The following is a 113,726-nucleotide window of genomic DNA, read 5'->3' on the forward strand; positions in this document are numbered from 1 at the left end:
TCGCCACCGATAGGGACGATAAAGCCTCGTGTACCGCCAATGGGCGCCTTTGCACGACTCAACTTTCACTCCGCATAGAGTGCCAAATCGCGAAGTAGCCCCGGTCTCGTGCAGCCACCACGTAATCCACTTTTCCGCCCCGAGCTTTGTTACTGCCGGGCTCGAATCAGCTGACGCCTTTCCTTTGCGTCGTCCGAGTCATTGATGCCCGATATGCGATTTTATATCAGCAAGCGGAACGTGAAGCGGGGCAGCGCAGATATGCGCTGCCCCGCTTCGTGGATGATCCGACTTTTGCCTCTTCTAACCGATCATGTCAGAGCGGTGGCGGTCGATTCACCGGGGGCGTAGCTCCTCGCGGACAACGTACCGCCCACCAGGCTATGCGTCCCGAGATGATACATATTGCCATCAACCAGGATATGCAGACGGATCCCGGTCAAGCCTACCGGGTCGTCATGGCGGACGGAATCCGCTGCAGAATTGCGCAGAGTCGACCCGTCGATGATGGTGACGCCGCCGCTGCCTACCACCTCCAGCGTGTCGTCTGGACCGATGAATGCGGCCGTATCCTCGTCCAGCCCAATGCCCGCCCCAAACGGGATGGAAGCCACTGCCGTGAGCAGGCGTCCGAGCCGATCCCGCTGGCTGAAGTGTTGGTCGATAACAAAGCGACTGATGAGCCCCAAGCCTGGTGCCAGATCGACCATCCCGGCGCGGGGCGTGGCCCCGCTCTTCCCCCCGGCAATCATGGCAGCGGACATGGCGGAGGCACCGGCCGAGGTCCCGGCTACGTGCATGCCGTGTGCGTTGCGGCTACGAAGCTTGTCCGCCGCAGGTGTGTCGCTCAGCATCTCGGCGAGGCGTATCTGGTCGCCTCCAGTCATGAAGACCCCATCGGCGCGATCAAGCACCTTCAGGTATCTGTCCGATTCGCAGTCGCGGCGTGTCTTGAATGGCAGGATACTGACTCGGTCAGCCCCGAGATCGCGGAACACCGACTCATAGAGATCCCCAGTGTCATCCAGCGAGGAGGCAGTGGGGATGACTGCAATGTGCGCGCGTGACCCACCGCAAAGTTTCACGAAGCGGCGCAGGATAACCGGGTTCTGAACCCGATTTTCCGCGCCGCCAATAGGGATAATAAAGCCTCGCGTGGCACCCTTCGGCGATCTTCCGGTACGCATACCATTCACTCCTTCTCAAAGCTTGACCGGCGACCGTGGCGGTCCGCCCCCCAGGCACGGCAATCGCAGCTATCTGCCCGATGATTCGAGCAGCGCCACGACCATGCTGAATCAGTCGGGCAGCACCTTCGTGAGCGCTGTGCAGCAACCCGCGAACCTGAGGCCTGCAGCAATACGTGGACAGATTTGCATCCTCCTCGCGTCACACCAGATCTGCACCCGCCCACTCCTTACAATATTTTAAAGCAAAAAATGCACCAACGTTTTTGTTCGCATGGGTTGGCGCGAACCCTTGGCGCGCATTGCGATTGCGAACGAGTTCGCGAGAACTTCGGCCCGCCGCGGAAGCGCATGAATGGCATATGCACGCAGTAAGTGCATATTTGAACCGATGTGGTGCGATGCTGACACATCGATTCAAGTATGCAGTGGCGCTTGGCGCCGGAGCGTCGCAATTCGTCGGTTACCAGCCGACGTACCCGGCAGATCGGTTAGACGCCTGCCGCCCGGGCCAAATCTTCTGTATCACACTCAGCCGCTGTCCTTTTCGGCAAACGTGACTGTTATTGGGTCGGGGTGCTCCCTCAATATTCTCGGAAGTGGACGTCGGGGTCACGGCGCTGGTCGACCATTGCCCGCGATCCGCAACCGCTCGGAAAGGAAAAGCATACTTGCCGGCCGACACAAAGGCGCGGATGACCGTTGAATCCTGGAAGCTGCCATTGAAGGGGCGCGGGATCCAGTGGCCGGATCGGGTCGTCAACCGCCTATCGCTGAGCTTTCCCTTTGGCGCGCGACGGACAGCCTTTAACGTAATTGCGATAACGGGAGATGCTGAATCGTCCGGAACTGGATTTGCCAATACATTCTCGTCGACAGTTGCCCGACGTTCGTCGCAGGCATTTGACTGCCGGGTTGCGTACGGAATCGTGGAATGACGCACGGACAATCGAGGCGGGAATGCCTCCGGGGGAGACATTACGGAAGCGACTCAGCGAACCGCCCGCAACCCTTCCGGCCTGCTAGGCTGGAAGCTACCCATGCAAACCATGGAGGGTGACATGATGTCCGTCTATGTGGTGAAGACCGGTGAGCAGTTCCTCTGCACCGCCGAGGACGGCGACATCGGCATGGCATCGGCGATTGAAAATGCCACGTCCTTTCTTTCGTATGAGGAAGCGGAAAAAGCGGCGAACGAGCACGCTGACCCCGGATACGAAATCGTGGCCGTCTGCGTTATCAGACACTGACGCGGAGTCCGCTGCTGGGCGCTCAGCGAGGGAGGCCACTGCCAATTTCGCTGGCGCCATGCGATATGGTGCTCCGGTTGACTGCGTCCAAAATCATCTGCGAATGGGCCTGCGTTGCGCATCGAGATTCGCACGATACGGTCAACGCGCGCGTTGATCGCCTTCATCACGGGCTCATGGCCGCGAACGACGAACCGTCTTCCACGAACGCTCTCAGAAGCGCCGCAAGCCCTTCATAACTTGCGGTAGAGAGTGGGGCGCAAGGAGACCCGTCACCCTGGCTATTCACCCAACACCCCACCGCCGTTTCCGTGGCGTGGTGAATACCGCCACTGGGCGGCCGCCACGGTCTCGCGCGCCTCGTGAGCACGGCGCTGCTTTGTCTCAGTGCGGCCATGAAACGTCATTCACTCATCCCGTCGATCGGACGTTCAGACGTCGGCTCCGCTCTGCTTCCGCTCATCCGATTAGCGAAGACGAGCGCACCTTCGTCAGCCATATCGGTCATCTGCGCGGCTTGTGACTTGCGCTCGTTGAATGGCGGGTTTCGGGGTCGTAGTCAACCGAACCCCTGTCGCTCGTCTTCGTGCAGCGCCTGGGACGACTTCCCAGGTACAGCGGTCATCCATAGGCGTGACCCGATCTCCGCGACGCTCAGAACGCGTGACGCATGCCCAGCATGACCGCCGTGGTCCCCATTCCTGGCGCGGCTGGCTGGCCGTACGCAATCGTCTGGGTCATATCGCCATGGTTATTGACCCAACCCACCTGGCCGTAGACCACCGTACTCTTGGACAGGCTGTACTCCGCGCCCCCGGCCACCTCGAGCGATTTGTTGTCCGAGTTGTTCCTGTCCTTCAGGTAGTAGACGCCGCTGGTGACCTTCAATGCGGCCGACACCTGATAGCCGAGACCGGCTGAATACATGTCAAGGCTCGTGCCACCAAAAGGATTCGATGCGCTCTTCGCAGCCGGGTTCGCGCCGTTGCTGTACGACGCGGACATCGAGATGCCATTGAGCGTCGTATATTTCGCCCCAAGATACCAGAAGCGGTTGTTCTGGAGACCGGTGGCGATGCTCGTCGGACCAGGGTTGGTGTCATGTCCGCTGTAGTACACGGCGGACAGGTTAAGCCCATAGTTCGAGTACTTCAGCACCGCCGACTCACGCGTGCCGCCCTGGAAGCTCCCCGCGACGCCGCCGGGCGCGTATTCGAGCAAAGCGCTCGCGCCGTGGAATTTCGGCGACTCATAGACGATCGCATTGCTGTCGTACAGCGCGCCGATCGGCCCGTTGGTGCTGGTGCCGGGCCATCCTGCCGCGGTGTTCATGCCGATCCACGCGGTCAGGATGCTGCCGAAGTAATTCGCCGAACGAACGTCGGTCTCAGCCATGGCGTAGGCCATCGGCACGATCTGCCGCCCGGCTGTGACGGAGCCGAACGGGCTGGACACGCCGACAGTCGCCACCTGGTTGAAGATTGCAGTGGCGCCCGCCGTATCGGCGAGACCAAACTTGCCCGTGCCGCTGTCGAACGACCCTTGCAGCCTGAAGTTGACGTGATAGCCACCGCCAATATCCTCGGTACCCTTCATGCCCCAGATACTCGAGTAGATACCGCCATCCTTGTAGCGATATACCGCGCCCAGGTTGGGCGCTTTAGGATTAAACGAGGCCGCCGCCGTGCTTTGATATAACAGCCCCGAATCGGTGACGCCATACAGCGTCACCGATGATTGCGCGTGCGCCGTGCCGCCGACTGCAGCCAACGCGGCCGCCGCTACCCATTTCAGTTTCATTGCGTCTCCAGTTTTATAGCTCTAAAACAACCCGTAACGACCTACGTCCATGCTCAACACAACAGGCCTGCCCGTTCACGAGGGCAGCAGATAGTCCTGAAACTCTTCGCGCAGCTGGTTTTTCAGCACCTTGCCGGTGGCGCCCAGGGGCACCGCATCGACAAATACGACGGCGTCGGGGGTCCACCACTTCGCGATTTTTCCTTCGAGGAACGCCAGCAATTGCTCTGCCGTCACCTGTGCATCGGGCACTTTCACGGCGACTAGCAGCGGCCGCTCATCCCACTTCGGATGCCTTGCCGCAATGCAGGCCGCACTCGCTATCGCGGGGTGCGCCGCTGCAATGTTCTCGATTTCGATCGAGCTGATCCACTCGCCGCCGGACTTGATCACGTCCTTGCTGCGATCCGTGATCTGCATGAAGCCGTCAGCATCGATGGTCGCGACATCGCCGGTCGGGAACCAGCCATGCGTATCGGCATCGATGCGCAGCGGGTTGCCGCCCTCGTTCCGGAAGTAGTTGCGCACCACCCATGGGCCGCGCACCAGCAGGTCGCCTGAAGTCGCGCCATCCCATGGCAGTTCCTGACCGTCTGCGCCGATAATTTTCATATCGACGCCAAACACGGCACGACCTTGCTTCGACTGCACAGCGCAACGGTCTTCCGGGCGCATCGCCAGGTGTTTCTGTTTCAGTGCGCCGACCGTCCCGAGCGGACTCAGTTCGGTCATGCCCCACGCGTGCAATACCTCAACGCCGTAGCCATCCTGAAACCTGTGCAGCATGGCGGGCGGACAGGCTGCGCCGCCAACGACGGTGCGCTTCAGGGTCGAGAACTTCAGGCCGGCCTGTTCGAGGTGGGTCAGCAGGCCTTGCCATACGGTTGGCACGCCGGCCGCAAATGTCACCTGCTCGGCTTCAAGAAGCTCGTGCAGCGATTCGCCATCCAGCCCGGGACCGGGGAAAACCAGCTTGGCCCCGACCATGCACGCGACGTACGGGAGGCCCCAGGCGTTGACATGGAACATCGGCACCACCGGCAGGATCACGTCGCGCGCCGAGCAGTTCAGCGCATCCGGCAAGGCTGCGGCATAGGTGTGCAGCAGCGCCGAGCGATGGGAGTACAGCACGCCCTTCGGGTTTCCCGTCGTGCCCGACGTGTAGCACAGCGTACAGGCGGAATCCTCGTCGAAGTTCGGCCACGCGTAAGTGGCGGAACTCCGCTCAAGCAGATCCTCGTAGCACAGCAGGTTGACGATGCCAGTATCCCGCGGCATATGTGCGAGGTCGGTCATCGCGATGAACGCCTTGACCGTCTTGCAGCGGGCGGCAATGGCCTTGACCAGTGGCAGGAACGTCAGGTCGAAGAACAGATACTGGTCCTCCGCATGGTCGATGATGTAGGCGATCTGGTCTGCGTGCAGGCGCGGATTGATCGTATGCATCACTGCGCCCATGCCGGATATGCTGTAGTACAGCTCCATGTGGCGATAGCCGTTCCACGCCAGCGTGCCGATGCGGTCGGACTCCTTGACGCCGAGACGGGTCAGCGCATTGGCCATCTGCCGGGCGCGGCGGTGACAGTCGCGGAAGGTGTAGCGATGGATGTCACCCTCGACCCGGCGTGACACGATCTCCGTATCGCCATGATGGCGATCGGCGTGCACGATCAGCGAGGAAATCAGCAACTGCTTTTGCAGCATCAAACCGTTCATTTCGGCAGTCCATTCTCTGAAACAGGGTCGCAGGGTGACGCCACCGTCGACACCCTTAAGCTTCGACGGTGCTCAAGCAGTTCTGCAAGCTCGGCTTTTCGCTGGTCAGTCATCTGGTCCCAGAGGCCGATTTCGACCGGCGTTCTCCAGCATCCCTGGCATAACTTATCGTTCTGGTCCATCCTGCAAAGATTGATGCAGGGATTTCCAACGGCTTCGCTTGGGGTCATGCGGCTCTTGCGGTCAAATCACGGCACCGCCGTTCGGGCTGAGCACCTGGCCGACGAGGTAGTGATCGCCGCACAGGTAGGTCACGATCGATGCGTATTCCTGCATCGTGCCGAGGCGCCCGGCCGGCACGAGCTGCCAGAACTGGTTGCGCTTTTCCTCACCGGCGGCCTCGAAGTACTTCGTGAATTCCGGCGTGGCCACGCCGCCCGGTGCCATCGCATTCACGAAGACATTGGCACCGGCCACTTCGGCCGCAACCGACTTCGTGAAGGCGACCACGGCTCCCTTGGTGGCGCTGTAATGCGGGCTATGCGCGCTCATAGCCGAGATGCCGGCAATCGATGCGATGTTGACGATCTTGCCGTCGCGCTGCGGCTCCATCAACTTCAGCGCTTCGCGGGTGCAATAAAAGAGGCCGTGCACATTCACGTCCCAGTAGCGATGCCACTCTTCGTCGCTGATGCTGCTGGTGAAACCCAGCGACTGCCGCGGCATGGGCGTGGTGATATAGGCGTAATGCCTGTTGCGGCGCTCCGTATCGATCGGCGTGTTCGGCACAAGCGCGGCGTTGTTGACGAGAATGTGCAAGGTGCCGAAGCGCTCGGCGATCGCGGCGAACAGGTTGGCGACTTCGCTGCTGGACGACACATCGCAGCGTAGCGCCAGACACGAGGCACCGGCTGCTTCCACTGCGGCGCGCGTTTCTTCGAGGGCCGGCATGTCGATGTCGCAGATCGCGACCCGTGCACCAGCGCGGGCCAGGTCGACGGCGATGGCACCGCCCATGCCGCGACCGGCGCCGGTAACGAGGGCTACACGCCCTTCCAGATTCTGAGGTTGGTTTTGCATCTTGATTACCTCGCAGGTTGTACGTTTTTCATCGCAACCGCGCGCTGCTTGCCTGTGGCGCGTGCCGCGAGTGCGAAGAACAGGGCTGAGCTGATCGCCAGCACGTCGGTGGCGATCAGCACGCCTGTTAGAGGAGCGCTGGCCCCGGCCTTGATGAAATGGTCGGCGACCATGCCGACAACGACGTTGCCAATGGCGAAAGCGAATACATTGATCGACAGCATCGTGAAACCGAAGATCGTCGAGCGCATTTTCTGCGGCGCCATGCTCGTGATGGCAGCAGCAGCCGGGCCATACACCGCCAGCGGCAGGAAGAATCCGGCGCACATGCCGATGTAGAACAGCGGCGAACCGGCCGGCACGAAACGGTACGCCAGCATCATCGGCGCGCAGAGCACGACGAGCAGCGCCATGAAGCTCGCGCGTCCTCCCCGCAATTTCGCAGCAAGGCGATCGGCTATGACACCGCCCACCAGCGCGCCAAGCGTGCCGAACGCCAGTTGCAGCGCGCCGATCCGGGTCGCAATGCCGGCTGAGTTCATACCACGCTCGTTGACGAGCCATAGCTGCGTGAACGAGAAGCTGGCAAACACCAGGTGGACCAGCACAAAGCCGACGATCGTGAAGCACAGCGCACGATCGCTGCTGACCGTACGCATCACCGCCAGCGTCTGCGGAACGAAGGGAGCGCCGCGCTCCTGCGGTGCGAGCTTGCTGCGGTCTTCCTTCAGAAGCCCCAGCGGCAACGCGATGGCAATGCCGAGGATGCCCAGCACATAGAATGTGATCCGCCAGCCATGCGTGGCGCCGAAGCTGCCGGCGAGCAGGAAGCTGCAGCCGACACCTAAAGGAATCCCCATGAAGAACAACCCCATGGCGGTGCCGCGCTTCTTCTCGGAGAAGAGTTCCGTGAGCAGGGCCGCAGCAGCAGGTACCAGTGCCGCCTCGCCGCTGGCCACGAAGAAGCGCGCGACCGCCAGTTGCTCGAAGGTCTGCGCGTGGCCCGAGGCCAGCGTGCACGCGCTCCAGATCAGCACGCCGGCGGCGATGACCCGTGGACGGCTGAAGCGATCCGCAAGGGAACCCATCACCATCGCCATCACGCCGAAGCTCATCACCCATACTGCGCCGACCAGAAAGCCGTATTGCGCATTGCTGAGCGCCAGATCTTTGACAATCTGCGGCGAGAAACCGAGCAGCATATTGCGGTCGATGTGCGCCAGCAGATGAATCACCATGAGCGACACCAGAACTGCAGGGGGGCTTTTCTTCCAGAACATCATCTGTCTCCATGCCTGAGGGATTCATTGCAAGCGAGGCAGGATGCGATACGCTGCCGCAGGCCGCCTCTTTATCCCGATCAGGCGACCTTGCGCGCCGGCACGTCGCATTGACCGATTGTCCTGTTTGGCGGCATGCGCAAGTTGTCCAGCGTCTCATCGACCGAACCCCATTGCGTGCCGGTCTGATAGATACGGTGTGCGTCTTCGCCGCTCGCGATATCGCGGTTGAGCTCACGCGCAATGCGCACCATCTTCTGGATCTGCTGCACCGAAGTCGCCCGTTCGCCGTTGGGACCGAACAGCGTGTCTTCGATACCGACCCGTACGTGCAGGCCCAGGGCAATGGCCAGCGTATTCATCGGCACGACATTGCGGTTCAGCGTTTCGAACGTGAGCACCGCGCCGTCCGGCGTACGGCGGGCGAACTCGATCATGTCGGCGGGATGCAGCCCGGCCGCACCGCCACCGATTGCCACGTAATTGAGGTTCAGTGGACCGCTATACGCGCCGTTGCGGATCAGGCGCTCGAGCGTTTCCAGTTGCGCCAGATTCCCCAGCATGAACTGCGGCTGGATACCGTTTGCGACGAGGCGCCTGATGTGCTCGACGTGCCACGACGGATTGGACGGCACGATCATGTCGCGATAAGCCGCCTGAAGCGCCGGATTCATGAGCGACGTGCCCGCGATGTCAGCTTCGGTCATCAGTTCCATTACGTTCATCTGGCTGGTATTGATCGCGACGGTGACCTGATCCGGCCGCGGGTCCAGCTCCGCGAGCATATGACGCGTATCGTCGTTCTGCCATTTGGCGGCTTCGCCTTCATTCTCCGGCGCGAACGAGATCGAGCCGCCGACCTGCAGCACCATGTTCGGCACCGCGTCGCGCAGGCGCGCCAGCATCTCGTTGAACTTCGACAGGCGCTTGCTGCCCTTGCCGTCCTCTTCGCGCACGTGCACGTGCAGCACGGTCGCGCCCGCGTTGTAGCAGTCGACGGCTTTCTGGACCTGCTCGTCCATCGTGACCGGAATATCGTCCGAATCGCCGGGGATCCATTGCGGTCCGTAGGGCGCGACCTGAATCACGAGTTTTTCCTGATTTTCAGGCAGCAGGGAGTCGTCCAGGAAATGCATGATGTGTGTTCCTCTTTGAAAATTTGTGGAGTGACGGCGCTGGTCAGGCAGCGGCCTGCGCAGCATCGGCGTTTGCCTTCTCGAAGGCGGCCAGTTCTTCCAGCAGGATCGGCGCGCCGAGGCTGGAGGAATGAATGCCCAGGACGCTGACCGCCTGCAGGACCGCAGCGATCTCTTCCCTGGTGGCGCCCAGTTCGAGCGCGCGGCGGATGTGACGGCGTGTGCCCGGCGCATACATATGCGTGCAGGACGCGTCGACGGCGATGGCAAGGAATTCCAGCACCTTCGGTTCCAGCACGCCCGACATCACGGTGTGCATGCCCATCGCCATGAATTTCTCGGCCCAGACGGGATCGAGTTCGGCAAAGGCGTCCCAGGCAGGATTCCAGGTGCCCGTGGCACGCAGTTGATCGCAAATTGGTGTCACGCTGCTGCCCGTCTCATTGCTCATTTGTTTCGTCTCCTCAACAGTCTCGAATCGCGCGGTGCGGTGGTGCGTCGCGTCTCTGGAGACAAGTATCAGCTACTGGCAAATTGCCGTTTGACAACTTGAGACAAATAATTTACATTTTGGGACAACGGGGAAAACCATATGTCCTATCTGCTTCGCAGCGCGGCCCTGACCAATTACGTCGAAGTGGCGCGATCGGTGGGCCTCGATCCCTATCGCAAGCTGAGCGATGCCGGGATCAATCGGTCTGTGCTGCTGGACCCCGACATCATGATTCCGGCCGAGGCGGTAGCGAGGTTGCTGGAGAGATCGGCACGGGCCGGCGCGATCGAGGATTTCGGACTTCGCATGGCCGAAACGCGCCAGCTCTACAACCTGGGTCCGCTTGGTTTCGCGATGCGTGAGCAGCCGACGTTGCGCCGCGCGCTCGGATCGATGGCGCACTACCTGAGGCTACAGAACGAAGCGGTCGTCATGCGCATCGAGGAAACGGAAGGACTCGCCATCATCCGCGAAGACCTCATGGGCGTTGTGCCCGGCTCGATGCGCCAGGCAACGGAGTTGGTGCTCGCCGTGTTGTACCGGGTGCTGAGCATGGTGCTCGGCGCGACCTGGAAGCCCCGCACCATCTGTTTCACGCACAGTGCCCCAGCCAGCCTCGCCATGCACACGCGTGTATTTGGCGCTCCGGTCGAGTTCAACCAGGATTTCGACGGCATCGTGTGCCTCGCAGCCGATCTCGACGCCGCCATTCCTGCTTACGATCCGGTCATGGCGCAGCAGGTGCGCCGATATCTGGATTCGATGCTGCTTCAGGCCAACGCGACAACGTCCGACAAGGTCCGGAAAATGGTCGTCGCGCTGCTGCCGTCCGGCACCTGTTCGGTCGACCGGATAGCGCAGCACCTGGGCGTGGATCGCAGGACCATACATCGTCATCTCGCGCAGCACGGCGACAGCTACCTGTCGATTGTCGATACGGTGCGTGTCGAACTGGTGATGCGTTATGTCGATAGCGACGACCGGCCGTTGTCCGAAGTCGCGGCGTTGGTGGGCTTCTCGTCGCTCAGCGCGTTTTCCCGCTGGTTCGGCGGCCGTTTCGGTTGCAGCGTTTCAACGTGGCGCCGCAAAAACGCACAACGAAATGCGGGCGCCCGCGATGCGTCCGCCTAGAGGCACCCTTCAAACAAAGCCCTCGGTATACCTGACTGCATTTGAGCGCAAAGTCCTCAAGATCAGTTGCATCAGGCTGTTCTGGCTTTGTGTTGTTGATAGAGCGTGCCAGTTGTACAGCGGACATGACATCAACCCTAAGCCGAGGACCATCGCCACTGGCCTCTAGAACAACCGCTTATCGTATCGGGGGGCAAATATACGACGCTGAATGGGCTCTCGATGTCCGCGTCGTACAGCGATGAATGGCCAGTCTCGCGAAAGCCGGTGGTCGTAGTCAATGCAACTCGGCCGATCGCGCGGCGATATACGGACGACCGTTTGACTCTGAAAACGGCCATTACTTGGACGATATGCTGTGGGACCGCTATAATGGGTCGTCAGCAGTCGGTCCCCGGCCCGGCTGCCATACTCCCGAATCCAGGCAGTCTCACTAATTCCGTTTCCCTGCAATACGAAGGCTCCGTTCGGGCAGCAGAAAGGGGGACGGCAAACGGATAGACGTTCTACATGAGAACCGCGTTGGGTAGATCAGAACCCATGCTGTTATGGGTTTGCCCGAACACGACGAATCACCGCGCATCATTTATACGTGCTATTTCCCGCGTTCAGCGGCGCATGTTAAGGAAGGTCAGCTGCGCCGATAGCGACGCAGGTTGCGGCGGAGCGCATTTCGACGGCCCAGCATGCACACCAGCGCCTCGGCGCCCGACACGAATGCGGTTATCAGGGCCACCGCGAACCCAAACGCGACGGTGAGCCGAACCAAAACACTCAAAAGCTCAGCCAATTACATCTCCCGGTTGCGTCACCCTGCTCATTCCTTCCTACTATTGCGTTTGCTATGTCGATACCTTGTTACGATCGCCGCCATTGTAACGACTTGTTAGATCAGGAAAACCCTACTTAACCTCGGCGAAATCGGTAATTTTTTCGATGCGCCCGTCCTGCAAGGCTGCCGAGGCGGTGTGCGATGAAAAGCGGCGTTTTATAGGCCCTTTTCGGCGGAAGGATGACGCTTTTTTGCAACGGTTCGCTGACCATATCGGTGAGGTTTGCCGTCATGCAGCTGTATTGCATGCATGCTTCAAACGCCGTTGCTCACATTTAGCCAAACGCCTTACATTTTTAGTGCACTTTGCGAGCGCTGCCGACCACGTAAGCAATGCCCCATATGGGCGCGTCGTATGCATCGCATGCGTTCCTTGCGATCCGAACCGCGCTCCGGCGCAAGGTTCTGCTTGCGCTGATGCGAGTCTGGGACGGTCAGAAGGATTCGGTTCGACTCAAACTCGTGATCGCCGCGATTGGCGACAACGAATTCATCGATGCGCTCGTCGCTGACCGCATGGGCACGCTACGTCAACAGAGCAACATGACGCTGACCGGATTCGAAGATCAAGTACGGGCAACTATCCAAAGGGGCTAGCGAGGCAATCGCGGTATTTGACAGATGGGCACCGGGCGGTGCTGATTCAGACGTACGTGAAAGGCTTGGTCTAATGCGGAATCAGAATCTTGCGCATCGGCAGATCGAGGCGAGCGTGGATCAATAAAGGTGCGAGCCCCAATACCGCGCGAGCGGTTTCGTCCTCGGGTCGTTCGAGGACATTCGCACCTCTCGTGGCCCGCGTTGCGGCGCTTGGTCGTCTGCAGCGCCGAGCATGTTGTGCAGCGCGAGGAAGGTTTTGAGATGGTAGTGCATTACCGGAATGAACCCGCTGCGCATGTCTGGGAAGCGTTGCGCGAGCGAGTGCGTCTCGTGGATCGCATGCGATGGATAGCGGCAGGCTCGTCGATCGTGCTTTATTCGATTCTGACCGATGCGAAGAACCGGGAAGCACTCCGGATCGTGGCTGCGGCTTTCCGTGAACAACCCTCGGCTTCGCCGTGAGCGGATCCGACGGGGGCCGGGAGTACTGGTCGCGTGTTTTCCCACTTCCTGCGAAAATGCGACGCATGGCTTATCGCACGGGGAATCGGTGGAACTGCGGCAGTTGCGATATTTCGTCTGCGTCGTCGAGCATGGCAGCATGGGCAAGGCTGCCTTGGAGCTCGGCGTCGCCACATCGGCATTGAGTCAGCAGATCAGCCGGCTCGAGAGCGAGCTGTCGACGCGCCTGCTGCAACGCACGTCCAGCGGCGTCGTGCCGACCGATGCGGGGCTCGCGTTCTGGCGGCAGGCGCAGCTTGCACTGCGTCACGCCGACGATGCCGTGCTTGCGGCACGCGAAGCGCGGCTCTCTGGCCATGTCAGCGTCGGATTGGCGCCGAGCACGACCGGCGTGCTCGGTCTCGCCTTCATGAAGGCGATGCGTGAGCGCTATCCCGATGTGCGCTTGCGGATGGTGGAGAGCCTGTCCGGCCATCTCGGTTCGATGCTCGGGGCAAGGCAGATCGACCTGGCCATTCTGTTTGAAGAGCCCGCGCAACGCTGGAGCGTCATGCCGTTGCTCGACGAACGCTTGTTCGTGATCGGCAACCCTGATCTTCGAGGCATGCCTGAGGGACCGGACGTGCGCCTCGCCGAGCTCGGCGAGCTGCCGCTCATCGTGCCCAGCGGCCCGCACGGGCTCAGGCCGCTGCTTGATGCTTCGTTCAAGCGTGCGAGATGCGAACCTCGCATCGTAGCCGAAGTGGACGGTCTCGCCATGTTGATGGATGCCGTGCGCGGCGGTCTCGGTGCCACCATACAGCCCGGCGCCGCGCTTGCCCGTGCCGGGAACGCTTCGCTTGCAAGCGTGCAGATTGCGGAAGCCGATGCGATCAGGCCCAATCTGATTGTCAGCGTGTCCGACGACGAACTGTCGCCCGCGGGACTGGCGGCGCGCGTCGTGCTCGCCGATGTGGCGCGAGCGCTTGTTGCCGAAGGCCGCTGGTCAGGCGCGACCTTGCGTTAGATCGTCTTCACGAAAACTTAAGACCTGTTACCGCTTTGCCGATGGCGGCCTGGACCGTCGACTAATAGAGTTCGTATCAAAGGAGACAAACTCAAATGGTTGACGTTCTTGTCATCGGTGGAGGCAATGCGGCGCTCTGCGGGGCGCTCATGGCGCGCGAGGCCGGCGGCCTCGCTGCCACGGTCAGTCCCGCTTGCGCGTTCCTGCCCGACGAGGTTTATCACCGGTAGCGGCCGGATCCCCGGGCCGCCACCCTTCTACCGTATGGAGGGTCCTATGAGCAAAACCAAACGCCTGATCATGTCCCTGCTGGCAGTCGCGTTCCTGGGCGGCGGCCTCGCTGCCTATGTCAGTCCTGCATACGCGTTCCCGCCCAACCCTTGTTTCGGGTGGTGAATCCCAACGCTCAGGTTCGGGTTACGAGCCGAACCTGCATTCGATGCCAAGGCATCCTTGTTGAAAGCGCCAATCGAGAAACGTCAAACGAGCGGCCCGCAATTGGGCTCGGACTGACCTGGACTGACAAGCACGGCCTGGCGGGCCGTACCGCCATAGAAATATATCGAAACTGAAGGAGACGTCAGCGTGAACCCGTCCACATCGGCCATCGCAACGGCGGCTCCCTCGCGCGCGTCGCTGGCCGCCGCGGTCTTGCGTGTAACGAGCGGCAATTGCCTCGAGCAGTTCGACTTCTTTCTGTTCGGGTTTTATGCGACGTACATCTCGAAGGTATTCTTTCCGGCAGGCAGCGAGTTCGTTTCGCTGATGCTGACGTTCGCCGTGTTCGGCGCCGGCTTTCTGATGCGGCCGCTCGGCGCGATCTTCCTCGGCGCATACATCGACGAAGTAGGGCGCCGCAAGGGGCTCATCGTGACGCTCTCGATCATGGCAAGCGGCACAATCCTGATCGCATGCGTGCCGGGGTACGCGACGATCGGCCTCGTCGCACCGGTGCTCGTGCTGATCGGCCGGCTGTTGCAGGGGTTCTCGGCCGGCGCCGAGCTCGGCGGCGTATCGGTCTATCTCTCGGAGATAGCGACGCCGGGCCGCAAGGGCTTTTATACGAGCTGGCAATCGGCGAGCCAGCAGGTCGCCATCGTGGCCGCCGCGGCGCTCGGCTATGCGCTCAACAGCTCGATGACGGCGCGCGATATTGGCGCATGGGGCTGGCGTATTCCGTTTTTCATCGGCTGCGCGATCGTGCCGCTCCTCTTTGTCTTGCGGCGCTCGCTGCAGGAGACGGAAGCGTTCAAGGCGCGCGTGCATCACCCGGCCGCGCCGGAAGTGTTCCGCACATTGCTGCGGAACTGGAAGCTCGTCCTGGCCGGCATGTTGCTGGTGGCGATGACCACGACGACGTTCTATTTGATCACCGTCTACACGCCGACCTTCGGCAAGGCGGTGCTGAAGCTGACCACTGCGGACAGTCTGATGGTGACGCTATGCGTCGGCATCTCGAACTTCGTCTGGTTACCCATCGGCGGTGCGATCTCCGATCGCGTGGGGCGACGACCCCTGCTGATCGGGATCACGGTACTTGCCATTTGCACGTCGTATCCCGCGCTCGCCTGGCTCGCGGCGGCGCCGAGCTTCGGCCGCATGCTGATCGTGCTGCTCTGGCTGTCGTTCTTCTTCGGCATGTACAACGGCGCGATGCAAGCTGCGCTGACCGAAGTCATGCCCGTCAATATCCGCGTGGCGGGATTCTCGCTGGCATTCAGTCTTGCCACGGCGGTGTTCGGCGGATTTACGCCCGCGATATCGACCTACCTCATCGAGGTTACCGGTGACAAGGCTGCCCCCGGCTACTGGCTGACGTTCGCGGCGGTATGCGGGCTTGGCGCTACCCTGGTCCTCTATCGCCGCCTTGCAGGGCAGCCTTCGCCGGAGAAATGTCGCGGTACCGCCGCTCGAAAATGAGGAGAACAAGAATGGCCTGTTCAAGCAATGGATACGCGGGCGGCGACAGGCTCATCGCAGGAATCGTGCTCGCAGTCGTCACGTTCTGGCTGTTCGCTCAGACCACGTTCAACGTTTTACCTTGGAATCATCCAACCTGCAGGGCTGTTTCACTACTGTTCAGTTTTTGGGCACCCCTGCGTCATTGCGCAACAACCCGCGACGGTTCTCCTCTCCTCGCGCCGGCACTTTCAGCGCAGCGCCATCTCATCGCAAGAATCCGTGGCGCGATCGAATGGCCGCATGCTGTTCTACCCTGGGTGCTTTGCCCCTCGGCACAGAGCTTGCGTTTAAAGCGTCGGCCGCTCTTCACATGCGGTCCGTCATACACGCACTTCACCAAGGAGACAGTCATGCAGTGGACCACCCCTACGTACACCGACCTTCGCTTCGGCTTCGAGATCACGATGTACATCGCGACACGTTGACGTAGTAACGCGAGCGTCGCCGCTACGTGTGCCTTATCGGACGTAGCGGCGTCCTGACACTTCAGGCGCGATGCCCCTTGCCAACATGCAGGTCTATCGACAAGGCGTACCCCGTATGAACTCGCCGAACAACGACAGCAACACGAGTCAGCGCCCGCGTCTGCGAACCATGTTCCGGCTGCACCGGGAATTCGTGCAGGATGGCTACGTGCTCCTCTATCCCCAGGGATCGATCAACCTCAATCCGAGCGCCGGCGAAATACTCGCGCGTTGCGACGGTACGCGCGAGCTCGACGACATCATCGATGAACTCGAAGACCTGTTCGGCGCCTCCGATCTAGCCGCCGATGTTTACCGCTTTCTCGATCACGCACGCCAGCGCGGCTGGCTGGAATGACAAGCAAAGCGGCGCGTTGACCCTCCCGTAACATCCGGCAAGGCAAACGCGCCTGACAGTCCAGCCTTGAATTACCGCTGCGCGAAGTACCCAACCGCGACATGCGGCAGGTACTCCGCCTTCCACTAGTGCGACGTACCCGCGTTGAGCGGCGTCGAAGATGCACGGGCACTGTCTGCGGTCAGCTTCGCACTGCTGGCCCGATAGCCGTTGGAGTACAAAAGAAACGACATGATGTCCGCGTAGTCCTGCGGTTTCATCTTGCCGGGACGATCGGCCGGCATGTTGGAAGCCATATAGCCGAACACGCCGCCGATAGTCAGATGCGCATTCGCTGCAGGTGCAAAAGCTGGCCCCTTCAGCGCCGGCGCGTTGACCCCCTGAAGCTCCGCGCCGTGGCACTTCGCGCACGATCCCGAATAGAGACTCTTGCCATGCGCTACCTGGGCGCTGTCGAACGACGGCGCGTCGGCAGACGAGCTTGAGTCGACCTTGATAAACCCGCCATGCTGCCGGCCCGCCGCACTCGCCAGTTGCGCGCGCAACGCACTCACACGGCCGGATGCCGGTCCGTCGCGGTACGCAAATGAAGGCTGCGAAGGTTGGGCTGCCTGCGTTGATTCGGGCAGTGCCCATTTGCGTGTGAGTTCAGCTAACCGGCCGTCCGAGGCCATTCTGTCCAGCGCGGTATCGATGCGTTGCCGCATCGCCGTGCCGTTTGCGCCGAAGGCAAACACAAGATGCCAGTCTGCGTACGGCGACGTGGAGCCTGCCACGTCGAACTGTTGCTGTGGATGCTTTGCCGTATAAGCCACCACTGCCGGATACCAGACGATCGCACTCCGTGCATGCCCTTTGACGACCGCATCGACGGTAAGCTCCGGTGTGTTCTCGATATCAAGCGTGACGTCGCGTTGCTGCACGGCGATCAACTGCGCCGGGCTCGCATACGTGGCGGCGACCACATTAGCGGCTGTCTGCGCCGCAGAGGGATTCTTCTTCGTCACGCTTACGTAGCCTGAGCGCAGATAGCCACGAGAGAACAACAGCTTGCTGCCCGAGCCATCCGCGACCGTCGAGCGCGGAAATCCCGCGATCACGTCGCAACTGTGTCGCAGCGCCTCGTTGAGTTCCTTGACCGAGACGCCGTCGTCGTCGCTGCCGTCAAAGCCGCCCGCAGCAAGCGAAGCCGCAATGCCCGCCGTCTTGAAGGCTTCGCGTGCGACGGCCTGATCGAGCACTGTCGACGGGCTGCCGGGAAAGGTGCAGACGCGCACGCCCGCGGTCGCTACGCCTGATGCAAACGGGACGCCCGCCATGGCGAGGCTGGCCCATGCAATGAATCTGAGTGGTGTTTTCATGACAACGCTTCCGATGTAAGCCCGGCTGCCACGGCCTATCCGCTTGCGCGACTGCGGCACCGTGGCCATGCCGCAAAAATCAGCCGTGGTTGAGCGCGAATACGTAGAGCGTGCCGCCGCGCGGCACCTTCTCCGCCACCTTTGCCATCGGGCCGCCCCAGATAGGATTGGCGCCGCCGTAGCCCGCGAGAATCGCGACATACTCCTTGCCGTCGATTTCGAACACCGACGGCTGCGCGATGACGCCGCTGGCCAGCTTCGGGCTTTGCCAGAGGACCTTGCCGGTGGTTTCATCGAAGGCATAGAGGTGGCCGTCGAGCGATCCGCTAAACGCGACGCCACCCGCAGTGGTCGCGACACCGCCGTTCCACGGCAGTTTGGACCAGTGACTCCAGACCTTCTCGCCCGTGTTCACGTCGATTGCCTGCAACTCGCCGTAGCCTTTGCTGCCAGGTTCGGGCTTGATCTCGAAGCCTTCGCCGAGATACGGCAAGCCCTCCATGTAGTTCACCGACTTGCCCGACAGCGACATGCACGCGTGCAGTGTCGGCACGATCGCGAGATGCTTCTCAGGATCGTACGAAACCGACCACCAGTTCTTGCCGCCGAGGAAGCTCGGACACGTCTCGATCGTCGTGCCGGCTTTCGGATACTTCGAGTCGTCCTGGATCGGCGCGCCTTCGCTGGTATAGCCCGTCACCGACGTGGCCTTCACGAACGGCTTTGCATAGATCAGCTTGCCGTTGGTGCGATCGATCGCGTGAAAGAAGCCGTTGCGGTCTGCGTGAATGATCGCGTCGTAGTCCTTGTTCTGGTACTTGATGTTCGCGAGGACGGGGGTATTGACGCCGTCATAGTCCCAGCTGTCGTGTCTGGTGTACTGGTAGTGCCATTTGAGATCGCCCGTTTTTGGATCGAGCGCGAGCAGCGAATCGGAATACAGGTTGTCGCCCGGACGCAGGTCCGCAAGCCACGGCCCCGGATTGCCCACGCCCCAGTACAGCGTCTTCGATGCGGGATCGTAGGTGCCCGTGAGCCACGCCGGCGCGCCGCCGTGCTCCTGCATGCCCTTGGGCCATGTGTCGCCGTGTTTCTCGTTCGCTCCGGGTATCGTGAAGCGCTTCCAGAGCACGTTGCCATTGTCGGGATTCAGTGCGGCGATAAAGCCGCGCGCACCATACTCGCCGCCTGCACTGCCGACGACCAGCGCGCCGTCAAGGGCGAGCGGCGCGAGCGAGAACGCGTAACCGATGCCCGGCTCGAACATCTGTTTCTTCCACACGACTGCGCCGGTCTGCGCATCCAGCGCCGCAACCTCGCCACTCAGCATCGCGACATAGACGTTCTTCCCATACAGCGCCACACCGCGATTGATCACGTCGCAGCAGGCGGTCTTGTACGATTCCGGGCCGAGATTGGGCTCGTATTTCCACAACTGCTTGCCCGTCGTCGCATCGAATGCGTAGACGTTGTCCTTGGGTGTGGTCACGAACAGGAAGCGCCCGTTAACGATCGGCGTTGCTTCGAAACCCTGTTGCAGATCGGCGGGAAATTTGTAGCTCCACACCTGCTTGAGATCCTTCACGTTGGACGTGTTGACTTCCTTGAGCGGCGAATGCGCCTGGCCGTTATAGGTGCGGTAGTACGTGAGCCAGCCGGGGTCCGCCTGCGCAGAGCTCAGTCGCTCGTAGGTAACGGGCGGATAGGCGTCTGCAAATACGGCCGATCCGGGCGCCAGACCGGCCGCGACGGCGATGCTCATCGCAAGCGCCCTCTTTCGCGTCATCGAAGCTGAACGTGCTTTCATGCTTGTCTCCCTGTTGAGTTGTTGACGCGATGCCGTGCGGCGCCCTCGTCTGGTCTTTCGCAGCATGGCTGCGCACCCATCAAGGCAAATCGCGTGCCATTTGTGTCGCTACGGCTTCGAGGCGGGCCGCCGTCGAAGGAAGGGGCGACGCGACCGTTATCCAGCGACCGTAGCCGCCGTCACGGTGTTGCACCTTGATACATCGCACGCCGTTTGTGTTGCTAAAGAAGACACCTGACACGTCGCTGCGCAGTCCTTCCGAAAGCCATCTGACCTGATCTGCTCAGGACGGCCTTTGCCTCGTCGGCTCGTTCTCGAATGGCACGGTTCTCGCTGACTGTGGACTCACGATGAAGCGCATCCGCGCGGCGAGCCTGTTTCATGCAACCGGTTTGCGCCCCATCGCATCAGTCACACAATTACTGGAGGAGTCAGGCATGAATCACGCAGACATGCAGTTTCTCAACGTCGAATTCCCGTACAAAAAGCAGTATGGCAATTTCATCGGTGGCGAATGGGTGGCGCCCGTCGGTGGCGAATACTTCGACAACCTCTCGCCGATCACCGGCGAGCCGTTCACGTCGATTCCCCGTTCACGCGAAGCCGATATCGAACTCGCGCTCGACGCCGCACATCGTGCGAAGGTCGCCTGGGGCAAGACCTCGACCACCGATCGCGCGAACATCCTGAACCGCATCGCCGATCGCATGGAAGCGAACCTGCAGCGTATCGCCGTCGCGGAAACCATCGACAACGGCAAGCCGCTGCGCGAAACGATGGCCGCCGACATCCCGCTCGCCATCGATCACTTCCGCTACTTCGCGGGCTGTGTGCGTGCGCAGGAAGGTTCGATCTCCGAGATCGACGACGACACGGTGGCGTATCACTTCCATGAGCCGCTCGGCGTGGTCGGCCAGATCATTCCGTGGAATTTCCCGATCCTGATGGCGGTGTGGAAGCTCGCGCCCGCGCTGGCCGCCGGCAACTGCGTCGTGCTCAAGCCCGCCGAGCAGACTCCGGCGTCGATTCTCGTGCTGATGGAGGTCATCCACGACCTGCTGCCCCCGGGCGTGGTGAACATCGTCAACGGCTTTGGCCTGGAAGCCGGCAAGCCGCTCGCGTCGAGCCGGCGCATCGCCAAGATCGCCTTCACCGGTGAAACGACGACCGGCCGTCTGATCATGCAGTACGCGAGCCAGAACATCATTCCGGTGACGCTCGAACTCGGCGGCAAGAGCCCGAACATCTTCTTTGCCGACGTGATCGACCACGACGACAGCTACTTCGACAAGGCGCTCGAAGGCTTCGCGATGTTCGCGCTGAATCAGGGTGAAGTGTGCACATGCCCGTCGCGCGTGCTGATCGACGAAAAGATCTACGACCGCTTCATGGAACGCGCGCTCAAGCGGGTGGCCGCCATCACGCAGGGGCATCCGCTCGACACGAAGACGATGATCGGCGCGCAGGCTTCACAGGAGCAGCTCGAGAAGATCCTCTCGTATGTCGATCTTGGCAGGCAGGAAGGCGCGCAATGCCTGATCGGTGGGGAGCGCACCACGCTGGCCGGTGAGCTGAGCAAGGGCTACTACGTGAAGCCGACCGTGTTCCGCGGCCACAACAAGATGCGCATCTTCCAGGAAGAGATCTTCGGACCGGTCGTTTCCGTGACGACCTTCAAGACCGAGGAAGAAGCGCTGGAGATCGCCAACGACACGCTCTACGGTCTCGGCGCCGGCGTCTGGACCCGCGACGGCACGCGCGCCTATCGCTTCGGCCGGCAGATCCAGGCCGGGCGCGTGTGGACCAACTGCTATCACGCGTATCCCGCGCACGCGGCATTCGGCGGCTACAAGCAGTCGGGCATCGGTCGCGAGAACCACAGGATGATGCTCGACCACTACCAGCAAACGAAGAACCTCCTCGTCAGCTACAGCGACAAGCCGCTCGGCTTCTTCTGAACCTGCTGCGCCTGCAACTGCCAACGGCCAGCGTCGGCTGGCCCGTCCGGACGGTGCGTCATGGCAGCCATGACGCACCACGCGCGTCAGACCTGCGGCGGCGCTGCGACCGATGCCCGCATCGTCACCGTCAATGGAAAGTCGCGGAGAATGTCCCACGATGTGCCGTAGCACTGGTTCACCAGCCAGCGAACGGCATTCTGCGTCAGTTCGGCGGTTGGAATATGTACCGAAGTCAGCGCGGGCGCGGTGTAGGCTGCGGAATAGTCGTCGTCGTAGCCGATCACGGACACGTCGTCCGGCACCGAAATGCCCGCCTGCTGCAGACGCGACAGCGCGCTGACAGCCATGGTGTCGTTGGCGCAAAAGAGACCCGTGAAGCGTCGCTTCGAATCGAGCAGCGTCTGCACGCCGGCGTAGCCACCCTCATGCGAGAAATCCGATTCGACAAACGGCACCGACGCCCGATCGATTCCATGCCGCGCCAGCTCGGCGAAAAAGCCGTCGATCCGCGCGACGTTATCCGAAGCCGTAGACGGCCCAGAAATCACGGCGATATCGCAATGCCCGTGCTCGATCAGTGTGCGCGCGGCAAGCACGCCGCCGCGATGATGGTCCGCGCAAAACGACGCCTCCGGCAACTCGTCGAACGCGCGGTTCAGAAACGCGATCTTCGGATGCATCCGATGCAGCATCACCAGATCTTCGTCATGCAGATCGTGGCTGACCACCACCACCCCGTCGCAATCGCGCGCGATCAGAAAGCGCACCGCCTCGATCGCCAGTTCGCGCGGCGACGACTCGCCGCAGCCGGTCGCGACCACCACGTGGCGGTTGACCTCGCGCAGTTCGGTATCGGTCTGCTTCAGGATCGTGCCGTAATACGAGCCGAAAAACGTCGGCACGAAGAGGCCGATCATGCCGAGCGACTGCGTTGCCATCGCGCGGCCGATCGACGACGGGCGGAAGTTCAGCTGCTCGATCGCTGCCTGCACCCGCGCAGCGGCGTCGGCCGATACCGGGCCTTTGCCGGAAATTACCCGCGATGCCGTCGACATACCCACGCCGGCCAGTGCCGCGACGTCTTTCAGGGTGGTCACGTATTCTCCGTTGATCCAGGTGCACTCAATGCGGCGAGATACCGCTAAAGACGCGCGCCGCCTGCCTCGTCGAACAGCGACACGTGCTCGCCATCGAGTGAGAACGCTGCGACTTCGTCTACTGCGATCGAGATCTTGTCCTGCACGATCGATGCGATCTGGGCGCCATGATAATCGACCCACATGACGCGATGGTTGCCCATCGGCTCGACCAGCGAAACCGTTCCCTGATACGCACGACCTGCGCCAACCTTCACGTCCTCCGGACGGATGCCCAGCACGCAGGCGGTATTCACGTCGGGCAGCGTCCTGAACGGATAGTGCGACACGTCGAGTTCGAAATGCGGATGGCGAAACCACACGCCGTCTTCGCGCCGCTCCAGGTGCCCCTTCAGCAGATTCATCGGCGGCGAGCCGAGAAACGTCGCAACGAACAGGTTCACTGGCTTCGCGTAGATCTGCGCGGGCGTGCCGATCTGCTGGATCACGCCGCCGCGCATCACGGCCATGCGGGTCGCGAGCGTCATCGCTTCGACCTGATCGTGCGTCACATAGATCATCGTCGCGCCGAGTTGCCGGTGCAGATGTTTCAACTCGCGGCGCAGTTCGGTGCGCAACTTCGCGTCGAGGTTCGACAGCGGCTCGTCGAACAGAAACACATCGGCCTCGCGCACGATCGCACGGCCGATCGCCACCCGTTGACGCTGTCCGCCCGACAGTTGCGCTGGCCGGCGCTTCAGCAGCGGTCCGAGTTGCAGCATGTCCGCCGCCCGCGTAACACGCCGTTCGATTTCCGCTTTCGGCGTGCCGTTGATCCGCAACGCGAACGACAGATTGCGCTTGACGTTCATCGTCGGATAGAGCGCATACGACTGGAATACGAGGGCAATGCGACGATCCTTCGGATCGGCCCACGTCATATCCTGCCCGCCGATTTCGATGCTGCCGTCGCTGACGTCGATCAGGCCGGCGATGCTATGCAGGAGCGTGGACTTGCCGCATCCGGAAGGGCCGAGCAGCACGAGAAATTCGCCGGGCTCGACTTCGAGATCGAGCGCTTCGATGACGGTATTCGCACCCAGCTGGATCCTGAGATTGCGGATCGACACATTCGAAACGTTGGACATGCGTTAGCCCTTGACCGCGCCGGAAGCAATGCCGCGTACAAACCAGCGGCCCGAGATGAAGTAGATCGCGAGCGGCACCATCGACGTGAGGATCGTCGCTGCCATGTTCACGTTGTAGAGCCGCTCGCCGGTTGTCGTGTTGATGATGTTGTTCAGCTGCACCGTCATCGGCAGGTTCTTCGTGCCGGCGAACACCAGCCCGAGTATGAAGTCGTTCCAGATGCCCGTCACCTGCATGATGACCGCGACAACGATGATCGGCACCGACATCGGCAGCATCAGTTGCAGAAAGATGCGCCAGAAGCCGCCGCCGTCGATGCGCGCCGCCTTGAACAGCTCGAGCGGAATCGACGCGTAATAGTTGCGGAACAGGAGCGTCATCACCGGCATGCCGAAGATCGTATGAATGACCACGATGCCTGGCAGCGAACTGAAGAGATGCACGCTGGCAAGCACGCGCACCAGCGGATACACCATCACCTGAACCGGAATGAACGCACCGACCAACAGGATCGCGAAGAGCGCGCCCGCGCCGCGCGGACGCCAGAACGATAGCGCGTACCCATTGATCGCGCCGATCAGGATCGACAGGATCGTACTCGGTACGACGATACGCACCGAATTCCAGAAACCGACCTGAATGCCATCGCAATCGAGCCCTGTACACGCGGACTGCCAGGCCGTGCTCCACGGTTCAAGCGTGAAGTGCACCGGCAGCGACAGCAAGTTACCCAGCCGGATTTCGGCCATCGGCTTGACCGACGTCACGAGCATTGCATAGAGCGGCAGTAGAAAAAACAACGCGGCGGTCAGCAGAAACGCGTACACGCCGATACGCGCCGGCGTGAAATGCGAGCGCCTCTTGGCAGGAGAGCGAGGCGTGTTCATCACACGTCCTTTCGCAACGCGGCGCGGCTGCGGACATAGAAGAACGGCGCAAGAATCGCGAGCACGGTCGCAAGAAGCACGATCGATGCAGCCGATGCCAGTCCGATATTCGCGCGTCCGAACAGATAGTCCATGATGAACTTCGCGGGCACTTCGCTGGCGGTGCCGGGACCGCCCTGCGTCATCGCGACGACAGCGTCATAGAGCTTCACGACCATCACGAACAGCAGCACGAACGCAGTCGACAGCGATGGCCCCAGCATCGGCACGACGATACTCGCGTAGACCCGCCAGCGCGGAATGCCGTCGATGCGCGCGGCTTTCCAGATCTCGTCGTCGATACCGCGCAGGCCCGCCAGCAGCAGCGCCATCACGAGCCCCGACGCCTGCCACACCGTGGCGACGACGATCGTGTAGATCACCCAGTCCTGATCGATGATCCAGTCGAAGCGCACATGCTCGAAGCCCATCCTGTGCAGCACCGCCTGCACGCCGAGCTGCGGGTTCAGGATCCACTGCCACACGAGGCCCGTTGCGACGAACGACATGGCATACGGATACAGGAACACCGTGCGCAACGCGCCTTCCGCCACCACGCGCTGATCGATGAAGATCGCCAGCAACAAACCAATCACCATGCACGCGACAATGAAGCACGCACCATAGATCACGATGTTCTGCAGCGACAGCAGCCAGCGGTCGTTGTGGAAAAGCCGCGCGTACTGCAGCGCGCCCGCAAAGTCGCCGGAAGGGAACGTCCGCGAATTGCTGAGCGAGACCCGTGCGGTCCACAACATCGTGCCGAGATACGCGAAGACGACCGTCAACAGCATCGGCATCATCGCGACCCAGGCAGTCAGCGGAAACCGCCTGCGTCGCAACGGGAGCGCGCGCATCGCTACGCTCATCCTTTCAGCGCGCTGGCAAACGCCTTTTGCGCATCGTCGGCCGACTGGTCCTTGTTCCAGAAGTTGGTGATCACGTCCTGCAACGCGCCTTGCACGTCCGGCGGAATCAGCATTTCCGGATTAGGCAGCTGGCGCGACTTGTCCTTCATGATCGCAATGCCCTCTTTCGCGCAGACGTCGAGGCTCGACGTGTCGACATCCGGGCGGATCGGAATCGAGCCCTTCTTCGCGCTGAACGCGACCTGCGCTTCCGGCGACGTCATGACGGTCGCGAGCAGGTTCTGCGCCTTGATGGCGGCGGCATTGTCCGTTTTCGGGAACACGAAGACATCGCCCGCGACCATGTACGGCGAATGCGCACCGAAGCCCGGGAAGCAGCCGAAGTCCTTGCCCGGCTCCTGCTTCGCCGCGGAGAACTCGCCCTTGGCCCAGTCGCCCATGATCTGCACGCCGGCCTTGCCCGAAATCACCAGCGCCGTCGCATCGTTCCAGTTGCGGTTAGGCGAACCCGGATCGACGTAGTTGTGCAGACGCTTGAAGGTGGTCAGCACGTTCCTGAACGCAGGCGATTTCACGGCGTTCGCGTCGCGGTCCCGATACACCTTCAGGTACAGATCCGTGCCGCCGACATAGGAAAGCACCGCGTCGAACGTGATCTTCTCCTGCCAGGCCTGACCGCCAAGCGCGAGCGGGATCAGGCCCGCCGCCTTGAGCTTGTCGAGGTCGCCGAAGAATTCATCGAAGGTCTTGGGTTCTCCCGCAATGCCGGCTTTCTGGAACGCTGGCTTCGAATAGAAAAACCAGTTCTGCATGTGAATGTCGACTGGCGCGGCGTAATAGTGCCCATTCACCTTGATGCTGTTCAGGATCGATTCCGGAAAGATGCCGCTCCAGTTCTCCTTCGCAGCCACGGCATCGACGTTGTTCAGCAGGCCCTGATCGATCAGGTCGTGAAACTGCTTCGATGTGTTGAACTGCGCGGCCGTCGGTGGATCGCCGCCGACGATGCGGTTGATCGCCGTCGAGCGCGCCTGGTCGGCGCCGGCCACCGCGTTGTCGACCCACTGCCCGCCGGCCTTGTTGTAGGCGTCCGCAAACTGGCGGATCGCGGCAGACTCGCCGCCCGAGGTCCACCAGTGAATCACGTTCGCCTTCAACGGCTCGGCCGCGTGCGCGACGAGGCCGTTCATCACCAGCGCTGCGACCATGCAGGTCACGATCTTTCTCTTGCTGTTCATTCCGTCTCCTCCAGGCTTCACGCCTGTGTTTGCAGACCGATACAGGGAAAAACCAGTGAACTCAGGAGCGTGCGTTGCGCTCTGTCAGAAACTTTGCGATCAGTTCAGCGCTGTGCTTGAGGGTGCGCTTCTGCGTGTCGTAATCGACGTGCACGACGCCAAAGCGCCGCTCATAGCCAAACGCCCATTCGAAGTTATCCATCAGCGACCACACGAAATAGCCGCGGATATCGACCCCCGCCTTGATCGCCGCGTCGACGGCGGTAAGGTGGCGCTTCAGGAACGAGATACGCTGCGGATCGTCGACGCGGCCGTCGATCACCTTGTCGTCCGACGCCATGCCGTTTTCGGTGATGTAGATCGGCGGCAAGCTGGCGTAGGTACGATTAAACCCGATCAGCAGGTCACGCAGACCATCGGGATACACCTCCCAGCCCATCTGCGTGCGCTCGACGCCCGCCAGCGGCACTTCAACAAAGCCGTGCGCCCCGTCGCTCTTCACATTCGTGCGGAAATAATAGTTGATGCCAAGGAAATCGAGCGGCTCGGCGATCTTCCGCATGTCGCCTTCCAGCACCAGCGGATCGGTGCCGGGCCACAATTCGAAAAGATCCTCGGGATACGCGTCTTTGAAGAGCGGATCGAGAATCCACGCGTTGTGCTGAACCTCGAAGAGATGCGCCGCACGTCGATCGGCTTCGCTATCCGAATTCGCCGTGCCGCGGCCGACGTTCGCGACGATGCCCTTCTTCGAGGCGGGATCGTTCGCCCTCAACACCGGGATCGCGCTGCCGTGCGCGAGCAGCAGATGATGCATCGCCTGCGTTGCGAAACGCCCGTTCGCGAGGCCCGGCGCGTGATGGCCATTGCCATAGCCGAGATACGCCGAACACCACGGCTCATTGAGGGTCGCCCATGCATCGACCTGGCCCGCCAGTTCGCGGCTCATCAGATCGGCATAGTCGGCGAAGCGGTACACGATGTCGCGATTGAGCCAGCCGCCGCGATCTTCGAGATGCTGCGGCAGGTCCCAGTGATACAGCGTGACAAAAGTCTTGAGGCCCTTCTCTTTCAGGCGGCCAAGCAGACGTTTATAGAAATCGAGACCCATCTGGTTCGGCCGGCCTGCTGCGTCCATCACGCGCGGCCAGGCAATCGACAGCCGGTAGCCGTCGACATTCAGTGCCGACAGCAGATCGAGGTCGGATTCCCAGCGATGGTAGTGGTCGCAGGCAACAGCGCCCGTGTCACCGGCCAGCACCTTGCCAGGCGTTGCGGAGAACGTGTCCCAGATCGACGGCAGGCGGCCATCTTCATTGGCGGCGCCTTCGATCTGATAGGCCGCCGTCGCGGCGCCGAGCAGGAAATCTTTGCGCCAGAGCGCGGAGTCGGCCGGCGGCGAAAACGGGTCGACAGGCAAAGCGGATACGTCGTTAGCCACGAGTTTTCCTCACGCAAAACCGTTGAACGAGCGCTGGGTGGAAGCGCTTCCACAAGACCAGCGAACGATAGCAGTGGCCCATTCATTGCAGCAATCAGGGTTTCTCTTGATAAGGGCTGCGCGGCCGACTTCGATACGCTTCAACCGCTGCGGTACGCCGTGAAAGGCACGGGCGGAGCCGTTTCATCAGGCGCCCCCCACCGTATCAGGTCGCGCCAGACCCGCGCGTCTGAAGGATTCAGACGCAAGTTGTCTCGCTGAAAAAAGTAATGATGCGCGACAGCAGGGCCGAATCAGCGCACACTGGTGAGGTGCTCGAACCATCTGGCGAGCGTCCACAACAACGGGAGCAGGGTCATGGCAAAAGGTCAACTACGAAGCAATCGCGAAGCGAAAAAACCCAAGCAGCCGAAGAAGGCAGCGCCCGCTTCGGGTCCGCTTAGCGCGAATCCGATCAAGGTAGCACCGCGTCTGTCCGAAACGGAGAAGAAGCGCTAGGGCTCGCTGAGCCGCATAAAAAAACGGCATCCGGGCGGCTCGGTCCGCCCGGACATCAGGCAGGTCAATCGAAGCTCCCGGGTGCGTCGTTAGCGTTTTACGCGTCGGCCGGCTCTGTCAATTCAGTGGTTCGCTGTCCCTTCGTTCACCAGAAACTTATGCATCGTCGGGTCTTCGCACAGGCCGATTGCGCGATCGCGTGCCGCCTTTGCCTCCGTCATGCGCTGTCCACATTTCGCTATGCGCGCCGGACTTTCGCGCGCCACAGTCTTTCGAGTGCATACACCGCGAGCGCGATCCAGATCGCCCCAAAGCCGATCAGTTGCACCTGACCGAATGGCTCGCGATGGATCACGACGCCGATCAGGAACTGCAACGTCGGGACCACATACTGGATCAGACCGAACATCGACGGTGGAATGCGCCGCGCGCCAGGCGCAAAAAGCAGAAGCGGGATCGCAGTGATGAGGCCTGCCAGCATGAGCAACGCCTCGGCGCTCAACGAAGCGTTGACAAAGACGTCCGCCCCACGCGAAGCCTTGCGCTTTTGCGCAACCGGGTCGGTGCGACGTGTGAAGCCGGCAGCCGCGTGATAAAGCGGCATCCTGAAGTTCATCGCTGTCTCTCGAAGGTACAAACGCAATTTGCGCTCAATACAATGACGTGCCAGCGAGCGGCACTTCGACAACGCGAACAAAAAATTTCGCTACTTGTTGGCAACCGGCGCTGTGCAGCGCCTGTGAATAGCACCGGTTCTGCGCCCCGCCGGGTCACGCGCCCTGACTATCCGCGCGCCTTTCGCATTGCGCTATGCACGCCGGAATTTCGCGCGCCACAGCCCGTCCAGCGAATACACCGCGAGCGCAATCCAGATCGCACCATAGCCGATCAGCTGAACCTGACCGAATGGCTCGCGATAGATCACGACGCCGATCAGCAGCTGCAACGTCGGGGTCACATACTGGATCAGGCCGAGCATCGACAGTGGAATGCGCCGGGCGCCAGCCGCAAAAAGCAGCAGCGGGATCGCCGTGATCGGCCCTGCCAGCATGAGCAGCACCTCGACGCCCCATGAAGCGTTGACAAACGCGTTCGTCCCGCGCAAGGCGAGGAGCGTGAGATAGAGCAACGCGACTGGAAAGAGCAGCACAGTCTCGAGCGTCAGCCCTTCGAGGGCGCCGAGCCTCGCGGTCTTGCGCAGGAGCCCGTAGCCCGCGAAGCTGACCGCCAGCGCAAGGCTAATCCATGGCGGCTGACCGTTTTCCCACGTCAGCCAGAGCACGCCGGCCGCAGCTATCGCCACCGCCAGCCACTGCACCCGACGCAGGCGCTCATTCAGGAATGCGAGGCCGAACAGCACATTGATCAGCGGATTGATGAAGTACCCGAGACTCGCCTCGACGATATGCCCCGCGTTGACGGCCCAGATATAGATGCCCCAGTTGGTCGACAACAGCACTGCGCTCGCCGCGAAGCGCCCGAGCAAATGCCGGTCGCGCAGCACCGGACCGAGCCAGCGCCATTGCTGACGCACCGTCAGCACGACGAACAGGAAAAGCATCGACCAGACCATCCGGTGCGCGAGCATCTCGAGCGCGGAGATCTGGTGCAGAGCCTTGAAATAGAAGGGAAACAGCCCCCAGAGCGTGAATGCGAGAAATGCGTAGACGGCGCCGGGATTCATTTTTATCGGTGTGCGGGACGAGAGCCAACGTGTCTCGCAGCCAGCCACGGCCAGCGAAAACAGACGATGCGATGTCGGCCATGGCGCGCGCCCAATACGCGACACCGCCGGTTTTTGCGACAATAGCGGATTTTCACCGCGCACGACCTCGAGTGTCCACCCCGGCACATCGCGTTCGACGCGGTTCGCCACCCGATCAGGCCGCCCGCGGTTAGCACGATGCCACTACCCCATATCAACCTGTTGTATTCCGCATCCGGCCTCGGCGTCGGCTTTCTCGTCGGGCTGACGGGCGTCGGCGGCGGCTCGCTGATGACACCGCTCCTCGTGCTGCTGTTCGGTATCCACCCGGCGACTGCTGTCGGCACCGACCTGCTCTACGCGGCCGCGACCAAGGCGACGGGCACGCTCGTGCATGGGCTGAAAGGCTCGATCGAGTGGCGTATCACGCTGCGCCTCGCCTGCGGCAGCGTGCCGGCCGCCACCATCACGCTGATCCTGCTGCATCGCTATGGCATGGACACCCCGCGCACGAGTTCGCTGATCCAGATCGTGCTGGGCGTCGCGCTCTTGATCACCGCAGTGGCGCTCGTGTTCCGGCCGCAACTTGCCGCCTTCGCGGCGCGCCACCAGCGGGCGCCTGCTCCGGTACGCACCTTCTGGCTGACCATCCTGACGGGCGCCGTGCTGGGCGCGCTGGTGTCGTTGACCTCGGTGGGAGCGGGCGCAATCGGCGTAACGGTACTGTTGCTGCTGTACCCGACACTGACGACGACGCGCATCGTCGGCTCCGACATCGCCCACGCGGTGCCGCTGACGCTGCTCGCGGGCGCGGGCCACTGGCTGCTGGGTTCGATCGACTGGTCGCTGCTGCTGTCGTTGCTGGTGGGCTCGCTGCCGGGCATTGCGCTCGGCAGCTATCTGTCGTCACGGGCCCCGGACGCGTTGTTGCGCAACATCCTCGCCGCCACGCTGACGCTCGTCGGCGTGAAGCTGGTGATGGCCTGATGACGATGCCTGATGGCCCGCCGCGGCCAGCGCCGCTACTTGAAGAACCGGCAGGTCAGGTCGACCTCGAACTCCCTGACCCACTGGCCGACGCAGTCCGCGTGGTAAGACTGCGCGCGGCCACCGTAGCGCCGGACCGTCACAAAACGGCCGTGCGCAACGTCGGTCTCTTCGGTGAACCCCGTGATCTCGAACTGTGTCGGCGCAAAGCCGTAGCGTTCGCATGCCAGTTCGAACGCCGCCTGCTCACCGGCCGGCAGTTCGCGGAAACCCTGTCGCTGTTCCATGTCGTTCCTCCAGCAGAGTTCGCATCAGGCGTTATCAGAGTATGCCCCGAATAACCGATCTTCTGTGGCCCGGCGCACCCAGGACGAACGCGACACCGCGAGGCACGCTTCAAACAACCGCCGGAACTGGCTCGCGGCGCGTGCGCTGCCGCCCTGACAGGGATCGCACGGCCCGCCTGAAAGGAGGACTGGAACACGTCTGCACAGGTAAAAACGGGTCCCGGTTTTCACCGGGACCCGCTCGTCATCAGGTTCACCATCGGCACCAGTGCCCCAGCCGCACGCGCGCGGCTATGTGACAAAGGCGTGACCGGCGTCGTCAGGACGCTTCAGGGCATTCCGGGCACCCTGCCCGCCACCGGCGAACTGCCGCTTACTGCTCCTTCAGCGACAGCTTGTTCGTGACCGAAGTCACGCCAGCGACACCCTGCGCCACCGTGCCCGCCTTTTCGATCTGATCGGCTTCAGGCACCTTGCCGGTCAGCGTCACGACGCCGCCGCGCGCCCGCACGTCCACGCTCGACACGTCGATATTGCCCTTGGAGAGCGCCTTACGCACGGCGAGGCCGAGCGAACGATCCGCCTTCTTCGTGCTCGTCGCACCGGGAGCGGCCATCGTACCGCTCGCGGCCATGGCGTCGCTCGATTGCGCATACGCATTGCACGCCAGCACCACACACACCACTCCACCCAGCGCCTTCAAAAAGTCGACCGATTTCATGATTTCTCCTTTTGCTTCGGTTTTGGACCGCATCAACCGCGCGGCTTCGTTACGACTACCGGCGGCCTGTCGCGGCGCTCACGGGGCGCAGCTTTGCGACGGCCGACTTTGACTTCGACACGGTTTGCGAGAGGCAAGCGGGGCGGCGGCCGGCGCGAACCGCTGGGCGAGCGCTGGCCTGCCTGCCGCGAAGTCGCACAGCACGCCCGGTTCGTCTCTGAACGCCGGGTCGCGCTGCGCAATAGTTGATCGCGGCAGCGATGCCAATTTAATCCACGCGCGACAGAAGCGCAAAGGGTTTACAGGACACTGTTTCGTCACGTGAAACGAAGCGGGTGCGCAACGCGACCGCATTTCACGCCTGGGTTCCGGCGCGTTTGACGCCCGCTTGACATCCGTTTCGCACCGGCTGCACGCTCGTTTCACGTTTTGTTACGCGTTTGTCCCGGCAGCGGCCGCCTGGCGTGCCGTTGCGGGACGAATCTCAGGTACCATCGGCGCGAGCATGCCCCGCCTGCCCTGTCGCAGGACGTGGCGACCTTTCACCGTCTCTGTTGCAATCAGCCGTCAGCCGATCCGATGAAGTCTCCCAACGGCCCCCAAGGCCCCAATGATCCTAACGACTCTTCCACCCCCGCCAGACGGAAACCACCTCGTCTCGTCGCCCGCTTCGTGGCCATTTCGTGGCGTGACCTCGCGGTGTCGTTCGGACCCATCCTGCTCATCAGCGCCGCCGCGATCTGGCTTGCCGTGCGTCTCATCCAGCCGGCGCCGCCCAGCACCCTGACGATCAGCGCGGGCCCCGAAGGCAGCACATTCTGGAACGCCGCGCAGAAGTACAAGGCCATCCTCGCGCGCAACCGCATCACGCTCAACGTGCTGTCGTCGGAAGGCTCGCTCGACAACCTCAAGCGCCTCACCGATCCCAACTCGAACGTCGATGTCGGCTTCGTGCAGGACGGCGTCGCGCCAGCCGGCATGATCAAGGGCGTGATGTCACTCGGCAGCGTGTCGTATATCCCGCTCGCGATCTTCTATCACGGCCCGTTCGTCGCGCGGCTGTCGGAATTCAAGGGTCAGCGCATCGCCATCGGCGCCGAAGGAAGCGGCACACGCGAACTCGCGCTCACGCTGCTGAAGGCGAACGGCATCGTGCCGGGCGGCCCAACGAAGCTGCTGCCGCTTTCCGGCGACGACGCCGCGCAGGCGTTGATCGACGGGAAGATAGACGCGGCGTTTCTGACCGGCGACTCCGCGCAACCGCCCGTGATGGGCAAGCTCTACCGCACGCCGAACATCACGTTCTACAGCTTCACGCAGATCGACGCCTTCACGCGGCGCTTCCCTTACCTGACCGCAGTCACCCTGCCGACGGGCTCATTCGACCTTGGCCGGAATCAGCCTGCGCTGGACATCCATACGGTCGCGCCGACCGCCGAACTGATCGCGCGCGATTCGCTGCATCCGGCGCTCTCCGATCTGCTGATCGAGGCGGCCCGTGAAGTGCATGGCAATGCGACCATCCTACAGCGCGCCGGTGAATTCCCGGCGCCGCGCGCGCAAGACTTCCCGATCAGCGACGACGCCGCTCGCTATTACAAGTCGGGCAAGAGCTTTCTCTACCGCACGCTGCCGTTCTGGCTCGCGAGCCTCGCCGACCGGCTGCTCGTGCTGCTCGTGCCGATCATCGTCGTGCTGATTCCGGGCTTGCGGCTGGTGCCGTCGCTGTACGCATGGCGCGTGAAGTCGCGCATCTACCGCTGGTATGGCGCGCTGATTGCGATCGAGCGTGAGGCGATGGGTGAAACTTCGCCAGCGGACCGCAAGGCGCTGCTGGCGCGGATCGATGCAATCGAAGATTCGGTCAACGGTCTCAAGATGCCGCTCGCGTACGCCGACCAGTTCTATGTGCTGCGCGAGCATATCGGCTTTGTCCGCGGGCGCCTCATCCATCCGCTCGAAACGGCGATGGAGGAGACGCCGCAAGCATCGTCTGACGCGGTGCCATCAGGCGCTGCCGGCAGCGACGACCGTACCGCTCCGCCAGCCAGGCCGGCTTGAACGACCGGGCGACCTGGCCATTAGGCGCGCGCTGAAAAGATAAAGCAATGCATGCGCGCTGCGCATTGGGGTGCGCGTTTGCGTAAGATCTAATCGGAATCGCCAGGCGAGCAGACATTGCGCCCTGGGAACAGGGAAATCAGGGAGACCCACATGACTCACCCCATCGACCCCACGCACCCGATGTGGTTTTACGACGTTGGTTCGCCGTTCACCTATCTGCTGCTCGAACAGCACGACAAGTGGCCGGGGATGCCATTCGTTTTTACGCCGGTGGTGCTGGCCGACCTGTACAGGCACTGGGGGCAACTCCCGGCGTCGGCCGTGCCGGAGAAGCGTGTGTTCATCTATCGGCACGCGCTGTTCAGGGCGGAGCAGCTTGGTATTCCGTTCAAGATGCCACCCGCTCATCCGTTCGATACGACGAAAGTCATGCGGCTCGCCACTGCACTGAAGGCGGACGTCGCGTGCGCGCTCGAGATTTTTCGCTTCATCTGGCACGACGGCCGTGATCCGACCACCGACGAAGGCTTTGCCGCGCTGTGTGAGCGCGTGGGTGCGCCGGACGGCGCTGCACTCGTCGAACTGGAGGAAACGAAGGAGCAGTTGCGCCGGAACACTGCCGACGCGGCCGCGCTAGGCGTGTTCGGCGTCCCGACCTTCTGGCTCAATAAACAGCTCTTCTGGGGCGAGGACGCGTTGCCAATGGTGCTGTACTGCGCGCGCACACCCAACTGGCTGGACTCGAAGGAAGTGAAGCGGATCAGTACACTGCCGTCGGGTCTGAAGAAAGACTCGTGATGGGCGCTGCTGGCTGACGCGTCGCCAGCCAGCGCAGCTGATTTGGATGACGCGTCGCTGGGGCTCGAAGGACAGCGGCCGCTCTACTCTCCCGTGATGCCGGCCATACCACGTACGCTATGGCCGGCGCGTGGCGAAGAGGCCTAAGGTTATGGACTTCGGTGAGGGACTTTGCGCGCCTCGCGCCCGGTTACGTACGACACACCACCTGGGTTCCCTTGCCTGCTGATCTTGCCGGCTCATCTGCCTACCCGAGTATGGACGACACCGCCGCCTCACTGGATATCTGGCTCGTGCGCGTGCTGCGCACGCTGCTTGTCGAGCGTAGCGTCACGCAAACCGCCCTGCGGCTGAACCAGACGCAGCCCGCGATCAGCACCGCCTTGCGCAGACTGCGCGAAACGCTGAACGATCCGATTCTCGTGCGGGGCAAGGCCGGCATGGTGCCGACCGAATACGGCGAGTCGTTGCTCGCTTCGGCACAGCGGGTACTGCGTGACGTGGATTTCGTTGCCACGCCGCACGGCGACTTCGATCCGGCGCGCTCGCGGCGCACGTTCCGGGTCGCGGCGCCCGACTATCTGAACGATTTTTTCATGCCGACCGTGATCGCCCGTTTCCGGGAAGCGGCGCCCCATGCGCGTCTGGAGATCGACTCGCTGTATCCGACGCTCGATCACACGGCCGCCCTCGACGCAGGCGAACTCGATCTGGTGATCGGCAACTGGCCCAGGCCTGATACGCGCTTCGAACGCAGCGACCTCTTCTCCGACACCGTGGTCTGCCTGATGCGCGCCAATCACCCGCTCGCGCTGGCCCCGCTCACGCGCGAAGCGTATCTGGCTGCCGCGCACCTCGCGCCCACGCCGTACACCGGCGCGAGCGCCAGCGCGATCGATCTCGGTCTCGCGAAAGCGGGGGTCGCGCGGCGTATCGTGACCACGCTGCCCTACTTCGGGCTCGTACCTCAGGTGCTGCTGCAATCGGATCTGATCTTTACGACGACACGCCGCTTCGCTACGCACTACGCGAACATCCTGCCGCTGGCGGTCGTGGAGGCGCCGGTCGCGTTTCCGCGCATCAAGTGTTATCAGATGTGGCATCCGCAGCCGGACCGGCCAAGCGATGTCGGCTGGCTGCGTGGATTGATGGCGCGGGTGTCGGACGAACTGGTGACGCGCGGGACGGGGCGGGCGAGGAAGCGCGCCCTGTCGGTGAAGGCGGTGAAGGCGGCCTCTGCGGTCAGTTGAGTACCGCGAAGGGCAAGCGTCGATCGGCGTCACGCGGCGGCGTCGTGCGACCGCGGGCGACCTGCTTCGGGTGATAACGCTTCCTCAAACCCTTTCCAGCGAAGCGACGCAAGGCACACGCGCCGCCTGTTGCGACCGCACCTTGAACAGTTCGGCGGACACGGCAACCGCGATCGACGTCGGCGCCTTGTCAACGATGCCGGGCAAACCGATCGGACAGGTCATCTCGCAGAGCCGTTCCGGATCGATGCCGCGTCCAATCAGCCTGCGCTCGAATTTCACGCGCTTTGTCTTCGACCCGATCATTCCGAAGTAGGTGAAGTCGCGCCGCCGCATGATGCGCGCCGCGAGCGAAAAATCGAGCGCGTGGTTGTGCGTCATCACGAGGAAGTACGCGCCTTGTGGTGCGTCGTCGACGATGGCTTCGGGCGTGTCGGTGGCTTCGATCTGCACGTTTGCCGGCACTTCGTCGGGGAACAGTTCGTCACGTTCGTCCACCCACTGCACCACGCACGGCAGGCGCCCCAGCAGCGCCACCAGCGCGTGGCCGACATGACCCGCGCCGAACAGCACGACGCGCATCGGCGGCAGAACCGGTGCGGCCAGGCCGCGCCGGCCGATCTGGACGGGAGGGTGTGCGTTCATTGCCAGCATCTTTGCGACTCCAGCTTTCAGCGACGATCCGCTGTCGCGGCCCGCACTGCGTTGACGGCCTTGAGAATTTCCTCGCTGGTCGCGGGCGCGTTGAGTGCCGGATTGACCTTGTAGTCGCCGACGCTCGCCACCGCATCGCGGATCGCAAAGAACACCGAGAACGGCAGCAGCAACGGCGGCTCGCCGACCGCCTTCGAGCGGTGGATGCTGTCTTCCGCATTCCGGTTCTTGAAGAGGTTGACGCGGAAGTCCGGCGGCGTGTCGTTGACGGTCGGAATCTTGTAGGTGGACGGCGCGTGCGTCATCAGCTTACCGCCAGGGTTCCACCACAGTTCTTCGGTCGTGAGCCACCCCATACCCTGAATGAAGCCGCCTTCAACCTGACCCACATCGAGCGCCGGATTCAGCGACGCGCCCACATCGTGCAGCGCGTCGGCGCGCAGCACGCGCATTTCGCCGGTGAGCGTGTCGATCACGACTTCCGACACAGCCGCGCCATACGAGTAATAGTAGAACGGGCGGCCCTGCAGCTTCGCCTGGTCCCAGTAGAGCTTGGGCGTCGCATAGAAGCCGTCCGACCACAACTGCACGCGCGCAAGATACGCCTTCGCGACGATCTCTTCGAACGGCACGACGGCATCGCCCACCACGACGCTATCGGCGGCAAAGCGCACGCTCGCGGCGCTCACCTCGCCCGCGCCGAAGCGCTCGGCGGCGAACGCTGCAAGGCGTTCGCGCAACTGGCGTGCGGCATCCTGCGCGGCCTTGCCGTTCAGGTCGGAACCTGTCGATGCGGCCGTCGCGGAGGTATTCGCCACCTTGCTCGTGTCGGTCGCGGTGACGCGCACGCGGCTGAACGGAATGCCGAGTTCGTGCGCGACGACCTGCGCCACCTTCGTGTTCAGCCCCTGGCCCATCTCGGTGCCGCCGTGATTCACGAGCACCGAACCGTCGGTGTAGATATGAACGAGCGCACCCGCCTGGTTGAAGTGCGTGACGTTGAATGCGATGCCGAACTTGACCGGCGTCAGCGCGAGACCCTTCTTCAGCACCGTGTTGCTTGCGTTGAATTCGCGCACGGCGTCGCGGCGGGCGCGGTAGTCGCTGGTGGCTTCGAGCTCGTCGAGGAGTTCGTGGATCACGTTGTCTTCGACGGTCTGGCCATACGGCGTCAGATTGCGTTCGGTCTTGCCGTAGAGGTTCCTGCGGCGCACATCGAGCGAATCGAGCCCGAGCGAGCGCGCCACATCGTCGATGACGTATTCGATCGCGAAGCCGCCCTGCGGTCCGCCGAAACCGCGAAACGCGGTGTTCGACTGCGTGTTCGTCTTGCCGCAGAAACCGGCGATAGACACATCCGGCAGCCAGTACGCGTTGTCGAAGTGACAGACAGCGCGCGTCATCACCGGGCCGGACAAGTCGGCGGAAAAGCCGCAGCGCGAGGTCATGTCGACCGATACGCCGGCGATCAGGCCGTCGTCGTCGTAGCCCACTTCATACGTGTAGTGGAAATCGTGGCGCTTGCCCGTGACCATCATGTCGTCGTCGCGGTCCGGGCGCAGCTTCACGGGGCACAACAGCTTCCATGCAGCGAGCGCTGCACAGCAGGCAAAGAGGCCCGATTGCGACTCCTTGCCGCCGAAGCCGCCGCCCATGCGCCGGCATTCGACCAGCACGTTATGCGACTGCACGCCGAGCAGGTGCGCGACGAGATGCTGCATTTCGCTTGGGTGCTGCGTCGAGCACCAGACATGGATGCCGTCGTCGTCCTTCGGCACCGCGTACGAGATCTGACCTTCAAGGTAGAACTGTTCCTGTCCGCCAAGCGTCATCTCGCCGGCATCGCGATGCGCCGCGCGCGCGATTTTCGTGCAGGCGTCGCCGCGCGCGAGTTTCATCGGCGGCAGCACGTACGAATTCGCGGCGCGCGCCTGCTGCGCGGTCAGGATCGCCGGCAGTTCTTCATAGACGACCTGCGCCCGGCGCGCAGCGAGCCGTGCCGTTTCGTGCGAGGTCGCAACGACAATGAACATCGGTTGACCGACGTATTGCACGACGCCGTCCGCGAGCACCGGGTCGTCATGGATGATCGGGCCGCAGTCGTTGGCGCCGGGAATGTCGTCGGCCGTGAAAACGGCGACGACGCCGGGCGTTGCGCGCACCGCGTCGAACGACATCGACACGATTCTCGCGTGCGCCTTCGCCGACAGACCGAGCGCGGCATGCAGCGTGCCGGCGACGACCGGAATGTCATCGGTATAGGTGGCGCGGCCGCTCACATGCAGATGCGCGGATTCATGGGGGCGCGACACATGGACCTGCGTGAAATTCTTGAGGTCCTCGAGCTCTCGGGCGTCCGTCAGGAACGGTTCGGCGTGCTGGTTCATTCGAATGGGTCTCCGTATCCTCGAGGTTCTTCAGGCGCCTGCGGCTTGCACTGCGCGCACGTCGAGCGCTTCCTTCGGCAGCGGATCGTGCGGACGCGTTTCAAGCCAGAAGCGGTACAACGTGTTCTTCGCCGCGTCGAGGCGATACGTGTCCGTCGCGCGCATGTCGGAGAGCGGCGCGTAGTCGTTCGCGAGCGCGATCATCGCGACCTGCGCGGTGGCTTCGTGCCAGTCGGCGTCTTTCAGCACGGCTTCGGCGTGCGTCGCGCGCTTCGGCGTCGCGGCCATGCCGCCGAACGCGATGCGTGGTTCGCGGATCGTTTCGCCATCGGCGATAAACGAAAACGCCGCGCAGACCGCCGAGATGTCGGAGTCGAAACGCTTCGAGATCTTGTAGGTGCGGAACTGGAGATTCTTCCGGGCGCCGGTGCGCGTCGGCACCTTCAGGCCGACGACGAATTCGTGCTCCGCCATATCCTTCTTCTGATAGGCGAGGTACAGATCTTCGAGCGGCAGTTCACGTTCAGTTTCACCGCCACGCAGCACGACGCACGCACCAAGCGCGATCAGGCCCGGCATCGAATCGCCGATCGGCGAGCCGTTCGCGATGTTGCCGCCGAGCGTGCCCGCGTTGCGGATCGGCAGCGACGCGAAGCGCTGCCACATTTCCGTCAGTTCGGGATAGTGATTCGCGAGTTCGCCATAAGCGCTTTCGACGGTCACGCCCGCGCCGATCTCGATCCAGTCAGCCGAAGTCGCGATCCGCTGCAGCGCTTCGATCTGGCCGACGTAGACGATGTTGCCGAGATCGCGCATCTGCTTCGTGACCCACAGGCCGATGTCGGTGCTGCCCGCGAGAATGCGCGTGGCTGGCTGCGCGGACTTGATCTGCGCGAGTGCACCGATCGTGCGCGGCGCCTCGAACTGCTGGCCGGCATGTTCATAGTGGAAGGTGTGGTCGCGTCCGAGCGTGGCGAGCGTGCGCGCGAGTGCGGCGACATCGACCGGCGCTTTCGGCGCGGGCGCCTCGAACATGCGCACCGCGGCATCGACGATCGGCCGGTAGCCGGTGCAGCGGCACAGGTTGCCCGTCAGCGCGTTGCTGATATCGGCGCGCGACGGCACCGTTTTGTTCGCGCAGCTTTGTTCGTGACCATGCTTCTCGTACAGCGCCCACATCGACATCACGAAGCCCGGCGTGCAAAAGCCGCATTGCGAGCCGTGACAGTCGACCATCGCCTGCTGCACCGGATGCAGCGAGCCGTCAGGCTGGCGCAGGTCTTCGACCGTGAACAGAGCGCGGCCATCGAGCGTCGGCAGGAACTGGATGCAGGCGTTGACCGCCTTGAAGTTGACGCCGCCCGCTTCGTCGCGCTCGCCGATCACGACCGTGCAGGCGCCACAGTCGCCTTCGGCACAGCCTTCCTTGGTGCCGGTACAGTGCGCGTCCTCGCGCAGGTATTGCAGGACGGTACGGGTGACAGGCGCATCGCTGACTTCGCGAATCGCGTTGCGGTGGTAAAAGCGGATCGGCTGGCTCATGGTTCTTCCCGGTTTTGTGCGTCCACGGGGTCAGTGCTACGCAATGGTTCGAAAACTAACACCATCAATATTCACAACCCATAGGCTGAATCGCATGCGGGACATATCGTCAGCGCGATAAATTGCGTAAGGAATTTCCGTACGCGCTTATGCAGACATGTCGTTTTCAGACTGTTTTTGGCTTATTTATTGATTTTCTGCAGGCGACGTCGGCACGGCGGACTGCGTGCAAACCGCGCCGCCAGGCGGATTGGCGCGCCTAAGACTCAAATTGCGTTCGGCACCTGTTTTTCTGACCGCGAATAAATTAAGCAGCTTCTGCACAAGAACCGGTTCCATGGGAAAATCACGCCTTCCTGCCGTTTTCAAGTCTCGTTTTCCCCATGTCCGCCGACTCAGCCACATCCCGCAGCGAATTTGCGACCACGCTCCATATCATTCCGGTCGTGTTTTTCACGTTCCTTTGCTATCTGACGATCGGAATTCCGCTCGCGGTCCTGCCGGGCTACGTACACAACGACCTCGGATACAGCGCGATCCTCGCGGGACTGGCGATCAGCGTGCAGTACTTCGCGACGCTCGCGTCGCGCCCTCTCGCGGGGCGCTCGGCCGATACGCTCGGGCCGAAGAAGACCGTCTCGATCGGCCTGGTCGGCTGCGGGGTGAGTGGCGTGCTGCTGCTGCTCGCCGTGCTGTGCGGACGTTGGCCTGTGGCGAGCCTGACGCTTCTGGTGCTCAGCCGGCTTGTGCTCGGCTTCGGCGAGAGCCTGTGCGGTACCGGCGCGATTCTGTGGGGCATCGGCCGGGTCGGTACGACGAATAACGCGCGGGTGATTTCGTGGAACGGCATCGCGACCTACGGCGCGCTCGCGATCGGCGCGCCGCTTGGCGTGGCGATCGTTCATGCGGTCGGATTCGAGGCGCTGGGCCTTGTGGTGGTCACGCTCGCGGCGCTTGGCTACTACCTCGCCCGGCTGATTGCCGCGGTGCCGCTGGTACACGGCGAGCGGATGTCGTATCGCAGCGTGTTCACCTGTGTGCTGCCGCATGGGATCGGGCTCGCACTCGGCTCGGCCGGCTTCGGCTCCATTGCGACCTTCATCACGCTGTTCTATGCCGCCAGGCACTGGCCGAATGCGGCACTTTCGCTGACCGTGTTCGGCACCATGTTCGTCGGCTCACGCCTCCTGTTCGCCAATACGATCAAGACGTATGGCGGGTTTCGCGTGGCAATAGCGTCGTTTTCGTTTGAATGCGTGGGCTTACTGATGTTGTGGCTCGCGCCTGAGCCTCATTTTGCGCTTGCCGGTGCAGCGTTGACGGGCTTCGGTTTCGCGCTGGTTTTCCCCGCTCTCGGTGTCGAAGCGGTCGCGCTCGTGCCGCCGGCGAGCCGTGGGGCGGCGCTGTCGGCCTATTCCGTGTTTCTCGATCTGTCGCTGGGAATTACCGGGCCGCTCGCGGGATATATCGCTGGAGAGTTCGGGTACGGGTCGGTGTTTCTGTTCGCCGCGGTCGCCTCGGCCGCAGCCGTCGCGCTTTCGACCATGCTGTATCTGCGCCACACGCGGGTGCCGAATGCACCCGCAGCGACCTGACCTTCCTGCAGGCCTCGCTTAAGGCCCACGCAATAGTCAACGGGCGATACGCGCGGCAGCACGGCACGCGTATCCGTTCACTTTCAGCGCGCCGCCGAAGCGCGCGAACCACCTGATAGCGACTTCTCCAGCGCCGCCACGCCCGCCGGCAGATCGACTGCCACGCCGAGATCGACCATTGTGCGGCCCAGCGCGTGAAGCGTCCTGAACAGGTTGTGCTCCCGGCACTGCTCGCCCATCTGTCCGATGCGCACAATCGGCAAGCCGAACGATCCTGAGATTTCCACCTGATGCTGCCGCGAGATGTGGCCGCAGATGTCGCCCGGACTCAGTCCCGCCGGCACCTCGATACCGACCACCGAATTCAGACGGCAATCGCGCGGTGTATAGAGTTGCAGGCCGAGCGCCGTGACGCCCTCCTGCAGAGCGACTGAGCACTTCAGATGGCGGGCGAAACGCCTCTCGAGCGTTTCCGCGCACACGAGCCGCAACGCCTCGTGCAACGCGAGGACGCCCGACACCGGTGCCGTGTAGTGATAGCCGGCGTTGTGCCAGAAGTTTTCCGCGAGCGATGCATCGAGGCACCAGTGTGCATTCGGCTGGCTGCGGTTTTTGACGCGCTCCCAGGCGGTATCGGAAAACGCGATCAGCGACACACCGGGAATCGACGACAGGCCCTTCTGCCCACCCGTGATCACTGCATCGATACCCCAGGCGTCCATTTCGAGGGGCATGGTGCTGAGCGTGCAGACCGCATCGACGACGACGAGCGCGCCTGCTGCCTTCGCCAGCGCGGCGACATCTTTCAGATGGTGATTCCAGACCGTGTTCGACGTTTCGCCCTGGACGATCGTGACGATTTCCGGACGCTCGCGGCGAATGGCATCAGCTACCTGTTCGAGGCTGGCCACGGATCGATCCGCGACGTCGAGGATGGCGACGTGTGCACCGACGCGACGACCCATTTCAGCCATCCGTTCGCTGAAGAAACCGTTCTTGATCGCGAGTACACGCGTGCCCGTCCAGGCGAGATTGGAGATGGCCATTTCCATCGCGGCCGAACCTGGGCCCGCGACGCCGAGCACCCATTTCGAATGAGTCTGAAAGACGTAACGCGCCATCGTTTTGACCTGGCCGATCACCTTGACCATCGTGCCACCCAGGTGATTGATGACGATCGTGTTCGCCTTGGCCACCGCGGCGGGAATCGGCACCGGGCCTGCGCCCATCATCAACAGCGGTTCTTCGGGGAGGATGGCGTCGAGGGATTCGACATCGGGGCAAGGGATGGTTGTCGACATGGTGAGATCGGGTGCTTTTTGCCTTGCAGGCGGCTGGTTTTGCGGGCTGCTGGCCGTGGTGGCGGGAATCGTTGATGATTCACCCATCTGGGGGTTTGTGCAAGTTTCCTGGTTTTGGTTTGGTGCCTTTCCTTGATTTGTTGCCTTTCCTTGAATTGCTTCTGGTTTATTGGCGTCGCCCCTGTGCGGGGCGGCACCTACTTTTCTTTGCCTTGCCAAAGAAAAGTAGGCAAAAGAAAGGCGCCGAAAACTCGTCTATTCCTGGTGTGCGGCCAACGGGGAATGGCAACTCATGAAGTGTCGCCCTCGCAAGGAAGCGACACAGGTGCTACGCCAGACCGTCCCTCGCACAGCAGCGCCAGCGACAAAGGGCTCATTCATCCGACTCCGCACTGCGTGCGTCGCCGTGCGGCACCGCGCCTTTTGCATATCTCTTCGCAGCCAATATTGGCCTGCAGCCGCACGGTTTCGGCGTCGCTGAGCCCGAGCTTCGCGATCGCTTGAGACGCCGTGCCCATCACGGCGGATTCGGTCGCCGCGCCGGCGAGCAGTCCGGAAGCTGTGCCCGGGTCTAACCCAAGCAACGCCACCGCGATCATGACGAGTGCCGTCACGGAAACGATTTCAACGACGGATAACAGCCCGTAACGCCACCCTCGTCCAATATTGGCAAAGAACTGCGCACCGCCAGTAAAACCCGGCGCAAAAATGAATAGCGCGAATGCAATGTTTTTAAGGTCGAGGGCAATGCGGGCGCCGGTCTGCCCGAGTACCAAAGCGACGATCAGCGTGCCGCATACGCCGCCCAGCTGGATCGGACCGATCTTGAAGGAGCCGATGAAGTATCCGAGCGCGAGGCTTGCGAACAGCGCAATCTCTGGTTGAAACCTGAGCAAATCAGCGATCATATGCCGGTTTGCTCTTTAACCGGGTTATTTAGCAAAAAGCATAAAAAATGCGAAATAAAACGATGTCAAATGAATCGGTTACAACTTACGAACGAGCGCAATCATTCCGGCACGGAGGCTGAATAACCTTGATTGCATTCAATATTTATTCCGCTGCGATGGCGGAACCAGCAGATGCCCGGCGGATGCAGGGTAAAAGCGACAATGGCGCGAACCACTCGTCTGGCGTGTCAGACATCGATTCCTCGTGAAGTTGTCCAGCAACTCGGGAAAACCGCTATCCGTACTGATAAGCCGTATATATGTCGATTCGATTACCGTAAGCCAACAACTTTTCTGGCGGTCCATTACCGCGAAGCAACACGCCGGCTTGTGAAATTGTCAAATTTCACCGCTGTTTTAACTAAATATTGTAAATCCTCGCAACTGTCAATATTATTTTTAACCGGAGACGCATTTTTGCAGACGAGCCGATCGTTCTGGTAATCGGCCCGCTGAATGCCGTAAGGCCAACTCCGCACGGCTTTGCCGTGCAAATACGAGGCGAAATCCCATGAACCAGATTCATGCCATGCGCGTATTTGTCAGAGTCGCCGAGACCCAAAGTTTTCGCCGCGCAGCCCAGCAGCTCGATGTATCGAATGCGCTCGTCACCCGATACGTAGCCATGCTCGAAGCCCATCTGCAGACCAGGCTCATTAACCGCACAACCCGCAACCTCGCTCTGACCGAAGCCGGCAACCGCTACCTGGAAGGATGCCGCGGACTGCTAGAGGAACTCGATCACCTGGAAAGCACCGTCGCCCACTCCGACCGCGAGCCGAGTGGCACGTTGCGCGTGGTGGCCTCGGGCGAGTTGTCGCTGCTGGCGCTCACGCCTTTGCTTAACGGCTATAGCCGCCTCTATCCGAAAGTCCGGATCCGCCTCACGGTCGCGGAGCGTCATGTCGATCTGGTTGAAGACGGCTACGACGTCGGCATCGTTACCGCGTTCATGGTGACGGGCACGGAACTGGTCGAACGGCCGATCGGCACCAACACGCTCGTGCCGTGTGCGTCGCCTGCCTGGCTCGCCGAACACGGCGAGCCGCGCACGCCTCAGCAGCTCGCGCAGCATGCGTTCGTCGCGCTGCCCGCCGACCAGCGCAGCCCGACGTGGCATTTCGCGAGCGCCAACGGACCAGCCGAACAGGTCACGTTGCAACCGTCCTATACCGTCAACAGCGCGTTGATGGTGCGCCTTGCGGCGCTCGCCGGCATGGGGGTGGCGATCCTGCCGTCGCAACTCGTCGCTGATGATCTGGCCTCGGGTGCCCTGAAGCGTGTCGTGCCGGACTACACGGTGGATGATCCCGAGGCGAAAGTGTCGATCGTCTATCCGAGCCGGCAATACCTGCCCACGAGGACGCGCGCGTTCATCGATTACGCGCTCGAGCACTTCGCTCTCGGCAAGGCCACGTCGGCTGCGCCCGCGCCTGCGCCCGCAGAACCGGTCCTCGCGGATCTGCATGAGATACCGGGCGTATAGCGGGCATATAGCGGGCGTATCGTCATCGCTGGGGGTACGGGGAAGAGGGTGGGATCTTTTTCGAAGATCACTCGAACCTGCCGCTGCAGGACGACGTGCTTGCGCGCCTCTTGATGTTCCCGAACGTGATCGTCACGGCGCATCAGGCGTTCTTCACCCGCGAAGCGATGAACGAAATCGCCCAGACGACGCTCAACAACGTGAAGGCATGGCGCGAATTTGCGCCTGTGAACGTCGTTCAGGGGCGCAACTGAGCGGCGGTGGCCGCTTCGACGGCCGCCCGCGCCTCGTCGGACGCACCGCACATCTGGTGCAGCAACGCCGCTTCGCGCTCATGCACTTCGACCGGAAAGCAGCGGGCGCCCGCGGCCTCCAGATAGCGGGCACGGTGCTGGCCATTGCGAAATCCCACCACGCCTTCGCGCTCCAGTCCGACCCATCCGGACAGTCCGCGCGCGCGACGGGTCGTGACGGTGACATACGGCATCTCCGGCACGCGCACGTTGTCCGGATCGAGAAACTCACGGATGCCGCGTATCTTCCCGGAATGCCATTCGTTGACCGGTCTGAGCACGTAATCGGTGTCATCGCGATCGGCGCATACGAGCAACCGGCGAGCGTCCACCAGCACGACTTCGTGGCGTGCGCCTTCGGCGGCGAAGACACGCTTCAGGCGCACGTGGTCGTAATACGGATGGGCGCCGAGCGGCACGATCCAGAACGGTTGGGCAACCGGCTGCACTGCATTCGACCCGGACAGGTTATTGGACACTGGCACGGCGGCCTCAATATGCCGGGCTCAGGCAACCGGCCAGTTAAAAAGCTGCTCACAATAGTGTTCGAATGTGAAAATCATGTGACATCAGGCCCCCACTCACTACATTTGAGCACCGCCAGGGTGCGCGCGCTTGCCTCTTCCGCGGCCTGACGCGAGGCACGGAGACAGTCATGACCACGGAAGCCTTCGGTGAACACGTCCGGATCGAACCTGCCGACGCCGTCGCCACCATCGTCCTCGAGCGGCCGGCGCGCCGCAACGCGGTCGACCGTCCGACCGCCGAGGCGCTCAGCGCCGCGTTCCAGCGCTTCGAGACAAACGCCGCGTGGCACGCGGCGGTGCTGTTCGGCGCAGGCGGTACGTTCTGCGCGGGCGCGGACCTGACCGCGCTCGCCGACGACACCCGCCGCAACGAACTGCATCCCGATGGCAGCGGCCCGGGGCCGATGGGTCCGACGCGCATGGCGCTCACGAAACCGGTCATCGCCGCTATTGCAGGATACGCCGTCGCGGGCGGTCTCGAACTGGCGGCAATGTGCGATCTGCGGGTCGTCGAGGACGATGCCGTGCTCGGCGTATTCTGCCGGCGCGTCGGCATTCCGCTGATCGACGGAGGGACGATCCGGCTGCCCCGGCTGATTGGCCTGTCACGGGCGCTGGATCTGATCCTGACCGGCAGGCCGGTCGATGCGCATGAAGCGCTCGCTTTCGGCCTCGCGAACCGAGTGGTGCCGACAGGCACCGCGCGCAAGGCGGCCGAACAACTGGCCGCGGAACTGGCGGCCCTTCCCCAGGCCGCCCTGCTCGCCGACCGGCGCTCCGCGCTCGACAACAGCCCGCTCGACGATCTGGCCGAAGCGTTACGCCGCGAAGGTGCGGGAGGCTACCCGGCCGTGTTCGAAGAAGGTGTCGCTGGCGCCGCGCGCTTCGCGGGTGGTGCCGGGCGACACGGGGATGTCGTATAGGTCCCCCGGCCCCCCGGCCAGCGCATGACACGTATCTCCGGACAGCCCAGCCGATTCCCGTAGAAACGCCTCGCCCCTGCTCGCCCAGCCAGGCGCGCCAGGGCGCGGTATGTCGCGAAAAAATAACAGGTCGATCCGTCCCCAGCACCTTACTATTGGCTTAGGTACAATCCCCTACTGATTTACCCTTGCCGGCGCTTGCGCTCTTCGCCCCGAAAACGCACGCCCGCTCCTGCCTGCCGCGCCGAAGCTCCCCATCATGCCTTTGCCCCTCCTTGCCCTTGCTGTTGCCGCGTTTGGAATCGGTACCACTGAATTCGTCATCATGGGCCTCCTGCCCGACGTCGCGCGCGATCTGTCCGTGTCGATTCCGGCCGCCGGCATGCTGGTGTCTGCTTACGCGCTCGGCGTGACGATCGGTGCGCCGATCGTCGCGATCGCAGTGGCGAACATGCCGCGCAAGAAGGCGCTGATGAGCCTGATCGGCGTGTTCATCGTCGGCAATCTGCTGTGCGCGGTGGCGCCGGGTTATGGCGTGCTGATGGCCGCGCGCATCGTCACCGCGTTCTGTCACGGCGCGTTCTTTGGCATCGGCTCGGTGGTGGCCGCTGGTCTCGCGGCGCCCAACCGTCGCGCGCAGGCAATCGCGCTGATGTTCACCGGCCTCACGCTCGCCAACGTGCTCGGCGTGCCGCTCGGCACCGCGCTCGGCCAGGCGGTGGGCTGGCGGGCGACGTTCTGGGCGGTGACGGGTATCGGCGTGCTGGCCGCAGCGGCGCTCGCTGTCTGCCTGCCGGCGAAAATCGAGATGCAAAAGGCAAGCCTCCTGCATGAATTCAGCGTGCTGAAAAACCCGCAGGTGCTGATGGTGATGGGCATCAGCGTGCTCGCTTCGGCAAGCCTCTTCTCGGTGTTCACCTACATCACGCCGATTCTCGAAGACGTCACCGGCTTCACGCCGCACGCCGTCACGATGGTGCTGCTGCTGTTCGGGCTCGGGCTGACCGTCGGCAGCACGCTCGGCGGCAAGCTGGCGGACTGGCGGCTGATGCCGTCGCTGCTCGCGTTCCTGCTTGCGCTCGGCATGGTCCTGACCGTGTTCGCCGGTACGATGCACGCCGCGGTTCCCGCGATGATCACGATCTTCGTCTGGGGCGTGCTCGCCTTTGCAATCGTGCCGCCGCTGCAGATCCTGATCGTCGACCGCGCGAGCGCCGCGCCGAATCTGGCCTCGACGCTCAATCAGGGCGCCTTCAATCTCGGCAATGCGACGGGCGCGTGGCTCGGCGGCATGGCGATCGGCGCGGGCTTGCCCTTGACGTCGCTGCCGTGGGTCGGTGTCACGATGGTGAGCGGCGCACTCGCGTTGACACTCTGGTCCGTGTCGCTCGAGCGCCGCGCGCAACGGACCGCCCTTCCGGGATCGGCTGGAGCAGCCTGAACACGACATCCGCGTAGTAGCATCTGGCCCGATGAAGGCTATCTTTACGCGCGATTTTCTCGCGCTGATCCTGAGCGTCGCGGTCGTCGGACTGGGTACCGGCGCGACGCTTCCCCTTACCGCATTGGCCCTGACGCAGGCAGGCTACGGCAGCGATGTCGTCGGCCTGCTGACGGCTGCGCAGGCCGGCGGCGGCCTCATCGTCGTACCGTTTGCCGGCTGGATCGCGGTGCGATTCGGCGGACGACGGGTCATCGTTGCCACGGTGGTGATCGTCGCTATCGCCACCGCGTTGATGCAGGTCACGTCGAACCTCTTCGTCTGGGCTGTGCTGCGCGTGCTGTGCGGCGCCGCGCTGATGATGCTCTTCACCATCAGCGAAGCCTGGGTCAACCAGCTCGCCGACGATGCGTCGCGCGGCCGAGTTGTCGCGATCTATGCGACCAATTTCACGCTGTTCCAGATGGCGGGGCCGGTGCTGGTGAGCCAGATTTCGAATCTGACGGACTGGCGCTTCCTGCTATGCGGCGTGATCTTTCTGACGGCGCTGCCGATGCTGGCGACGATCCGCGTCGCGCCGCACGCAGGCGGACAGAAAGAAGCCCACGACAGCTGGAAGCGTGTGTTGCCGCAGATGCCGGCGATTGTGATCGGCACGGGCTTTTTCGCGCTGTTCGACACGATCGCGCTGTCGTTGATGCCGCTCTTCGCAATGTCGCATGGGATGGAGGCCGAAGTCGCGGTGCTGTTTGCATCGGCGATCCTGCTCGGCGATACGACGATGGCTTTCCCGATCGGCTGGCTGGCTGACCATCTCGGCCGCGAGCGCGTGCATATCGGTTGCGCGGTGATTGTCGTACTCCTGTTGCCCTTGCTGCCCTGGGCGGTGTCATCGCCATGGCTATGCTGGCCGCTGCTTTATGTGCTCGGCGCGGCGGCTGGGGCCATCTATACGCTTTCGCTCGTCGCGTGCGGTGAGCGGTTTCGCGACGCGGCGCTGGTGTCGGCCAGTTCGCTCGTGGGTGCTTCGTGGAGCGCGGCCAGTTTCGGCGGCCCGCTCGTGGCCGGCGCGTTGATGAAGAGCGAAGGCAATGACGCGATGGTCGGCGTGCTGCTTGCCAGTGCGCTGGCGTTTCTCGGCGCGGCGCTGTGGGAGCGGCGGCGAATGGCGGTGCGCGCCTCGCAGTAACGCCGGCTCGTGCGCGCGCGCCACCTCACAGGCGCCTGGAAGAACAGGGGAAACCGCAGCGGCCGGTCTCCCTTCCCCCGCTCACCGATGCGCCGGCAGAATCTCTCCGGCGCAAGTGCCAAAACCCACCCGGTAGCCGTTGCCCTGACACCAGCCGCCGAGCGTCAGCTCGTCGCCGTCCTCGATGAAGGTGCGGGTGCCGCCTTCCTTCAGCTCGAGCGGCTTCTTGCCGTTCCACGTCAGTTCCAGCAGACTGCCGAACGAGTCTTCCGTGGGTCCGCTGATCGTCCCCGATCCCATCAGATCGCCAACCCGCGTGTTGCACCCCGACACCGTGTGATGCGCAAGTTGCTGCGCCATCGTCCAGTACATGTGACGGAAGTTCGTGCGCGCGATGGTGGTCACCTGGGATGCCGCTTTCGGCTTCAGTTGCACTTCAAGGGCGATATCGAACGCATGCGGGCCGTCGTGATGTAGGTAGTCGAGCGGCTGCGGTTCCTGCGCCGGCTGCGCGACGCGGAACGGTTCGAGCGCGTCGAGCGTGACGATCCACGGCGAGATCGTTGTCGCGAAGGTCTTCGCGTTGAACGGCCCGAGCGGCACGTATTCCCACTGCTGGATATCACGTGCGCTCCAGTCGTTCAGGAGCACCATGCCGAAAATATGCGCCTCAGCGTCCTTGCACGCGACCGGCTCGCCGAGCGCATTGCCGCGCCCGATGATGAAGCCCGTCTCCAGTTCGATGTCGAGCTTCCGGCACGCGCCGAACACCGGGCGCTCCGCGTCGGGCAGCTTCAGCTGTCCGTTCGGGCGCCGCACCGGCGTGCCGCTCACGACCACTGACGACGCCCTTCCGTTGTACCCGATCGGCATCTCCGACCAGTTCGGCAGCAGCGCATTCTTCGGGTCGCGGAACATCGAGCCGACGTTCGTTGCATGCTCCTTTGACGAATAGAAATCCGTGTAACCGGGAATCTCGACGGGCAGATACAGCGCCGCATCGGCGAGACGCACCAGCGCACGGTCGCGCAATGCGGCGTCATCGCGCAACGTTGCAGTGTCGCGCGCGAGCAGGCTGCTCAACTGGATCCGCACGCTGCGCCATGCGTCGCGACCCAGTGAGATGAAATCGTTGAGCGCATCACGTTCGAACACGCCTTGCGCCGACGCCGGCAGGCGCAGCAAGCCAGCGTTTTCCAGAACCGGCAGATCGACGACACAATCGCCGATCGCCACACCCACGCGCTTCGCGGGATTCTTCCTGTCACTGAAGATACCGAACGGCAGGTTCTGGATCGAAAAGTCGCAGGCGGGATGGTTTGCCGTCTCGACCCAGCTTTTGCGCGACGGATCGAGCGTCGCCTGAAGATCGCTCAATGCGTTCATCGTTGCTCCGGATTGAAGTGTTTCTTGAGACCCTGCCAGCACTCGAAGTAATGCGCCTGCAGTTGCGCGGTTTCGAGCGCGAAGCGCGTCGGCCTGATCAGGTTGCGGGTTTCGAACATGAAGGCCATCGTGTCGCCGACCTTGTGCGGCTTCGACGTGTCGCCGTGCGACGCCTTCTCGAACGTCTCCGCGTCGGGACCATGCCCCGACATGCAGTTGTGCAGGCTCGCGCCGCCCGGCAAGAAACCTTCGGCCTTGGCGTCGTACACACCGTGCACGAGGCCCAGGAACTCGCTCGCGACATTGCGGTGAAACCAGGGTGGGCGGAACGTATCTTCGGCGGCAAGCCAGCGCGGCGGGAAGATCACGAAGTCGAGCGTATCAACGCCCGGCGTGTCGCTTTGCGCCTGCAGCACCAGGAAGATCGACGGATCAGGATGATCGAAGCTGATCGAGCCGATCGTGTTGAAGCGGCGCAGGTCGTATTTGTATGGCGCGTAGTTGCCGTGCCAGGCGACCACATCGAGCGGCGAATGGCCGATATCCGCGCGCCACAGGTGGCCGTTCATTTTCGCCACCAGTTCGAACGCGCCCTCGTGATCTTCGTAGGCAGCATGCGGCGTGAGGAAATCGCGCGGATTGGCGAGGCCGTTCGAGCCGATCGGCCCGAGATCCGGCAGGCGCAACTGCGCGCCGAAGTTCTCGCAGATATAGCCGCGCGCCGCGCCGTCCGGCAGCGCGACCGAGAAGCGCACGCCGCGCGGAATGACGGCGATCTCGAAGGGTTCGATATCGAGGCGGCCGAGTTCGGTTGCGATATGGAGACGCCCGTCCTGCGGCACGATCAGCAGTTCGCCGTCGGCCGTGTAGAAAAAGCGGTCTTTCATCGACCGGTTCGCAGCGTACAGATGAATCGCGCAGCCGTTCATCGCTTCTGCCGAGCCGTTGCCGGCCATCGTCACCCAGCCGTCGATGAAATCAGTCGGCTCCACAGGCATCGGCAACGGGTCCCAGCGCAGCTGGTTGGGCGGCGTCGGCGGCATGTCGGCGAAATTCGCCACCAGCTGGTGCGACGGTATCGGCGTGAACGGCGGATGCACGGCCGCCGGGCGGATGCGGTACAGCCACGAGCGGCGGTTGTGGCCGCGCGGCGCAGTGAACGCCGTGCCCGAGAGCTGCTCCGCATACAGCCCATAGGCCGCGCGCTGCGGCGAGTTGCGCCCGCGCGGCAACGCGCCGGGCAGCGCCTCAGTCGCAAATTCGTTGCCGAAGCCCGACTGATAGCCGAGTTCGATTTCATGTCGCGTAGACGTGTTGTTCATCAGTGTCTCCGAGAAACCTCGGCCTTCAGGCCGGGGAGGTAAGGAGACGGTTTTGACGTTGCTTCCGTGCTCCATTTAACGTCTTCAAGCATGCCCATGGTATTGTGTGAAGAATGGACATCAAGCGTGCATACCGATTCCGGTTCTATCCCACGCCCCAGCAGGAAGTGATTCTTGCCCGGACGTTTGGATGCGCACGCTTCGCCTATAACCACATGCTCCGGCAACGCACCGATGCGTGGTATGAGCGGCAGGAACGCATGGGTTATCACGAGACCTCCGCGGCGTTGACGGCGCTCAAAAGGACCGAAGAACACGCGTGGCTGAACGAAGTGAGTTCGGTGCCGGTGCAGCAGGCGCTTCGGCACCTGCAAACCGCGTTCGCCAACTTTTTCGCCAGGCGTGCGAAGTACCCCACTTTCAGGCGCAAGGATGGCCCGCAGTCGGCCGAATACACCACGAGCGCTTTCAGGTGGGACGGCACCACGCTCAAACTGGCGAAGATGGATGCGCCGCTCGCGATCCGCTGGTCACGCACGATCCCCAGGGGCGCGAAGGTAACGACGGTCACCGTGTCGAAGGACACGGCAGACCGATACCATGTCTCAATGCTTTGTGACGACGTGGTGAGCGCGCGCCCTGCCGTCGCTGGAAAGATCGGCATCGACCTCGGGCTCACGCACTTCGCGAGTCTGTCGACCGGCGAGAAGATTGCCGCGCCGAATGTGTTCCGCAAGAACGAGGAGAAACTCGCGAAGCTGCAACGGCGCCTCGCGAAGAAGCTAAAGGGCTCGGCCAATCGCAGGAAGGCCAGGCTCAAAGTCGCACGCATGCATGCCAGGACGGCAGACGCCCGCAGGGACTTCCTGCACAAACTTTCGACCCGGTTGATCAACGAAAACCAGGTGATCGCCATCGAAAGCCTGTCCGTCAAGAACATGCAGAAGAACCGTTGCCTGTCGAAGTCGATCAGCGATGCGAGCTGGTCCGAGTTCACACGACAACTGGAGTACAAAGCGCGGTGGTATGGGCGCACGCTGATCGGTATCGACCGCTGGTATCCATCCAGCAAGCGATGCAGCGATTGCGGGCATACCGTCGCCAAAATGTCGTTGAAGGTCCGTGCATGGACATGCCCGGAATGCGGGTCGATCCACGATCGCGACGTCAACGCTGCGCGTAATGTTCTGGCCGCCGGACTGGCGGTGTCAGCCCATGGAGAAAGCGTAAGTCCCATGTCCCTTTGAGATGATGTTGGGTTGCGTTCTGTGAAGTGGGAATCCCCTTCCGTCAGGTAGGGGAGATGTCAAGCAGATTCTCCATGGATACTCAGGTCGCGCGCGCTGTCGCCGCGCCACGCTGCAACGTCACACCGGCCAACGCGAGGACGAAGAGGGCCGAGCACAGCACCGGCACCGCGGCCGCGTGAAAGAGCGACGCATTCGACCAGTTGAGCGCAATCAGCTGGCCGCCGATGAGCGGCCCGATCACCGAGCCGATCCGACCGATGCCGAGGCTCCAGCCGATGCCGGTCGAGCGCAGCGAAGTCGGGTAATAGTGACCGGCAAGCGCGTTGACTGCCGGCTGGCCGCCTACGACGCAAAAGCCGCCCGCGAACACGACGACGAGGAGCCACGGCAGCGCGTGTGCAACCGTGCCGATCGCACCGACTGTCAACGCCGCGCCGACAAAGCAGACAAACAGCACGCGCACAAATCCGAAGCGTTCGATGAACCAGCCAAGCAGCAGCGTGCCCACCACGCCGCCCGTCTGCAGCACCGTGCCGACGATCACCGCCGTGGAAGGCGAATAGCCTGCGTCGCGCATCACCGTCGGCAGCCAGTTGGACAGAAAGTACAGGTCGATGAGGTTCATGAAGCTGATCGCCCACAGGATCAGCGTCACCCGGCCGCGCCCGGCGCGAAACAGTTCGGCGACCGGTGCGCCGTCATCTGCTTTTTCGCGCACGACGATGCGGGTGTTCCCGTCGATCGGCAGCGCTGGATCGAACTTCGCGAGCCACCGTCTTGCGCGCCCGGTGTGCCCCTTGAGCACGAGGAACTGCAGCGATTCGGGCAACGCCACGAGCATCGCGAAAGCGAGCAGCAGCGGCACCGCGCCGCCGACCCAGAACACCGCTCGCCAGCCGTAAGACGGAATCAGCGCCGCGCTGATGAAGCCGCCGAGCGCTGCCCCCACCGTAAAGCCGCACGACACGAGCATCATGCGCTTCACGCGATGTACGGGCGTCGAGAATTCGCCGACCAGCGCCATGGCGTTCGGCATGATGCAGCCCAGCCCGAGGCCGGTAATGAAGCGCAAGGCAATCAGCGTGGGGATGGTCGTCACGAACGGCGTCGCCAGCATGGACAGCGCGAAAAAGAAGGTGGCGCCGATCAGTACTGGCCGGCGGCCGATGCGGTCGGCCAGCACCGACAGCCCTAGCGCGCCCAGCAGCATGCCGAACAGGCTCGCGCTGAACACCGGCCCGAGCGCGGCCTTCGACACGTGCCATTCGCCGATCACGCTCGGCGCAACATACCCCATCGCCTGGGCGTCGAAGCCGTCGATCACGAGACACAGCCCGCACAGCGCGAGCAGCAGGAAATGGAAGGCCGGATGACGCGTTTCACTGAGCACACGCTCGACTTCGATGACGGGGGAAGGCGCCGGATGGGCCGTCATGGGTTGTCTCCTCGTTCTCGCTGGTCGTTTGGTCGACCGGGATGCCTGGTTCGGGAAGGCTCCCTCATTCGGCAGCCGACCCTGTAATTTACGTATAGTAAAACTAATTACGGATAGTGAAATTAACGTAAACCCTGAACAGACTCTGCCACCGCACTATCGATATATGGATTTTGTTCATGTCGCCGGGGCACTCGCTGCTACCATCGAGGGATGCGGCAACGCGCCGCGATATCGATGCGCCGCACCGGCCACCCATCCGAATCCATGATCCCGCCGACCATTCCCGAACTCGTCGCCCGTGCTGCCAGCCACCCGTTTCTCGGCGAGCATCTGGCGATGGGAACGGCTGATCAACATGACTACGCAGTCGCGCACCACGACAACATCGTCCTGGGCAGCGCCTACGAGCCGATCTTCGATATCACCGTGCATGCGCTCGCGCAGTCGCTTTCGTCGGCGCCCGAAAGCGTCGACCGGTTCGGCGATGAACTGGGATTTCAGGCGTTCACGCAGCGCATTGACGGCGAGCCGTTCGACGCATTCGAACGCGTCGCCGACGATCAACAACTGGTGGCGCTGGACCGGATGTCACGCGCGCTGCACGCGATCAACTTCTTTGGCGCGCAGCGTCACGGGCTACTGTTTCTCAAGGTTCACGAGCGGCTTCTGAAGAGCGTGAAATACGATCACGGGCGGCACTTTTCGGATGTGCTGATCTCGTTCGGACTCAATCCGGCGCGTGTTGTCATCGAACTGCCGTCGGCGGCCGTCGCGCATCGGACCTTCCTTGGCTATCTGACCAAGAGTTATCAGCGCCACGGCTTCAAGGTGGCGGGCAACCTTCAGAACGCAGGGCAGATCCTGGCGGTGTCGGATATGGCGCGGCTCGACTTCATCAAGATGGACGCCAGCACGGCACTCAGAGATTCAACGGTGAAACCGCTCGTTGGCTATGCGGGACGGCTGAAGATTCCGCTGATCTTCGATCACGTCGCGAGCGAGCATCAGTTCGACCTTTTGCAGCAGTACGATGTGCGGTTCGTGCAAGGGACGCTGTTCGCGGCGCGCGATCAGGCGGTTTGAGGCGGGCAACTGGTTTTCTGCCGGTGCCTTGACTGACCGGGTTCGTCGTCTTTTTTCGGGTCTTTTCGCCAGGTGCTTTGAGCCCCTCAAAAAATGGCGCGCCGGATGCCTGGCTCAGGCCGTGTCGCCAAGCCGGCGCGCGAGCGTCTTCAGACGCGGCGCAACGCTCTCCCGGAACACATCCACGCCCATCGACGAAGCCGGCCCGCTGCAACTCAGTACGAGCCAGCGGCCTTCACGCGGCTCGCGAAATGGCACGGCGACCGCGTTCACGTCGTCGTGCCAGTCGCGAAACGAATAGCAGCAGCCTTGTGCCGCGAAGGTTTCGATTTCCCGCTCTGCACCGGCGACAAGCGCCGCCCCGCTCCTGCCCGCCGCCTTCTTCAGCTCGGCCAGCAAGGCCGCACGCACGTCGGGCGGCTGCACCGCCAGATATGCGCGGCCCATCGAACTGGTGAGCATCGACAGCTTCGAACCGGATGCGAGACCCAGCGTCAGCGCGGTTTCACTGCGGATCGTCTCCAGATAGATCATGTCCATCCCGTCACGGCAGCCGAGCGACACCGCCGCGCCCACTTCACGCGCAAAGGTCCGCATGTGCGGCCGGGCCAGTTCGAGCGTGTCGGTGCCGGACAACAGCGCGAAGCCCAGCGACAGCACGCCGGCATCGAGCGCGTACTTGCCCAGCGCCTCGTCGAAGCGCAGATAGCCAAGCACTGTCAACGTATAGGCGAGACGGTTGACAGTCGCCTTCGGCAAACCCGTGCGTTCGACAAAGTCGCGATTGCCGAGCATCGACTCCCCCGGACGGAACGCGCGCAGCAGATCAAGCCCGCGAGCGAGAGCAACGACGAATTTGCGTTCATCGAGGGGATCGGAAGGGGTAGATATCGGCGTCATCGGGTGGTACACTCAAATCTCATTTGCAAAACATTGTTCCGCAGTGCGGAACTTAAGTCAAGCAGAAAAGTCAGGGAATCAGGAGAGACACATCATGGCCGACGCCGCGCAGTTTCATTGGGAAGACCCGCTGCTCCTCGATCAGCAGCTCACCGAAGACGAACGCATGGTGCGCGACGCCGCAGAGGCGTACTCGCAGGACAAGCTGGCTCCGCGCGTGCTCGAAGCCTTCCGTCACGAAAAGACCGACATCGAAATCTTTCGCGAGATGGGCGAACTCGGCCTGCTCGGCCCGACGATTCCCGAACAATACGGCGGCCCCGGCCTCAATTACGTCAGCTACGGGCTGATCGCACGCGAGGTCGAACGTGTCGATTCGGGCTATCGGTCGATGATGTCAGTGCAGTCGTCGCTCGTGATGGTGCCGATCTTCGAATTCGGCTCCGATGCGCAAAAATCGAAATACCTGCCGAAACTCGTCACCGGCGAATGGATCGGCTGCTTCGGCCTCACCGAGCCGAACCATGGCTCGGATCCGGGCAGCATGGTCACGCGGGCGAAGAAGGTCGACAGCGGCTATTCGCTGTCCGGCTCGAAGATGTGGATCACCAATTCGCCGATCGCCGATGTCTTCGTCGTATGGGCGAAGCTGGAGGAAGACGGCAAGGATGAGATTCGCGGCTTCATCCTCGAGAAGGGCTGGAAAGGCTTGAGCGCACCGGCCATCCACAGCAAGGTCGGCCTGCGTGCATCGATCACCGGCGAGATCGTGCTCGACGAAGTGTTCGTACCCAAAGAAAACATTCTGCCGAACGTGAAAGGCCTGCGTGGGCCGTTCACCTGCCTGAACTCGGCGCGCTACGGCATCGCCTGGGGTGCGCTCGGGGCGGCGGAATCGTGCTGGTACACGGCCCGGCAATACGTGCTCGACCGCAAGCAGTTCGGCCGGCCGCTCGCCGCCAACCAGTTGATCCAGAAGAAGCTCGCCGACATGCAGACCGAAATCACGCTCGGCCTGCAAGGCGTGCTGCGCCTCGGACGAATGAAGGATGAAGGCACCGCCGCCGTCGAAATCACGTCGATCATGAAGCGCAACTCATGCGGCAAGGCGCTGGATATCGCGCGTCTCGCCCGCGACATGCTTGGCGGCAATGGCATTTCCGACGAATTCGGCATCGCGCGACATCTCGTGAACCTCGAAGTGGTCAACACGTATGAAGGCACGCACGATATCCACGCGCTGATTCTCGGCCGTGCGCAGACTGGGATCCAGGCGTTTTTCTGACCTTTGGCGCGAGGTCTGCGGTTAAATCAAAACCCCACGTTCGGAACCGAACGTGGGGTTTTTGTTTTTGCTTGTGCCTCCGGCATTTGCCGGCTGGCTTATTTGTCCGGCTGCGGCGTCATGCGCAGATAAGGACGCAACGCCTTGTAGCCCTTCGGAAACTTCTGCCGGATCACCTCTTCGTCCTTCAGTGACGGCACGATCACCACGTCGTCGCCCTGTTTCCAGTTGCCTGGCGTCGCGACGGAATGGTAGTCGGTGAGTTGGAGTGAATCGATCACACGCAGCACTTCGTCGAAGTTACGGCCCGTACTGGCCGGATAGGTGATGATGAGACGCACCTTCTTCTTCGGGTCGATCACGAAGAGCGACCGGACCGTGAACGTCTCGCTCGCGTTCGGATGGATCATGTCGTAAAGCTCTGACACCTTGCGGTCGCCATCGGCCAGAATCGGGAAGCCGACGCTCGCCGCCTGCGTCTCGTTGATATCCCTAATCCACTCCTTGTGCGACTCGGCGCTGTCAACCGACAGCGCGATCGTCTTCACATTGCGCTTTTCGAACTCGCTGGCGAGCTTCGCCGTCAGACCGAGTTCCGTCGTGCAAACCGGCGTGAAATCGGCAGGATGCGAAAACAGCACGCCCCAGCTATCGCCCAGCCATTCGTGAAACTTGATCCGGCCAATACTCGAATCCTGCTCGAAATCGGGTGCGACGTCGCCAAGACGTAGACTCATAATCCTCTCCTTGAAGTGTTCGATTGGTCCGACCAGGATTAAACCTGCGGGATCCGCAAAATTAGAGCATACGGAATGCGGCTTGCACAGCTAACGAAGATCCCTTCACTACTTTATGAGTTTTTGTAATTTTCTCTGGTTTGAGCGAAACTTTGCGTGCCAGATCAACTCCATCAGAATACGATTAGTCGCCCGCCTCTTTGTGGCGCCGGCGATTCGATGGCAGTGCAGATTCCGGGAACGGTTTCTGCGAAAAGATTGGCAAACGACGCGCTGCGCTCGCCAGCAACCGTTTCTTTAGTTAGGATTAAACGCGTAGCGTGACACGAAGGGAGCTGTCAATGTCGGAAGTCAACAAGGAGAGATTGATGTCGGATATCAAAACAGTCCTCGCGGACGCTGAAGACCTGCTCAAGCAGGCCGCGAGCGCCACGGGCGAGCGCGCTTCGGAACTGCGTGAAACGGCGCTCACACGCCTGAAGCAGGCGAAGGAAAAGGCGGCCGACGTCCAGGTCGTCGTCGTCGAAAAGGGCAAGAAGGCCGCGCGCGCCACCGATGACTACGTGCACGAGCATCCGTGGGCGTCCATCGGCATTGCGGCTGGCGTCGGCGTACTGGTCGGCCTGCTGATCAATCGCAGGTAATCCAGGCTTTGCCGCCCCAAGCGCCGGTCCACGGTCCGGCGTGCTGCTGACATGGTTGACCGGTGCGCGCCTGGCCGGTCCGCTTCTTCTGGCGCATCTCCAGCATTTCCACTCGCAACGCGCTTAAGCCATGACGATCGATACAAAATCGCAGCGCGCGGACCACGGGCCAGTGCGACGCATCCTCAGCTCTGTATTCGCGATCCTGCAGACGCGGCTCGAACTCATCGGCATCGAACTCGCCGAGGAGAAAGACCGTCTGCTCACCGTTCTCTTTCTCGGGATCGCGGCAATGATGCTCGCCATGTTGGCGCTCATTGCGCTGACGGCCCTTGTCGCCATTGCCTTTTGGGACACCTACCGCTGGCAGGCGCTGGCCGCCATAACAGCGGCTTATGCACTCGCCGCCGTGTTCTGTGGTGTGAAAGCGCGCAACGGATTGCACCACGCACCTGTCGTTTTCGAAGCCACGCTGAACGAGTTCGAAAAAGATCGCGAGATGTTCCGCAAGCCGTGACGCGTGCTCGAGCTTAGGTGTCCGCCCGTCCCGTTCTACGATCCACAGCCGCCCGCCAATCACTCATGAGCCAAACCCGCCAGGACCACGCATTTCGCAGCAGCCCGCGGCCCTCGAAGAATCTGAGCGCCCCCCATCTGCGCGCACTGCGCAAGGAGCTGCTGCTCGTCCGTGCGGACGTCGAGCGTGCGGAACTCGTGCATGCAATCGTCGAAGTGCGGCGGACGGTGACACATTTCAGCTGGCTCAGATTCCTTGTGCCCGGCTTTGGCGGCATGGGCCGGGGCTCGGCAAAGAAAGGCGTGGGCGCCGTCATTGGCCGGTTGCTCAAGCAGTACCCGCTGCTGAGTTCGCTTGTTTCTATGCTGCTGGCGAAACCTCTCCGTCGGACCGTCGCCGCGAGCGCCAAGCCGGTGCTGAAATGGGGCAGCCTTGCGTTTGCCGCATGGGAGGCGTATCGGATCTGGCAGCAGGTCAAGGAAAGCAGCGCCGATACTAAACCTGACGCCCCTGATTCGGGCGGCTCGCGCAACGGCGGCCAATCCCGGTTGTGAGCGAACGGGCGCGAGTTGCACGTGCGTATTCCCCGTTGTGGCGCCAAGGCAGGCCGTCGACAGGCGAGTCGGCCTCTCGCCGGGTTTAGCGGATAGCTCACCGGGTATTCCAGCAATCGTTGTCATTCTTCACAACTGCGTCATCGACCCCGCGATTTGTGCGCAAACCCGTCGCGTCGAGAACGAAGGTTCCACACGCGTCGTCACGCATAGGCCCCGTCTCCACGGGCCGGGCTTCCAGTGAATATCCTCCGTTGGTATCGTCTGCCGGGAGCGCGCGTAGCCGATAGACGGCCGTCCCGAGCGGCGGAGCCTGATCGAGACCAGGCGGTAACGCGGTCGCGTCATTGCTGACTGCTGCTTCCACGAACTGGGCCGCGCGATACAACGCCGATGCTGCATCCACCCGGCGACTTCGCGCCACGTGACTTTGATATGAGGGCACGGCAAACACCGCGAGCGTTGCTGCGATAGCGATTGCAATGACCAGTTCGAGCAGCGTAAAGGCGGTAACTCGCGAGTTCATGCTGACCTCCGTTCAGTACGGTCTTGCGGCGACGCGCCGCCAATGACGCTCTGTTCTCTCGCCGTCGATTACGATTTCAAGCTGCAGCCACGCCTGCGTGTCTGGGGTCGCACCGAAACCGCGCGCGGTCAGCAGAAAAGCCTGCGCTTCCGGGCGGCTTCCCAGTTGCCATGCTTCAACGAGACATTGGGGGGGCCGGCTCGAGCCGGACCATTGCGCAACGGGCGTGAAGGCGTTTGCTTCGAAAGTCGCCTGGCGCTTCCATGCAACGGGTTCCCCGACGACAGCGGGAACGACCGGTGTACTGCTTGTCGTCAAGGTTTGCCCGCATAACGTCAACGCCGAATCTGCGGCGTGAAAGGCTTGAAGATAGTCGTATATGTTCGTCGTATTGCGCGCAGCGACGAGCGACGTCTCGAACCAGATGGCCGACGTCGTCAGCATCATTGACGAGATCAGTAGCACCAGCGGCAACGCCGCGCCGCGCAGGTGCGCGAAGTGACAGCTACGGCGCGAGATATGTCCGGTGAAGCCCCCTGTCATTGCGACACCTCTTCGTTGTTGCGCACGGCGACGCGACGCCAGAACGTCTGCCTTGAACGCGTATCGGTGCCGAGACTGGCGACGCCGTCGCAATCGACATAGCGCATACGTCGACCGAGCGGTGCACCCTGCACCAGCACGCAAAGGTCGACCGCCACGATCCTGGACCACTGGTTCGACGTGATTGCGGATGCGTCAAGCGGTTGCAGCGCGCCAGCAGGCCAGTACCTGATCCGCAACTGCTCAACGCCTTCGACGAGCGGCTGTCCGTAGCCCGGCCGCCCGTTACCTTCGCAGTAGAGTTCGGTCTCGCTGGTTGATCCGCTTTTGTTCGCGTAAAACCGGTTGGAGACCAATACGCCAGACGCGCCCTCGCTGGCCACCGAGCCTTCCACCGCTTGACCGAGGCAGTCGGTTGTCTGGCCGGTGGCTGAAGGCCAAGTGGATATGCTGTCGCCGACATAGCGGATGACGATCCCGTCCGAGTGGCTCGCGAGCGCCTCGCAGCCGGGACTCTCGTCGCCACCCGTGGGACGCCCACCCGAGCAGCCGAATAGTGCCGGCGCTGCGTTCTCGGGACTGGCGTCGACTGGCGTGAATCCGGCCATCTGGATCTGCTGCCCGAGCAGTGTCAGCGACACGACGCCGGCTTCGTTGATATGCGTCGCGTCGCTCGCGCGCGTAAAAGCGTCGCGCTGCGACCGATAAAGCGACACGGCACCTGCCGTCACCATCAGGCCAAGCGCGGTCGCGATCATCAACTCGAGCAGCGTGTGACCACGCCTCAGATATCGGCGCCGCTTCATTTCGCAAACGCTATTGCGCTGCAGGACATGCCTGGCGCAGCCGTGATGTCACCGCACGAATCAGGCACGTCGATCACCTCGCCCGACCTGCGCGCCTCCCGCAGCGCGGTCCACGTCACGCGTGCACTCGACATTCCGGCAGCCTGCACGCTGACCGACGCTTCGCCCTTCGGTAGAATGCTCGCGACACGCGCCTGCCATTGAGTCGCGTCAAAGCCACTCGCACCAGGCGCACGCATCGCTTCAACGATCGAGTCGGCGACGAATACCGCCCGCTCGCGCGCCGCCGTCGCATTCGCATGACGCGCAATCCAAAGTTGCGTTGCGATTAGAGCGAGCGCGGTCACGGCGGTTAGCGCCACGGCGAGCATCACTTCGATCAGCGTCCCGCCTGAACAACATCTCGCGTTCCGGCGCGTCACGACGCCGTCCCACTGCAAGGGCCCTCGGCGCTGCGTGCGCGACCGCCAGCGGCAATGCGCACACAACGTCGCCAGCGGGACCCGCCTGTTGCCGCCGATGGCGTGCGTGGCGCAATATCGAGGCTGCGAAAGCTACCGATGATCTGACCGGCCGGCGGAGTAAAAGCAATATCGGTTAATGTTCCGGTCACGCTGACCGCGGCAAGTTCTGGTTGCGCGCGCAACACCGACTGCCCTCCCGCTCGCTCGATCATCACCGCCCATCCGCATGACCAGTCCAGCGATCCATTCGCGCAGGCCTTGCTCGCTGCAAGGCATTGGCGTGCCGCATCGATACGACAAACCGTCACCCGCGCGCCGCGCCTGAGAGCCTCGTTACGCGCATAGGCGAATGTCGAGACGAGCGCCTTCGCGCGCGCATCGACCTGATCGCGTACATGCCATGCGACGAACGCCGGCGTTGCCATGACGGCGATCACCGCGAGCAACACGACAACGACCATCAATTCGACGAGCGTGAAGCCACGTCCACCAGATCGTCTAAAGACATTCAGTTTCATCTGCATTCCTGATTGATCAAAGAATGCACACAATCTACTGAGGCCTCAACGCAACGACAATCTGCCGAACGGCCAGGTAGCGAACGGGCGCTAGGGCACGCCAGAATTCAGGCGTAACGGAAACTGGACGGGATGAAAAATGCGGATGCGCGAAGACTCAGCGCTTGCGGGAAGGTTTGCCTGGAGCCGCGGCGGGTGTGGCCATGCGGCGAAACTCCTCGATCACGTCCTCGAATTCGGACACGTCCTCGAAGCGCCGGTAGACCGATGCAAAACGGACATAGGCAATCGTGTCGAGCCCGCGCAGTTCGTTCATGACGAGCTCACCGAGCCGGTCACTACGCACTTCGCGCTCGCCGCTGCCCAGCAACTGGTACTCGATGCGGGCGACGGCCGCGTCGATCGCGTCCGCTGCAACCGGGCGCTTGCGCAGCGCCAGTTGCATGCTCGCGACGATCTTGCGTCGATCGAATTCCGTGCGGCTGCCGTCCTTCTTGACGACCGATGGCAACGCCAGCTCGACCCGTTCATACGTCGTAAAGCGTTTGTCACAGGCCGGGCAGCGACGGCGCCGGCGAATCGCGGCGCCGTCTTCCGACACGCGGGAATCCACCACCTGTGTGTCGTCGTGCCGGCAGAAGGGGCAGCGCATGGCCTGTTAGCGATAAACCGGGAAGCGTTTCGTCAACTCGGCAACCTGCCCGCGTACGCGTTCGATCGTGGCTGCATCTTCCGGGTTGTCGAGCACGTCTGCGATCAGGTTGCCGACCTGCTCGGCTTCCTTCGGGCCGAAGCCGCGCGTCGTCATGGCCGGCGAGCCAAGACGCACACCGCTCGTAACGAACGGCTTTTCGGGGTCGTTCGGGATCGCGTTCTTGTTGACCGTAATGTGCGCTGCGCCGAGCGCCGCTTCCGCAGCCTTGCCGGTAATCTTCTTGGCACGCAGATCGACCAGCATCACGTGGCTTTCGGTACGGCCCGACACGATGCGCAGACCGCGCTTCACGAGAGTTTCCGCGAGCACGCGTGCGTTCTCGACGACCTTTTGCTGGTATTCCTTGAATTCCGGCGACAGCGCTTCCTTGAACGCGACGGCCTTGCCGGCTATCACGTGCATCAGCGGACCGCCCTGGATGCCCGGGAAGATCGCCGAATTGATCTGCTTCTCGAATTCGGCCTTCATCAGGATCACGCCGCCGCGCGGGCCGCGCAGGCTCTTGTGGGTGGTCGTCGTGACGAAATCGGCGTGAGGCACCGGGTTCGGGTAGACGCCCGCGGCGATGAGGCCCGCATAGTGCGCCATATCGACCATCAGGTATGCGCCGATCGATTTCGCGATTTTCGACAGGCGCTCAAAGTCGATGCGCAGCGAGAACGCCGACGCGCCGGCCACGATCAGCTTCGGCTTGTGTTCCTGGGCGAGCTTTTCGGCGGCGTCATAGTCGATATCCTCCGCCTCATTCAGGCCGTAGCTCACCACGTTGAACCACTTGCCCGACATGTTGACGGGCGAGCCGTGCGTCAGGTGGCCACCGTGCGCGAGGCTCATGCCCATGATCGTGTCGCCCGGCTTCAGCATGGCGAAGAACACGCCCTGATTCGCCTGCGAACCCGAGTTCGGCTGCACGTTGGCGGCTTCGGCGCCAAAAATCTGCTTCACGCGGTCGATCGCCAACTGCTCGACGATGTCCACGTATTCGCAGCCGCCGTAGTAACGCTTGCCGGGATAACCCTCAGCGTACTTGTTGGTCAGCTGCGAACCTTGCGCGGCCATCACAGCCGGGCTCGTGTAGTTTTCCGACGCGATCAGCTCGATGTGATCTTCCTGACGGCGGTTTTCCTGCTCGATCGCCTTCCAGATTTCGGGATCGACGTTGGCGATGGTGCTTTGGGCTCTGTCAAACATACGGTTTCCGTTAAGTGTTTTCAGGTTGACCGGATCGTGCGCCGAATTTCATGTAGAAAGCGTAGCGTTTACGCGGCGCTGCTGGCGACTGGGCCAGCCTTGGACGTTGCGGATGAAGAGGCGCCGCACACGCGAGGCAGGACAGCCACCGGCAGCGCAAACGACGGCGCGCGGATCTTGGCTGCCCAGGCGAACGGCAAAACGGCACCCTGCGCTTCACGGTGGGTGGCTCCACCTTGAACCCCCGAGGGTTCTATCGCCAGTCACGCAGGGATGAGCGCGTTAGTGTATTGGAAGCGCATCGAATAGGCAACCGCCGCGGGCAACGGCTTGCGGCGGCCGCCCGGGGGGCCAAACCGGGCGGGGAGACAGCCTTTTTGGGCCATGGTCTTCCTTGCCGCAGCGCCGCATTGGAAGTAGGCTTTGCACCTTCCTTTTTTCTCCTCCGACCAGGGAACAGCAATGATCGTCTTCGTTACAGGGGCGTCCGCCGGGTTCGGCGCTGCCATCGCCCGCGCTTTCGTCAAGGGTGGCCACAAGGTCGTCGCCACCGCGCGCCGCAAGGATCGCCTCGACGCGCTCGCCAGCGAGCTCGGCGACGCGCTTCTGCCGCTCGAACTCGATGTCCGCGATCGTGCTGCCGTCGAGGCCGCGCCCGCTGCACTGCCGGCAGAATTCGCCGGCATCGACGTGCTCGTCAACAACGCCGGGCTCGCGCTCGGCCTCGAGCCCGCGCAGCGCGCGGAGCTCGACGACTGGACAACCATGATCGACACCAATTGCACCGGCCTCGTGCAGGTGACCCGTGCCCTGCTGCCTGGCATGGTCGAGCGCAATCGCGGGCATGTGTTCAATCTCGGCTCGGTGGCAGGAAGCTGGCCGTATCCGGGTGGCAACGTATACGGCGCGACCAAGGCCTTCGTGCGCCAGTTCAGCCTGAATCTGCGCGCCGACCTGGCCGGCACGGCCATCCGCGTGACGGACATCGAGCCGGGCCTGTGCGGCGGCACCGAATTCTCGAACGTGCGCTTTCGCGGCGACGACGAAAAAGCGGCCAACGTGTACCAGAACGTTCAGCCGCTGACCGCGGAGGACATCGCCGATTCGATCTACTGGATCGCAACGCGCCCGGCGCACGTCAACATCAACACGATCGAGCTGATGCCCGTCGCGCAGTCGTTTGCCGGGCTGAGCATCCATCGCGGCTAGGTCACGCCAGGCGGAACGTGCCCCCGAAATCACGGGGGTGGCGTGCGTTCCGGTAAAATGCGCGGTATGGATATGTCTACCAGCCATCCCGGCACCGAAATCGGCTTCACCTGGCCGATCCGGGTGTATTACGAAGATACCGACGCCGGCGGCATCGTGTTTTACGCGAATTACCTGAAGTTTTTCGAGCGCGCGCGCACCGAATGGCTGCGAGCGTGCGGCGTCGACCAGGCCCGGCTTACGGATGAAACCGGCACGATGTTCATTGTGCGTAGCGCTGCGCTTGATTTTCGCGCTCCAGCCCGCCTCGACGACGTCGTGACGGTCATCAGCCGGATCGAGCGCCTGGGCCGCGCGTCGGTCGATTTCGCGCAGGAAGCCTGGCGTGAAGGTACGCTACTTGCTATGGGGAGCATCCGGGTCGGTTGCGTCGATCGGACCGCGATCAAGCCCATCGCCATTCCTCCGCCGGTCCTCGCTGCGTTGCGACGCGGACCCGGGCAAACTGGAACCGGTTTGTCAACCGCAGGCGCCTGAGTACCGTTGTTACGGGGCCAGTGAACTCGTATCGATCACGCAACACAAAGCATGGTTCGGCCAGCGCTTCGCCGAGGCTTCCGGTTTCCCCGCGGAAAGCTTCGATGAGCCCTTCAGCCGGACGCCCCTTCCGGGACGTTACAGCGAACCTATATGAACACTACACAAGATCTGTCGATCATTTCTCTCGTTCTTAATGCGAGCCTGCTGGCGCAGGCAGTGATGGCCCTGTTGCTGCTGCTGTCGGTAATGTCGTGGACTTTCATCTTCCGCAAGTGGTTTGCAATCCGGCGCGCGCGCGCGCAGACCGAGCGCTTCGAGCGCGACTTCTGGTCCGGCGGCGACCTGCAGGCGCTGTATCAAAGCGCTGCCAACAACCGTCACACGATCGGCGCGCTCGAGCGGATCTTCGAGTCCGGCATGCGTGAATTCCTGAAGGGCAAGGAGAAGCGTCTGAACGATCCGGGCGCGATTCTCGACGGCGCACGCCGCGCAATGCGCGCCGCGTTTCAGCGCGAAATGGACGTGCTCGAAGCGAATCTTGCGTTCCTCGCCTCGGTCGGCTCGGTCAGCCCGTACATTGGCCTGTTCGGCACTGTTTGGGGGATCATGAATGCGTTTCGCGGCCTCGCGAACGTTCAGCAGGCAACGCTCGCCAATGTCGCGCCCGGTATCGCCGAAGCGCTAACCGCGACGGCCATCGGCCTCTTCGCCGCAATTCCTGCGGTGGTCGCCTACAACCGCTACGCGCACGATATCGACCGCCTCGCGATCCGCTTCGAGACCTTCATCGAAGAGTTCTCGAACATCCTGCAGCGCCAGGCGCACTAAGGAGTCCACGATGGCCGGTTCCTCCCGTTCAAGCATGCGTGGCGGCCGCTCACGCCGCGCCATGGCCGATATCAACGTCGTGCCGTACATCGACGTGATGCTCGTGTTGCTCGTGATCTTCATGGTGACCGCGCCCCTTGTCGCACCATCGATCGTCAATCTGCCGACAGTCGGCGGCGCAGCACCTCAGCAGCAGACGCCGCCTGTGATCGTCAATATCCGCGCCGACGGCAAGATGAGCGTCAAGTACAAGGACGACGCCGGCACCCAGCAGCAGGAAGACATGACGAAGGCCGATCTGAACAGCTTCATCACCGACCGCGCACAGACCCATGCCGATCAGCCGGTCGTGATCGCCGCCGACAAGACGGTCAAATATGAAGTCGTGATGAACGTGATGTCCGACCTGAAGTCTCGTGGCGTCAAACGCGTTGGATTGCTCGTCAAATCGCAATGACCCGGAAGAACTCCGCCTATCCGCTCCGGCCACCGCGAGAACGCGGGACGTGGCGCGCATTCGTGCTCGCGCTGCTGATGCACGTGCTGCTCGGGTTCTTCCTGTATCACGGCATTCACTGGCAGAACAGCACACCCGCCGGCGCCGAAGCCGAGCTGTGGACCGAAGTGCCCGACACGTCGGTTCCGCGGCCCGTACCGCCTCCGCCCGCTCCGGTCGCCCCTGCCCCGCCGGTTCAGAACGAACAGGCCGATATCGCACTGCAGGAAAAGAAGCGCAGGCAACAGGAAGCTGCGCGCGAGGCCCAGCTGGCCGAACAGCAGCGTCAGAAGTTGCAGGCGCAGCAGGAAGCGGAAGCCAAACGCCAGCAACAACTGGCGCAGCAGCAGGCCGAGGACCTCGCCGCACAGAAGGCTGCGGCAGCGAAGCAGAAGCAGCAACAGCAACTGGCCGACAAGCTGAAACAGCAGCAACTGGCCGAACAGCAGAAGCAGCAGCTAAAGCAGCAGCAGGACGAAGAGAAGCAGGCGCAGGCTGAAGCGCAGAAAAAGATCGACGCGGAGAAAGCGGCCAGGGCGAAGGCGCAAGCCCAGGCCGAAGCGCAGTCGAAGAAACTCGACGAGGAACGCCGCGCCCGTCTGGCGCAGATGCAGGGCATGGCCGGCGGCGAAGGCTCGACGGGCAATGGTCTCGCGAAGAGCGGCACCGGCAGCGGCGCGGGCGGCACGGCGGCGTCGCCGGGCTATGCAGAGAAGGTGCAGCGCCGGGTGCGTCCGAACATCGTCTGGGCCGGCGACACGCAGGGGCTCGAAACCGTCGTCGCGGTACGCTGTGCGCCGACCGGTACACTCCTGAGCGCAACGATCACGCGCGCCAGTGGCAACGGCCAGTGGGACGACGCGGCGCTGCGCGCCGTCCAGCGCTCCGATCCAATGCCACTCGACGTCAACGGCAAGACACCGGCCAGCTTTACGATTACGTTGCGGCCGGCAGGTTGACGGCAGATGCGGCGCCCCGCCAGGCGGGGCGCACTCGGGAACGAATCGTTCGTTTTCGGGTCTCTCTGCTGTCGTAAAGTGTTAGAAAATCTGTTTTTGGAGAATCCATACAGCATGAGTTTGATGACCAAGTCAGGCCTGAGGGTGCTCCTGGCGTCGTGCCTGATCGCGGCGGGCAGCAGTGCAAATGCGCAGCTCAATGTCCTTGTTACGGGCGTCGGGTCCACCCAGTTTCCGATCGCGACGGCGAATTTCGCCAATGAAGCGAATTCCCCTCAGCAGGTCAGCACGATCGTGCGGCAGGATCTGCAACGCAGCGGCAAATTCACCAATATCGATGCTGGCAGCGCTCCCGTTTCGGAAAACGATTCCGTCGACCTCGGCAGCTGGAAAGCCAAGGGCGCGGACGCATTTGTCTCGGGCAGCGTGAACCGCCTGGCGAACGGCCAGTACGAAGTCCGTTTCAAGCTCTACGACACCGTCAAGCAGCAGAGCCTCGGGGGCCTCGTGCTCGTGAGCCCGGAAAGCGGCCTGCGGATGAGCGCGCACAAGGTCGCCGACTACATCTATGCAAAGCTGATGGGCACGCGCGGCGCGTTCGCTACCCGTCTCTCGTATGTCATCAAGACGGGCGGCCGGTACCAGCTGCAGGTCTCCGATTCGGACGGTCAGGACGCGCACATCGCACTGTCGAGCCCGGAGCCGATCATCTCTCCGGCATGGTCGCCGGATGGCACGAAGGTCGCGTACGTCTCGTTCGAGAAGAAGAAGCCGATCGTCTACATCCACGATCTGCCTACGGGCCGACGCATCATCGTGTCGGACCAGAAGGGCAACAACAGTGCGCCGGCGTGGTCGCCTGATGGCCGCACGCTCGCCGTCGCGCTCTCGCGCACCGGCAACACGCAGATTTTCGCCGTCAACGCAGACGGTAGCGGTCTGCGTCGCCTGACGCAAGGCAGCTCGATTGATACCGAACCCGCCTTCTCTCCCGACGGACAGTCGATCTACTTCACGAGCGACCGCGGCGGCGCACCGCAGATCTACAAGATGCCGGCCCAGGGCGAAAGCGCGGGTCCGGCGCAGCGCGTCACGTTCACCGGCAGCTATAACACGAGCCCGCGCGTGAGCCCGGACGGCAAGCAACTCGCGTACATCTCGCGCACGGGCGGCGGCTTCAAGCTGTTCGTTCAGGACCTGCAGTCCGGCGCGGCAACGGGTCTTACCGACACAACACATGACGAATCGCCCAGCTTCGCGGCGAACGGTCAGTACATTCTTTACGCCACTGAGGTAAACGGCCGTGGCGTGTTGGCTGCGGTGTCGACCGACGGTCGTACCCACCAGGTCCTGTCCGTTCAGGGCGGCAGCGTTCGCGAGCCGTCCTGGGGCCCGTTTATGCAATAACATTTAGGCAATAACACACAAGGAGAGTTACAAATGATGTCCAAACTTCGTATCGCATTTGCCGTATTGATGGTCGCTGCGTTGGCCGCATGTCATTCGGGTGTCAAGCTGGACGAAAACGCCAACAAGGGCGCAGTCGGCACGCAACCAAACCCGAACGCGGTTGCGCAGGTGAACGTCGATCCGCTGAACGATCCGAACAGCCCGCTCGCCAAGCGCAGCGTCTTTTTTGATTTCGACAGCTACTCGGTACGCGACGACTACCAGCCGCTGCTGCAGCAACACGCGCAATACCTGAAGAGCCATCCGGAACGCCACGTCCTGATCCAGGGCAACACCGACGAGCGCGGCACGAGCGAGTACAACCTGGCACTCGGCCAGAAGCGTGCTGAAGCCGTGCGTCGTTCGCTGTCGCTGCTGGGCGTGCCCGATTCGCAGATGGAAGCCGTGAGCCTCGGCAAGGAAAAGCCGCTGGCGACGGGTCATGACGAAGCGTCGTGGGCACAGAACCGCCGCGCCGATCTCGTCTATCAACAGTAACGGATCATGAGCCGAATGACGCACCGTTTCTCCTGGCTGCGGGTTGCCGCAGCGGCCTGCGTGGCGGGCTCGGCCTTGATGGCCGCACCCGCGCATGCTGGCATGTTCGACGACGATCAGGCTCGTCAGGCGATCCTTGACCTGCGCGCCAAGACCGACAGCCTGTCGAGTCAGTTGTCCGCCGCGCAACGCACAATCCTCGATCAGTCCAATCGTCTCGACCAGCTGAATCAGCAGGTCGCGACGCTGCGCGGACAGAACGAGGACATGGCTAACCAGCTCTCCGCTCTGCAAAAGCAGCAGAAGGACTACTACACCGACCTCGACGGCAGGTTGAAGAAGTACGAGCCGCAGCAGCAGACGGTCGACGGTGTGCAGGGGGAAGTGCAGCCGGGTGAGACGGATGCGTTCAACACCGCTTCGCAGCAGTTCCGCAGCGGTGATTTCAAAAACGCAGCAGCGTCGTTCCGCGCTTTCATCTCGAAGTATCCGCAGAGCCCTTATCAGCCGACCGCGCAGTATTGGCTCGGCAACGCACTGTATGCGCTGCGCGACTACAAGGGCTCGACGGCGACGTGGCAAGGCGTGGTGAAGAACTATCCGCAGCATCCGCGAGCACCGGAAGCGTTGCTTGCGATTGCGAACAATCAGCTCGAACAGGGACAGAAGGCAGCCGCCCGCAAGACCCTCGAGCAGATCGTGGCGCAATATGGCAATTCTGACGTCGCACAGTCAGCACAAAGCAAGCTGTCGCAGATCAAGTAAGGCAGCTCTTTCGCAGCACAGCGCGTAGCACTGGCCCTGGCCTTGTTCACCGCAGCGCGCGCCTCTCGCCGGAAAGCCCGGAGCATTGATTGCTCCGGGCTTTCCTTCTTTCGCCGCCCCGTACGGCCTGTTGACAGCCACGCGATCATCTCGCTATAATTTTCGTCTCTTTTGGGTCGTTAGCTCAGCTGGTAGAGCAGCGGACTTTTAATCCGTTGGTCACAGGTTCGAATCCCGTACGGCCTACCAAAGATTCCTGTTGTAAAACAAAGGGCCTGCGCAAGCAGGCCTTTTGTTTTTGCGCTTCAGGTGCCCCAGGGAGGCAGCAATGACTGCGGTCCATTTCGGTCGACCGCATCACGCTACCGTTGACTGCGCCCCACTGCTGCCGGATGCGGACAGTTTTTTCAGTGATCCGCGCTCCGGTCCATTGGGTCTGCGGCCAACCGACACCCGGCCCATTGCCGCCACGACGTCACGAGGTACGTGCCGTTCCGTGTTGTGACCGGTCGCGAAGCCGCGAATAAAACCCAGGGCTACACGTTGCTCCACTCACTACCGGAGCAGCCCATGAGCCGTTACCACTCGTATCCCGTCCGTCGTCCGGCCGTCGTCACCGCTCCTCACAAGGAGGTGTGACATGGCCAGCATCTATCGTCACCGTAACGCGTGGCAGGCCAGCGTCACCGTCGCCGGCACCAACAAAAAACAGAACTTCCGCACCCGCAAGGAGGCCGAGACCTGGGCCGCGCAACTGCACGGCGAACTCCAGCAGGCGCATGCGCCACTGCTCGGCGGGCCCGCGAAGGCAACCGTTGGCCGCACGCTCTATGAATACGCTCACCTCTATACCATCCACAAGCGCGGCGCGAAGCAGGAAATCAACCTCATCAACCGCTACCTCTTGGCAGCCGGCCTGCCGACCCTGCAGCTGCAGGTCACCGAACAGGGCGGTGTCGACCTGACCGATGCGCCGCCTGCGACGGAGCTGCCTTTCAGCTTCGCAGGCCTTCGCGCAAAGCGCGCCGCGTCGCGTGAAAAGACCAATGCCTTTCGGGCCGGGCTATCCGTTCTGCCGGTCGTACAGGTGAGCGCACAGACGATGCTCAGGTTCATGTCCGCGATGCGCAAGGACGGACTCACTGACAGTACCATCCAGAAGGAACTGGCACTGCTCAAGCACGCGTTCAACTGTGCGCAGAAACACTGGAACTGGGCGGGATTCGAAAACCCGATGGCAAACATCGCGGTTCCAAAGGGGGGCCCGGGCCGCTGCGCTGTCCTCGACGAAGACGCTGAGCTGGCGCTGTTCGACGCGCTGGGTCGGTGCGACAACCCGTTTATCCTGCCCATCGTGCAGTTCGCGATTGAAACCACCAGCCGGCGAGGCAGTCTGCTGAGACTGCGCTGGCGCGATGTCGACCTCCCTGGGCGCACCGCGACCCTGCGGCTCACAAAGGCCGGCGAAAACCAGATAGCCCCGCTCACGCAGCGCGCAGTCGAAATCCTGTCCCGCCTTCCGCGCGACGATGACGACGCACGCGTCTTCCCGATGACCGCCGACGCGCTCGACTCCGCCTGGGACCGCGCAACCACCGAGGCGGGACTGCCGGACCTGCGCTTTCACGACCTGCGACATGTTGGCACCACGCGTCATGCGCGGCGGCTGCGCAATCCGCAGATGCTCGCATCACCGGTCACAAGACGGACGCGATGCTCGCGCGCTACACGCACCTGTTTGTGGATGACGTGCTTGATGCACTCGATGCCACCGAGCCCTCGTTGACGCCGCCCTTGCCAACCGACCTGCGTGGGCAGTCGGCCAGCAAGGCGCGCGCGGCGACACAGGCGCGGCGGCTCAATGCGCGCCCATGCGGAAGAGGACGCATCCGTGCCCGGGACAGCCGAACCCACACCGGACGCACAACCCGCCCCGCCTTCTGTCAATACGCCTGGGACAACCGGAAGTATCGTCGCGGTCGATTTCCGAAACCGTCGGCGCGCCGACTGACACGACGCACGCGTGACATTTCAGCACGGCTCCGCAAGAGCAGGGGCCGTGCTTTTGGCGTGGTATCCGTCACGCACCTGGAGTAGACCTGACGAGCGGACTATAGTGGTCTCAATGACCTGCGACATACGGAACAGATGTGAACCCGTCTCACGGCAAACTGCCTGATATCCCGATGCAGGACGCCGGGCCGCGTGCGCAGATGGAGCGGCGCAAGGCGCTACTGCAGCTTCTGGAGATGGGACAGAGAGACATCGATGCCGGCAACTTTCGCGACCTTGCCGAGTTTCTCGACGAACTGGATGGCGAGGACCCTGACCAGAGCGTGCCAGCATAAACCGGGCGAAGGAAAAAATGTATGGGACGTTTTACACCGGACGCCTGTTGTCGATGATTGCAAGACTCGGTCGGAGCGCACTCGCACGCCTGCGGCGCCACTAGCCCGGCAATCAGTCCACGCGGCAACCCATGATGCCCACCCGTACAGGCGCTAGCCCGCGCAATCAGTCCTCGTGGCAACTCATGCTACCCACCCGTCCGGGCGCAAACCATGCATCGCCCCCCTCCCAGAAACAACGGCAGTCCGCTTGAAACGCTCTGCAGTACCAGGTTTTCTGCCGACTCTTGCAGCGGTACGATTACCCCTCGAGAACAGAGCGCCCACGTTCGACCGGCCGCCTTCAAAATGCGCGAGACGGCGCACCGCGAGCAGTTGCGGTGTCAGCACTCCAACCAGACAGTGCTTGCCGAAGCTCACCAGTGCGTCGCGAACCGGCACGTTGGTCTTGAGTCGCTCGAATGCAGCCGTACTGCTTGTTGCGCGGCGGCGACGCATACACGATGCTGCCGCAAGACGCGCCGATGTCGCTCGCTTCGCTTGCGCCCGAATTGACGTACTACGTGACGGGGATGTCGAAGTGTTTTGGTGCGGGTTTGCGGGTGGCGTATCTGTGCACGCCAACCGTGCGGCAAACGCAGCGGATTGCAGGCGCGTTGCGCGCAACGACCGTGATGCCTAGCCCGTACACGATGCTGCTTGCGACGCAATGGATCAACGACGGCACCGCAACCGACATGCTGCGCGCGATCCGCGCCGAAGCGAATGCGCGGCAGGAGATTGCCACGCACATGCTTGCGGACTGGCGGTACGACGCTCATCCGGACGGCTTTCATCTATGGCTACCGATCCCACCGCAATGTGACTGGAGCGCGTCCGAGCTTGCATAGCAGTTGCGCAATCAGGGCATCGCAGCAGTCGCGGGCGCGGCGTTTTCGACCGACGGCAATCCGCCGAATGCGATTCGCGTCTGCATGGGCGGGCCGCAGAATCGCGACGATTGCCGCGACGCGCTTCAACGGGTCGCAGATACGCTCGAAGACCCGCATCATCTGCATATGCCGATGATGTGATTCGAACGCTGGCGCTCGCATTCGAAATACTGACGCACCTCGCGATTGGCGTTCTTCGCCAGGCCGCGATAGCGCGCCTTCGTGAAACCCCGCAACCGCTTGACCACGGCAAACACATGTTCGACGCGGGCGCGAATCTTCGACTTATTGCGTTTCTTGCGGCGCGCCACCTCATCGACACGGCCCTTGCGCCGCGTGCGTTTGTTCGTGAAGTCGCGGGCCTTCGGGGCCTTGCCGTGGATCAGCGCTTTCTGGCCTGCATACGCGCTGTCGCCATCGACCCGCTGCTCCTGCCCATGCAAAAGCTGTGGCAGTGGGTGCTTGTCGTGCACGTTGGCTGCCGTGACGACCGCGCTATGCGCCAGTCCGCTCTGGCTATCCACGCCGATGTGCAACTTCATGCTGAAATGAATCTGCAGCATCGTCGCAATCGGGAACGGCGGCCGACCGGTTTTGCCCGTGGGATAGTGCGGTTCGATCAGCGCAATCAGCTTCAACCAGGGCACAACGCGTCGCATCTCATCGAGAAATTCCCGCTTACGCGTGCGCTTCGTTGACAGATCCAGACCAAGACCCAGCTGCGTCATCACACCTCTCCTCAACTAATTCGCTCTGTTTCCAGGATAGCTCAGCAGCAAGGCAATGCCAGGACTTTTGCAGACCTTCTTTAACAGTATTGCGACTAGAACCGGTGTGTCACACCCATCAGCACCAGCGTCTGCGACGCGTTGGGTTCGGTCACGGTGATGCCGGGCCAGCTCGTCGTCGCGCTTCCATTGTTCTTCATATAGCCGGCCCGCATGTACACGGACGTGCGCTTCGAAAGGCTATGGTCCGCGCCCACTTGTATTCCGGGCGTGTTGTCGTGTGAACCACGCACATTACGTTCAATTACGGCGATCTGGATGGCATCCTGCGACGTCGCCTGAATCGTCGCCCCCACTTGAACAATGCTGACGGAATGGACCGTACCAAGACGGGCCGCGAATGAACCCGGGGCGGCGTCTTTGGGTTGCACGTACAGATAGGCGAACTGCAGGTTCACGATACCGAACCGGTAAGCAAATGCCCCCGTGTAGTGAGCCGTTCCAACCAGATCCAGGCGGCCAGGAAGTCCGGGAAAGCTCAGCTGTCCAGCATGCTGATACTGATATCCGAAACCCGCAAACAGACCATAGTTCGAATAGGTTGCCGATACATCGAGAAAATTCCCTGACGTTGACGGCAAAGGCTGCGTGACCGTCGCAGAGAACGCGTACATCGCGTTGAACGTGAAGCCGCCCAGATTCGGCGATTGATAGTTGACCGAATTGCTGGTTCGTCCGGTGGCGTACTGCGTCGACAAGGTGTTTCGATCAATTGCGAGGACGGCCGCGGCGAGCGGCGAAATCACTTCGTTGATGCGGAAGGGGTCGACGGCATAGGCGACCTTGAAGCTCGGTTGATACTGACGACCGAAGCTCAGCGAACCGAAGTCGGCATGACTCAACCCGATCCACGCCTGACGATAGAAGAGCGCATTGCTGTCCGCGAAGAACGTCCCGTTGTTCACGTTGAAGCCGCTCTCGAGGTCGAATTCTGCCGTCAATCCGCGGCCGAGGTCCTCACTTCCCTTAAAGCCCAAAAGGGACGCTGTGGAGCCGCCACTTCTTTCGGAAAACGAATGAGTTCCGCCGTTGTTCAGATACTGACCAAAAACGTCGACCACCCCATACAATGTCACACTCGACTGCGCTACTGCATGGCCTGCGGCAAGAACCAACGTAGCACCGCAAATTCCCCGACTGATCGCACGCATGCTGTCTCCTATCGGCGCTTGCTTCATCAATATCTCCTCGCTCCCAGTGGTCGTCTCAGCCAGGGCATCTGCATGTCGATTACATGTGCGATGTGCCGGCATCTCTAGTACCGCCTATCCGGCACGTCCCCAGCACGCCAGAGTTTTATGTCCCGCATCGACTCGACGATGGAATCCGTACCTAGCCCATCTCCAGGCGAACAATCTGGTTAGTCCAATTCACATCTGCGCTCCATGTGCGCGAATGACGAAGAGCTCGCTCGCGCTTACCGCAGTTCGAAGGCGAGGCTGGATCACACCCATCCTGGGACGCGCCGAGAAGTCGCTCGTGCCCGGCCTCAGAGCGAAGAACGACTTCTGAGATCGATCGAGAATCTGCGCGAAAAAGGACCGGGCATCTTATGGCGCGGGTCCAGTCCCCGTGTGGGCATGGACTCTCGAGCGCATCCGGTCACTTCTAATAGATGCCCGGTATCCGCTTCTTGATTTTCGCGATCGTGTGGACCTTCACCTGGTGAGCCCACGGTCCATCGATTGTCCGTTCAGACTGTGAAATGACCGCGCCTAAATCGAGCGAAAGGTTGGTGACAAGAACGTCGTCACCGTGGAATACGAGGCTATTCGACCAGAGAAAACCTATGGGCGCCCCCTCGCGATCGATTCCGCCGAAATCGCCGAGCTTTGCAATCACGCGTCCCTGTGCCGGCTCGAGTACGAGAATCTCGTTGGACTGGTTGCATGCGGCCCAGATTTTGTCGTGCTCGTCAATGATCAGGCCGTCGGGTCCGCCGCCGACGCGATTGACGAAGACCTCAGGCGTGCCAGGTTCAAGTTTCGAGCCAGTCACCGGTATTTTGACAATCGTGTCGCTCGCTGTGTTGGCGACGAACAACGCTGTCCGCTCGTTGTTGAACGCCAGACCATTCGCGCCGATGCGCGGTGCTGGCCTTGCCGGACTGAGCAGTGGGCTTTTGACCCACGCCAATGCTTCGCCGCCGCCTGGTCCAGTTTTCCAGATGATGCCCTGGTGAGAGTCGGTCACGTACACGTTGCCGGCAGCGTCGAACGTCATCCCGTCGAGGCCGGGACTATTACCCGTGACCGTCATGAAAACGGATGCGGCACCCGTGTTGGGATCGACGACCCAGACCTTCCCGGCCTGGTAATCGACCACAAGCAACTTGCCGGTCTGCGGATTGAAACCAAGATCAAGCAATAGCCTGCTTGAGCCTTTGACTCGAACAGTCCGAAGGTGCTTGCCGTGTGGGTCGAACACAATGAGCGTTCCCTCACTCGTCTCAGGTTTGTTCGCCGCCACTGTGGCGACGTAGACGTTCCCCTGACGGTCGATGGTGATCCCCTCGGGATGCGCCTCACCCCGCGGCAACGTGGCAAAGCGCTCGACCTTGCCGCGCTCCCAGGCGTTCGTGGTGAGCGGCGTCGCCAACAACGCCAGCAGTATCAGCATCGCTATGTTCGTTCTCATCTTGCAGTCTCCAAAGTTGGGGGGAGCTGTAATGCGTCGGATTATTCAATGGTGTCCGCCCCCATTGAATCCACTAGCGCTCCCACCACCGGCACCAGGAACGCCGCACGCCCGCGCCGAGCCTGGCCTTGGGGCTGGCGAGCGGTTCAAACAGTCGCAGCAAGGCGCACCCTCAGCGGTTGTAGAGGCCGGTTAGGGTGGCCGTGGCGAGCGTGTTCTGGTAGATCACGAAGCGCACCACCGCGTTGGGCGCGTTGACCGGCGGCTCCAGCTTGCGCACACCCAGCGCGTGCACGGTGAAGATATAGCGGTGCGCCGGCAATCCCTTGGGCGGGCAGGGACCGCCGTAGCCGGTGGCGCCGTAGTCGTTGGTGGCCTGAGTGCCGCTGGCGCCCAGGTCAGTGGCGTCGGCGGAGCCTACGCCTGCGGCGAGTTGGGTGACAGACGAATCGATATCGAACAGGATCCAGTGCCAGAAGCCGCTGCCGGTCGGTGCGTCCGGGTCGTACAGCGTCAGCGCGAAGCTCCTGGTGCCTGCCGGCGCGCCGTGCCATTGCAGCGCGGGCGAACGGTTCTGGCCGGTCCCGTCGAAGCCATCGAATTCATGCACCAGTTGCAGCCGTTCCTGATCCTTGAATTCAGGCGATATCACTGTGAAGATGCTCACGCCATTTCCTTTGATTTACTTAATTTGATAACCAGGAAAGCTGCATCGCCTGGATGTGCCCCAGAACCGATGCACTTATTTGTCATGGCGCCGCTTCCTCTAGCTGCGCCACGGGCTCCCCTCGCACGACACGTTCGGAGGCGGACGATTATTCAATCGTGTCTGCCCCATTGATCCCGTCATGCGGACAGGTCCGCGATAACCCGGGCATAGGCGGCACCCATTTCCGTCACTGTCGGATTGCGGCGCAGCGTCAGGCCGCCATTGACCTGCAGGTTCTGTCCCGTCATGAAGCACACGTCGCTTGCCAACCACAGAGCCGCTTCGGCGACGTCGTCCACAGTGCCAATACGTCCGAGCGGATAGCCGGCCTCGAAGGCCCCCAATATCTCGGGGATGTTCAGGGCATCACCCGACATCGGCGTGCGGGTGATGCCAGGAGAGATCGAATTGGCGCGAATTCCGAGATGGCCAAAGTCGTTGGCCACACAGCGCACGACGTGGTCGGTGCCAGCCTTGGTGCCCATATAGGCGGCATGGTTCTCAAGCATGATCGTCGCGGTCGCGGACGAGATCATGATGATCGAGCCCCCCGGCGTCGGATTTTGGCTCATCGCTTTCACGAGCGCCTGCATGAACTGAAAGGGCCCCTTGAACTGGAGATCCATCATCGCCTGCAGTTCTTCCTCACTCGTGTCTTCGAACGGCCGGAGAAGTCCCCAGCCCGTGGCGTTGATGCCGACATCGACGTGGCCGTAGCGCTCGCGCGCGAAGGCGACGAGGGCGTCGACGTCTTCCTTGCGCGTGAAATCGCAAAGCCGGCTGGCGCCTCCGATTTCGCTTGCCAGCTGATCCAACGGCTCCGCGCGTCGTCCAGCCACAATCACGCCGGCGCCTTCGCCGGCGAAGCGTCGGGCAATGCACTGCCCCATGTTGCCGTTGCCGGAGGCGCCGACGACGATTACGACCTTACCCTCAAACCTCTTCATGAAACTGTCCTCCCGCAAGGTTCATCCTCATTTCGCAGTCTCCAGGCTCGGGTTTATCGAGCGTTGCTGATTGATCCGGTTGGTGTCGTCGGACCTGCCTTTGCCGCGCCCTGGATGCGATTTGTCTCGCGCTGCGCGGGGTCAGTACGACTTCGGCAATCCGAGCGCCTGCTCGGCGACGTAGCACAGCGCGAGCTCCTGCGTCACCGGTGCGAGCAGTGACAGCACGCTTTCGCGCAGGCCGCGCTCGACGTGGTACTCCTTCGCGTAGCCGTAGCCGCCGTGCGTGCGCACTGCACGCAACGACGTCTCGAAACTGGCCTCCGCCGCCAGGTACTTGGCCGCCGTGGCCTCGACACCGCAGGGCTTGCCGGCGTCGTAGAGCGCCGCCGCCTTCCACATCAGCAGTTCGGCCGATTGCAGGCGCATCCAGCATTCCGCCAGCGGATGCTGGATCGCCTGGTTCTTGCCGATCGGCCGGCCGAACACGACGCGTTCCCTGGCGTAATCGGTTGCCCGCGTCAACGCTGTCTCAGCGGCGCCTAGCGCGGCAGCCGCGACGAGGATGCGCTCCGGATTCAGGCCGTGCAGCAGGTACCTGAAGCCCTGGCCTTCGTCGCCGATGCGATCCTCGACGGGGATCTCCAGCCCGTCGATGAACAGTTCGTTCGAGTCCACTGCCTTGCGCGCCATCTTCTCAATTTCGCTGATACGCACATGCGAACGGTCGAGGTCGGTGTAGAACAGCGTGACGCCGTCCATCGGCCGCGCGCATGCCTCGATCGCCGTCGTGCGGGCCACGAGCAGTATCTTGTTCGCTTGCTGGGCGGTCGAGGTCCAGACTTTCTGGCCGTGGACGATGTAGCGGTCGCCCGCGCGGCGGGCGAAGGTTCTGACGCGTGTGGTGTCGGAACCGACGTTGGGCTCGGTCACGCCGAAGCAGGCGCGATCCGAACCGTCGATCAACGGCGGCAGCATGCGCCGCTTTTGCGCCTCGCTGCCGAACACGACCACCGGCTGCGGGCCGAACAGGTTCAGGTGTACCGACGACACCGCCGCCGAGCCGAGCTTGCCGATCGTGCGCATCACCATCGCGGCCGCCGAGATGCCGAGGCCGGCGCCGCCGTGTTCCTTGGGCATGGTCACGCCGAACCACCCGCCGCGGGCAACGGCGTCGCAGAACTCGTTGGGCCAGCGCCCATCGCGGTCCCGCTCGAGCCAGTAATCGGCGCCGAAGTCGGCGCAGCGGGCCTCGACGGCGTCGCGGATTGCAAGCTGGTCGTCGGAGAAGTCGAAATTCATGCGGGGAGCTCCTGCAACATGCCTGCGGGGACGTCGACCGGCATGTCGAGCAGCATCTGCGCCATGCCCTTGCCGAGCGGGTCGTTGCGCAGCGACGCCATGCCGCCGCCGCCCAATGCACGCGCGCAGACGAGGTTGATGGCATGGATGCCGGGCAGCTCGTAACGTTGGACCGGCCCCTGCACCAGATGGCCGAGGTACGTCGCGACCCGTTCTGACGTCACCTGGTCTCTTAGCACCGGCAGCAGGGCCGGATGCCGCGCGATGAGACCAATGTTGGAAGTGTCGCCCTTGTCGCCGCTGCGTCCGAGCGCGATTCTCAACAGCGGCACCGTCTGGCGTGGGCCGGCAGGCAGCGCACCCCCGGTGGGCACCAGCGGTTCCAGCGCGCCCTGCGGCTGCGGTGGCGGCAGCGTCACGGTGAATGTCGTCTCGCCGAGCGTGACCGTCGGCGTCACCTGCGCCTTCGGCATGAGCCAGGCGAACTGCCGCAGCACCGGCGACACCGGGGGACGCCCACCAGCACCGGTCGTGCCGGGTGACCAGGATGTGCCGGGTGCGGCCAACTCGCGGCTGAACATCTCCAGTGCACGCCGGTCGGCATGCGTCACCGTCAGGCGCAACACGACTTCGCGCGTCGGCAACGGGCGCGCATGGGGCCCGTAGGCCGACTCCGTGCCGAGCAGCTCGATATGGGTGCCCAGGAAATCCGTGAACCCGCACTCACGCAGCAGCCGGCGGCCGCGCTCGAGCAACGCCTCGCCTGTGCGCTGCGCCTTCGCTGCGGCGTCGATTCCGACGATGGTAAGCTGTCCGGACACCTTGAAGCCCGCCGGCGCGGTGGCGCTGACCTTGTAGGTGCCGGTCGGCGGCCGGCCGCGCGCGCCGGTCACGAGCACGCGATGCGGCCCGGTCTGTTCCATGCGCACCTGTCGAAAGTCGCAGGTCACGTCCGGAAGCAGATAACTGGCCGGATCGCCTATCTCGTACAGCAGTTGCTCCCCGACGGTTGCGGGCGTGACGAGGCCGCCAGTGTCCGCGGGCTTGGTGACTTCAAAGCTGCCATCTTCGTGGCACTCGACGATCGGATAGCCGATGTTCGCCCAGTCCGGCACGCTGGCCCAGTCGGTGTGCAGGCCGCCCGTCGCCTGGCAGCCGCATTCGATGATGTGGCCGGCCAGGCTGCCGGCGGCGAGCCGGTCGAAGTCGTCGGCCGCCCAGCCGAACTCGTGCATCAGCACGCCGAGGGTGACGGCACTGTCGACGCAGCGGCCGGTGATGACGATGTCGGCGCCCGCGGCCAGGGCGCGCGCGATGGGCAGTGCGCCGAGATAGGCATTGGCCGTCACCAGCCGCTCCGGCATCGGTTCGCCGCTGGACATTTCGACCGTGCCGGCCGCTCGCATCGCGGCGGCGAGCGGGAGCACGTCGTCGCCTTCGACGATCGCGACGCGCACCGGGACGCCGAGTTCGTCGGCCAGAGCCTGCACCGCCGCGGCGCAGCCCTTCGGATTCACGCCGCCGGCGTTGCTGACGATGCGGATGCGCTGCTCGACGGCCTGCTTCAGCACCGAGCGCAGCGCCACCGTGACGAAGTCGATGGCGTAGCCTTCCTCCGGCCGCTTCGCCCGCGCGCCCGCGAGGATCGACATGGTGAGCTCGGCGAGATAGTCAAACACCAGGTAATCGATGCCCCCGCAGCGCACCAGTTGCACCGGCCCGAGGCTGCTGTCGCCCCAGAAGCCCGAGGCGCCGCCGATCCGCACGACCTTGCCCGGCGTCGAGAATGTCATTTGCCCGTCCATTGCGGTCTCCTTTTTTCCTTGAATGCAGCCACGCCCTCGCGCGCGTCGTGGGTCAGGGCCAGCAGGCCGAGCTGCCCTTCGCCGAAGGCGATCGCCTCGTCGAAGGACATCGAACGCATCGCCTTCATCGCATACATGCCGCGCCGCAGCGCGGTGGGCGAGTTGGCGAGCAGCCGCGACAGCAGGCGCTCGAGCGCAGCGTCGAGGTCGTCAGCCACCTCATTCACCAGACCGATCTCGCGTGCCCGCGCCGCGTCGATGGGCTCGCCCGTCAGACACAGCTGCGCCAGGCAGCGCTGCGGCAACTGGGCCTGCAGCACGGCGAGCACCTGCATCGGGAACACGCCCACCTTCACCTCGGGCAGGCCGAATGTGGCATGCCGGGCGGTGATCGCGAGATCGCACATGGCAAGCAGGCCCATGCCGCCGGCCATGCAGGCGCCGTTGACGCGCGCGACGAGCGGCACGTTCAGCGTGCGCGCCGTGCGCAGCAGGTCGGCATAGGCGCTGGTCGGCGTGGCGTAGTCGAACGCGAAGGCATCTCCGCCCAGGTCGGCGCCGGCGCAGAACGCCTCGTCGCCCGCACCAGTGAGCACCACGGCGCGATTCGTCTCGTCAGACCGGGCGCGGTGCAGCGCTTCCTGCAACGTGCCAATCACTTCCGCGTTGAGCGCATTCCGGCGCTCCGGGCGGTCGATGGTGAGAATCAGCCGCCCGTCCTGCCGGCTGGCGTGCACGACCTCGCTCATGCTTCGACTCCCGTTGACTCGCTGCACGCCGCCACTTGCGTCACGCCCGCCTGCGCCATCTCGCGGATCTGCTGCGGCGAGTAGCCGGCCTCGGCCAGCACTTGCGCGCTGTGCTCACCCAGCAGCGGCGGCGGGCGCAACGGCGGCAGCGGCGTTTGCGGCCATTCGCTCGGCACCGCCATGGTTCGCAGCACGCCCTCGGTGGGATGCTCGAATTGCTGGAAGAACCCGATGTCCTGCAGGTGCGGGTCGTCGAGCAGTGACTCGAAGGTGTGCGCCGCCATCACCGGGATGCCGAGCGGCTCCAGCAGCTGGCGCCATTGCTGCGTGGTCTGCGCTTTCAGCTTGTCGGCGAGGATCGCGTACAGCGCCTCGACATGCTGCGTGCGCGATTCGCCGTCGGCAAACCGCGGGTCGCTGTTGAACCGCTCCGCCTCGCCGACCACGCCCATGAAGGCCTGCCACTGTTCATCGGTGTAGACGACGAGACAAACCAGGCCGTCCCGCGTGGCGTACGGCCGCCGCTGCGGGTTGAGCAGCCGCGGATAGCCGAAGCCGCCGCGCGGCGGGATGAACGTGTGGCCGTACAGATGATCGCCCAGCATCATCTGCGCGGTAGTCTCGAACATCGGCACGTCCACCGCCTGCCCGCAGCCCGTGCGCTCGCGCGCGAGCAGGGCCGCGCAGATCACGCCGAACGCGTACAGGCCCGTGGCCCGGTCCGAGAGGTTGAGCGGGGCATAGCGCGGCACGTCGGAACCGGCCCGCACGCTGGCCTCGGGGATGGCGACTGCCGCCTGGATCAGGTCGTCGAAGGCGCGCAAGTCCGCATAGCGGCCGCGCTGGCTGAAGCCGAAGGTGCCGACATAGATCAGACGGGGGTTGACCTGCCGCAGCGCGTCGTAGTCGAGCCCGAGGCGCTTCATCGCGTGTGGCCGCACGTTGTAGACCAGCGCGTCGGCCGTCTGCACCAGCTTCAACAGCGCCTCCTTGCCTTCGGGATGCTTCAGGTCCAGCACGATGCTGCGCTTGTTGCGGTTCAGGTTGAGGAACAGCGGGCCGGCACCCGCGCGCCCGCCGGGACCGACGGCGCGCAGCATGTCGCCGCCGGGCGGCTCCACCTTGATCACGTCGGCCCCCAGGTCGGCCAGCATCTGCGTGGCCGAAGGTCCCATGACGACCTCGGTGATGTCGATGATGCGCAGGCCGGCCAGCGGCCCACCCTGGTTCGAGTCGTTGCTCATTGTGTCCGTGCTCCTCTTTCCGGTCAGGAACCGGCTACGTCGGCGCCATTGCCGCGGATGTAGGGCACCGGTCCGATGTCGCGCGCTGCCGCGAGGGCCTCGATCGCGTACCGGATCGAGACCGCGTCATTGAGCGAGTGGAACGTGCCGTCCTCGTTGAAGCTCACTTGCGCGCCTTCGATCCACGCGATGGTGATGGTGTCCTCGGTGTTGTCCTCGGGGGTGTAGAAGGTGTGCACCGAGCCGGCGGGCTCGTACAGGTAGGAGCCTGCCGTCTGCCGCTGCTCGGGGTACTCGCGATACGCCCAGCAGCCCTGGATCGTCCACACCTGCGCCGTACCGGTGTGGTAGTGAATCGGCAGCGAGCAACCGGGTTCCAGGATGGCCATGAAGACCCACTCGCCGCGCTCCAGATCAAGGCGCAGCGGCTTGATGTGGATGCCCGGAAAGACATCCCTGATCAGCGGGATCTGCTCGATGTTGACGGACAGGAGCTTGTCCTGTGGCAGAGCGGGCAGCGGCAGCGGGGCGCCGGTGGACGTGGTGGGCTGCGCGAGCATTCTTGCGTTCATGAATTGTCTCCCGTTGTTACTGGATTTGAAGCAGTGGATGGAAGCCGCCCCATGATAAGGAAGCCGGATGCAGGCTGCTCCGGCAAACAGCGCAGGGAGGCGGCGACCCCGCGCGGAAGAAACAGGAAGTCGCCCGGGGCGAGACCGAAGTCCTGCCCGTCGACACGTGCGTCGATCCGTCCGTCTTCGACGTAGAGAACCTGCTCGACGTCAGGCTCCGCGGTGCAGACCGATGGGCTGCCGGCAGGCATGCGCAGCGCCGCAATGTCGACCCAGCGCGCGCCAGCGGTCTCGCGGTCGATGAGGGGAACTGTGCCGGTGGCGGCGTCGCCGGCGGCAAGCACGCGCACCTTGCCGTGAGCGGGCGCGGCGGCAGCGCCGTCGGGCTCCGTGATCGTGTGCGCCGGGTTCTCGCCATACGGCGGCGTATAGACGACCAGCACACGCCCGGGCTGGTCGCTGGTCACGCGAAACGAATGGAACACGCCTGCCGGCACGTAGGCCCAGGTCCCGGGCTCCATCGCTTCCACGCGGCCTTCCGCCCCCGACTCGCCGGTTCCCTCGATCATGTAGGCGCATTGCTCCAGGTGCGGATGCGCGTGCGGCCGCGCGCCGTGCGATTTCACGATCGTGCCGACCAGCACTTCGAGCGCCGTCGCGCCAACAGTCTCGGGACCGATCACGCGCACGTTGGAGGTGCCGGTGTGGTTGGCCGGCGCGTAGGCGGCAAGATCGGCCGCCCGGATCACGGTAGGTACGGGCTTCATTCGGGCTGGCTCCATGCGGTCTTGACCGCCGGGGCGGCGGCCTGCGCCGCCATGAAGCCGGACGCGTTCGGACGGTTTTCCACGATGACGGGCTGGCCCTTGCTGGCGGGCAGCGATTGGTCGAGCACGCGCGCCCCGGCGTCCGTTCCGCTTCCGACCGGAAAGGAAACGATGATCTTGATGGGGTTGGCCGGATAACGGGCCGCCGCCATCGCTTGCGACGCGAACAGGGGGGCAGCCAGGAGGAAGAGAAGGTTCCGCATGCGCATCGCACTCCAAGGAGAACTCAACTTCGGGGAGTTAAACCTAAATGACTAATGTTAGTAGTTTAGGCATGCGCAAAGCGGCGTCAAGTACGGGCTTACCCGACCGCCCGTCGCTGGGGCTCGGTGATCCCGGGCACGGTTTTCAGGGCGGACGCGGGGAGGTCGATCTCGGAGACGTAGCGGTCGCCCCGATACCAGGTAGCGCCGGCGTACAGCACGTTGCCTTTGCCGTCAACCAGGCGCCGCGACATCTTCGCGACGGGAGAGGCAAACGGGATCTTCAGCATGTCGCACAGAGGGAAATCCGCGGGTATCACGGTCACGCGTTGCCGCAAGCGTTTGCAGCGCGCGCCCAGTTCGTCGAGCACCGCGGCGAGCAGCTTCCGCTTCATGGCGATGTCCGTGGGCAGCGATTCGAAAACCGGCGTGGGCACATAGATTTCGGCGTAGCAGAACGGCTCGCCGGAATAGGTATGCAGTTTGCGGACGCACACGTATTCGCCAGCCGACCGGTCATCCGGCGCGAGCAGCTCCTGCGGCAACAGGGTGCGGCGCCCGACTTCGAGTATCTCGAAGGCAAGCGCCTGCGGCGCGGCGAAGGGGTTGTTGATCACTTGTTCGAGGTCGCCCGTGGCGGCGGGCAGCGCTGCAACGTGGGTCCCAACGCCCCGCTGGCTGCGGAGCAGCCCTTCCTTGGAAAGCAGATCGTATGCTTGCCGGACGGTGACGACGGCGACGCCCAGGTCGTCCGCGAGTTGCGTGATCGGCGGCAGCTGCGTGCCGAGCGGGTACTCGCCCTTCGCAATTCGGTGCCGCAACAGGGACGCCAGCCGCTGATATTGCGCAACGCCGCGCTCGACCCGCAACTCCGTCCGCTCGGTCCCAAGGGGTCTCTTACCCGCCATCATATAAATCCTAAATAACCAACATTCGAATTATATGTCAGCGATGGGCGACCAGACGTTCGCGTTCCTGGCACACCCCAACAACTTCCCTTGCGGCTCATGCTGCAAACGACGTGATGCCGCTTGAGCAAGGCTGATGCTCGTTGCTTGGATATTGGCTGCCACTGCCCATCGAAGCTCCCTACGCCGCCGTTGACAACTCCATCACGTGAAGTGCTGCAATCACCTTGCTTACGTCTTGAGTAATGTATGCCTCAGGCTTCCTCATATCCTCGATCACCTTCTTGGCATCGCCGAACACCATCATTGTCTTGTCCATGTAGAAGAGATCGTTGTCGAGACCGGCGTAGCCCGCCGCCCTCGAACGCTTGTTGACGATCACCGTGCGCGCCTTATATGCCTCGATGATCGGCATGCCCGCGATCGGCGACTTCGGATCGTTCTTCGCGGCCGGGTTCACCACGTCGTTCGCGCCGAGCACCAGCACCACGTCGACCTGACCAAACTCGCCGTTGATGCCCTCCATTTCGAACACCATGTCGTACGGCACCTCGGCTTCGGCGAGCAGCACGTTCATGTGCCCCGGCATCCGTCCGGCCACCGGGTGAATCGCGTACTTCACCTCGATGCCCTTCTCGACCAGCTTGTCGGTCAGCTCCTTCAACGCATGCTGCGCACGCGCCACCGCCAGCCCATAACCCCGCACGATCACCACGGTTTCGGCGTTGCCGAGCATGAACGACGCGTCGTCGGCCGAACCGGATTTCACCAGACGCTGCTCCGCCGGGCCGCCCGCCGGCGCGCCAGGTTCATTGCCGAAGCCGCCGAGAATCACGTTGAAGAACGAGCGGTTCATTGCGCGGCACATGATGTACGACAGAGTCGCACCCGACGAGCCGACGAGCGAGCCCGCGATGATCAGCATTGGATTATTCAGCGAGAAACCGATGCCGCCGCCGCCCAGCCCGATTACCCCCGCTAACGCTGACGCGAAAGCGGTGGGGATAAATCATTCTTCCCTTCATTTTTCCAGCTAGAGAACGAATGATCGCGAGCATCCAGAAAAGCTTCCGCAAAAAAACGCATCGCCAAACGACGCTATTAAGAGGTGAGTAGACCCGGGGAGTTGCGCCCCGAGTCTCTCGCAGAACCGAACGTGAGTCTCTCGACTCATTCGGCTCCCGTTATCCAACCGCTACCGCAACGACACGCCAGTGGACAAACAACCGCGGGTGGACGCGCTTCATCTTACGTAGCCATTCCGCACTACGTCGCTTGTGCTGCCGCAACCCCTTGTACTTTCGTCGAGCCCACCGCATAAGCCGTAGGTCGATGTAGCCGAAGAGGCTGTGCATCGCCGTCCGATAGAACGCCCCATAGTAGTTCCACCACCCTTGTATCGTCGTGTTGCATTGCTGCGCAAGTTCATCCAGCGTCGTCGGTGTTCGTCGATGCATGCGCCAACTCCGCACGACCTGTCTCATCCGCTTTAAGGCATCATTGCTCGCCGCCGGCAGAAAACTAGTAGATCGTTGCATCAAAGTCGTTACATATTAAGCCACGCCGAGGTCGACCTTTTTCCAGCGGAAGACAACCGGTGAGGCATTGAATTCCTCGATGCCCCTCAGAATGCGCTCCTTCAGTTCATCGATCGATTTGACCCGGATGTGGCGAAGGAAAGTGCGGGCCATTTTGGAGAAGGTGCATTCGACCAGATTAAGCCAGGAGCCATGCTTGGGTGTGTGAACGTACTCGAAGCGCCCGGGGCGCGAGGCGAGATAGGCCATGGTCTGCCTGGAGATGTGGGCCGAATGGTTGTCCAGCACCACGCGGATGATGGCCTCGCTCGGATAGTACTCGTCCAGGCGCTTGAGCAGCGCGATGAACTCCACACTGCGGTGGCGGTCCTCGACGTTGGCGAAGATGTGACCCGAGTGCAAGTCGATTCCGGCGAGAATCGATACCGTGCCCCGACGCACATACTCGTAGTCGCGCCCGACGGTTGATGCCTTGCCCGGTACCGGGGGCAGATCCGGCGCGGTCAATCCGATCGCCTGAATACCCGGCTTCTCGTCGACGCTGACGGTATAGATGGGGTTGGGTCGCGCATCATGAACGGCGCCCTCCCGGTAGATCGAGACATCCCGGTAGACCATCAGGACTTCCTGCATCTTGCGGTCAAACTCCGGGTCCCGTTTTTCCAGGTAGTAGCGAATCTTGTGGGGCTTGATCTCGTTCTCGTTGAGGATGCGCCACACGGTGCTCTTGCCAGCGTTGGCCAGGCGAGCGAATCCAGCGGCCTCGGCTCCTTCAGATACAAACCGCGCCAGTGCGGAGATGCTCCACAACTCGGCCGCCAGGCCCTGATCCTTGGGCTTGGTGCACGCGATGCTCACCACCCAGGCTTTGGCTTCATCGCTGATCTCGGGTTCATGCGGCCGGTGGTACCTGTCTTTCAAACCCGCTTGCACACCTGCTGCCAGCGCCTTGTCAACGCTGCGATAGATCATCGGACGACTGAACCCGAGCTGGCGTTGCAGCTCCGTGATCGAAGTGCCCGCGGCGTAGCCCAACAGCACCTTCGCCCGTTCGACTTCGCGCGCGGGCGCTGTCCTCGATCCAGCAAGTTCCTTGAGCGTCGTCGTCTGCTCCGGTGTAAGCACCAGCGCCGCACGTTTGGACTTCCTCGCCATCGTCACCTCCGTCAAGAGTTGCGAACGAAACGAGGCTATTATCGCTTATTTAGTAACTGTATTGATGGAACGAACTACTAGTAAATAACCGTCGATGTTTGCTCAATGCCCGTCTCGGTCTGAACGTAAAACCGAGGAACGTAAACTGCACGTTCGGATAAGTGCCAGTGCGCTTACCGTCCTTGCAATACACGATCTTAGACTTCTCCGGATGCATCGTCAGACCACACTCTGCCAGCCGCACTTCAATCGCTTGCATCACGGCTTGTGCCTGCGCCAGACTGCGGCAGTGAACCACCGCGTCGTCGGCGTAGCGCGCAAAGGGAGACTGCGGCCATGTCCGCTGCATCCAGCTATCGAACGCATAGTGCATAAACAGATTCATCAAGATCGGGCTGACCACACCGCCCTGGGGTGTACCCCGCATCCGGGGCAGACTCGCCCCCTCCGCAGTTTCGAACGGAGCAGTCAGCCACCGCTCGATGTACAGCAGGATCCAGCCTTCCTTGATGTGGTGTCGCACCGCCTTTAACAACAACGCATGATCAATCTGGTCGAATGCCGCCTTGATGTCAAACTCAACAACCCAGTCGTATTTCCAGCAACGCGTACGCGTCACGGCAATCGCCTGTTTCGCCGACTTGCCCGGCCGATAACCATAAGAATCTTCATGGAATATCGGGTCGAGTGTCGGCTCGATCATCAGTTTGACCACACTTTGCGCCACGCGATCAGATACGGTGGGAACCCCCAGTTTTCTCGTGCCGCCCTTGGCTTTCGGAATCTCAACCTGCTTCACCGGCGGCGGGAAGTACGACCCCGACGACATCCTGTTCCATAGCTTGGACAGATTTCCCGAAAGGTTCTGCTCGAACATGGCGATGGTTTCATCATCCACGCCCGCAGCGCCGCGATTGGCCCTCACCAACTGGTACGCTTCCCACACGACCCGCTTCGCAATGCTGTACGGTTTCGTTGATGTCATGTCACTCATCCCCACAGCGCAGGTTGGTGACCTTCGTCAACAGGATAACGCCGCCCCTTCGCTCCACCTTCATTACAAAGGCTTCAGCACTACTACGGGCGGCTCCGCCCCTCACTCCGGCATCGGTATTCATCCTCATGGTGTCTGCCATTTGTCTTTTCCCTTTACATCCGAAGCAAGGTTCTCACGTTCCATACCGAAGCCTGTATTGAGTTCATGCCGCCTTTACACCGGCTGCCATCGGGTCCGTAATCAGGTGTCGTCCCGACTGATCCTGGAGCAAACTTACGACCCCAGTTTTGACAGCGCCTTTAAATAAGTAACGATGCGTCATCGGACGGTTCGCTTTCGCTCATCTGCTCAACACGTACCTGCCACCCTCGACGGGTGACTTTTCCACAGTCGCTCACCACCACGCCTTTTGGACGCAGCAGCACCGGGCGGTTTGAAGCCTGCTCCTGAAAGCCGACTTCGGGAGGCCTACTCCCATCTTCAGTACAGCACCGCAGGCTCTCGCCTACGTTCGTGACACACTAAGTTTTCCTGTCTTAATATCTCCCTATGCAAGCAACTCCTGGTCTTCGCGAAGGGGGGCTGCCATTCCGCCCGGACAACCGACTCGTGCCGGACCCAACACAGAAGCTTTGACTGCCGCAACGACCTCCTATGAGGTACAACGGCCGGCTAGGTTAGGCTTGCAAAATAAATCAGGAAACCTATCGCCCCTCCAGCTAATACAACAATTGCTGACGACACGACCTAGACGTGATGTAGCTCTGCGGGACAATTGGCTGCTGTAAGCATTGCGTGAGGACGCGGAGCTTGACTTTTAGGAATGGCAATGGCGAGGAGACCCTTTGCACGCGACGCCGCAACGTAGATCTTTCGCGCCTCCTCATCCAAGCCAGAAGGGCTCTTTCCTTCAAGCAGGTCAAGAATTCCGCCAGCGGTCTTGGTCGTCATTACAACGCGGACGGCGGGAAACTCCAGACCTTTAACGGAGTGAATAGTGCGCGCCGGCGGCGCATCAGTGGGGCAGCGAGCTAACGCCTTGGGCAAGGCTTCGACAGTCTTGAGGCGCATTTTGATGGTTGATTTTCCAATGCACCACGGTGCCAAAAGCTCCCGCGCTTTCTCCAACCACTGATCGACGGACGGTATCGCCGTAGCAAATTCGTCGCCTCTCTTTGTCTGCTGCAAGCCGATTGAATGCGTTGTCTCACTATGTATCACGCGCGTTGTTCTGGCGTGGCTACGGCGAGTCTATTCGAACTGAGGTCGTATTTTCACGCCAAAATCGAGCAAAACCGAGTGACCCCGTCTGCGGAAAAATCTGTCCCTCGCAAGACTCCAGGCGGATCAGCTTTGGCTGAGGTGTATTCAAGGATGGTGCTATCCAGGCAGGGTGCCTCTGGCGTATGTCAAGGCGGGCCCGAATCGACAGATAGCCTCTTAAGGCCGAAGCAAACAGCCGTGCCGGATCGGTTCGCGCTCATGATGGTAGAGAGTATGCACAGGCTGTGCGCGAACGAACTGCGCGGTGAGATCCGTCGCATGGTCGCCTTTCGCGCGGCGCGCAGCCTTCATGGGAAACACTCAGCCTCATAGAGGCGCTTGCCCGTCTCATCTCGAGAAGCCAGGATCGGCATAAAGTCGATCTGCCAGTCGATGCCGATACCCGGATCGCTCCACAGAATGCTCCGCTCAAGCTCAGGAAACCAGTAATCCGTCGTCTTGCATAGAAGCTCTGCGGACCTGGATAACACGACGAACCCGTGCGCAAATCCTGGAGGCGCCCAAAGCTGCAGGTAATTTTCCGCGCTCAGATGCACACCGACCCACTTGCCGAAGCTCGGCGAACTGAGGCGTATATCCACTGCAACATCGAACACGTCGCCCACCACCACACGCACCAGCTTACCTTGAGGATGCTGAATCTGATAATGCAGTCCACGCAATACGCCGCCTGCGCAGACGGAATGATTATCCTGCACAAACTCAACGCCACCTGCCACGCGATCTGCAAAATCGCGTGCATTAAAGGCTTCGAATGAGCAGCCGAATCCGTCGCCGAACACATCAGGCTCCACTATTTTGACTTCCTGGAGGGCAGTTGCCGTCACCTTGATGCTCATGGCACTTCTTCCGTAAAAAGATTGTGCCGCAGGGGGATGCAGAACCCCAGCGAAGATTGCTGTTTCAACTGCCGGGTTGTCCGTGACACCCCCATTCGAGCCCCCTGCCAACCGTAGAACTGAACAAGCTCATGCTCCGGCGCACGCAACCCTGCGCGCGATCGCCAGATACTGCTCGGCCGTGTCATTCAGCGTGAGCCCCTTCAGTGCCCGCTCGACGCGCGGCTGCCGCAGCGCGTTCAGGAAGGCCTGCGCATAGGCGCTCGTATCGGCGGTATCGACCAGTTGCACGCCCGGAAAGTCGCGCGCGAACGCAAATGCCTCGATGGTGCTCGCAACAACCGGAATCCCCGTCGCCAGCGCTTCGAGAAACGCAATACTGTGCCCCTCAGAGAGCGAAGGCATCGCGAACACACTTGAGTCGCTCAGGAGCCGCGAAATGTCGGACCGCGGCCCATCCACGATGGCACGGTCTTCGAGTCCGAGCTCCCGTACAAGATCCTGTACCTGTGCGAAATAGGCGGAATCTTCAATCACGCCGATCAACAGCAGGCGCACGTCGGCAATCCTTTTGGTTACCTCGGCAAACGCACGCACTGTCTGGAGCTGGTTCTTGATCGCGTTATAGCGTCCGATCTGCACGATCTGCGGCGCCCTGCTCCAGTTTTCGGCACTTGTCGTGCAAACGAAGCGCGTCGTGTCGACACCGTTCGGGATCACCTGCATCAGCGGATGCCTGCCGATCGTCGCCACGTACTCTTTCACGCTGGTCTCGGAAACGCCAATCACCGCTCTGGCACGGCGCGACAACAACCTCTCGACGCAGCGAAACAGCGATCGTTCAAAGTCATTCACGGCCGAGTGCATCACGTAGATGACCGGCACACGAGTGGGCAACGCACGCGCGTAAAACGCGGGGATCGTCGCGTGCGCGATCAGCACGTCCGGTTTGAACTGACGAATCACCTTATACAGGTGCCACAACTTGCCGACGTTGCTGGGCATCCGCTCGGGAAACACGCAAGCAATTTCGTGGGTCTCGAGCTCAGCCCGCAGCTGGGCAAAATCGTCCTGCTGTGGCAGCAACGACGTCAGGCCCACCGTGTCGCCGTGATTGCGCTGATGAATGGCAAGATCCTTTGCCAACACTTCGGCGCCCGAGAGACGGGGCGCCCATACCAGATGAAGAATTCGCATCACAGCCTCGTCACGATTCGATAGATCATCCAGCCGGCGCTGGCGGCGAGGCCTGCAGTCATGGCCCACGCCACACCCGTCACGCCCCACCAGTGCGTGGCTGGCGGCACCACGATGACAAGCACGATGACCTGCAGTACCGACGCCTGTGTGGCCGCCTTCGGCACGCCGGTCGCGCGCAGATAGGCCACCAGCATCGCGATCAGCGCACCAATGGCCATATTGATGACAAGTATCCTGAATAGCGGCACCGCTGACGTCCACGCCGGTCCCAGCACCAGCATGAAGAGCGGCAGAGCCGTCATTCGCAGCACCAGTACGATGACGACGAGCCCGATGGAGACCAGGGCGAAATACCACGCAAAGAGTTTCGCCGCCGAGCCATCTTCCCTGCGATGATGCTCGGAGAACGTCGGAAAGAGGTATTGGGACAGGGCGATCGCCCCGTCCGCGAGTAACATCTGCGCGAATTTGGACGACATCTGATAGGCACCGAGCGCCGCGGTGCCTATCAGCTTCGCCACCAGTACCTTGTCGAACTGGTTCAGCAGCAGATTCACGACACTGCCCGCCCAGATCCAGCGGCTAAAGTTGACGTAGTGCCCGATGCCGTGCCATGCAAAACGCACGGGCGGCCTCGGGCCCATCGACAGCCACGTCAACGCCGTCTTCAGTGTCTCGCCGATAACCAGCCCGATCAGCACTGCATAGGCACCCGCGCCGCTCCATGCGCACACGAGGCCAACCGCACAATCCGCAAAAGCAGCCGAAGTCTCGACGCCGGCAAGTTGCTGAAAACGCCTCTCACGCTGGATCATGAAATAGGCGGGTGAAGCAAGACCGCGTATCAGCGGCAGCGCGGCGGCCAGTTGCAACAGCGCCAGCGATCCGCCGAGATGGAATTGCGCGTTCATCAGCGGCGCAAGCGCGACTATCAGCAGCGCGATCAGGATGCCGCGCCCAGTCAGCATGGTCCAGACCGCCCCCAGTTCGGAGCGGGTCGGTATGCTCTTCGCCTGGACCACGGCCTGAGCGAGGCCTGTGTCGCTCAACGCTTCCGCGATCGCCACCGCGAGCAAGGCCACGCTGACGTTGCCAATCGCCTCCGGGCCCAGCATGCGGCCAATCGCGAGAAATTTCACGGCCGCCAGCCCGCGCACGACCGCCTGCTGGAGCAGCACCCAGGTCGCTGCACTGCCATGGAAGGCTGGCCTTATCGCCACAAGCGGAACCCTGATCGATCTCACCGATGCCCTCCGTTGCGCTGCACCACCCAATGCTCGAAACGGTAACGCGGCCAGTTATGCCAGGACAGCCATCACATAGCCGATATCGGCCCAACACGGCACCGCGAAAATTTTTTTCGCTACCTTGGGACCATGGCACAAGACACTCTCCTGATCGTCGAACCCGACTTCTCCGGACATCGGTGGCGCTACGCCGAATGGGCCGCGCACGCGTGCATCGAAGCGGGATACCCCTGTCTGCTTGTCACCGCGTCGGAGAATGCGGCGCATCCTCTGGCGCGACGCATTAACGCGGCCAACCTGCCGCGCCTGAAGATAGCGTTTGTCGATCCGCCCGCGAAGATGATTTGCACCGGTCGCGGCGCGCTCAGCTATCTGCGCTTCTTCCAGTATTTCCGGCATGTCCATCAAACAATCAGCCGGGAGCGCGGTGTGGCGTTTATCGTCATCCCGTACGTCGATTATTTCTTTTACGTCCTGCCTTTTCTCGGCTCGCCTTTCGGCGCAACGCCATGGGTCGGCATTACGATGCGCGCGTTGTTCCATCATCATCAGATGGGCGTCCGGGCACCGCGCCGCCCGCTCGTCAACGCCGTCAAGGCAGAGCTGTTTCGTCGCGCGCTCAGGTCTTCCGGAATGAAGACGCTGTTATCGATCGACCCAACCCTGTGCGACTGGTGCGCCCGCGCGACGGTGCGCCACGGCACGGCGATCGACTATCTGCCTGACCCCTCCCCCGACGTCATTGCCCGCGACCCGAGCGAGGCTCGCCGCCGGTTGCAGCTCACCGCTGGTAAGCACCTGCTGGTCTACGGCGCCATCACCGATAAAAAAGGCATTCGCGAACTGTTCGACGCGCTATCGCGACGACGCGACGCACCCACCGTCATCGTTGCGGGCGAGCAGGACGCGGATATGCGCGCCTACATCGAAGGCGCCGCTGCGCGTTTGACACCCGGTCCCGCGATCGTCGACCGCTTCATCACCGAAGACTTCGAACAGGATCTGTTCGCGGCCTGCGACGCGATCTGGCTCGGATACAAGGGCCACTATGGAATGAGCGGCGTACTGGTACAGGCCTACCGGTTCAAAAAACCTGTCATCGCCACCGCCGACGGCCTGATTGGCTGGTTCTGCAGGAACGGCGAAATGGGCCCGGTCATCGCCGACCTTTCCAGCGACACAATCAACCATGCTGTGGATCAACTGTTCCCGCACGGACCGGCGACGCCTTCTATCGCTGCCGTGTCCGCCACCCATCTGCTGGCGCAAAACACGCTGAGCCAATTCAAGAAGACCTTGCAGCTCGCGATCGCCTAGCCCCTGAAGAAAAGAGATAGACGCTCATGCGCAATCGTTACGCGATCATCTGGGTATGGCTGTTCCTGATTCCCCTGGCGGTCGACTACAAGGGCGAGGAGTCCGCCAGCCATCTTGCGCAGGTCCTGCTGGCGGTGCCGGCAATATTTGCCGGAATGGTGCTGGTGCTGATCGGCCCGCGCTTCACCGGCCACTCCCGCGTGCGCACGGTAGTCACCGCAGCGCTATGTCTGACCCTATTCGGCAGCCTCGTGCCAGAGCTGGTGCAACACAACGACCCCGGCAACTACATGCGCGTGCTGCTGCCATTCGTGCTGTTCCTGCTCGGCTATCGGGTCGCCTGCAGTGCATGGGATGCAAAGCGGATCGGGCAAATCGAACGCGTCCTCTACTATGCAATGTCGATCTCGCTGGTCTACAGCTTCGTCAACGGCATGCTCGGAAGCGGCGACCTGGAGACCGTGAGGTTTCGCATCGTGTCGGCGACCCTGCTCGGTCTGCAAGCCATGTTGCTACACGAATTCGTGCTCTCCAGACGAGTCACCAAAATGACGCTGATGCTATTCATCGGCACCGTCATGGTGGAGTTGTTAAGCGTGACGCGCAGTCTCGTGGTTGGCACGGTCCTGCTCTTTTGTTATGCGACCTGGCTGGGTGCCCCGTCAGTCCGGCATCTCATCAAGGCGGGTGTGCGAGCGGTGATCGTCGCAGCGATGATAGGCAGCACGGCGGTCGCCGTTTCGATGATGTTTCCGGAGGTCGCTGCACATTGGACGCAACGTGTGTTCGCGGCGAAGATGACCCGCTCCGGCATGGACCCGACCACCGTCACACGTCTCGCGGAACTGAAGGACCAGTATGACCAGGTGACGTCGTCGACGACCTCACTGCTGCTCGGCATGGGCTATGGACACTATTATCGCTACTCTCCCGTCTATCTTTGGGCGCTCGAGGGACAGATAACCAAACGCGATTTCTATGCGATCCACGACTGGGGAGCGGGCCACAACTTCTGGGGGTACCAGTTGTTCGCCGGGGGCCTGATGTTCGGCCTTGGGCTGCCTGTCGCGGTCCTTTATGCGACCTGGTGTGGCACCGTGTCCTATCGACGCTGGCGTCGTCTGGCCCCCGACATGCCCTTCCTGCCGGTCATGGGACGCTCGCTGCTGATGGTTGCGAGCCTGCTGGCCATGTCCATCGGAGGCAATCCGTTAGGGCCGCGTTTCTCCGGGCTGGTCTTTGGCGTGGCCCTCGGCTTGCTGGTCGGCAGCCACGCCCGACTGTCACAGCAAGCCCCTGCGAAAGCAATCCGTTCCATCGCCCCGGCGACGCCGGCCGCTGCGCAGCCAATGCTGCTCCCCGGTACGCGGATCAAGGGCGCCTGATGACGCGAGGCTCGCCAGTCAGGGGACAGCCAGCTTGTGCCGCTGCGACACGATGGCCTTCGCCAGTGCCATGAAAGGCCGCTCGATCAGGTGGAAGCTGAGCGTCGCCACCACGATGGAGCCGCAGAGCGCGATCAGCATCACCCACGCAAGCGGCAGCGAGGCGTTGAGCAATTTGATCGCCGCAATCAGAATCGGTATGTGCCACAGGTAAAGGCTGTACGAGATGTCGCCAAAGAAGCGCGCGACGTTGATTCTGAGCAGACGTCCAGCGTTCGCTGAGTTGATCGCGGCGAGCATCAGCACGGTGGCGGCGAAACCTTGCAGACATTCGACGACGCTGCCGATCCAGAAGGGCGTCGTTGGGCTGGTTCGCAGATAGTAGATGGTGAGGAAAGCTGCCACCGCTACGGCGCGTCTGAACGCGACGCGCTTTGCAAGAAACCACTCGCTTAGCACTTGACGGTGCGTCGCCAGGAGAATGCCAAAGACAAACACGGGCACATATTCGACCGTGCCGGCAATGCTCGGCGCGATGCCATCCAGCAGTATCGCCAGTGGCACCATCGTCAGGGTGACGGGGATCACGAGCGGAAGCGCCCGTCTCGACGCAAATGCGACCAGCAGCGGAAAAATGATCGAGATGCGCATCTCGTGAACCAGCGACCAGACCACCGGATTCACGCGCTCGGTATCGAATGACCCGATCAGTAACAGATGGCTCATCACCACATCGAGAGTCGGCGCGGGTTGTTGCGCCGACTCGTGATACCAGACGCTCAGGCCAGCATCGTTGAAGCCGGGCAATGCACTTGCCATCACACAGGCCGTGACGATAGCCAACCAGTAGGCTGGCAGGATGCGCAGGATTCGCCTGACCAGATAGTTGCCGTAGGACATCCTGCGCCCCCCCAGGAACGCCTGTGAGAGGACGAATCCGCTGAGCGCAAAGAACAGGAGAACGGACCCGTGTCCCCCGAGGAGCACGTGCAACGGCGTGTATTTCAGCAAGACAGAAAGCCAGCCGCTGTGCAACGTGACACCGCTGTAGAACTGCGGCAGGACAATCAGAAAATGCGTACTGACCACGATCAGTGCGGCGATGCCACGAAGCGAATGCAGCTCGGCGTAATTGGTCTTCACGTTGCCCCCTCCCCGTTAAATCGATATTACGGGCGGGGATCCGGCGTCTCCTGCACGCGGCGGTTACAAGCTAAGGTTCGTCGGCAGGATGCTTGCACGGTTCGCCGTTCTTCATCCAGCAGTCTTTCCATCGTCTGCTGCAGGGTCTATCGTTGTAGATAAATTTGCGTGACTTCCCGATACGCTGTTCGCTCCGCAAGCCGCTGCACATGCAATGAATCGACGCTGGTCGCCCAGCTGGTCTGTCCATCGCCGCCCAGGACGGTGCCGGGTTGCCCTGGCTCGCGACCACCTTTAGAAGGTGAGTCGTGTCAGGGTGTTCGTGCCTGCCAGGACATCGCGCCAGGCGTTGCCCTCGACCTTGTCTTCTGATGTCCTCCACTTCAGCCAGCCGCCATGAGAAACCATGCGCCCCCACACCGAGACGACGCAGCACCTGAGACGCTCCTCGAGCAAACCGCCCGCGCACTGGTAGCAATCGTGCTTCAACTGACGCTTGTGATCACAGCGGCCGCCAGCCCACCCGGCGGCGACGGCAACAGCGGCAGCACATCGGTTTCGTCCCCCACATCCGGCCGTTCCATGGCCGTCGCAACGGCAATGACGACGGCGAGCGGGGCCGCCTCGTCCGCCCACGCGCTCCTCTGCGGCAGCCCTTCAGCGCCCGCGAGTACGGCGGCACCCGGCGATCCGATCGAAGCGGATACCCCCGGCAGCGACGGAACGCGCATGTTCCCGGCCGGCCAGCCGTTCATGCTGACGTTCACGACGCGCGCGAGAGCGAACGATACGCTCGTCTGGCAAATCGCCGACGCGTGGAGCAACGTGCAGGCATCCGGACAGTTCGCCGTGTCGGGCGGTGCGCAGGCCGTGTCGCTCCGTTGCGTATCGACGCTGGCCGGTTACTTCGCGATTTCGGCCACCTTGCGTTCGGCCGGCGGAACCCTTCCGTCGCGCGGCACACGGCCCGCAGACATCGCCACTTTCGGAGTGCTGCCTGATCTGGCCGGCACGCTGCCAGCGCCCAGCTATCCGCACCAGGATCTGCACCGTTTTGGTGGGCAAGGTGCCGCTTTCCTGCTCCCCGGAGAGCACTGCTGCCCGGGCGATGGCTACCGGCCCCTCTATACGGACCTCGGCCTGACATGGGTCAACGACAACCGCAACTGGTATCTGATGGAGCCCAATGGCCCGAACACCTTCGACCCGGCCACATACCCACTCGCGCGATATTTCAGGCAAGGCGACCTGCTCCGCCTGATCCAGCTCGACGGCATCCCTGCATGGGCGAGTCCCACCGGCACCGCGACCCACAGTTATGCCCCGACTTCGCTGTCCCGTTACCAGGACTTCATGAGACGCGTCGGCCAGGAATCCAGCAAGACGCGCAACCGGTACTTCCCCGCCCAGTCGAGGAATTACTACCAGGTGACGTGGGAGCCAGACTACGGCAGCGGTCTACCCTGGCGCGATAGTGATGCCAGTTTCGTCGCAATGTATCGGGCGACGTGGCAAGGGATTCATGCCGGCGACCCCAACGCACTGGTGATGGGAACGACCAATGCGACAGTCTCCGCGAATACCCAGTGGCTGCAGCGCCTCGCGCAACTCGGCATCGCGCAGTATCTCGATGGCGTAACGGTTCATGGCTACTACGACGTGGGCACTTCGCCGTCGCATCCGCCCGAGCGACTCGTCGGCAATAGCGCCCCAGGCATGGCCGCGCTGGCGCTACCGGCGTCGATGCGCGCATTGCGTCGGCAGATCACCGACATGCTCAAGCCCGGTGCGCGGCTCTTCGTGACCGAAACCGGAATCAGCTACGACCTCGGCTCGGCTTACGGCTCGACCTATCCGACGGCCAACGTTCTGTACGCGCATGGCGCAGTCGTCGTCCGCACGCACCTGATCCTGCTCGGAGAAGGTGCGGACGTGACCTATCTGTTCTTCGCGGCTGACTTTCCGGTGCAGGTCGGCTACGGACTCTTCTTCGATCTCGTCGGCCCTCAAGGCGGCGCGGCCGGGTCGACGTCGGTCAGTCCCAAGCCCGCGGCGCTCGCGGCTGCGGCGATGACGCGTATCATCGACGGCACGAATACGCTAGGCCCCGTCAATGCCACGCCAGCGGGCGTCTATGCCTATGCGTTCCAGCAGTTGAACGGCGGCAAGGTAATCACCGCGGCCTGGGCGCATAGCAATGCGGTATGGAACGCGAGCGCAGGCTTCAGCGCTGCCTACCAGGTGGGATACAAGCTGCAAGTCGATGCGCCCGGCACCTCCGGCCAGGTCAGCGTGCTTGACATAATGGGCAATGCGTCGAGCGTCGGTTACAGCAATGGCGTCGTCGCGCTGACGCTGAGCGAAACGCCGATCTACGTGATCTCGAGAAACGCGGCGGTTGTCAAGGCGAACGTCACAACACCCACTGGGTACGTTGCCCAGTAACCTTGTCCTGATGCGCACAGAGTCAGGCGCAAATTTCCCGGCGCAACTGTGAACCACCACCGCTTGCGGACATGTCACGCCCAAACTGTCCTGGCGCTGAATGACGCCCGGCGGCATGCCTCGCGGTTCCGCCGGCACATTTCTGCTTGAGATATGGTTGGCTCATCGACCATTGCGTGATGCTGTCCTACCCGGCCACCTATAGTCCCGAACCGAATCTGATCGCAATCATCTGGAGCCTGTCAGATACCTCTGGCGACGCTTCGTCACACGGCCCCAGGAAACCATCGACACCAAAATTCTAGGCGGCCTTCACCTCATCGAATTTCAGATCAACTTCCCGCAAATAGTGAGTGCGATGTTCGCCCGGCTTCCAGCATTCGACACCGAGGCTGTTACCCCACCTCTCCTCATTCTCTACTTCTCGAAACCTGGAGTCGGGAGAGTCGCCCAAAAAAGCCCTTCTGATACCTACGAACCCCGCTCGTTCAAGCTCCGGTTCGATCGATTTGTAGTCCCACATCCAGAGATGCTGGGAGTTCCCGAGCCACGAAGCGATGAAACCCTTCAGGCTACGAGCGCGCCCCTCGTGACCGAGGAAAGTTTCACGCATAAATACCAGAGCTGCATCGTTTGACGGACTACTGACGTACTGTTTTGCGAGGTACTCCAGATCCGGCAGTACGAGGCGGAATGTCCCACCATGTCGCAATACTGCATACGTGTTTTTCAAGGCCGCCCTGAAGCCATCAAGCGGCAGATGTTCCAGAACATGCGAACAATAGACTCCATCGCATGATTCCGGTTCGATCGGGAGGCCCTTCACGATGTCGCCATACTCCACGTTCTCCGGGAAGCGCATCGCATTTCTCGTATACAGCGAGCCAACGAGTGGCAAGCGCTCAAAGCGCAACGTAGGCGAAGCATCAAAATTTCGCCATCCATGTGGTGCGGACCAACCGCAGCCATATTGAATATACTGATTTTTCATCTTGATGATCGTGATCGTGAGCTTAAGTAAAGTTGCGACACATGGACGTCTCCCTGGATGGTTGTGACAGCCGCTCCATTGCCGGATGTCACAACATCGGGCACGATCAAGCCAGCACCGATGTGGGCATTGGCCGCGCGCATCGCATCGCTTCCCGCGTGTTCAATGCGGGCTCGTATCCCCTCCTCTGGAAATATCCCCGATGTGGCTTCTCAAGTCTCTTGCGTTTGATCATACAGCCGCAGACGTTTTCCGAAGGCCATCCGACCGAATAGAGCGACACACTGACGGAAAGTGACCCTATCACCACAGTGTGGGCAACCCGCAGGTGGTCTCACCCCGGTTCAGTAAACCCTCGTTCTGCTGCATGTTTCGATCGGAACCGGTGGCGTGCTCGACCGACATACCGCCGATGCCGAATCCATCCAGGCAACAAGAGCGTTCCTTGAAGCAGACGGTCGTAATGGCAAGCGTATCGATCGATCGCAACACACGTGAGCGCCGCAAACGCCTCGCAAACAGGGCTCCTATGCCGTGATGGCCGGGCTGTGTTCAGCAGTCGCGCGATGCGTGAAGCGTCGCACAAGGGTCGCCCGCACCGGCCGCTCGATCACGCAAAACACGAGCACGCTCGACAACACCAGGCCGAACAACAGCGGCAGCCCACTGTTGTGATCCATGCCGGAAATCGCGGCGAGATGCATGAGTGGTACGTGAATCAGATAGAGGGAGAAGCTCGCCTCTCCCAGCAATACCAGCGGCCGCATACTGAGCAAACCCCACACAGGTCGCTTCTGGACGGCAAGCCCCCCAATCAGCAGCGCAAAGCATGGCGACAGCAGGTAGTACGCCGGTTCTACGGGACGCCCTACGAGCAGCAGGCCGATTACGACCAAAGCGATCGCCGCTGCGACCCTCCCCTTGTGATCCGCCTGGCTGGAGCCAGCCAGCGACGCCCGGCAATATCGCTCGGCAGCAATCCCAAGTACGAACTCGAACAAATGCGTTAGCGGCCATTGCGAGATTAAGAATCCGCTGCGCGACGGCGCCAGCAGCTCGTGCGCCGCGACGACCCACAGGCCCTGCGCACAGAATCCCGCGATAAGCAGCAGGGCCCGCTGCGGCCAGGTCAGTCGCGCGATGAACCGCACCAGCAGCGGAAACATCAGATAGAAAAAAACCTCGCATGAAATGCTCCACGCCGGTCCGTTCCACGGCTGATTGACCGTTGCAAACGGCAGCCACGCGGTCAGACAGAGCAGTTGCGCGAGCAGACTGGTGATCAACGGCAGCGTCGGATTGCCCGGTATTCCATACCATTCGAACAGATGTGTCTTGTCGTCCGAAATCAACAGGACCGCGGTCACGGGCGCCGCCAGCGTGAGCGAAACCAGCAGCATCGGATAGATCCGCGCGAAGCGCGCCACGTAAAAGCGGCGCAGCGCGTCGCGATTGAAGTCGTCGCTGTAGTTGTGCGCAAGGATAAAGCCCGACAGGACAAAAAAGAACGTCACCGCAGGCCGGCTGTCACCGGCGACCCAAAGCACTGGCGCCGGGAAATGCATGAAGCCCATGACCACCAGATGCGAGGTCACCACCCACAGCGCCGCAAAAAAAACGGACGCAGGTCAGCGCGGGCAGTGCGCTGCGAGACTCGCGTGACGTCGATCTCATGCTGTGGACCTTTGTCGATCAAGTGGGCGGCGGCCGCCATTCTCGCGTTTGAACAGGCCGCTGCACAAAACGCGTTTCAGGGGCCCGCAGCCAGGGCAAACGACTCGCCTTCCAGAACGCGCAGCAAGTCACGCGACATCGCATCGACGGTGAATCGCGCCTTGAACAGATCGCGTGCCCGCGCGCTCATTTGTGCGTGGCACTCAGTATCCAGAGTCAGCCAACGGCGCAGATTCTTCTCGGTGCCCTCCACCGTGTCGGCGGCAACGAAGCCAGCCCCATCCGCGTCGACCTCGCGCCAGATGTTCACCTTGTTCGAAATGAGCGCCGGGACGCCGCAGCCTAACGCCTCGGCCACCGCTACGCCGAAGTTCTCCTGGTGCGAAGGCAGCACGAACGCCTCGCTCGCATAAAAGGCGCCCCACTTGAGCGGGCCCTGCAACATGCCAGTCCACGTGATGCGCTGCGCGACGCCGAGTCTCTCCGCCTGCTCGTGCAACGTCGAGCGCCACCCGGCACTGTCCGGGCCGGCGATCACGAGGTGGGCGTCGCCATCCAGCCCGGCGACGTTTGCAAAGGCACTGATCAGCAGATCGCAGCCCTTCTTCTCGTGGATCCGGCCGAGAAACAGGATCACGCGCTTGCCCCGCAACTGCGGATATTCCAACAGGAAACTCTCCCGCAATTCCACGTCGTTCTGCGGTGGCGCGCTGGTGCCGTAGGTCGATACCGCTTCTGTGGCGCGATACAGCCAGAACGACTGACGCGCCAGCAGGCGCTCGTCTTCTGTCGTGAACAGCACCGCGCGCGCATCGCGCAACACCCGATATTCGGCCCACGGCCAGTACAGCCATTTCTTCAGGTGCTTCAGCGCATACGCCCGCTTGAACCAGGGATCCAGCATCCCGTGCGGGTAGACGTAATACGGCACGTCGACCTCTCGCAGGGCACGCCACGCACCGAAGCTGTGGTATTGCCAGAGGCCGTTGACAATGACTGCGTCGAATTGCGATGCGTGAGACTGCAGCCATGGCACGAGGCGCGGACAATACCGGTAGTTGCCGCGCGATGGTCCCAGCGCATGAACCGGAAGCGGGAAGTCCTGCAGAAATGTCGCACCGGGGTCGTCGAGCGTCACCACTTCGACTTCGTGCCCCATCTCCATCAAGGTCACGCCGCCCTGGCGCACGCCTTCCGCCGGGCCACCCGCCTTCGGATCAAGCGACGCGAGTAAATGGAGAATTCTCATCGCCGTCATTTCTTGCCGAATGGCAGCAGCGTGCGGCTGGAATCGAGCGACATCGCTGCCCACGTCAGTTCGTCGTCCGCCGGCACCCGCGGGCCATCGTGCCCGTCGCTGATCCGGTGTTGCCCCCCCATGCCTGCCTGCGAAATTCCCAGCTCACTGGCGATTCGTCCAGCGAGGCGCAGTGCCAGTGCAACAATCGTGATGGTCGGAAAATTCGAACCCACCGTGGGGAAAACCGAACTGCCAGCGATATACAGGTTCGTCATCCCGTGCACTCTGCAGTTTCGATCGACGACACCCTCTCTGGGCGAGTCGTGCATGCGCGTCGTGCCCATATGATGCCAGGTGCCTTCGAGTTCCGCTGGCCAGGAACCGCCCTCGATCGGCGGATCCAGCGTAACCTGGGCCACGCCGCTGCGCTCTAGCTCCTCGCCGACAAGTGCGAAAGTGCGATCGAAGGTACGCTGCACATTCGACGTCAGATGCCACGCGACGCGCACCCGGTTCATGCCGAGCCGGTCTTTCTGCGTCGAGAGCGTCACGCGGCTATCCGGATTCGGCTCCGCTTCGGCGATGGCTTGCATCTTGACCTGCCTGATCAATGGGCGGGGATGCAGGATGCGGGTCACGCCGAAGCCTAGCGTGTCGACCGGATGCGCAACCATCGTCGCGAGATCGCGCGCTGGACGCCAGCCGGGCTGATCCTTGTGCAGCAGCGCCTGCTTGCAGCGAATCAACGCTTCGGCCGCGTTGCTGCCCTCGCCGCTAAACAACGAGAAGAACCAGACACGCGCATTCAGCAAACGCTCCCGCTTGAGCAGTTCAGGGGTTAGCGCGAATTGTGACGCAATGCGCGTACCGTGCGCTGACACCGCGTTGTTCTGGTAGTGGTACTTGATGTCGTACAACTTGTCGCGCGACCATGCCCGGTTGAAGCGAACGGTCGCCGACATCAGCCGCGGGTGATCCATATAGAAGCGACCGACGAGATCGTTGCCGTTGCCAAGACCGGCCGGCTGGACCTTGTTCGAAGCCAGCAGCAGGCGCGCATTCTCGATGCCGCCCGTGGCCAGCACGAAAATCTTCGCGCGTACGCTGATGCGACGACCGCTCAACGTCGCAACCTGCACCTTCGACACTGTGTGTGCCTCATCCGGGGTCTCGATGTTGACCACGTTTGCATACAGGTACACGCAGACCCGCCGCGATTGCCCGAGATCCTTCCGATAGAGCTTGCCAAAGCGCGCTGGCGGGCTGAACTGGGAGATCATATCGCGCACATTGCCGGTGACAAGCGGCACGCGGCGCACATCGCGCCGCCCGATCGAGGTTTCCCAGAACTGCGGATCGAAGTTGTTGGGGCCAAGCCTCAGCACCGCATGGGTGCGCGCGTAATACGGTGCGAGCTCGTCCAGACCGAACGGCCAGCCGCTATGCGCGACCCAATCGCGCTTTTCGAAATCGAACGGGTCGAGCGGGCGGCACCACCCACCCCAGCAATTGCTGCTACCGCCCAGATAGCGGCTGCGACTACCGTCCGCGAATTGATAGGGCAAGCCCGCGTTCTCACCACGGTACAGATCGCGGGTCTGCTCATCCGGCTTGAAGCCGCCGCTCTCGAGCACGCACGTGTCGATCCCGAGCTTTTCCATTTCCAGCGCAAGTGTAATGCCTGCGGCACCGGCGCCAATGATGCACACTGCGCTCTCGACGCAGGAGCCTTCCTCGATAGTGCGGGTATCAATGAACATCCCGATCGCTCCTCGATGGATTCCGTCGCGGCTCCATCCGCGACGCTCTCCAATCATCGGTCACGCAAACAGTCGTGATCCGACAAGAACGCCGCGTGACCCGCCACACTGCGCACGCCAATCTGAGGAAACGACATGCTTCCTGACCGGGCGCATCGGACTGATCCGTCCTAAGGTGCCGCAGACAATGCCGTTTGATCCCGCCAAGATGGGGTGCTGACGCGCCAGGTTGCGACACCGGGATTTGAGGTCTCTTAGACTTTGCGCTGAGATCGCTCAACTCTGAACGATATGCCGAGGCAAGCATGCACAAGATCCTTAGTCCAATCGGGACGGAAATTGAGATCCCAGAGGTTGCCGCCGAAAACGGGACGCTGTTCGACCTGACGGACCTCGCGGGCGCGAGTCGTTACTATGAGGAAAACGGGTACGTCGTCGTTCGCGGCGTGGTCACCACGGGTATGTGCGATGCCATCCGCCACGCATTCGACCAGACCGTCAAGCGCTATCCGGGTTACATCTATCGACAGGCCACCGCAAACCCTGAAAAGAACCGGATGAACGAGCATGGATTCGTGATGAATCCGCTGCTCAATCTTCAGTCTCTCAGTGATGCGGACTTTGCGTCGCTTAAAGGACGTGCAGTGAAGGTGTTTGCGAGCGAGCCCATCAAGGCCATCAATAGAGCGTTGTTTGGCGAAGAAGGCAAGCTGGTCCAGAGCATGTATTTCGAAGGAAACTCCGAGACATGGCCGCATCAGGACACGTATTACCTCGACAGCGAGAACATTGGCACCATGTCGGCATGCTGGTATGCGCTTGAAGACATCGATGCGGGAGCCGGTCGCTTCTTCGTGATCCCTGGCAGCCACCGCATCGACATGGCGAAGAACGGCAAGGACTTCGACGTGGCGTTCAATCACGGACGTTACAAGGAACTGATCCTGAAGGTCATTGCCAGACACCAGCTTGAATTCCGGGCACCCTTCCTGAAAAAAGGCGATGTCCTGTTTTGGAACGCCAAAACCATCCACGGCAGTCTGCGGACGACGCGACCGCAATTCTCGCGTAGTTCGCTGACCTCGCATTTCATTCCGGCATCTCATCGGTTTCTCCAGTTCCAGTCGAAGATCAAGCCGCTCAATCTTCGCGAATTCAACGGAATGGCATTTCACTGCCCGAAGGACATGGACCGTCTGTCAAGCCGGGTCGTGCTGGGTGTCGAAACGATGTTCCCGAAGACGTTTCAAATGACGAAGAAGCTGGCGATCAAGGCGCTGGTGAAGTGAACAGGCAAATGACCAAAGTCGTCGATCTGAGTCTCGCTGGCCGCGGCAACTACGTGTCGAACCGGGGAGCGTTCACGCTGCTCGCCTGGTTTGTGATTGAAGCGTGCATCGTCAATAACCGGCTCATGCCCGTATCGCGCTTGCGCGCGGCGTTGCTCAGACTATTCGGCGCCCGGATCGGCAAAAACTGTCGATTCCTTCATGCCATTCGCGTGAAGTCGCCGTGGAATCTGGAAGTCGGCGACAACTCGTGGTTCGGTGAGGATGTATGGATCTACAACCAGGCGATGATTCGCATCGGCTCTAACGTCTGCATATCGCAAGGCACGTTCCTGACTTCGGGCTCCCACGACCTCGATGAAGACATGGACCTTCGTGTTTCGCCTATCGTCATCGAAGACGGTGTATGGATCACGTCGAAGTGTGTGATCCAGAAGGGCGTGACGATAGGGAGGTCCACTGTCGTGACCCCACTGTCCGTGGTGCATCGATCGCTGCCTGCGGAAGGAATCTACGGCGGCAATCCCTGTCGTTTCATCCGGAAACGCTTTGCATCCTGAAGGTTGACGCTCAAGGCAAGACAACCGTTAGCCTTGTCGGGGCCTTTCCGCCCTGAAGACTGTCCATATGGTGAGCGCCAGTGACCCAAGACGACCGGCTAGTTGTACTGGACCTGGGTAGAGCAGTGGCGATACTTGGGGTAGTTGCCGTCCATCTCTGCTCATGGGTGCCGGCGTTACCGTCCTGGCTGTCGCTGCTGGCCGGGAGTGGCCAATATGGGGTTCAGCTCTTTTTTGTCATCAGCGCGTTCACGATCTGCAAGACCCTCGCCGATGACCGGAAAAAAGGTCTGGACACAGCCCCCCTGATCCGACGGTTCTATCTGAAGCGCTTCGCCCGGATTGCCCCGCTGTACTACCTTGGCATTGTGATCTATGGCGTGCTCGATCGGGTTGCGATCAGAATCAGCCATGTGCACGTGCTGAGCGCGCACGGCACGTGGGACGTGCTGGCGAACGCGCTGTTCGTTCATCAATTCGTCCCGGGTGCGATCAACAGCGTCGTGCCAGGGGGCTGGTCTATCGGCGTTGAAATGGCGTTCTATGTCGTAGCGCCCGCGCTGTTCCTGATGTCCAGAACGCGGCGGGGCCTGTGGCTTGTCGCTGCAACCACGCTTGCGGTCTGCTACGGGACTGTCTGGTTCGCCCTACGCGGTGCCAGTACCAACGCTGTCATCAACAATACGTTTCTGTACTACTGGCCACCCACCCAGTTCCCGTGTTTCATACCCGGCATCATGCTGTGGAGCTATTGCAGAGAAAAATTCCAGCACGAGCGTCCGGACCTCCACATGGTGGTTCTCGCCGGCGTCGGCGTGACAGCCGGTTATGCGGCCTTGCTGGCCACAGGCGCCGGGCTGAATCTATCGTACGCTATCACTCCGTTGATAGCCGCAGCAACGGGTGCCTCCTTGCTGCTGCTATTCGCGGCCTCTCGCGAAGCGTTGACGAAAATTCGGATCGCGCAAAAACTTGGGGAAAGAAGCTATGGCGTGTACATCTGGCATTTCCTGGGCATTTTCATCTTCCGGCTCATTGGAAAGACGTTCGGCGCCCAGTTGCAAGTGATTCCGCCCGTCTTGCTGTTCGCGCTTGGCGTGACGCTTGTTACGCTCCTTGCGTACGCGCTGTCTACCTGTTCGGAACGCCTTGTAGAAAGGCCGGCATCGCGATGGATGCGCGAAAAGCTGTCGGGCGGTCCAGCCCCAAAGACGCCAGCAGGCAGTCGCCCGGCTACGTCGCCAGCCACCGATTGAGACGCGTCGAGGCGCCCGGATGATTCCTTCAAGCTCACGGGTTTGGTTGCCCGCATCATCGCTCAATAGAAGTGAGTTTATGCCCCAAGGCTACCCGGCCTCGGGCGCCATCGTCTGCAGCGGGCGCTGTTTCGAAGCATCACGATCGAGTTCGGGACGACGCTGTCAGAACGTCTTGTAGACGATGTCGGGCGCAGGAGCGCTGGAGATCACGAGCGTTAACACCGTGATCACCGCCAGCGCTGTGCTCCACGCAGTCCGTGTGTAACGCGACAACACCAACGGGTGCGCGGACGGCCCGACCAGTAGTGCGCCGGCATGTGCCCAATGCAGCAGCGCCAGCAAAAGCGACGCGCCTGCGAACACCAGCAGCCACACCAGCGCGACCGTGCCCCAGCCGAGCGCGGCGACAATCGCGTTCATCTGCGCCCAGGTTGACCAGAACCAGAACAGGCTGAACGCGAAGAACGTGAAGGTCAACCCACGCGTGCACGCCGAATAGAACCCGTTGTCGCACAGCGCGATATAGCGCTTCTTGCCGAGCCGCACGGTCATCAATATCTGGTAGAGCTTGTTGACGCTGACGCCGCCGCCTTGAAGCAGGCCGAAGAACAGGAACATCGAGGTCT

At 62.3% G+C, this 113,726-nt stretch carries 108 protein-coding genes, 1 tRNA gene, 5 pseudogenes and 1 riboswitch (2 of these 115 cut by a window edge); of the genes and pseudogenes, 45 read left to right on the plus strand and 69 right to left on the minus strand.

Going from position 1 to position 113,726, the window contains the following annotated elements; translation table 11 throughout:
- Both B0G77_RS02950 and B0G77_RS02955 read right to left on the minus strand, forming a co-directional pair.
- Positions 1-62: the beginning of a cyanophycinase gene (locus B0G77_RS02950; RefSeq protein ID WP_133660769.1), read on the minus strand. 763 nt of this gene lie to the left of the window's left edge; 62 of the gene's 825 nt are visible here — the first part of the coding sequence; its start codon is at positions 60-62; its stop codon lies beyond the left edge, outside the window.
- 249 nt (positions 63-311) lie between these two features.
- On the minus strand, positions 312-1,187 hold the full coding sequence (locus tag B0G77_RS02955) for a cyanophycinase (protein WP_133660770.1): 876 nt from the start codon (positions 1,185-1,187) through the stop codon (positions 312-314).
- 1,061 nt (positions 1,188-2,248) lie between these two features.
- On the opposite strand from B0G77_RS02955, the gene B0G77_RS02960 reads away from it, so the two are divergent.
- On the plus strand, positions 2,249-2,437 hold the full coding sequence (locus tag B0G77_RS02960; RefSeq protein ID WP_102636823.1) for a hypothetical protein: 189 nt from the start codon (positions 2,249-2,251) through the stop codon (positions 2,435-2,437).
- A 654-nt stretch (positions 2,438-3,091) separates the two neighbouring features.
- Here the strand turns inward: B0G77_RS02960 and B0G77_RS02965 are convergent.
- From B0G77_RS02965 to B0G77_RS02995, 7 genes are all read right to left on the minus strand, one after another.
- Positions 3,092-4,237 carry a porin gene (locus B0G77_RS02965; protein ID WP_133660771.1) on the minus strand — a complete coding sequence of 382 codons (1,146 nt, stop codon included), beginning with the start codon at positions 4,235-4,237 and terminating at the stop codon, positions 3,092-3,094.
- Positions 4,238-4,312: 75 nt separating this feature from the next.
- Complete coding sequence (locus B0G77_RS02970; protein ID WP_133660772.1) at positions 4,313-5,953, minus strand: 3-(methylthio)propionyl-CoA ligase; 1,641 nt, start codon at positions 5,951-5,953, stop codon at positions 4,313-4,315.
- The gene (locus tag B0G77_RS02975; protein WP_133660773.1) at positions 5,950-6,183 is read right to left on the minus strand and encodes a DUF1289 domain-containing protein; all 234 of its coding nucleotides are present in this window, start codon (positions 6,181-6,183) and stop codon (positions 5,950-5,952) included. Before B0G77_RS02975 ends, B0G77_RS02970 begins: the two co-directional genes overlap by 4 nt.
- A gap of 13 nt (positions 6,184-6,196) precedes the next feature.
- Entirely contained in the window at positions 6,197-7,033 is an 837-nt protein-coding gene (locus B0G77_RS02980; protein WP_133660774.1) for an SDR family NAD(P)-dependent oxidoreductase, read from the minus strand.
- A 5-nt stretch (positions 7,034-7,038) separates the two neighbouring features.
- On the minus strand, positions 7,039-8,313 hold the full coding sequence (locus B0G77_RS02985; RefSeq protein ID WP_243750917.1) for an MFS transporter: 1,275 nt from the start codon (positions 8,311-8,313) through the stop codon (positions 7,039-7,041).
- A gap of 80 nt (positions 8,314-8,393) precedes the next feature.
- Positions 8,394-9,449 (minus strand): 3-keto-5-aminohexanoate cleavage protein, encoded by a 1,056-nt coding sequence (locus B0G77_RS02990; protein WP_133660775.1) that lies wholly within the window; start codon positions 9,447-9,449, stop codon positions 8,394-8,396.
- 43 nt (positions 9,450-9,492) lie between these two features.
- Entirely contained in the window at positions 9,493-9,900 is a 408-nt protein-coding gene (locus B0G77_RS02995; protein ID WP_133660776.1) for a carboxymuconolactone decarboxylase family protein, read from the minus strand.
- Between the two features lie 141 nt (positions 9,901-10,041).
- On the opposite strand from B0G77_RS02995, the gene B0G77_RS03000 reads away from it, so the two are divergent.
- Positions 10,042-11,073: an AraC family transcriptional regulator gene (locus B0G77_RS03000; protein ID WP_133660777.1), complete on the plus strand. Its 1,032-nt coding sequence runs from the start codon at positions 10,042-10,044 to the stop codon at positions 11,071-11,073.
- A gap of 631 nt (positions 11,074-11,704) precedes the next feature.
- On the opposite strand, the gene B0G77_RS43060 is transcribed toward B0G77_RS03000, so the two are convergent.
- A complete protein-coding gene (locus B0G77_RS43060) occupies positions 11,705-11,863 on the minus strand; it encodes a hypothetical protein (RefSeq protein ID WP_166656112.1) in 159 nt (52 codons plus the stop codon).
- Between the two features lie 384 nt (positions 11,864-12,247).
- On the opposite strand from B0G77_RS43060, the gene B0G77_RS03005 reads away from it, so the two are divergent.
- From B0G77_RS03005 to pqqD, 7 genes are all read left to right on the plus strand, one after another.
- Positions 12,248-12,502: a hypothetical protein gene (locus tag B0G77_RS03005; protein ID WP_133660778.1), complete on the plus strand. Its 255-nt coding sequence runs from the start codon at positions 12,248-12,250 to the stop codon at positions 12,500-12,502.
- Between the two features lie 264 nt (positions 12,503-12,766).
- A complete protein-coding gene (locus tag B0G77_RS03010; protein ID WP_133660779.1) occupies positions 12,767-12,967 on the plus strand; it encodes a hypothetical protein in 201 nt (66 codons plus the stop codon).
- Positions 12,968-13,055: 88 nt separating this feature from the next.
- Entirely contained in the window at positions 13,056-13,973 is a 918-nt protein-coding gene (locus B0G77_RS03015; RefSeq protein WP_133660780.1) for a LysR family transcriptional regulator, read from the plus strand.
- Positions 13,974-14,068: 95 nt separating this feature from the next.
- Positions 14,069-14,203, plus strand: coding sequence for a hypothetical protein (locus tag B0G77_RS45220; protein ID WP_279571348.1), 135 nt, complete (start codon positions 14,069-14,071; stop codon positions 14,201-14,203).
- 355 nt (positions 14,204-14,558) lie between these two features.
- On the plus strand, positions 14,559-15,893 hold the full coding sequence (locus tag B0G77_RS03020; protein ID WP_133660781.1) for an MFS transporter: 1,335 nt from the start codon (positions 14,559-14,561) through the stop codon (positions 15,891-15,893).
- Between the two features lie 392 nt (positions 15,894-16,285).
- A complete protein-coding gene (pqqA, locus tag B0G77_RS03025) occupies positions 16,286-16,360 on the plus strand; it encodes a pyrroloquinoline quinone precursor peptide PqqA (protein ID WP_133664020.1) in 75 nt (24 codons plus the stop codon).
- Positions 16,361-16,475: 115 nt separating this feature from the next.
- Positions 16,476-16,757: a pyrroloquinoline quinone biosynthesis peptide chaperone PqqD gene (pqqD, locus tag B0G77_RS03030; RefSeq protein WP_133660782.1), complete on the plus strand. Its 282-nt coding sequence runs from the start codon at positions 16,476-16,478 to the stop codon at positions 16,755-16,757.
- Positions 16,758-16,882: 125 nt separating this feature from the next.
- Here pqqD and B0G77_RS03035 read toward each other — a convergent pair whose 3' ends face one another.
- Together B0G77_RS03035 and B0G77_RS03040 are read right to left on the minus strand one after the other, a co-directional pair.
- Positions 16,883-18,118 carry a transporter substrate-binding domain-containing protein gene (locus B0G77_RS03035; RefSeq protein ID WP_133660783.1) on the minus strand — a complete coding sequence of 412 codons (1,236 nt, stop codon included), beginning with the start codon at positions 18,116-18,118 and terminating at the stop codon, positions 16,883-16,885.
- 79 nt (positions 18,119-18,197) lie between these two features.
- Positions 18,198-19,925, minus strand: coding sequence for a methanol/ethanol family PQQ-dependent dehydrogenase (locus tag B0G77_RS03040; RefSeq protein ID WP_133660784.1), 1,728 nt, complete (start codon positions 19,923-19,925; stop codon positions 18,198-18,200).
- A 437-nt stretch (positions 19,926-20,362) separates the two neighbouring features.
- Between B0G77_RS03040 and adh the strand changes: the two genes are divergently transcribed.
- The gene (gene adh, locus B0G77_RS03045) at positions 20,363-21,883 is read left to right on the plus strand and encodes an aldehyde dehydrogenase (protein ID WP_133660785.1); all 1,521 of its coding nucleotides are present in this window, start codon (positions 20,363-20,365) and stop codon (positions 21,881-21,883) included.
- Between the two features lie 86 nt (positions 21,884-21,969).
- On the opposite strand, the gene B0G77_RS03050 is transcribed toward adh, so the two are convergent.
- The 6 genes from B0G77_RS03050 to B0G77_RS03075 all read right to left on the minus strand — a co-directional run bounded on the left by B0G77_RS03050 (position 21,970) and on the right by B0G77_RS03075 (position 28,585).
- Entirely contained in the window at positions 21,970-22,983 is a 1,014-nt protein-coding gene (locus B0G77_RS03050) for a substrate-binding domain-containing protein (protein ID WP_133660786.1), read from the minus strand.
- Between the two features lie 44 nt (positions 22,984-23,027).
- Positions 23,028-24,110 (minus strand): ABC transporter ATP-binding protein, encoded by a 1,083-nt coding sequence (locus B0G77_RS03055; RefSeq protein ID WP_133660787.1) that lies wholly within the window; start codon positions 24,108-24,110, stop codon positions 23,028-23,030.
- A 3-nt stretch (positions 24,111-24,113) separates the two neighbouring features.
- Positions 24,114-24,998 carry a carbohydrate ABC transporter permease gene (locus B0G77_RS03060; protein WP_133660788.1) on the minus strand — a complete coding sequence of 295 codons (885 nt, stop codon included), beginning with the start codon at positions 24,996-24,998 and terminating at the stop codon, positions 24,114-24,116.
- The gene (locus tag B0G77_RS03065; protein ID WP_133660789.1) at positions 24,998-25,894 is read right to left on the minus strand and encodes a sugar ABC transporter permease; all 897 of its coding nucleotides are present in this window, start codon (positions 25,892-25,894) and stop codon (positions 24,998-25,000) included. The genes B0G77_RS03060 and B0G77_RS03065 overlap by 1 nt, the downstream gene beginning before the upstream one ends.
- A gap of 8 nt (positions 25,895-25,902) precedes the next feature.
- Positions 25,903-27,144 carry an ABC transporter substrate-binding protein gene (locus tag B0G77_RS03070; RefSeq protein WP_133660790.1) on the minus strand — a complete coding sequence of 414 codons (1,242 nt, stop codon included), beginning with the start codon at positions 27,142-27,144 and terminating at the stop codon, positions 25,903-25,905.
- A gap of 61 nt (positions 27,145-27,205) precedes the next feature.
- Positions 27,206-28,585, minus strand: a complete 1,380-nt coding sequence (locus B0G77_RS03075) for a GH1 family beta-glucosidase (RefSeq protein ID WP_133660791.1) — start codon at positions 28,583-28,585, stop codon at positions 27,206-27,208.
- Positions 28,586-28,942: 357 nt separating this feature from the next.
- On the opposite strand from B0G77_RS03075, the gene B0G77_RS43065 reads away from it, so the two are divergent.
- Positions 28,943-29,083, plus strand: coding sequence for a hypothetical protein (locus B0G77_RS43065; protein WP_166656113.1), 141 nt, complete (start codon positions 28,943-28,945; stop codon positions 29,081-29,083).
- 238 nt (positions 29,084-29,321) lie between these two features.
- Here the strand turns inward: B0G77_RS43065 and B0G77_RS03080 are convergent.
- Together B0G77_RS03080 and rarD are read right to left on the minus strand one after the other, a co-directional pair.
- Positions 29,322-29,600: pseudogene (locus B0G77_RS03080) on the minus strand (EamA family transporter); the annotation flags it as partial.
- A gap of 291 nt (positions 29,601-29,891) precedes the next feature.
- Positions 29,892-30,767 (minus strand): EamA family transporter RarD, encoded by an 876-nt coding sequence (gene rarD / locus B0G77_RS03085; RefSeq protein ID WP_133660792.1) that lies wholly within the window; start codon positions 30,765-30,767, stop codon positions 29,892-29,894.
- Positions 30,768-30,986: 219 nt separating this feature from the next.
- Here rarD and B0G77_RS03090 point away from each other — a divergent pair, with 219 nt between their 5' ends.
- Positions 30,987-31,775, plus strand: coding sequence for a sulfite exporter TauE/SafE family protein (locus tag B0G77_RS03090; protein WP_133660793.1), 789 nt, complete (start codon positions 30,987-30,989; stop codon positions 31,773-31,775).
- A gap of 35 nt (positions 31,776-31,810) precedes the next feature.
- Here the strand turns inward: B0G77_RS03090 and B0G77_RS03095 are convergent, their stop codons facing one another.
- Both B0G77_RS03095 and B0G77_RS03100 read right to left on the minus strand, forming a co-directional pair.
- A complete protein-coding gene (locus tag B0G77_RS03095) occupies positions 31,811-32,062 on the minus strand; it encodes a hypothetical protein (protein WP_133660794.1) in 252 nt (83 codons plus the stop codon).
- Positions 32,063-32,435: 373 nt separating this feature from the next.
- Positions 32,436-32,783: a BON domain-containing protein gene (locus B0G77_RS03100; protein WP_133660795.1), complete on the minus strand. Its 348-nt coding sequence runs from the start codon at positions 32,781-32,783 to the stop codon at positions 32,436-32,438.
- A 579-nt stretch (positions 32,784-33,362) separates the two neighbouring features.
- On the opposite strand from B0G77_RS03100, the gene B0G77_RS03105 reads away from it, so the two are divergent.
- The 3 genes from B0G77_RS03105 (at position 33,363) to B0G77_RS03115 (ending at position 36,895) form a co-directional block, all read left to right on the plus strand.
- A complete protein-coding gene (locus B0G77_RS03105; RefSeq protein ID WP_133660796.1) occupies positions 33,363-34,844 on the plus strand; it encodes a TAXI family TRAP transporter solute-binding subunit in 1,482 nt (493 codons plus the stop codon).
- Positions 34,845-34,997: 153 nt separating this feature from the next.
- Entirely contained in the window at positions 34,998-35,645 is a 648-nt protein-coding gene (locus tag B0G77_RS03110) for a 2-hydroxychromene-2-carboxylate isomerase (RefSeq protein ID WP_133660797.1), read from the plus strand.
- Positions 35,646-35,902: 257 nt separating this feature from the next.
- Positions 35,903-36,895 (plus strand): LysR family transcriptional regulator, encoded by a 993-nt coding sequence (locus tag B0G77_RS03115; protein ID WP_133660798.1) that lies wholly within the window; start codon positions 35,903-35,905, stop codon positions 36,893-36,895.
- 84 nt (positions 36,896-36,979) lie between these two features.
- On the opposite strand, the gene xdhC is transcribed toward B0G77_RS03115, so the two are convergent.
- From xdhC to xdhA, 3 genes are read right to left on the minus strand one after another with little or no spacing between them, the layout of a single operon-like run.
- Positions 36,980-37,540 carry a xanthine dehydrogenase accessory protein XdhC gene (xdhC, locus tag B0G77_RS03120; protein ID WP_243751097.1) on the minus strand — a complete coding sequence of 187 codons (561 nt, stop codon included), beginning with the start codon at positions 37,538-37,540 and terminating at the stop codon, positions 36,980-36,982.
- A gap of 26 nt (positions 37,541-37,566) precedes the next feature.
- On the minus strand, positions 37,567-39,936 hold the full coding sequence (gene xdhB, locus B0G77_RS03125) for a xanthine dehydrogenase molybdopterin binding subunit (protein ID WP_133660800.1): 2,370 nt from the start codon (positions 39,934-39,936) through the stop codon (positions 37,567-37,569).
- A 30-nt stretch (positions 39,937-39,966) separates the two neighbouring features.
- A complete protein-coding gene (xdhA, locus tag B0G77_RS03130; RefSeq protein ID WP_133660801.1) occupies positions 39,967-41,478 on the minus strand; it encodes a xanthine dehydrogenase small subunit in 1,512 nt (503 codons plus the stop codon).
- 383 nt (positions 41,479-41,861) lie between these two features.
- On the opposite strand from xdhA, the gene B0G77_RS03135 reads away from it, so the two are divergent.
- Positions 41,862-43,073 carry an MFS transporter gene (locus B0G77_RS03135; RefSeq protein ID WP_133660802.1) on the plus strand — a complete coding sequence of 404 codons (1,212 nt, stop codon included), beginning with the start codon at positions 41,862-41,864 and terminating at the stop codon, positions 43,071-43,073.
- A gap of 83 nt (positions 43,074-43,156) precedes the next feature.
- Here B0G77_RS03135 and B0G77_RS03140 read toward each other — a convergent pair whose 3' ends face one another.
- Together B0G77_RS03140 and B0G77_RS03150 are read right to left on the minus strand one after the other, a co-directional pair.
- A complete protein-coding gene (locus tag B0G77_RS03140) occupies positions 43,157-44,374 on the minus strand; it encodes an aminotransferase class V-fold PLP-dependent enzyme (protein ID WP_133660803.1) in 1,218 nt (405 codons plus the stop codon).
- A gap of 443 nt (positions 44,375-44,817) precedes the next feature.
- Positions 44,818-45,282 (minus strand): annotated as a pseudogene (locus B0G77_RS03150) (aspartate-alanine antiporter); the annotation flags it as partial.
- Positions 45,283-45,835: 553 nt separating this feature from the next.
- Between B0G77_RS03150 and B0G77_RS03155 the strand changes: the two are divergent.
- Together B0G77_RS03155 and B0G77_RS03160 are read left to right on the plus strand one after the other, a co-directional pair.
- The gene (locus B0G77_RS03155) at positions 45,836-46,810 is read left to right on the plus strand and encodes a LysR family transcriptional regulator (RefSeq protein WP_133660804.1); all 975 of its coding nucleotides are present in this window, start codon (positions 45,836-45,838) and stop codon (positions 46,808-46,810) included.
- A gap of 41 nt (positions 46,811-46,851) precedes the next feature.
- A pseudogene (locus B0G77_RS03160) lies at positions 46,852-47,064 on the plus strand (2-hydroxyacid dehydrogenase); the annotation flags it as partial.
- On the opposite strand, the gene B0G77_RS03165 reads toward B0G77_RS03160, so the two are convergent.
- Positions 47,049-47,588, minus strand: a complete 540-nt coding sequence (locus tag B0G77_RS03165; protein WP_133660805.1) for a hypothetical protein — start codon at positions 47,586-47,588, stop codon at positions 47,049-47,051. The pseudogene B0G77_RS03160 and the gene B0G77_RS03165 overlap by 16 nt on opposite strands.
- A gap of 170 nt (positions 47,589-47,758) precedes the next feature.
- Here B0G77_RS03165 and B0G77_RS03170 point away from each other — a divergent pair, with 170 nt between their 5' ends.
- The 3 genes from B0G77_RS03170 (at position 47,759) to B0G77_RS03180 (ending at position 51,183) form a co-directional block, all read left to right on the plus strand.
- Complete coding sequence (locus B0G77_RS03170; protein WP_133660806.1) at positions 47,759-48,553, plus strand: crotonase/enoyl-CoA hydratase family protein; 795 nt, start codon at positions 47,759-47,761, stop codon at positions 48,551-48,553.
- Between the two features lie 259 nt (positions 48,554-48,812).
- Positions 48,813-49,994: an MFS transporter gene (locus B0G77_RS03175; RefSeq protein WP_133660807.1), complete on the plus strand. Its 1,182-nt coding sequence runs from the start codon at positions 48,813-48,815 to the stop codon at positions 49,992-49,994.
- A gap of 31 nt (positions 49,995-50,025) precedes the next feature.
- Positions 50,026-51,183 (plus strand): MFS transporter, encoded by a 1,158-nt coding sequence (locus B0G77_RS03180; RefSeq protein ID WP_133660808.1) that lies wholly within the window; start codon positions 50,026-50,028, stop codon positions 51,181-51,183.
- A gap of 81 nt (positions 51,184-51,264) precedes the next feature.
- Here B0G77_RS03180 and fahA read toward each other — a convergent pair whose 3' ends face one another.
- Both fahA and hmgA read right to left on the minus strand, forming a co-directional pair.
- A complete protein-coding gene (fahA, locus tag B0G77_RS03185) occupies positions 51,265-52,569 on the minus strand; it encodes a fumarylacetoacetase (protein ID WP_133660809.1) in 1,305 nt (434 codons plus the stop codon).
- Positions 52,566-53,891 carry a homogentisate 1,2-dioxygenase gene (gene hmgA, locus B0G77_RS03190; protein ID WP_133660810.1) on the minus strand — a complete coding sequence of 442 codons (1,326 nt, stop codon included), beginning with the start codon at positions 53,889-53,891 and terminating at the stop codon, positions 52,566-52,568. The genes fahA and hmgA overlap by 4 nt, the downstream gene beginning before the upstream one ends.
- A 113-nt stretch (positions 53,892-54,004) precedes the next feature.
- Between hmgA and B0G77_RS03195 the strand changes: the two genes are divergently transcribed.
- Positions 54,005-55,138, plus strand: a complete 1,134-nt coding sequence (locus B0G77_RS03195; protein ID WP_133660811.1) for an RNA-guided endonuclease TnpB family protein — start codon at positions 54,005-54,007, stop codon at positions 55,136-55,138.
- 82 nt (positions 55,139-55,220) lie between these two features.
- Here the strand turns inward: B0G77_RS03195 and B0G77_RS03200 are convergent, their stop codons facing one another.
- Positions 55,221-56,576 carry an MFS transporter gene (locus B0G77_RS03200; protein WP_133660812.1) on the minus strand — a complete coding sequence of 452 codons (1,356 nt, stop codon included), beginning with the start codon at positions 56,574-56,576 and terminating at the stop codon, positions 55,221-55,223.
- Positions 56,577-56,843: 267 nt separating this feature from the next.
- On the opposite strand from B0G77_RS03200, the gene B0G77_RS03205 reads away from it, so the two are divergent.
- Positions 56,844-57,662 carry an EAL domain-containing protein gene (locus tag B0G77_RS03205; RefSeq protein WP_133660813.1) on the plus strand — a complete coding sequence of 273 codons (819 nt, stop codon included), beginning with the start codon at positions 56,844-56,846 and terminating at the stop codon, positions 57,660-57,662.
- Positions 57,663-57,776: 114 nt separating this feature from the next.
- Here the strand turns inward: B0G77_RS03205 and B0G77_RS03210 are convergent, their stop codons facing one another.
- Positions 57,777-58,562, minus strand: coding sequence for an IclR family transcriptional regulator (locus B0G77_RS03210; RefSeq protein WP_133664021.1), 786 nt, complete (start codon positions 58,560-58,562; stop codon positions 57,777-57,779).
- Between the two features lie 94 nt (positions 58,563-58,656).
- Here B0G77_RS03210 and B0G77_RS03215 point away from each other — a divergent pair, with 94 nt between their 5' ends.
- Positions 58,657-59,847: an acyl-CoA dehydrogenase gene (locus tag B0G77_RS03215; protein WP_133660814.1), complete on the plus strand. Its 1,191-nt coding sequence runs from the start codon at positions 58,657-58,659 to the stop codon at positions 59,845-59,847.
- A gap of 98 nt (positions 59,848-59,945) precedes the next feature.
- Here B0G77_RS03215 and B0G77_RS03220 read toward each other — a convergent pair whose 3' ends face one another.
- Positions 59,946-60,584 carry a peroxiredoxin gene (locus B0G77_RS03220; protein WP_133660815.1) on the minus strand — a complete coding sequence of 213 codons (639 nt, stop codon included), beginning with the start codon at positions 60,582-60,584 and terminating at the stop codon, positions 59,946-59,948.
- A 341-nt stretch (positions 60,585-60,925) separates the two neighbouring features.
- Here B0G77_RS03220 and B0G77_RS03225 point away from each other — a divergent pair, with 341 nt between their 5' ends.
- The 3 genes from B0G77_RS03225 to B0G77_RS03235 all read left to right on the plus strand — a co-directional run bounded on the left by B0G77_RS03225 (position 60,926) and on the right by B0G77_RS03235 (position 62,299).
- On the plus strand, positions 60,926-61,228 hold the full coding sequence (locus B0G77_RS03225) for a DUF883 family protein (protein ID WP_133660816.1): 303 nt from the start codon (positions 60,926-60,928) through the stop codon (positions 61,226-61,228).
- A gap of 130 nt (positions 61,229-61,358) precedes the next feature.
- Positions 61,359-61,745, plus strand: coding sequence for a phage holin family protein (locus B0G77_RS03230; protein WP_133660817.1), 387 nt, complete (start codon positions 61,359-61,361; stop codon positions 61,743-61,745).
- A gap of 65 nt (positions 61,746-61,810) precedes the next feature.
- On the plus strand, positions 61,811-62,299 hold the full coding sequence (locus tag B0G77_RS03235) for a DUF3318 domain-containing protein (protein WP_133660818.1): 489 nt from the start codon (positions 61,811-61,813) through the stop codon (positions 62,297-62,299).
- A gap of 97 nt (positions 62,300-62,396) precedes the next feature.
- Here B0G77_RS03235 and B0G77_RS03240 read toward each other — a convergent pair whose 3' ends face one another.
- The 7 genes from B0G77_RS03240 to glyA form a co-directional block, all read right to left on the minus strand.
- Positions 62,397-62,825 (minus strand): type IV pilin protein, encoded by a 429-nt coding sequence (locus tag B0G77_RS03240; protein ID WP_133660819.1) that lies wholly within the window; start codon positions 62,823-62,825, stop codon positions 62,397-62,399.
- 12 nt (positions 62,826-62,837) lie between these two features.
- Entirely contained in the window at positions 62,838-63,368 is a 531-nt protein-coding gene (locus B0G77_RS03245; RefSeq protein WP_243750918.1) for a hypothetical protein, read from the minus strand.
- Complete coding sequence (locus B0G77_RS03250; protein WP_133660820.1) at positions 63,365-64,174, minus strand: PilW family protein; 810 nt, start codon at positions 64,172-64,174, stop codon at positions 63,365-63,367. Before B0G77_RS03250 ends, B0G77_RS03245 begins: the two co-directional genes overlap by 4 nt.
- Positions 64,171-64,596 (minus strand): hypothetical protein, encoded by a 426-nt coding sequence (locus B0G77_RS03255; RefSeq protein ID WP_243750919.1) that lies wholly within the window; start codon positions 64,594-64,596, stop codon positions 64,171-64,173. The genes B0G77_RS03250 and B0G77_RS03255 overlap by 4 nt, the downstream gene beginning before the upstream one ends.
- On the minus strand, positions 64,593-65,162 hold the full coding sequence (locus B0G77_RS03260) for a GspH/FimT family pseudopilin (RefSeq protein WP_133660822.1): 570 nt from the start codon (positions 65,160-65,162) through the stop codon (positions 64,593-64,595). The genes B0G77_RS03255 and B0G77_RS03260 overlap by 4 nt, the downstream gene beginning before the upstream one ends.
- Before the next feature lie 151 nt (positions 65,163-65,313).
- A complete protein-coding gene (nrdR, locus tag B0G77_RS03265) occupies positions 65,314-65,808 on the minus strand; it encodes a transcriptional regulator NrdR (RefSeq protein ID WP_133660823.1) in 495 nt (164 codons plus the stop codon).
- Between the two features lie 6 nt (positions 65,809-65,814).
- Positions 65,815-67,062, minus strand: a complete 1,248-nt coding sequence (glyA, locus tag B0G77_RS03270; protein ID WP_133660824.1) for a serine hydroxymethyltransferase — start codon at positions 67,060-67,062, stop codon at positions 65,815-65,817.
- 176 nt (positions 67,063-67,238) lie between these two features.
- Positions 67,239-67,339: riboswitch (ZMP/ZTP riboswitch) on the minus strand.
- A gap of 185 nt (positions 67,340-67,524) precedes the next feature.
- Here glyA and ydfG point away from each other — a divergent pair.
- From ydfG to B0G77_RS03340, 12 genes and pseudogenes are all read left to right on the plus strand, one after another.
- The gene (ydfG, locus tag B0G77_RS03280; RefSeq protein WP_133660826.1) at positions 67,525-68,271 is read left to right on the plus strand and encodes a bifunctional NADP-dependent 3-hydroxy acid dehydrogenase/3-hydroxypropionate dehydrogenase YdfG; all 747 of its coding nucleotides are present in this window, start codon (positions 67,525-67,527) and stop codon (positions 68,269-68,271) included.
- A gap of 57 nt (positions 68,272-68,328) precedes the next feature.
- Positions 68,329-68,808 carry a tol-pal system-associated acyl-CoA thioesterase gene (ybgC, locus tag B0G77_RS03285; RefSeq protein ID WP_133664023.1) on the plus strand — a complete coding sequence of 160 codons (480 nt, stop codon included), beginning with the start codon at positions 68,329-68,331 and terminating at the stop codon, positions 68,806-68,808.
- A 153-nt stretch (positions 68,809-68,961) separates the two neighbouring features.
- The gene (gene tolQ, locus B0G77_RS03290) at positions 68,962-69,639 is read left to right on the plus strand and encodes a protein TolQ (RefSeq protein WP_133660827.1); all 678 of its coding nucleotides are present in this window, start codon (positions 68,962-68,964) and stop codon (positions 69,637-69,639) included.
- 10 nt (positions 69,640-69,649) lie between these two features.
- Positions 69,650-70,096, plus strand: a complete 447-nt coding sequence (gene tolR, locus B0G77_RS03295) for a protein TolR (protein WP_133660828.1) — start codon at positions 69,650-69,652, stop codon at positions 70,094-70,096.
- Positions 70,093-71,094: a cell envelope integrity protein TolA gene (gene tolA / locus B0G77_RS03300; RefSeq protein WP_133660829.1), complete on the plus strand. Its 1,002-nt coding sequence runs from the start codon at positions 70,093-70,095 to the stop codon at positions 71,092-71,094. The genes tolR and tolA overlap by 4 nt, the downstream gene beginning before the upstream one ends.
- A gap of 114 nt (positions 71,095-71,208) precedes the next feature.
- Positions 71,209-72,501, plus strand: coding sequence for a Tol-Pal system beta propeller repeat protein TolB (tolB, locus tag B0G77_RS03305; protein ID WP_133660830.1), 1,293 nt, complete (start codon positions 71,209-71,211; stop codon positions 72,499-72,501).
- Between the two features lie 33 nt (positions 72,502-72,534).
- The gene (gene pal, locus B0G77_RS03310; protein ID WP_133660831.1) at positions 72,535-73,041 is read left to right on the plus strand and encodes a peptidoglycan-associated lipoprotein Pal; all 507 of its coding nucleotides are present in this window, start codon (positions 72,535-72,537) and stop codon (positions 73,039-73,041) included.
- A gap of 15 nt (positions 73,042-73,056) precedes the next feature.
- Entirely contained in the window at positions 73,057-73,806 is a 750-nt protein-coding gene (gene ybgF / locus B0G77_RS03315; protein WP_133664024.1) for a tol-pal system protein YbgF, read from the plus strand.
- 173 nt (positions 73,807-73,979) lie between these two features.
- Positions 73,980-74,055: transfer RNA gene (locus tag B0G77_RS03320), tRNA-Lys, on the plus strand.
- A 391-nt stretch (positions 74,056-74,446) separates the two neighbouring features.
- The gene (locus B0G77_RS03325; RefSeq protein ID WP_133660832.1) at positions 74,447-75,592 is read left to right on the plus strand and encodes a site-specific integrase; all 1,146 of its coding nucleotides are present in this window, start codon (positions 74,447-74,449) and stop codon (positions 75,590-75,592) included.
- Between the two features lie 364 nt (positions 75,593-75,956).
- Positions 75,957-76,154 (plus strand): hypothetical protein, encoded by a 198-nt coding sequence (locus B0G77_RS03330; protein WP_133660833.1) that lies wholly within the window; start codon positions 75,957-75,959, stop codon positions 76,152-76,154.
- Between the two features lie 491 nt (positions 76,155-76,645).
- Positions 76,646-77,227: pseudogene (locus B0G77_RS03340) on the plus strand (PLP-dependent aminotransferase family protein); the annotation flags it as partial.
- Here B0G77_RS03340 and B0G77_RS03345 read toward each other — a convergent pair.
- The 22 genes and pseudogenes from B0G77_RS03345 to B0G77_RS45510 all read right to left on the minus strand — a co-directional run bounded on the left by B0G77_RS03345 (position 77,203) and on the right by B0G77_RS45510 (position 98,586).
- Positions 77,203-77,814 (minus strand): transposase, encoded by a 612-nt coding sequence (locus tag B0G77_RS03345; protein WP_243750920.1) that lies wholly within the window; start codon positions 77,812-77,814, stop codon positions 77,203-77,205. The pseudogene B0G77_RS03340 and the gene B0G77_RS03345 overlap by 25 nt on opposite strands.
- A 95-nt stretch (positions 77,815-77,909) precedes the next feature.
- On the minus strand, positions 77,910-79,025 hold the full coding sequence (locus B0G77_RS03350; RefSeq protein ID WP_133660834.1) for a porin: 1,116 nt from the start codon (positions 79,023-79,025) through the stop codon (positions 77,910-77,912).
- A 457-nt stretch (positions 79,026-79,482) separates the two neighbouring features.
- Complete coding sequence (locus B0G77_RS03355) at positions 79,483-80,511, minus strand: SMP-30/gluconolactonase/LRE family protein (RefSeq protein WP_243750921.1); 1,029 nt, start codon at positions 80,509-80,511, stop codon at positions 79,483-79,485.
- Positions 80,512-80,683: 172 nt separating this feature from the next.
- Positions 80,684-81,178: a YbhB/YbcL family Raf kinase inhibitor-like protein gene (locus tag B0G77_RS03360; RefSeq protein WP_133660835.1), complete on the minus strand. Its 495-nt coding sequence runs from the start codon at positions 81,176-81,178 to the stop codon at positions 80,684-80,686.
- Between the two features lie 179 nt (positions 81,179-81,357).
- The gene (locus tag B0G77_RS03365; RefSeq protein ID WP_243750922.1) at positions 81,358-82,185 is read right to left on the minus strand and encodes an SDR family oxidoreductase; all 828 of its coding nucleotides are present in this window, start codon (positions 82,183-82,185) and stop codon (positions 81,358-81,360) included.
- Positions 82,186-82,308: 123 nt separating this feature from the next.
- Positions 82,309-83,469, minus strand: a complete 1,161-nt coding sequence (locus B0G77_RS03370; protein WP_133660836.1) for an acyl-CoA dehydrogenase family protein — start codon at positions 83,467-83,469, stop codon at positions 82,309-82,311.
- Positions 83,466-85,274: an acyclic terpene utilization AtuA family protein gene (locus tag B0G77_RS03375; protein WP_133660729.1), complete on the minus strand. Its 1,809-nt coding sequence runs from the start codon at positions 85,272-85,274 to the stop codon at positions 83,466-83,468. The genes B0G77_RS03370 and B0G77_RS03375 overlap by 4 nt, the downstream gene beginning before the upstream one ends.
- Entirely contained in the window at positions 85,259-86,023 is a 765-nt protein-coding gene (locus B0G77_RS03380) for an enoyl-CoA hydratase-related protein (RefSeq protein ID WP_133660837.1), read from the minus strand. Before B0G77_RS03380 ends, B0G77_RS03375 begins: the two co-directional genes overlap by 16 nt.
- Positions 86,020-87,267, minus strand: coding sequence for a CoA transferase (locus tag B0G77_RS03385; RefSeq protein WP_133660838.1), 1,248 nt, complete (start codon positions 87,265-87,267; stop codon positions 86,020-86,022). The genes B0G77_RS03380 and B0G77_RS03385 overlap by 4 nt, the downstream gene beginning before the upstream one ends.
- Before the next feature lie 23 nt (positions 87,268-87,290).
- Entirely contained in the window at positions 87,291-87,839 is a 549-nt protein-coding gene (locus B0G77_RS03390; RefSeq protein WP_133660726.1) for a 2,4'-dihydroxyacetophenone dioxygenase family protein, read from the minus strand.
- The gene (locus B0G77_RS03395) at positions 87,836-88,606 is read right to left on the minus strand and encodes a cupin domain-containing protein (RefSeq protein WP_133660725.1); all 771 of its coding nucleotides are present in this window, start codon (positions 88,604-88,606) and stop codon (positions 87,836-87,838) included. Before B0G77_RS03395 ends, B0G77_RS03390 begins: the two co-directional genes overlap by 4 nt.
- A complete protein-coding gene (locus B0G77_RS03400; RefSeq protein ID WP_133660839.1) occupies positions 88,603-88,869 on the minus strand; it encodes a hypothetical protein in 267 nt (88 codons plus the stop codon). Before B0G77_RS03400 ends, B0G77_RS03395 begins: the two co-directional genes overlap by 4 nt.
- 98 nt (positions 88,870-88,967) lie before the next feature.
- Positions 88,968-89,738: a GntR family transcriptional regulator gene (locus B0G77_RS03405; protein ID WP_243750923.1), complete on the minus strand. Its 771-nt coding sequence runs from the start codon at positions 89,736-89,738 to the stop codon at positions 88,968-88,970.
- 304 nt (positions 89,739-90,042) lie between these two features.
- Positions 90,043-90,729: pseudogene (locus B0G77_RS03410) on the minus strand (NAD(P)(+) transhydrogenase (Re/Si-specific) subunit beta); the annotation flags it as partial.
- Positions 90,730-90,961: 232 nt separating this feature from the next.
- Positions 90,962-91,234: a group II intron maturase-specific domain-containing protein gene (locus B0G77_RS03415; RefSeq protein ID WP_243750924.1), complete on the minus strand. Its 273-nt coding sequence runs from the start codon at positions 91,232-91,234 to the stop codon at positions 90,962-90,964.
- A 96-nt stretch (positions 91,235-91,330) separates the two neighbouring features.
- Complete coding sequence (locus tag B0G77_RS03420; protein ID WP_133660551.1) at positions 91,331-92,470, minus strand: IS630 family transposase; 1,140 nt, start codon at positions 92,468-92,470, stop codon at positions 91,331-91,333.
- Positions 92,471-92,519: 49 nt separating this feature from the next.
- Positions 92,520-93,455, minus strand: a complete 936-nt coding sequence (gene ltrA / locus B0G77_RS03425; RefSeq protein WP_208116391.1) for a group II intron reverse transcriptase/maturase — start codon at positions 93,453-93,455, stop codon at positions 92,520-92,522.
- A gap of 759 nt (positions 93,456-94,214) precedes the next feature.
- Positions 94,215-94,655: a 3'-5' exonuclease gene (locus tag B0G77_RS03430; protein ID WP_208116392.1), complete on the minus strand. Its 441-nt coding sequence runs from the start codon at positions 94,653-94,655 to the stop codon at positions 94,215-94,217.
- Positions 94,656-95,038: 383 nt separating this feature from the next.
- Entirely contained in the window at positions 95,039-95,590 is a 552-nt protein-coding gene (gene rfbC, locus B0G77_RS03435; protein ID WP_133660842.1) for a dTDP-4-dehydrorhamnose 3,5-epimerase, read from the minus strand.
- Between the two features lie 129 nt (positions 95,591-95,719).
- The gene (locus tag B0G77_RS03440) at positions 95,720-96,787 is read right to left on the minus strand and encodes a glycosyltransferase family 4 protein (RefSeq protein WP_133660843.1); all 1,068 of its coding nucleotides are present in this window, start codon (positions 96,785-96,787) and stop codon (positions 95,720-95,722) included.
- The gene (locus tag B0G77_RS03445) at positions 96,787-98,034 is read right to left on the minus strand and encodes an oligosaccharide flippase family protein (RefSeq protein ID WP_133660844.1); all 1,248 of its coding nucleotides are present in this window, start codon (positions 98,032-98,034) and stop codon (positions 96,787-96,789) included. The genes B0G77_RS03440 and B0G77_RS03445 overlap by 1 nt, the downstream gene beginning before the upstream one ends.
- 54 nt (positions 98,035-98,088) lie before the next feature.
- Entirely contained in the window at positions 98,089-98,586 is a 498-nt protein-coding gene (locus tag B0G77_RS45510) for a hypothetical protein (RefSeq protein ID WP_347814151.1), read from the minus strand.
- Here B0G77_RS45510 and B0G77_RS03450 point away from each other — a divergent pair.
- Both B0G77_RS03450 and B0G77_RS03455 read left to right on the plus strand, forming a co-directional pair.
- Positions 98,563-99,354 carry a glycosyltransferase gene (locus B0G77_RS03450; RefSeq protein WP_347814152.1) on the plus strand — a complete coding sequence of 264 codons (792 nt, stop codon included), beginning with the start codon at positions 98,563-98,565 and terminating at the stop codon, positions 99,352-99,354. The two genes, B0G77_RS45510 and B0G77_RS03450, sit on opposite strands and share 24 nt — an antisense overlap.
- Positions 99,355-99,380: 26 nt before the next feature.
- Positions 99,381-100,739, plus strand: coding sequence for a hypothetical protein (locus tag B0G77_RS03455; protein ID WP_133660846.1), 1,359 nt, complete (start codon positions 99,381-99,383; stop codon positions 100,737-100,739).
- An 18-nt stretch (positions 100,740-100,757) separates the two neighbouring features.
- On the opposite strand, the gene B0G77_RS03460 is transcribed toward B0G77_RS03455, so the two are convergent.
- Entirely contained in the window at positions 100,758-101,882 is a 1,125-nt protein-coding gene (locus B0G77_RS03460; RefSeq protein ID WP_133660847.1) for an acyltransferase, read from the minus strand.
- A gap of 485 nt (positions 101,883-102,367) precedes the next feature.
- Positions 102,368-102,613 carry a hypothetical protein gene (locus B0G77_RS44085; RefSeq protein ID WP_243750925.1) on the minus strand — a complete coding sequence of 82 codons (246 nt, stop codon included), beginning with the start codon at positions 102,611-102,613 and terminating at the stop codon, positions 102,368-102,370.
- Between B0G77_RS44085 and B0G77_RS03465 the strand changes: the two genes are divergently transcribed.
- Complete coding sequence (locus B0G77_RS03465) at positions 102,612-104,327, plus strand: hypothetical protein (protein WP_243750926.1); 1,716 nt, start codon at positions 102,612-102,614, stop codon at positions 104,325-104,327. The genes B0G77_RS44085 and B0G77_RS03465 overlap by 2 nt on opposite strands.
- A gap of 301 nt (positions 104,328-104,628) precedes the next feature.
- Here the strand turns inward: B0G77_RS03465 and B0G77_RS03470 are convergent, their stop codons facing one another.
- From B0G77_RS03470 to B0G77_RS03485, 4 genes are all read right to left on the minus strand, one after another.
- Positions 104,629-105,318: a methyltransferase domain-containing protein gene (locus tag B0G77_RS03470; protein ID WP_133660848.1), complete on the minus strand. Its 690-nt coding sequence runs from the start codon at positions 105,316-105,318 to the stop codon at positions 104,629-104,631.
- 527 nt (positions 105,319-105,845) lie between these two features.
- Positions 105,846-106,922: an acyltransferase gene (locus tag B0G77_RS03475; protein ID WP_279571343.1), complete on the minus strand. Its 1,077-nt coding sequence runs from the start codon at positions 106,920-106,922 to the stop codon at positions 105,846-105,848.
- 146 nt (positions 106,923-107,068) lie between these two features.
- A complete protein-coding gene (locus B0G77_RS03480; RefSeq protein ID WP_133660850.1) occupies positions 107,069-108,241 on the minus strand; it encodes a glycosyltransferase in 1,173 nt (390 codons plus the stop codon).
- A 5-nt stretch (positions 108,242-108,246) separates the two neighbouring features.
- On the minus strand, positions 108,247-109,992 hold the full coding sequence (locus tag B0G77_RS03485) for a GMC family oxidoreductase (RefSeq protein ID WP_133660851.1): 1,746 nt from the start codon (positions 109,990-109,992) through the stop codon (positions 108,247-108,249).
- A gap of 305 nt (positions 109,993-110,297) precedes the next feature.
- On the opposite strand from B0G77_RS03485, the gene B0G77_RS03490 reads away from it, so the two are divergent.
- The 3 genes from B0G77_RS03490 (at position 110,298) to B0G77_RS03500 (ending at position 113,097) form a co-directional block, all read left to right on the plus strand.
- Complete coding sequence (locus B0G77_RS03490; RefSeq protein WP_133660852.1) at positions 110,298-111,281, plus strand: phytanoyl-CoA dioxygenase family protein; 984 nt, start codon at positions 110,298-110,300, stop codon at positions 111,279-111,281.
- Positions 111,278-111,841, plus strand: coding sequence for a putative colanic acid biosynthesis acetyltransferase (locus B0G77_RS03495; RefSeq protein WP_243750927.1), 564 nt, complete (start codon positions 111,278-111,280; stop codon positions 111,839-111,841). The genes B0G77_RS03490 and B0G77_RS03495 overlap by 4 nt, the downstream gene beginning before the upstream one ends.
- A gap of 80 nt (positions 111,842-111,921) precedes the next feature.
- Entirely contained in the window at positions 111,922-113,097 is a 1,176-nt protein-coding gene (locus B0G77_RS03500) for an acyltransferase (RefSeq protein WP_133660854.1), read from the plus strand.
- A gap of 165 nt (positions 113,098-113,262) precedes the next feature.
- Here B0G77_RS03500 and B0G77_RS03505 read toward each other — a convergent pair whose 3' ends face one another.
- Positions 113,263-113,726: the 3' portion of an MBOAT family O-acyltransferase gene (locus tag B0G77_RS03505; protein WP_133660855.1), read on the minus strand. The gene runs 973 nt beyond the window's last position; the window shows 464 of its 1,437 coding nt (coding positions 974-1,437); the start codon falls outside the window, past its right edge — the gene reads right to left on this strand; it ends in the stop codon at positions 113,263-113,265.

Source organism: Paraburkholderia sp. BL10I2N1, assembly GCF_004361815.1.
Classification (GTDB): Bacteria; Pseudomonadota; Gammaproteobacteria; order Burkholderiales; family Burkholderiaceae; genus Paraburkholderia.

Excerpts from the sequence above, each read along its gene's own strand:
- B0G77_RS02955 (WP_133660770.1), bottom strand. The coding sequence starts at position 1,187 with ATGCGTACCGGAAGATCGCCGAAGGGTGCCACGCGAGGCTTTATTATC.
- B0G77_RS02960 (WP_102636823.1), top strand. The coding sequence starts at position 2,249 with ATGATGTCCGTCTATGTGGTGAAGACCGGTGAGCAGTTCCTCTGCACC.
- B0G77_RS02965 (WP_133660771.1), bottom strand. The coding sequence starts at position 4,237 with ATGAAACTGAAATGGGTAGCGGCGGCCGCGTTGGCTGCAGTCGGCGGC.
- B0G77_RS02970 (WP_133660772.1), bottom strand. The coding sequence starts at position 5,953 with ATGAACGGTTTGATGCTGCAAAAGCAGTTGCTGATTTCCTCGCTGATC.
- B0G77_RS02975 (WP_133660773.1), bottom strand. The coding sequence starts at position 6,183 with ATGACCCCAAGCGAAGCCGTTGGAAATCCCTGCATCAATCTTTGCAGG.
- B0G77_RS02980 (WP_133660774.1), bottom strand. The coding sequence starts at position 7,033 with ATGCAAAACCAACCTCAGAATCTGGAAGGGCGTGTAGCCCTCGTTACC.
- B0G77_RS02985 (WP_243750917.1), bottom strand. The coding sequence starts at position 8,313 with ATGTTCTGGAAGAAAAGCCCCCCTGCAGTTCTGGTGTCGCTCATGGTG.
- B0G77_RS02990 (WP_133660775.1), bottom strand. The coding sequence starts at position 9,449 with ATGCATTTCCTGGACGACTCCCTGCTGCCTGAAAATCAGGAAAAACTC.
- B0G77_RS02995 (WP_133660776.1), bottom strand. The coding sequence starts at position 9,900 with ATGAGCAATGAGACGGGCAGCAGCGTGACACCAATTTGCGATCAACTG.
- B0G77_RS03000 (WP_133660777.1), top strand. The coding sequence starts at position 10,042 with ATGTCCTATCTGCTTCGCAGCGCGGCCCTGACCAATTACGTCGAAGTG.
- B0G77_RS03005 (WP_133660778.1), top strand. The coding sequence starts at position 12,248 with ATGGGCGCGTCGTATGCATCGCATGCGTTCCTTGCGATCCGAACCGCG.
- B0G77_RS03010 (WP_133660779.1), top strand. The coding sequence starts at position 12,767 with ATGGTAGTGCATTACCGGAATGAACCCGCTGCGCATGTCTGGGAAGCG.
- B0G77_RS45220 (WP_279571348.1), top strand. The coding sequence starts at position 14,069 with ATGGTTGACGTTCTTGTCATCGGTGGAGGCAATGCGGCGCTCTGCGGG.
- pqqD (WP_133660782.1), top strand. The coding sequence starts at position 16,476 with ATGAACTCGCCGAACAACGACAGCAACACGAGTCAGCGCCCGCGTCTG.
- B0G77_RS03035 (WP_133660783.1), bottom strand. The coding sequence starts at position 18,118 with ATGAAAACACCACTCAGATTCATTGCATGGGCCAGCCTCGCCATGGCG.
- B0G77_RS03040 (WP_133660784.1), bottom strand. The coding sequence starts at position 19,925 with ATGAAAGCACGTTCAGCTTCGATGACGCGAAAGAGGGCGCTTGCGATG.
- adh (WP_133660785.1), top strand. The coding sequence starts at position 20,363 with ATGAATCACGCAGACATGCAGTTTCTCAACGTCGAATTCCCGTACAAA.
- B0G77_RS03055 (WP_133660787.1), bottom strand. The coding sequence starts at position 24,110 with ATGTCCAACGTTTCGAATGTGTCGATCCGCAATCTCAGGATCCAGCTG.
- B0G77_RS03060 (WP_133660788.1), bottom strand. The coding sequence starts at position 24,998 with ATGAACACGCCTCGCTCTCCTGCCAAGAGGCGCTCGCATTTCACGCCG.
- B0G77_RS03065 (WP_133660789.1), bottom strand. The coding sequence starts at position 25,894 with ATGCGCGCGCTCCCGTTGCGACGCAGGCGGTTTCCGCTGACTGCCTGG.
- B0G77_RS03070 (WP_133660790.1), bottom strand. The coding sequence starts at position 27,144 with ATGAACAGCAAGAGAAAGATCGTGACCTGCATGGTCGCAGCGCTGGTG.
- B0G77_RS43065 (WP_166656113.1), top strand. The coding sequence starts at position 28,943 with ATGGCAAAAGGTCAACTACGAAGCAATCGCGAAGCGAAAAAACCCAAG.
- rarD (WP_133660792.1), bottom strand. The coding sequence starts at position 30,767 with ATGAATCCCGGCGCCGTCTACGCATTTCTCGCATTCACGCTCTGGGGG.
- B0G77_RS03090 (WP_133660793.1), top strand. The coding sequence starts at position 30,987 with ATGCCACTACCCCATATCAACCTGTTGTATTCCGCATCCGGCCTCGGC.
- B0G77_RS03095 (WP_133660794.1), bottom strand. The coding sequence starts at position 32,062 with ATGGAACAGCGACAGGGTTTCCGCGAACTGCCGGCCGGTGAGCAGGCG.
- B0G77_RS03100 (WP_133660795.1), bottom strand. The coding sequence starts at position 32,783 with ATGAAATCGGTCGACTTTTTGAAGGCGCTGGGTGGAGTGGTGTGTGTG.
- B0G77_RS03105 (WP_133660796.1), top strand. The coding sequence starts at position 33,363 with ATGAAGTCTCCCAACGGCCCCCAAGGCCCCAATGATCCTAACGACTCT.
- B0G77_RS03110 (WP_133660797.1), top strand. The coding sequence starts at position 34,998 with ATGACTCACCCCATCGACCCCACGCACCCGATGTGGTTTTACGACGTT.
- B0G77_RS03115 (WP_133660798.1), top strand. The coding sequence starts at position 35,903 with ATGGACGACACCGCCGCCTCACTGGATATCTGGCTCGTGCGCGTGCTG.
- xdhC (WP_243751097.1), bottom strand. The coding sequence starts at position 37,540 with ATGAACGCACACCCTCCCGTCCAGATCGGCCGGCGCGGCCTGGCCGCA.
- xdhB (WP_133660800.1), bottom strand. The coding sequence starts at position 39,936 with ATGAACCAGCACGCCGAACCGTTCCTGACGGACGCCCGAGAGCTCGAG.
- xdhA (WP_133660801.1), bottom strand. The coding sequence starts at position 41,478 with ATGAGCCAGCCGATCCGCTTTTACCACCGCAACGCGATTCGCGAAGTC.
- B0G77_RS03135 (WP_133660802.1), top strand. The coding sequence starts at position 41,862 with ATGTCCGCCGACTCAGCCACATCCCGCAGCGAATTTGCGACCACGCTC.
- B0G77_RS03140 (WP_133660803.1), bottom strand. The coding sequence starts at position 44,374 with ATGTCGACAACCATCCCTTGCCCCGATGTCGAATCCCTCGACGCCATC.
- B0G77_RS03155 (WP_133660804.1), top strand. The coding sequence starts at position 45,836 with ATGAACCAGATTCATGCCATGCGCGTATTTGTCAGAGTCGCCGAGACC.
- B0G77_RS03170 (WP_133660806.1), top strand. The coding sequence starts at position 47,759 with ATGACCACGGAAGCCTTCGGTGAACACGTCCGGATCGAACCTGCCGAC.
- B0G77_RS03175 (WP_133660807.1), top strand. The coding sequence starts at position 48,813 with ATGCCTTTGCCCCTCCTTGCCCTTGCTGTTGCCGCGTTTGGAATCGGT.
- B0G77_RS03180 (WP_133660808.1), top strand. The coding sequence starts at position 50,026 with ATGAAGGCTATCTTTACGCGCGATTTTCTCGCGCTGATCCTGAGCGTC.
- fahA (WP_133660809.1), bottom strand. The coding sequence starts at position 52,569 with ATGAACGCATTGAGCGATCTTCAGGCGACGCTCGATCCGTCGCGCAAA.
- hmgA (WP_133660810.1), bottom strand. The coding sequence starts at position 53,891 with ATGAACAACACGTCTACGCGACATGAAATCGAACTCGGCTATCAGTCG.
- B0G77_RS03195 (WP_133660811.1), top strand. The coding sequence starts at position 54,005 with ATGGACATCAAGCGTGCATACCGATTCCGGTTCTATCCCACGCCCCAG.
- B0G77_RS03200 (WP_133660812.1), bottom strand. The coding sequence starts at position 56,576 with ATGACGGCCCATCCGGCGCCTTCCCCCGTCATCGAAGTCGAGCGTGTG.
- B0G77_RS03205 (WP_133660813.1), top strand. The coding sequence starts at position 56,844 with ATGATCCCGCCGACCATTCCCGAACTCGTCGCCCGTGCTGCCAGCCAC.
- B0G77_RS03210 (WP_133664021.1), bottom strand. The coding sequence starts at position 58,562 with ATGACGCCGATATCTACCCCTTCCGATCCCCTCGATGAACGCAAATTC.
- B0G77_RS03215 (WP_133660814.1), top strand. The coding sequence starts at position 58,657 with ATGGCCGACGCCGCGCAGTTTCATTGGGAAGACCCGCTGCTCCTCGAT.
- B0G77_RS03220 (WP_133660815.1), bottom strand. The coding sequence starts at position 60,584 with ATGAGTCTACGTCTTGGCGACGTCGCACCCGATTTCGAGCAGGATTCG.
- B0G77_RS03225 (WP_133660816.1), top strand. The coding sequence starts at position 60,926 with ATGTCGGAAGTCAACAAGGAGAGATTGATGTCGGATATCAAAACAGTC.
- B0G77_RS03230 (WP_133660817.1), top strand. The coding sequence starts at position 61,359 with ATGACGATCGATACAAAATCGCAGCGCGCGGACCACGGGCCAGTGCGA.
- B0G77_RS03235 (WP_133660818.1), top strand. The coding sequence starts at position 61,811 with ATGAGCCAAACCCGCCAGGACCACGCATTTCGCAGCAGCCCGCGGCCC.
- B0G77_RS03240 (WP_133660819.1), bottom strand. The coding sequence starts at position 62,825 with ATGAACTCGCGAGTTACCGCCTTTACGCTGCTCGAACTGGTCATTGCA.
- B0G77_RS03245 (WP_243750918.1), bottom strand. The coding sequence starts at position 63,368 with ATGACAGGGGGCTTCACCGGACATATCTCGCGCCGTAGCTGTCACTTC.
- B0G77_RS03250 (WP_133660820.1), bottom strand. The coding sequence starts at position 64,174 with ATGAAGCGGCGCCGATATCTGAGGCGTGGTCACACGCTGCTCGAGTTG.
- B0G77_RS03260 (WP_133660822.1), bottom strand. The coding sequence starts at position 65,162 with ATGCAGATGAAACTGAATGTCTTTAGACGATCTGGTGGACGTGGCTTC.
- nrdR (WP_133660823.1), bottom strand. The coding sequence starts at position 65,808 with ATGCGCTGCCCCTTCTGCCGGCACGACGACACACAGGTGGTGGATTCC.
- glyA (WP_133660824.1), bottom strand. The coding sequence starts at position 67,062 with ATGTTTGACAGAGCCCAAAGCACCATCGCCAACGTCGATCCCGAAATC.
- ydfG (WP_133660826.1), top strand. The coding sequence starts at position 67,525 with ATGATCGTCTTCGTTACAGGGGCGTCCGCCGGGTTCGGCGCTGCCATC.
- ybgC (WP_133664023.1), top strand. The coding sequence starts at position 68,329 with ATGCGCGGTATGGATATGTCTACCAGCCATCCCGGCACCGAAATCGGC.
- tolQ (WP_133660827.1), top strand. The coding sequence starts at position 68,962 with ATGAACACTACACAAGATCTGTCGATCATTTCTCTCGTTCTTAATGCG.
- tolR (WP_133660828.1), top strand. The coding sequence starts at position 69,650 with ATGGCCGGTTCCTCCCGTTCAAGCATGCGTGGCGGCCGCTCACGCCGC.
- tolA (WP_133660829.1), top strand. The coding sequence starts at position 70,093 with ATGACCCGGAAGAACTCCGCCTATCCGCTCCGGCCACCGCGAGAACGC.
- tolB (WP_133660830.1), top strand. The coding sequence starts at position 71,209 with ATGAGTTTGATGACCAAGTCAGGCCTGAGGGTGCTCCTGGCGTCGTGC.
- pal (WP_133660831.1), top strand. The coding sequence starts at position 72,535 with ATGATGTCCAAACTTCGTATCGCATTTGCCGTATTGATGGTCGCTGCG.
- ybgF (WP_133664024.1), top strand. The coding sequence starts at position 73,057 with ATGACGCACCGTTTCTCCTGGCTGCGGGTTGCCGCAGCGGCCTGCGTG.
- B0G77_RS03325 (WP_133660832.1), top strand. The coding sequence starts at position 74,447 with ATGGCCAGCATCTATCGTCACCGTAACGCGTGGCAGGCCAGCGTCACC.
- B0G77_RS03345 (WP_243750920.1), bottom strand. The coding sequence starts at position 77,814 with ATGACGCAGCTGGGTCTTGGTCTGGATCTGTCAACGAAGCGCACGCGT.
- B0G77_RS03350 (WP_133660834.1), bottom strand. The coding sequence starts at position 79,025 with ATGCGTGCGATCAGTCGGGGAATTTGCGGTGCTACGTTGGTTCTTGCC.
- B0G77_RS03355 (WP_243750921.1), bottom strand. The coding sequence starts at position 80,511 with ATGAGAACGAACATAGCGATGCTGATACTGCTGGCGTTGTTGGCGACG.
- B0G77_RS03370 (WP_133660836.1), bottom strand. The coding sequence starts at position 83,469 with ATGAATTTCGACTTCTCCGACGACCAGCTTGCAATCCGCGACGCCGTC.
- B0G77_RS03375 (WP_133660729.1), bottom strand. The coding sequence starts at position 85,274 with ATGGACGGGCAAATGACATTCTCGACGCCGGGCAAGGTCGTGCGGATC.
- B0G77_RS03380 (WP_133660837.1), bottom strand. The coding sequence starts at position 86,023 with ATGAGCGAGGTCGTGCACGCCAGCCGGCAGGACGGGCGGCTGATTCTC.
- B0G77_RS03385 (WP_133660838.1), bottom strand. The coding sequence starts at position 87,267 with ATGAGCAACGACTCGAACCAGGGTGGGCCGCTGGCCGGCCTGCGCATC.
- B0G77_RS03390 (WP_133660726.1), bottom strand. The coding sequence starts at position 87,839 with ATGAACGCAAGAATGCTCGCGCAGCCCACCACGTCCACCGGCGCCCCG.
- B0G77_RS03395 (WP_133660725.1), bottom strand. The coding sequence starts at position 88,606 with ATGAAGCCCGTACCTACCGTGATCCGGGCGGCCGATCTTGCCGCCTAC.
- B0G77_RS03400 (WP_133660839.1), bottom strand. The coding sequence starts at position 88,869 with ATGCGGAACCTTCTCTTCCTCCTGGCTGCCCCCCTGTTCGCGTCGCAA.
- B0G77_RS03415 (WP_243750924.1), bottom strand. The coding sequence starts at position 91,234 with ATGCATCGACGAACACCGACGACGCTGGATGAACTTGCGCAGCAATGC.
- B0G77_RS03420 (WP_133660551.1), bottom strand. The coding sequence starts at position 92,470 with ATGGCGAGGAAGTCCAAACGTGCGGCGCTGGTGCTTACACCGGAGCAG.
- ltrA (WP_208116391.1), bottom strand. The coding sequence starts at position 93,455 with ATGACATCAACGAAACCGTACAGCATTGCGAAGCGGGTCGTGTGGGAA.
- rfbC (WP_133660842.1), bottom strand. The coding sequence starts at position 95,590 with ATGAGCATCAAGGTGACGGCAACTGCCCTCCAGGAAGTCAAAATAGTG.
- B0G77_RS03440 (WP_133660843.1), bottom strand. The coding sequence starts at position 96,787 with ATGCGAATTCTTCATCTGGTATGGGCGCCCCGTCTCTCGGGCGCCGAA.
- B0G77_RS03450 (WP_347814152.1), top strand. The coding sequence starts at position 98,563 with ATGCGCGCGTTGTTCCATCATCATCAGATGGGCGTCCGGGCACCGCGC.
- B0G77_RS45510 (WP_347814151.1), bottom strand. The coding sequence starts at position 98,586 with ATGATGATGGAACAACGCGCGCATCGTAATGCCGACCCATGGCGTTGC.
- B0G77_RS03455 (WP_133660846.1), top strand. The coding sequence starts at position 99,381 with ATGCGCAATCGTTACGCGATCATCTGGGTATGGCTGTTCCTGATTCCC.
- B0G77_RS03465 (WP_243750926.1), top strand. The coding sequence starts at position 102,612 with ATGTTCCCGGCCGGCCAGCCGTTCATGCTGACGTTCACGACGCGCGCG.
- B0G77_RS44085 (WP_243750925.1), bottom strand. The coding sequence starts at position 102,613 with ATGCGCGTTCCGTCGCTGCCGGGGGTATCCGCTTCGATCGGATCGCCG.
- B0G77_RS03470 (WP_133660848.1), bottom strand. The coding sequence starts at position 105,318 with ATGAAAAATCAGTATATTCAATATGGCTGCGGTTGGTCCGCACCACAT.
- B0G77_RS03480 (WP_133660850.1), bottom strand. The coding sequence starts at position 108,241 with ATGAGAATTCTCCATTTACTCGCGTCGCTTGATCCGAAGGCGGGTGGC.
- B0G77_RS03485 (WP_133660851.1), bottom strand. The coding sequence starts at position 109,992 with ATGTTCATTGATACCCGCACTATCGAGGAAGGCTCCTGCGTCGAGAGC.
- B0G77_RS03490 (WP_133660852.1), top strand. The coding sequence starts at position 110,298 with ATGCACAAGATCCTTAGTCCAATCGGGACGGAAATTGAGATCCCAGAG.